A 115343-nucleotide genomic window follows, 5' to 3' on the forward strand; every position below is an offset into this window, starting at 1 on the left:
AGCGTATAAAAAGCTTCGAAACCACAACCAAGCACCTTTCTCAGCATTTTTTAACTTGGGCGATAGTGCCATTGTTTCCGTGTCACCAGAGCGCTTCATCCAAGTTAAAGACAATATTGTAGAAACTAAGCCGATTAAGGGCACCTTGCCAAGGTTACCAAATACTGACGCCGATAAAGCGCAAGCTGAAAAACTGCGAAACAGCAGCAAAGACCGAGCCGAGAATGTCATGATAGTAGACCTACTACGTAACGACTTGGGTAAGGTAGCGGAGCCAGGTTCCGTCGCAGTTCCATCACTCTTCGCAATCGAGAGCTTTCCTGCTGTTCACCATCTAGTCAGCACGGTAACGTCTAAACTAGCAGAGGGTAAATGTGCTGTTGATCAACTCGAAGCCGCCTTCCCTGGTGGCTCCATAACAGGTGCACCTAAGGTCCGCGCCATGGAGATCATCGAAGAGCTCGAGCCGCACAGACGCAGCGTTTATTGCGGCTCAATCGGTTACCTCAGCGCCTGTGGTAATATGGATACCTCTATCACTATCAGAACCCTAGTTTGTCATCAAAATAAGATACATTGCTGGGCAGGTGGTGGTATAGTCAAGGACTCTCAAGTACAGTTGGAATTTGAAGAGACTTACCACAAAGTGAATAAAATCCTCCCGGTATTAAATGACGATTGATCAGGTTATATCGCAATTTATGTTGGCGCCCATCATGGCGCAAACACCAACCACACTGCATACTCTAAAGCAAAGTGCGGTGCTTATTCCTATTGTTGATGTAAACACTCGAGCCCACCTGTTGTTTTGCAAACGCAGCAGCGAATTACCGAGCCACCCGAGTCAAATTTGCTTTCCTGGCGGCAAAGTCGAACAACAAGATAGTAATATCATCAACACAGCACTGCGTGAAACGGAAGAAGAGATAGGTCTGACAATCTCTGAGTCTCAAGTACTGGGCATATTACCGTTTATGCAAACGCTCACCGGCTATCAAATCACCCCCGTTGTTGCTTCTATACAACAAGATGCGACTTGGGTGAATCAAAGCGACGAAGTGCAACAAACCTTTACAGTGCCATTAAACCAATTAAGCGCGGCCAATAATTGGCGAACTTTCCATTTTACCAATAAAGGCAAACCAGTTTCGCTCGACGGGTTTATGACACCGCACGGTTTACTGTGGGGTGCAACGGCAAAAATCGTCAAACAATTTACCGCCCTATTTTAGCCCTTAACTGGTAAGACCTTTTTTAAAATCCCCTTCCACCTTGCAGATCAGAGACCTTTCTATCATGCTTACTGCAAAACTGGCATATACTTTTGCCGATTATGGGTTACTTCCCAAAGTAGACACGTTATGATGGCGTCCGTTTTAAAGGCAATGTGAGTAAAATTTATGATCAGTGCATTCGATATGTTTAGTATCGGTATTGGCCCTTCTTCCTCTCATACGGTGGGACCAATGCGTGCTTCTAGGTTATTCGTACAAGACCTTCAGGCACAAGGCATCGTTGATGATATCACTTCGGTGAAAGTGGAACTGTTCGGTTCTTTAGGCCAAACCGGTATTGGCCACGGCTCTGGCAAGGCTGTTATTTTAGGCCTTGCGGGTTACGACCCTGAGACCATTGATGCAGATCTAGTACCAGAGATCTTAGAAACCATAGAAAATGAACAGGTTATCTATCTCGACAAGCAACATAAAGTAAAATTTCCTAAGCAAGGTGCGATTGTTTTTCACCGTCGCAAAACGCTGCCTAAGCACTCCAATGCAATGGAAATTAAAGCGTACAAAGGCGAAGAGCTTGCTCATAGCCAAATTTACTATTCGATTGGTGGTGGTTTTATCGTTACCGATCAGAATTTTGAAGCTGAAAAGCAAGCAGCGCTAGATATCAGAACAGAAAACCCAGCACCTTACCCATTCAATTCAGCCGCCGAGCTACTGGAAATGTGTAAAGAGTCAGGGCTTAGTGTGTCTTCGTTAATGATGGCCAACGAGAAAACGCTACGTAAAGAATCTGAAATCAAAGAAACGCTATTCCACATTTGGCAGGTAATGAAAGCGTGTATTGAACGTGGTATGAAAACCGAAGGTATTTTACCGGGCGGTTTAAAGGTTCGTCGTCGTGCACCTAGCCTGTATTTAAAACTCAGTGTAGAGACGCACCAAGATCCGCTACGCGCAATGGATTGGGTGGATTTGTTTGCACTGGCAGTCAATGAAGAAAATGCAGCGGGCGGCCGCGTAGTGACTGCGCCAACCAATGGTGCAGCAGGTATTCTTCCAGCGGTGTTAATGTACTATCACACTTTTATCAAAGAAGTGGATATAGAGATTGCCACACGTTACCTACTTACCGCAGCGGCAATTGGGATCTTATATAAAAAGAATGCCTCAATTTCTGGCGCTGAAGTTGGATGCCAAGGTGAAGTAGGTGTTGCGTGCTCAATGGCTGCTGGCGCTCTAACTGAAATAATGGGTGGTAACGTTATACACGTTGAAAACGCAGCCGAGATTGGTATGGAGCATAATCTGGGTCTAACCTGCGACCCTGTCGGTGGGCTTGTGCAAGTTCCGTGTATTGAGCGTAATGCAATGGGTTCTATTAAAGCCATTAATGCATCTCGTCTCGCTTTACGCGGTACGGGCGATCAAAAAGTGTCACTAGATAAAGTGATTAAAACGATGCTTGATACCGGTAATGATATGAAAACCAAGTATAAAGAAACCGCACGCGGTGGATTGGCAGTAAATATTATTGAGTGCTAACTGACAATTGTCAGTTCACTTTATAGATGACTTAATGGCATCATGATGGCAAATCATGATGCCATTTTTTATGGTGTATACAGATTAAATTACTGATTTTAGTTTACTCTTTATAAGCATGAATAATTAACTTTAGACCAGAGTAAGCGGTAAAATAGCGCATTGTGGTCAAACCTTTATATAGCTACTGCCTGTTACAACAATAGAGTTTTTACGGTGACAGCACTTAATCACCTTGCTAACGCAAAAGTATCTATTGTCATTTAGTAAAGGCAATATGTAGTAACCGTGGAATAATTTCCACAAGATCCATGATAAATAAGCTTTATCAGAAATTCAGGCTATTTACATCCAAACGGTAATGGATGGATAAAATACGACTAGGCTAAATATCAACATCAATTATCAACAAAAAGGAGTAAATTGATTATGTCCGGCACTACGATGGTTTTTTTAATTGTACTTATTAGCGTTGGTGGAGGCATACTTAGCGAAATGTATAAACGCCGTTTAGAATACAAAAAGTTAGATTCGCAAAGCCAAAAAGAACGAGACCAATTGCACGCAGAGCTTAATGCTTTGAAGTCAAGAGTTGCCATTCTTGAGCAGATTGTTACTGACGAAGGTTATCAAGTTAAAAAGGATATTAACAGTTTATAATAGCCACCCATCAAAGATTACAAACAGGTTAACCCCCTCTAACCTGTTTATTTTTCCAACAGCCGCCATCCCTGTTTACATTTGTTTTCAAACAACCTAACTACATGAAAATATAAATAAAAAATATTTTTTGCTTACAAAATAGTTACAATAAAATAAATTATAAAATTGCTAACATAAATTTACTTGAGTACATTTGTTGCCGTAAAGATCACGAAGGTAAATAACATGAATAACAATAAATTCAAATATACTGCTTTATCAGCAGCGATAGTATTAGCGCTATCTGCTTGCGGTGGTAGTGATAACAATAAGAACAGCTCAGCTCAAGAAGTAGATCAAGCCCCTCAAGCCGGCGTTACTCAATTAGAGAATGTTAAGCATTGGCAAACAACTTCAGGGCCAATTCAAGCCTCAGATGCTGATGGTGATAACCTATCAATTGCAATATTTGATGGTGAAACTGAGATCATCCCAGAAGACAATGTTTATACTCTTTCACATGGTATTTTGACACTAAAAGGTATCAACGCGTTTGACTATCTGTCAGTGACTGGCGAAGCGGCAACAATTAACTTTACAGTAACAGCAAACAGTAAATCAGCTAGTGGTAGCATCGAGATCCCAGCAGCCATTACAGATCCCCTAGCCAGCCAACAATGGCACTTAAACAACACCGGTCAGAAAGCATATGCACTGAGTGATGAAATGAAACAAGGTCTCGTCGACTTATATGTAGGCCGTGGAATAATGACAGAAGAGGAAGCCCAACAATATTGGGATAAAGAATTCGAAGAAGCAGAAGCAAACATTTTAGTCGCTGGCGAAGATATGAATGTAAAAAATGCATTCGCTCAAGGTGTTACTGGTCAAGGCGTTACTGCGGTAGTAGTAGACTCAGGACTTGAAATTCGACACGAAGATTTAGCTCCTAATGTGCTTCCGAATCGATCATTAAATCTTTTAAACGACGCTTTGGATAAAACAGACCCAACAAGCAAGGCAACCAATGGCGACCATGGTACTAGCGTAGCCGGCCTTATCGCCTCAAAAGGCTGGAATGGCCTAGGTGGCCGAGGTGTTTCACCTGATACAGGCCTCATTGGAATGAACTTATTGGCAAGCGGTGAAAAAACGCCGAAGCAGGAGCTATTAATTCATGGCTTTCCTGGTTCAGGTATCACTGTAAGCGAGTCTATTTCTGTGTTTAACCGCAGCTATGGTCTTACTTACCCAGTTCAATTTAGCTATTCAGAACTCGACGAAGCCATTGAGTCTTATCCAAACAGAAAGCTTCGCTCAGGTAAAGGAGCGACCAACGTAAAATCAAGCGGTAATAGCTTCGTGAGTGAAGACTTAGAAGGGTCATTTTGTGAAGATAATGGTGCAAATGACCTTGGGTTAACTTGTTACAACAGCAACAGTGAAAGTAGTCAAGGCCATCCATACTACTTTTCTATTGGCGCTGTTAACTCAAATGGTAAACACACAAGCTATTCAAGCGCCGGCTCTAACCTATTAGCTGCAGCCCCAGCCGGTGAATATGGCCGTTGGGCTCCAGCAATGGTTACAACCGACCCGATGACATGTTTGAGCGGTAGCTCAGGCTACACAGGCCGCACGATAGCTGGTTGGACTGGTGTTTATGGTGAAGAGTTTGCTGCAAGTCAATACCCATTTGATTACCCGGGACACCCTGATAACCCGAACTGCAACTATCGTTCTTCTATGAATGGAACTTCTTCGGCAGCTCCAAATGCATCTGGTGTGATATCTTTAATCCTTTCAGCCAACAACGAACTAACTTGGAGGGATGTGAGACACATCATTGCATCGACTAGTACCAAGAATGATGCTGAAAATGCATCTGTAACTGTGCCTGTAGGTGATAACGAATTCGTTGCACATGATGGTTGGGTTGAGAATGCAGCTGGTTATAGCCATAATAATCTTTATGGATTTGGACGTGTCGATGCTGGCGAGGCTGTGAAAATGGCTAAGTCTTACTCGAGTGATTTAGGTGAAGAAGTAATCACTGATTGGACCGGCGCAGGCTCAGTAGTTGCAGAAGAATCACTTGAAATGCCAATTCCTGATAATAGCTTGGTTGGTGCGACATACAAGGTCACAATTGAAGATGATATCAAAGTTGAAGCAGCTCAGTTCAAACTAGACGTATTCAACGATGAATTCGGTATGGGAATAGAAAGCGGTGAAGATGTCCTTCAGTCTACTGCGGGCTCCGATTTAGCGATTGAAGTTATCTCTCCAAGTGGTACTAGAAGTGTTTTACTGTCATCTCGACAAGCGTTGATACGCCCAGCATATGACCTTAGTGGAGCCGGCTTCCAGAACGGCTATATCCTGAAAAATGGGGTATTTTTATCAAATAGCTTCTATGGCGAATCAGCCAAAGGAGAATGGACAATTCGCGTGCTAGACGTTTCTGACAAATCGTTTGCAACAGCTAGCACAGGCGATATTGTCTATAATGGTTACGTAAACAACTCTACACCATCAAAATTGATGGGTGCAGCTGTACGTATCTTTGGTCACCAGTCTGCTGAGTAATAGGAGTGTATATTATGAACAAGTTAAAAATCGCAGCACTAATTACGGGTTCACTATTCTTGACTCAAGCAGAGGCTAATGACAACTTGACTCCAAAAATGGAGAAGGTCAACAAAGTGGCAAGTTTTGAACAGCCTGACTTTGGCGCTTATAAAATCATGTCTGATCATGCATTAGTTCCTGCAGCAATTGCTGATCCCAATGCTGTTATTAGCAGAAAAGGTAATAAAGCTTTGGTTAAGTCAACTTCTGTCAGCAAGTTGTTCACTAAAGGTTCTTTAGTAAAAAATATTTTTAATGGTGAAATTGCTCCGGTATCTGGCAATATTAACCTTTTATTGAAAGACGGTGCGTCTGCAAACGATTTAGCAAGTGAATTCGATATTGCTGTTGAAAATACATATGATGGTGGCAGAATTGCCGTTGTTAGTGTAAATAGCAATCAAGATTTACTTGGTAAACTTGCCGAGCTGAAGCAATCGGGAAAGGTAGTTGAAGCTAAAATTGAAGTGTTAGGTACTTTATACACATCTAGATAACTTCACTGTTAAACACAGACTTTTTAAAGCCTCATGTCGAATGGGGCTTTTTTTGCACTCCGAAAGCCTAAAACACTGACGACATTACTTACTGCTTGGCCTCAAATTTGGCTAGATGAACGTGACCACCATATTTTGAATATCTCTTGCCTCCTCTTCTAGTTGGCTCATCCTGAAATCAATTTAATTTATTGAATTACATAAAGATCTAAACGATCCTTCTACCCTAAAATTGCAGCTTTTTTGAACCTGATAACCAAAACCATACACGCAAACATCATAAAAGTACCGGTTTCAAAGCGAGCTCATTGATATCGTTTCACTGCGTCATGAACTCGTGAAGCCGTTCAAACTCATTGATTGATAGCGAATATAGGTTGAATTTAAACAACATTATGTTGATAAAGGTGCTGACACAAAGCCTATCCATCTGCTCGCGGGTCTCGAATATCTTAAACAAATCCAAAAACTGTCTGACGAAAACACAGTAGCCATATGGTGCAAAAATCCATCTTGGTAATACCTTTGTGACATGCAATTCTTCACCTAATAATGGAAAATATCACTGATTAGCGACCATACAGCTATTTTGTAGATAGGGCTCATCGAGGGTACTTAGCAGCGTATTATGATGTATATATTGCTGGGCAAAAGCATGGAGTGACACCGAGTATTAAGAGAAAGCGCAAGCGATGCAATACTATAGAGCTAATCATCAGGCACATGAAACAGGATAGACACTTGGGTCTTAACCGCTTAAACGGAAAGCAAGATGATGGACTTAACGCAGTACTTGCAGGTGTAGACCAAAACTGCCGTCCTAGCCCGACTGCGGCCTTTTATACTTGGACTTTATATCAGTTATTGGCGGCACGCAACGGCTTTGTAAAGTTAGGCTATTGATAAAAGATAATGCTCAGTCTGGACTAATTTGGTTAGACCAATCTGAGCATAAAACGTCAATATTCAGCATGAAGTTAGCCAACTGACCCACAGTATTGAAGCGAGTAAATATTGTGGGTTATCGGTGGACTCTGTTATCAGATGTTATCTTAGCCAACTAACCATTTTGCCATAAAGACGATAACAGGTAAGGTAATAAGTGTTCTTAAAATAAAGATTAGGAATAGCTCCCACAAATTCACTGGGATTTTGCTACCAAGCAGTAATGCCCCAACTTCAGACATGTAAATTAACTGGGTAACACTCATTGCGGCAACGATAAACCTAGTGGTATCACTTTCAATAGAGCCTGCAGCAAGGATTGACGGAATAAACATATCAGCAAAGCCGACAACGATTGTCTGTGCTGCTTTTTCGGCTTCTGCCACATTGAGTAGCTCGAGGTAAGGAACGAAAGGTGTGCCTAAATATTGAAATACAGGGGTGTATTCTGCGATGATCAGAGCAAAAGTACCGACAGCCATAACTACAGGTAACACAGCAAATACCATATCTAACGCATTGTGCAGGCCTTCTTCTAATGTTCCTTTAAGCCCAGGTGCCGTTTTAGCCTTAGCAAGTGCAATATCCAAAGAATGACCTAATAGGCCTTTTCCTTCTGGTACCGCTTCTGAATCCTGGTTGTGATCGCTACCATCTACATAGATATCCTTTTTAAACCTTAGCGGTGGTAAGCGCGGCACTATGATTGCTGCAACAAAGCCAGCCGCACATACGGTGAGGTAAAAAGGAGCAAACAGGTGTTCGAGTTTAACTTGACCAATAACAACTAAACAGAATGTAATGGAAACCGCAGAGAATGTGGTGCCGATGATAGCCGCTTCTCGTTGTGTATAGTGTTTATCCTCATATTGTCGAGCAGTCATCAAGATACCTACGCTGCCGTCGCCAAGCCAAGAAGCTACACAGTTTACCGCGCTACGACCTGGCACACCGAATAGCGGGCGCATCACTTTGGTCAAGAGTGTGCCAACCATCTCAAGCAGACCAAAGTTAAGTAGTAATGGCAGTAACAAGCCAGCAAGAATAAAGACAGAAAAGAGTACAGGTAACAAGTCATTTAGCACTAATGCTCCTGTGTTTTCTGAATGGATCGCTTCTGGACCAACACCATTGAAGGTAAGCACAATAAACACCATGCCAACTAGTCGGGTTATCAACCAAACCCAGCTAACGTCAAATAAGTGCTTTATTATGGTTATTTTTAATAGCGCTTGGGGTCTTAGGAGCTTTATCACCAAACTCATGATCCCGGTAATACATACTATTGCGACAATCATGTCTTTAATAAAAGGAGCGACTTGCGCTTGTAACCACTTCGCCATAACAGCAATTGGGATAGTCATTGCTTCCCCCACCGCCACTGGCGTCATAAATAAAAAGATACCAATCAATGACGGTACGATAAACGCAAACCACGTTTGTAAGGTGGAGCGTGGTGTCATAGTGCTCTCTGTCATTTTTTACTTCCACAAAAACAAAGAAAAGAGCCGAAGCTCTTTTCGTTTTTAAATTATTATATTTATTAGATTGTTAGACCTTTTTGCCTAAGCAAAGTGATCAAGGCTTGATGCAGGTTATTCATGGTGTTTGCATCAAGTACGTTACCTTCGCTATCCTTCCAGGTAATTGAAGTACGCGTATCCTGCGCTTGAGCGATCTTTATCGTGTAATCACCATTGTCAATTGGCAACACAACCGCTTCTTCACCCCAAATAGAATCCCAAACGCTGCTTTCAGGCGCTTCGTAACGGACCAAAACTTCCTGCTTTTCTCTATCGACACGGACAACCGTGAAGTTACTTCTTTCTAGGAAGTTTGAGAAGCGATCAAGCACCGCTTCTTGACCTTTTTCAGTCAGAAGCGCGGAATCACCATTCTTGTCAAACCCAAGTTCAAGTGCCAATACACCCTGACGCTTACGCATTTCAACTTGCAGTAGACGATATTGATAGTCAAATTCTGAAACGACTTCGTTCAGTGCCCGAACTTCGAGGTGATTTTTCTGAAGCGCAGTTAACTCACCATCGCCTTGATAATCTACTAATTCCGCCCGAATTGACGCCGTACGCTGATGTTCTTTTTGCTCGACAGTAAACTTAAACTTTTGCTTAGATGGCTCTGTTGCTTCTTCCCAAAACCAGCCGTCTTTTGGCTTGATCAGTGAATACCAGGTTGTGGTTACCGAGCCTTGCGCCTTGTTATCGCTTTCAAGTCCGGCATTGTGCATCGCCACAACGCCATCCACAGCACGCCAAATAAATGCCGGTAAATCTTCTATGCCGTCATTCTTATCAAAAAAGATCCTTGCAGCTTCTTCGCCCTGCTCTACCCAACTGCCTTGCGCAACTGTTAATACCTGTTGCGGTGCACGGTAACTTACCGGTTCAGCTGTATTTTCATATTGGCCGACTGGCATTGCAAATTCAGGGTCTCGGTAAGGCTGAGCTAAGCCCTCTGGGGCTTTCACCGGTGCATTTGCACGATAATTTCTTTCATGATGTGCATCATTTGTGAAAATACTACAGCCGCTTAGACTCACGGCAATTCCAAGAACCAGTGATTTTGGGATCCAATACTGCACTCATTTACTCCTTAGCAAACCCTATTATTATTCGAATCAAAGTTATGATTTAGGATTGCCGAATTGGTTCACACAAAGTTGCCAAAAATTGACAATCTTTGAATTAATAACGCTATGGTATCAAGTATTCCACGTACTATACTGGGAACACACATCCTATAGCCAAAATTTTGCCTTATGTTACTTGTCATACATTAGAAAAACAAGCAACCATGCCGCGCAACCCTAATTCTATTTTTTATTACAACGCGCTAGCGCTAAAACTCAGATATGGTAGTATTTCGCGTTAACTATTAACCTTGAGCGCATTACGTGAAATCAGAGGTTCCAAAATGACCATGCATGCAAACCATCAACTTGTCTTAACCGCAATAGGAGAAGACAGATCTGGTATTGTTGGCGAATTGACCCAGCTTGTGAGTGACTGCAACTGTAATATTATCGACAGTCGTATCGCAATATTGGGAAATGAATTTACCTTTATTATGTTACTCGCCGGTGACATGGCGTCTATTAGTCGTGTAGAACATACCTTACCAGCAAAAGGGATGGAACTCGGTCTCTTAACCATGATGAAACGCACGTCGAGCCATCAGCAAGGCGAATACAGTGCAGGTTATACTTTGGAATATGAAGGACTAGATACTCCCGGTACACTAAGCAAAGTGACGCGCTATTTTGCAGCACAAGGAGTGAATATTTGTTCACTGAAGTCAGATACCTTTGAGCAAGAAGACGAGCTACATATGCGCTGCGAGCTTGAGTTTAATATTCCAGTGGATGTGGATATTGATAACTTTAAAGTTCAGTTCGAAGATCTTTCTCACTCCTTAAACGTAGACTATATATTTAGACGCATTCGCTAAGGATTTACTATGAATACTTTAAAAGTTGGTGATCAAGCGCCACTATTTTCACTGCAAAACCAAAACGACGAGACCGTTGAACTTGCTACTTTATTAAAGTCTCACCAAGTTTTAGTCTATTTTTATCCTAAAGCATTGACCCCGGGCTGTACGGTTCAGGCCGAAAATCTACGCGACCACAAAGCTGAACTGGCTGAATTAAACACCGTAGCCGTTGGCATTAGTCCAGATCCTGTGAAAAAGTTAAAGAACTTTGAAAACAAAAAAGAACTCAACTTTGACTTACTTTCGGATGAAGACCACGCGGTAGCCGATGAGTTTGGTGTGTGGGGACTAAAGAAATTTATGGGCAAAGAATATGATGGCATTCATCGCCTATCTTTCTTAGTCGGTCAAGACGGTACCATCAAGCACGTGTTCAATAAGTTTAAAACCAAAGATCACCATGAAGTCGTGATTAACCACTTAAAAGAGCAAGCTTAAAGTGACTCCTTAAACCGTATTTACGTATATTTAAGAAATAAAAAACGGAGCAAATGCTCCGTTTTTTATTCACTTCAACCGACTTTAATCAAGCGCTTTTTCTACTTTATCAAATAGCGTCGTGATCTCTTTACTTGGCTCCTTGGTCAGTAAGCTGACAGCAAAGATAGCGATTGTCGCAACAATGAATCCAGGAACAATTTCATATAATGTCGCGCTAAGCGGCTCACCATTATAAGTAAACGGACCATAGATCCATACCAACACAGTCACTGCGCCAGATACCATACCAGCAAGCGCGCCAGCAAAGTTCATGCGAGACCAGAATAAGCTTATCAGCACCAGTGGGCCAAATGCGGCACCAAAACCAGCCCAAGCATTACTTACAAGATCTAGAATCGAGCTATCTCTGTCGTACGCAAGATAAATGGCAGCAAGCGCTACAACCAACACACTAGTACGACCAACAAGTACCAGCTCTTTATCCGAAGCATCCTTATTCAAGAATATTTTATAAAAGTCTTCAGTTAACGAACTTGAACTCACTAACAATTGCGAAGAAATAGTACTCATAATTGCGGCAAGAATAGCTGCCAGTAAAAAACCTGCAATCAATGGGTGGAACAATAGCTGAGATAAAATCAAGAAAATGGTCTCGGCATCATCCACAACAATCCCATGTTCATGTGCGTAAGCTGCACCAAACAAACCTGTGCCCACAGCACCGAGAGCTGCAACTATCATCCAGCTCATCCCTATACGACGCGCTGTCGGCATGTCTTTCACACTTCGAACAGACATAAAGCGCACGATAATATGAGGTTGACCAAAGTAGCCAAGACCCCAAGACATTGCCGAGATAATACCTATTGCACCGGCCGAGCCAACCCAAGTTAACATCGTTGGGTTTAACTCATTTAGTGTTTGAGACAGCGGATTATCGAGCAGTGAGAAGGTAACTAAAGGCACTAAAATCAAAGCGATAAACATAATACAACCTTGCACAAAGTCGGTCAGGCTCACCGCTAAAAAGCCGCCAAATAAAGTATAAAGCACAACAACGCCGGTGGTGATGTATAAACCACTCTCATAGCTCATACCAAATGAACTTTCAAACAGCTTACCACCAGCAACCACACCAGAGGAGGTGTATAAGGTGAAGAAAACAATGATCACCAACGCTGAAACTATTCTTAACGCGTTTCCTTTATCTTCAAAACGATTTGCAAAATAGTCAGGAATGGTTATCGCGTCATTTGCATACTCTGTGTAAACACGCAGGCGTGGTGCAACCAATAAATAGTTAAGCCAAGCACCAATCACAAGACCTATTGCAATCCATGTACTGCTAAAACCATACAGGAACATGGCACCCGGCAGACCCATTAAGATCCAACCACTCATGTCGGATGCGCCCGCTGAAAGCGCCGCTACACTTGGTGGTAAGCTACGACCGCCCAACATGTAGCCAGACACATCACTGGTCGACTTTTTATATGCGTATAACCCAATTCCCAACATCGCAATAAAATACAGTGCGAGAGAGATTATCGTACCTATCTCCAAATTAGCCTCCTAATTGTTAGTTGGGCTCTTCTCCAAATGTGAGCTTTTTCTATCACTTAATTGTTCGATTTCTAACTCACTTTGAATAAAAGCCAAAAACATAAAGAACCCACTATAACATGCACAAACCATACACCCAACCACCTGCGACCATTGATCAAAATAGTATTTTATTCGTACCTAATTCAATTGGTTAATTATCATTCGCCCTATGTTCTGTATTTACCCATATTCTATAAACTCAATTTCCCAGCGTGACCTGATCGCACTTTTACCTTATATTAAAGCCAATAGCATTTTGTTTGGACGGTAGTATCTATGTACTTTTACGCGGCTCGTCAGCCAATTTTTGATGTCCAAAGGGAATTGATTGGCTACGAACTTTTATTTCGTGATGGCCTAAATAATGTATTTCCCGAAATTGACGGTGATGAAGCAACAAGTCGCTTGGTTGAAGGCAGCCAGTTTACCTTTGGTCTTGATGACCTCACAAATCAACGCCCTGCTTACATTAACTTCACTCTAGAGACGCTGGCAAAAGGCTATGTGCAAATGTTGGCGCCTGAACAAGTCGTCGTAGAAATATTAGAAACGGTACAACCGGGGAAACGACTCTTAGCGTGTGTAAAAGAGCTTAAAGAGCAAGGCTATACGCTTGCACTTGACGATTACCATCACCAAAATGTGTGGCGCCATTTTTTTCCCTATATTGACCAGATAAAAGTCGATTTGTTGGCAACTAACCTAGAGCAAATCCATGCCATTAAAGCCGCGATACAGGATTTCCCAAACATTGATTTAGTGGCAGAAAAAGTAGAAACCTACGAACAGTTTGAGCTCGCCAAGTCGCTTGGATTCAAATATTTTCAAGGCTTCTTTTTTGCCAAACCCGAAATGGTCAAAACCAAAGCGTTGGCTCCTTCGGAATTAGCCATGGCTGAATTGCTTTATGAGACTTCAAGCGTTGAGCCCGATCTTGCTAGGATCACACAGGTCTTTGAACGTGATGTAAACCTAAGCTACAAACTTCTTCGTTATGCAAATAGTGCTGTATTTAAACGCCGAGCAGAAATATCAACGATTAAACAAGCCTTGGTTGTACTCGGTAGTGAAGAGCTTAAGCGTCTGATCTCATTATTATTTGCTTCACAGCTTAATACTGAAAAGCCCAAAGAACTACTTTCACTCTCATTATTGCGCGCACATTTTATGGAAGCAATAGCAACCAAGGCCAATAAGATCTCTGATACTGGAAGTACATTTTTGGTTGGCATGATGTCACTGATGGACGCCATTCTCGATGACGATATGGCAAGCTTATTGACGAAATTACCCTTATCTCAAGAAATTAAATCAACCCTACTGAAAAAACCGAGTGCTTTTGGTATTTATCTGGACCTTGCTGAATCTATGGAAAAAGGTGACTGGGATAGTGTTGAAACCATATCAAAATCTCTTGGCGTAACCAGCCAAAATATCGCCGAGCTATATCAAAAGTCGCAAGTTTGGAGTGACACTCAAATAAAAGCGATAGAGTAACCAACCAAAGGATGCGACAATCTGTCGCATCCCGCTAAGCACCTGATAGCGATAAAATAAGTGCACTAAAACAACTTCAAAGTGAACTTATGAAACGCACCCTACTCTCTCTTGCTATTGTTTCCTTATCTCCCATCACCCATGCTGATGAAATTGAAAAAATCGTTGTTATTGCACCGATGCAAACACCAATTACGCTAACAACGGATACCAAAGCAGTACGCCAACCACTACCAGCACAAGATGGTGCGGATTTACTCTCTTCAATTGCGGGGTTCTCACTAATTAAAAAAAGCGGCGCAAGTGCTGACCCTGTGTTTCGTGGCATGGCAGGCTCAAGAATTGCCATTATCGCCAATAATGGTCAAACGCTTGGTGGTTGCGGTAGCCGCATGGACCCGCCTACGGCATATATTACGCCACAATCCTACGACACCTTAAAAGTCATCAAAGGCCCACAAACTGTATTGCATGGTCCAGGCAACAGTGCTGCGACTGTGGTTTTTGAGCGTAAAAATGAACGCCTAGCTAAATCTGAAGTGATTGGCTTTACCAATGCGGTGCTTTCGAGCCAAGGCCGCCACAGTGTTAACAGTGATATCAAGGTTGGTAATGAACGCGGATACGCCCGGATCGCAGCAAATTACAGTGATGCAGATGATTATGAAGATGGTAATGGCACCAAAGTTCACTCAGCGTATGAACGCTGGAATGTAGATACAGAGTTTGCCTATACCCCAAGCGATGACGCCTTTTACTCTATCACTTACGGGGTAAGCGATGGTGAAGTTGCCTATGCCGACCGCATGATGGATGGCAGCCTCTTCGACCGAGAAAATATTGGCCTGAATATCAAATTATCTTCCCTTTCATCTCTGATTGAAGAGTTAACATTCAACGCATACTATAACTACGTTGACCACATCATGGACAATCATAGCTTACGTCCTTTTGTTGCTAACATGATGATGAAAACCCCAACCTCCTCCAATCCTGACCGTAAAACTTATGGCGCAAAGCTTACGTTGACTTCAGAAGTCAATGCCCAACATCCTTTTATTTACGGTGTCGATTATCAAGCAAATGAGCACCGCAATCGAGTCAGCCGAGATCAATTCAACAATCCGGTAGAAACGATGCCACGCCAAATAGATGCTGAATTTAGACAGCTCGGTGTATTTGCCGAGTTCGAATATCAATTGAGTCAAACTAGCCAATGGGTTAGCGGATTGCGCATTGATGATTGGCAAAGTGAAGATCATCGCACCATGATAAGCGCAATGATGTCGATGAAACCAAACCCAACCGCCCTACAAACAAGAGACGATACGTTATTCAGCGGATTTAGCCGCTATCAAGCACAATCTAAAAACAGTAGCTATTTTGTCGGCTTCGGCGTTACAGAGCGCTTTCCCGATTACTGGGAAGTAGTCGGTGGTAGCCGAGGAAGTGAAACGTCTATTTCTGCCTTTAATGTCGATACTGAAAAAACCGTGCAATTAGATGCTGGATTGGTAAAGCAGTTCAAAGACATTAACGTCAACTTCTCAGTGTTCTATAACCAAATTGACGACTATTTATTAATCGACAATATGTTTGAAAAGATGAATATGATGTCAAAAGTGACCAGAAATATTGACGCGGAAACCTTAGGTTTTGAGGGTGAAGTAATGTGGCAAGCGAGCAAAGCGCTGCAACTCACCAGTAGTATCAACTACGTAAAGGGTAATAACCTTACCGACAATCTCGCATTAGCTCAGCAACCGCCTCTGCAACTGCGTATTGCGAGCAATTACCAACTAAGCGATAAGTGGCAACTAGGCGGATTGGTAAGATTAGTACAACACCAGCATAGAGTGGCGATTGGACAAGGGAATATTGCAGGGCAGGACATCACTGCAACGGCAGGCTTTGGCACACTTTCACTCAATACCAATTATCAATATAGCGATGCATTACAGCTCAGTGCTGGCGTAGATAATGTACTCGATAAAACCTATGCCGAACATTTAAGTCGTTCAGGCGCCGCGGTAAGTGGCTTTGACCAAATTGATCGAGTCAATGAGCCGGGACGGACGCTCTGGGCAAATCTTAACTGGCGCTTCTAACCATATACTAAGATAACCAAAAGGTCGGCGATTGCCGACCTTATTTTTACAAGTTCTCTAAAAAGTTCTCGTCAAAATCATCCGGCTCTTCTTCCATTGGCGGGTTGCCATCGAATAGCTCGTACAATTGACGTTGATAATATACATCCTTTAAGAAAGTGTATGGATCAAGCGACTCATTTAGCAGCTTTTCTTGTGACATCAAAGCCGCTCTTGCTTCAACCGCACGCAGCGCGAACACTAATACTGTTTGTGGCGTAGTGAGTGCAATTTCTGGCAAGACAAAGTTATCGACTACATCACCCGTTAAGTTTCTCGCGGTCGTAGGTCCCATACCAGGGATCATAATATACGCACCATCGCCAACGCCCCACACACCAAGGGTTTGGCCAAAATCTTCGTCTTTAAGCTCAAGCCCAAGTGTTTTCGCAACATCAAACAAGCCAAAAATACCGACCGTAGAATTAACTAAAAAGCGAGCAACATTGATTGCCATATGATCAGGCTTACCCTGTAGTGCTGCGTTTACTGCATCGGTCGGTGCGGCGATGTTGGTGGTGAAATTAACCACACTACTGCGTACAGGAGCGGGAGTAACCGCGACATACCCTTTAGCAACAGGACGCAAAATATAGGCATCCAACACATCCATATTGAAGTCATAGAGTGGGCGGTTAAGTGATTGAAATGGATCTCGTGGATCCTTTTTCTCTTCGGGTACTTGCGCACAACCAACAATGGTCAACGCAAGTAAGCCTGTGAGCACAGCTTTAAGCATTTATTTCCCTGTATTTGTTAAGACACGACTAATCTCGACATTGAGCTGATTTTCGCCTTGTTGAAGTTCAATTACGCTTGAAACACCCTCAAGTTCTCCTTCTGAAGGCATAACTGAACCATCATTAGAAACACGAGCAGTAACCGTAACTTGAGAAAATTTCGACAAGGTTAATTCAGGCATCATTGCCATACTATCATCTAGGTTTACCGTCATTGGCAAGTTAAAGTTTGTAATTTTGGCCACCGCCAATGGCATGGCAGGACCTTCAGCTGCTTTTGCAAAAACGAACAAGGTGCTGTCCTTTGGAATGTTATTCTGTAACTCAGCTGAAATGGTTACAGTAGCGACAATACCAGCTTTTACAGCCACTGGTTCGTCTTTTTGTTGACCCAACTTTTGTTCGATTTCAGCAATGCGCCCTGCAATCATCTCATAACGCGGATCATCTTTGGTTAATTGTGACAACAAGACTTCAAAGGCGGCTTTTGACTCTTTCCAATCTTGACGTTCATAGGCAATTAACGCCAGCAAGCTTATCGCATCAATATTCGTTGGATCATTCTTGAGCACTTTTGACAACATTCTGGCCGCGCGATTCATACTTGGCTCTGAGCCCTCTATCAATAATGCTTGGCTATAATTCACCAGAACATTATTGTTATTAGGTTGCATCACGAGTGCTTTATCAAATGCCTGCATCGCCATCTCAAAGTCACTAAGTGACATTGCAACACGACCAAGTAACATCCATGCAACTGCATCATCGCCAGCTGTTGCTAGTTTAGTTCTTAGCCCCAGCGCAAATGCTTGTAGCTCGTTGGCATTAAGCGGCTCTCCAGATTGCATTACTGCACGCTCACCATACTCAGGTAACTTTTCAACGGCTTCATGCCAGCTCGCTATTTGCCTGTGGCTACCTGTGTAGTAATAAAAGACACCAGTGACCAGCACCATAAATGCAATACCCGTCAGCGCCAACACACGGTTGTCTCCGCGACTCGTCAATGATTGTTCAGGCGATAACTCATTCAATAAGCGACGCTTGAGTTCAACCACGGATTCACTATAACTGTCTTTTTCAATACGCTGATTAGCAAGCTCTTCTTTTAATTCTTCCAAACGTTGATGGAAAATATCGATACGCTCAGCATTCGCATCGTGATCAACCGTGATGCGCTTTTCCTTTTTAATAAACGGAAAAACCACAAAGAGACCGGCAAATACGCCCAGCAGAAGAAACAAAAACCACATTTGGGTTAAATCTGTCGAGAATTCGCTCACTGCTCACGCTCCTGACGTTGATATTGATTAATGAGCTCTGTCAGCTTTTGTTCGTCCGCTGCATTCCAATCTTGCTTTTTCGCAGCGCGCTTTTGACGAAATACAATAAAGCCGAAGCCTAAAATAATGATTGCCACTGGCAGTACCCAAAGTACAATCGTTGCAGGCGTAACCGGTGGTTGATAATGAACGAAATAGCCATAGCGGTCGATCATATAATCAATGACCTCTTGCTTAGACTGACCTTCATTAACCAAAGCGATAACTTTGTCACGTAGATCTTTGGCTACGACAGCATCTGAATCGGCAATGTTTTGGTTCTGGCATTTCGGGCAGCGTAGCTCATGAGTCAGCTCTCGGAAAGTTTGCTCACGTTCAGCTGTAGCAAAGTTATATTTGTCTTCCGTTGCTTGCGCCGCTGCGGCAATCATCATTAAAAGCAAAACAATTACATATTTCATTGCGTTAGCTCCTGATAGATTGCTGCAAATTTAGTACGCCACACGCGTTCATTGATGTCGCCAGTATGATGCAACACAATCTTACCTTGCTTATCTACCAAAAAAGTCTCTGGCGCGCCTGAAACACCTAGATCCAGTGCTAATGTACGCTCCAAATCAAGAATGTTAAATTGGTATGGGTTACCTGCACGGCTCAACATGTTATTGACATCTTGTCTTAGAGCATTGATATCAAACTGGTCGCCAAAATCAGGGTCATAAGCCTGCTCGTAATACAGACCTATTATTTTCACACCACGCTCTCTAAGCTCAGTTAAATAACCCAGCTCAGCGATACACGTTGGGCACCAAGTGCCCCATACGTTCATCAAGTAGACTTCACCCTTAAGCGAGTCGGCGGTCCAGGTTTTATCACTATCCATTAGGTCCGGTAATGAAAACTCAGGCATAGTGTGTCCTAAACGGCCGGTCTGGATCTCTCTAGGATTACCAAAAAGTCCTTGGTACAAAAACACACACAGGAAAATAAATATCAAAAAAGGCACTAAACCTAATAACTTGCGGTTCATGTTAAGCCTCCACTTGGGATGATTTTTTCACGCGGCTGCGGTAGCGTTTATCCGCAAGCACAATGAAGCCGGCAAAAGAGATAAGTAGCCCACCTAACCACATCCAGCGTACGTATGGTTTGTGATAGATCCTAAGCGACCACGCGCCTGCAGAAAGCGGCTCGCCGAGTGCTAGATATAAATCACGAAAGAAGCCATCATCAATCGCGGCTTCGGTCATAAACTGCATCCCTACATCATAGCGGCGTTTTTCTGCATGCAGCTCGGTGACTTTTTTACCATTTTTGAATACCGTCACTACGCCTGCATGGCCACCGTAGTTCGGGCCTCGAATTTCTTTTACCCCATCAAAGCGATATTCGTACTCGTTTAGCATCGCCGTTTCACCCGGTTTCATGCTCACGGAGCGCTCAACTGAGTATGCTGAAGTTAACGTCACCGACGCGATAACAAAGGCAATACCAACGTGCCCGAGTACCATTGCCCAATAGCTTAATCCTAACTTTTTAAAGCCGATTGCAACACTGGGGTGAACAGTCACTTTATTAAATAAGTCAGCAGCAGTAGCCACACTTATCCACACAGCTAAAGCGGTCGCAACAAACGTAAGTGGCGCCACCACTTCGTAGCTCGAGTACAACCACGTCGCCGTGAGCACTAAACTCACCGCAATCAATACAGCCCATTTTTTCACTAGTGGCGGCATTTTATTTTGTTTCCAGCGCAGCATAGGTGCTAAACCCAGCAAAATCGCGAACGGCACGATTAATATCGCAAACATTTGGTTAAAGAAAGGTACGCCAATAGAAATAGAGCCTAAGCCCAACTCTTTATGGATCATAGGCAATAGCGTACCCAATAATACAATCAAGGTCGCAACCACTAAGAAGATATTGTTTATCCACAGTGCTACTTCACGCGAAAGGAATTGATAACGCCCTTCGCTATATACTTGAGCTACGCGCAGTGCGTAAAGCGCTAAGCTACCACCCACAACCACAGCCAAGAATGACAGGATATATAAACCACGGTCGGGATCGGTTGCAAACGCATGCACCGAAACGATAATGCCTGAGCGAACGATAAAGGTACCCAGTAAACATAAACTAAACGCGGTGATAGCAAGTAGTACTGTCCAAGACTTAAACACACCACGCTTTTCTGTTACTGCGAGTGAATGCAATAAAGCGGTTGCAACAAGCCAAGGCATCAGTGAAGCGTTCTCAACCGGATCCCAGAACCACCAACCGCCCCAGCCTAGTTCTGAGTACGCCCACCAACTACCAATAGTAATGCCTAGAGTAAGAAAGCCCCATGCGGCCATTGTCCAAGGACGTGACCATTTAGCCCAAGTGTTATCAAGTTTACCGGTTAAAAGCGCAGCAATTGCAAAAGAGAAAGACACAGATAAGCCAACATAACCCATATAAAGGAGTGGCGGGTGAATGATCATTCCAGGGTCTTGCAATAATGGATTTAAATCACGCCCTTCAACAGGGAAGTAAGGAAGCAAACGCTCAAACGGGCTCGACATCCACAGGGTATAGAGCATAAAGCCCACACCTAAAAAGCCAAGTACGCCTAACACACGCGCTCGCAATACCCACGGTAGCGACTTTGACATCACTGCAACCAGCATGGTCCACATGGATTGCATCACTAACCACAGTAAAATTGCGCCTTCATGTCCACCCCACGTTGAGGTGATTTTATAATACCAAGGCAAAGTACTGCTCGAATGATGTGCCACATACGCAACCGTAAAGTCATCCATTAATGTGATGTATATCAGTACCACAAATGAGAACACCACAAGAATACACTGACCAACGGCCAGTGAAGGAGCGGCTTTCATCAGCCTCAAATTACCCGTATAAGCACCCCACAATGGGAAAATACACAGTAATAAGCTCAATGCCATCGCCAGAACTAAAGCGAAGTAACCTATTTCTGGGACCATCTTAGTTCTCGCTGTTTAAATTATATTTTGGCTTTTCGTGCTTAATGCCTTTCACGGCTTCCGCCACTTCTGATGGCATATACTCTTCATCATGCTTGGCAAGTACTTCAAACGCTTCAACTACATTAGACTCAACTAATGTCCCTTGTGCTACGATACCTTGGCCTTCACGGAATAGATCAGGAAGAATGCCTTTATAACGAATAGTAACCATTGGACCGGTGTCGATAAGTTTAAATGACACATCTAAGGACGTTTCATCACGCACCACTGAGCCCGGCACAACCATACCGCCAATGCGCAGTTTCTGGCCAATTTGCGGTATTTCTTTTAACTCACCTTTACCTTCAACAAGCTCGCTCGGCGTGTAAAACAAATTAATATTTTCTTGTAGTGCGTAAAGCGTAAGCCCGACCGCTGCGCCAATACCAAAGATAACGGCAACAACGGTGAATAATCTCTTTTTGCGTCTAGGATTCATGCTTGCGACTCCTCTTTTGCTTTTTTAATGCGTGCTTCTCTTGCCATTTGCGCTTTAACTGCTTGCTTTAGCGCCTTACCATCCAAGATAGAGCCGGCTAAAATACCAGCCAGTATTAATGCACATGAGCCAAATGAGAGCCAAACATAAAAGCCATAACCACCCATGGCTAAAAATTCACTGAAGGATTCAAACTGCATGATTAACCCCTATTCACTAATTCGCGGACCCAAGGACGGTGTTGCTCACTTCGTAAAATTTCATTTTTCAAACGAATTAGCGTAACCACGCCAAGCACACCAGCAAACGCCACTATGTTGATCAACAAAGGCCACAACATAGAAGGATCAATCGCTGAAGTATCAAATTTGGTGATAGTCGACCCCTGATGCAACGTGTTCCACCACTCTACCGAGAAATGAATAATAGGCAGATTAACGACCCCGACAATGGCAAGAATACAGGCAGCTCTACCACCTGATTTTTTATCTTCAAAGGCATGATATAGAGACAAAACACCGAAGTACAAAAACAATAGGATAAGCTCTGATGTCAATCTTGCATCCCAGACCCACCAAGCACCCCACATAGGTTTCCCCCAAGCAGCACCAGTGATTAACGCAATCGCGGTCATTGCCGCACCAATAGGAGCAATGGCTATAACCGCCAATTCAGCGTTACGAATTTGCCATACCAAGGCAACAATAGCCGCAATAGCCATAGACGAGTATGCGCCCATTGACCAGATAGCCGACGGCACATGAATAAAGATAATACGATAGCTGTCTTTTTGTTGGTAGTCGGCTGGCGCATAGGCTAACCCCCAAACCCATCCAACAATTAAGCCCACTACCGCAATCACGGCAAAGTAAGGAAGCAAGGTGTTACACAGTTGGTAAGCACGCTCCGCTTTGGCATAAGGATGTAACCACTTCCACATTTTAACTTACACTCACTCTTAAAGCTGACGATATGGCAATTGGTGCGGCAACAATTGCGACGGCAAGCATCGCACCAAGGATTGCAAGCTGACCACCATACGCTAAAGACATGCTACTGGTATCTATGGCAGACGTTGCAAAAATCAATACGGGGATATAAAGCGGTAGGACAAGTAAACTCATTAAAATGCCACCCTTTTGCAATGCAACGGTGAGTCCTGCGCCAATGGCCCCAATAAAACTTAATAACGGTGTACCTATCAGTAAGGTCAATACAGTCGCATTGAGAGACTGCGACTCGAGATTCATTAACAGCGCGAACAAGGGCGCAAGCACCACCATTGGCAAACCACTGACTGTCCAATGCGCTGCTACTTTTGCTAATACTGATAGCGATAAAGGATAAGGTGAAGCAATCAATTGCTCTAATGAGCCGTCGTTGTAATCGTCCCTAAATAATTTATCTAGACCTAACATAGTCGATAAAAGCGCCGCTACCCAAATAATACCCGGTGCCATTCTGGTAAGCAGCGCAGGTTCGGGCCCAATTGCTAACGGAAATAGGGTGATCACGATTAAGAAAAACAACAGCGGGTTGACTATCTCAGCGCGTTGTCTAAAGGCCAAGGTCACATCTTTGGCGTAAACCGATTTAAAAGCTAACCAGTAAGAATGTTGAGTCTGCATTACAAACGGTACTCCAACGCCAAGGTTTGTAACTGTGCAAAATGTGCGGTGAGATCTTGGTGGGTCGTCAATAAAATGGCGCCCCCCTTGTCAAGATGAGACTGAAATTGGGTTTGCAACATGGCGACCCCTTTTTTATCCAGTGCAGTAAATGGTTCATCTAGCACCCAAAGCTTGGCCTGATTCAGCCACAAACGTACTAACGCAACACGGCGCTGTTGGCCTGCCGACAATGTCCGCACAGGTACATCTTCAAGCCCTATTAAACCGAGCTTGGCAAGCAGTGTATAGACTTCTTCTTCATCGGCCTGAGCGCCATGAACCATAAGCCAATGTTGGACATTTTCGTAGGCGCTAAGTTGTTGATTGACACCTGTCTTATGACCAATAAATAATAAATCGGCAGCGAATGAATCATAATCATCGCTGATATCAGTGCTGTTGTAGCGGATCTGCCCTTCGTCCGCTCTGGCGAACCCAGCAATGATCCTCAACAAAGAGGTTTTTCCGGCACCATTTGGGCCTTCAATTTGCATGATCTGCCCCGCATGGAGAGTGAAACTTAATGAGTCAAACAAGCATCTATCTTGTTTGGTACAAGTGACGGCGTCTATCTCTAGCAAACTTGGGCTTCTCTTTACCTAAAATTGGGCGTTAGTCTAACATAATGGTATGGTAATACGAATAATCCGATGCGACCGATTAGCGAAAATTTGATTTAAAATAATGAATAAGCTGCCAATTACAACAAATACGACGACAGCATCTGTGATAAGCACAGATAATAGCGAAGTATCGAGATTAGACTTAGCCAAAAACCAACCGTTTACAGCAAAGAATATCCAAATTAGTAACGATAAACTAAAAATGGATGTGGCAATTGATGGCCGCTGGCAAACTATCCAACTAGCGCTTAAGCCTCCAACCCAGCCCAATCAGCTTCCAGAAGCACAGGTTAGTATTGATGAAACTGGCAAGGTGGTCACCTTTCAAACGCCCAAATTACAAGCGCAGGTAACGCTAACAAAACAGCTTTTTGATATTTTAACGACGTTAAAAACGCATACGCCAAGCCCAGTAGTACAGTCTTCAGCGACCACGTTGCCAGACGCCACATTACACATCAAGGCGCTTGATCTAAAAATACCGCTTCCGCAAGCCGTGGCACAATTGCTCGCAAGTGAAAACAAACTCATTGCGCATCTTAGTGCCCAACAAAGTAATGTTTCCTTGCAGGTCGTCAATCAATTTAAAGACTTGCTGTTTAGTACGGCTTTACCTAAGTCAATGATTGCAAAACTTATCTCTAGTCAACTTAGTAGTGTTGAGGTGAAGCCGCTGCCAAGTGGAGTAACACTTAACATTCATGATCGTTCAGTAACCTTATCGCCAATAAGCAGTAACTGGCCTGCAGCAACCACATGGCAAAAAGGCGAAGTAAAAACGGCTTTCAATGGAATTGATATCACAAAATCGACACAACAAGTAAAAGTAGAAACCATAAAGCCGCTTAGCGCTTTGCTACAACAGGTAAGCGCAGTCAATAAGGATGAACCTTCACCGATTGAGTCACGCTTAGCATCAGTACATACGCTGGCGTATGACAAACCGTTACTTGAAGTCAATCTGCAACAAATTAAGTCAACGGTAGTAAAAGCGTTGCAAGTACTGATCGGAAGACCTTTTGGGAAGCCACTCACAAGTCAGGTCGTTCAACCCACGAACTCCCCAGTTAATAAAAGTAAAAATGATGTTTTGAGTCACTCGGTCGCAACTCTGCTTGAGCCAAGCGAGAAAGTAAGTGCTCACAATGAAAATAAACCAAGCACGCCACTGCAGCAACTCTCAAACCAAATAAAACTTAATCTTACAGAGCTGATGGCAAAGCAACCATTACCATTGCAAAAAAGTCACACACCTTTACAAACCGAAAAGTTAGCCAGCTCCATTGCTCGTTACTTACAACACCAGCTCGCAGAGACACCAAAATATCAGGCGCCACCGGTCGATTTTGAGGTAAAACAAAAAGCCCTGTCCTTATTATTGGACACCCTCACAGGTAAACTGTCGCTTAGCAACAAGCAAGTTGAACAGCTAACACAAGCATTAGCGCGGCCGCTTTATCGTAAAACGAGTTCTGCGCCTGTAGATCCTGCTAAAACGCTCCAGTTGCAATTTACACATTCACAAAGCACAAAAGTAACCGCTTCGCCTCCTCAAGTACCTCAGCCTACCAGCAATCAAATTAAAGGGGTAATTGAAGCCCTGCTTACTCTGCCCATGGCTAAGCCCGAACAAAAAGAAAACACACCAAACATGTTACGCCAAGCTTCTGCAACTATCGAAAAACTCGTAAAAGCAGATACATTCAAACAAACGCCTGAATTACAGAAATTAGTCAACCAAGCATTTACGCGCTTGCTTGATGACCGTTCAGTGAGCGCGCTTACCGTTAAGAACCAGTTAGAGAGCCAACTGGGCATGGCAACCTTTGCTAACACGCCAACAAGTTTAGCTCAATCGAGCTTTACACAAATGTTGGACCGTTTAATTGTGTCGTTATTAGGTAGTCAGGTGGCAAACCAAGCTCAGAGCAATGAGCAAGCAACGCAAAAAATACAAGCCTTGCTGGATACGCTACTACCACAGCTGAAGCTGCTCTCCCCCAAGCAAATAGCAGACGCGCTTCAACAACCACAAGCAAAAGAGCTGTTAAACGAATTGGGGCAATTGCACAACCAATTACAACCGCAACAATCACCGACTACAGCGACCAACTCTGCGAAACAAGACAGCGAAGCACAGTTGATTGTAAACCTGCTCTTCCCCACTAAAGTAGGACAAGAGCAACAGCAAACACAATTACAAATAGGTGAATATAAAAAGTCGCCCAAACCTGGTATGCCAGAGAAGTCTGTGTGGTTTATTCGTCTTTGTTTTGATTTTGCAGAAAAAGGTCAGATCCATGCCCAAGCCGAGCTGATGGATAAAGCCCTAGAATGTGCATTAGTAGCCACCTCCAATCAGGTCAAGCAGCTCGCAGAGCCACACTTGGCAACACTCAGGCATAAGTTAGCGTCTCATGGGCTGCAAGTCGCGGAGATAGGCCTTAGGGAAGAAGCCAGCTTTCAAGATAAATTCTTTAATGAACACGCAATTATCAACATTAAGGTGTAAAAGAGATGACACAAAAATCTGCTATCGGACTGTTATATGAAGCTGGAAGCGCACCTCAGGTCACCTTTAAAGGATATGGTGAGCTGGCAGAGGAAATTATTGCGCTGGCAAAAGAGAAAAACATCATGATCCACGAAGATGAATCATTAGCACAAACACTCAGTGCACTTGAGTTACACCAAGAGATCCCAAGGGAGCTCTACTATGTGATTGCTGAACTCATCGCTTTTTCTTACATTATGCGTGGTAAGTTTCCACCTGGCTGGGAAGGTTTTCGTGGCAAGCTAGATATTAAGGCATAGCCAAAACTTCCTACTTTCTAGGGCCTGTTGACCTTTGCTGTTTGATTTTTGTTCTCCTGAGTGTATTTTGATCGCGACGCTCGACTTGCCGCCTAGTAATCTAGGCAAAAGTTGAGCAACAAAGAACAAAGCGCACTCAGGGGAACTCAAAGGGCAGCGCTTGATTGGAATTTCTTCTGTGTTATCGCCTAACTTACATAGAATAACTAAGCTACGCAGGCTCTGCCTTGTATAAATACCAATCAAACTGCTGCAAAAACAAACTTGAAAGGTCAACAGGCCCTAGACAATCATTTTGATTTGTTATGTAAAGACATGAGCAGCTCCGCCTCAGCTCTTGGCAACTCACACTCGCGCATCACCTCTTCAATATCAGCGCCAAGTTCCACCATTTTCACGGCACGAGAATACATTTTTGCGTCGGGATCATCATATTTTTGTGCTGCTTGCTGATTCGCAACATCATTTAATTCTTGCTCGGTTGCGACCACCCGCTTACCAATACTCATGATACTGGCGCGTAACTCTGCAACTTCGCTGCGTAAAATTGCTATTTGTTGCTCAGACCCTTGTAGTGAGTTCGAAAGTTGCGCTGTTTGGCCCTGCGCATTCTGTAATTTTTTACCCAGCACAAAAACAAACCTCAAGCATACTAACGCAAGTATGCTTGAGGTTATTGATATGACGAGTAAAACGGTTTGTGCGTTTACTACTTCAGACATCTAAATATGACTCAGCTCATCCCATTCGTCATCACTTAATAGCTTATTAAGGTCGACTAAGATCAATAGCTCGCCTTCTCGGTTTGATACGCCTTGGATAAACTTAGCGCTCTCTTCAGTGCCGATGTTTGGCGCGCTGTCAATTTCCGAGCTACGTAAGTAAACCACCTCAGCAACGCTATCGACTAAGATACCAATAACTTGCTTCTCGGCTTCGATTATTACAATTCTCGAATTATCCGTCACTTCCGCACTTTGCAGACCAAACCTAGCTCGTGTGTCTATAACCGTTACAACGTTACCACGTAGATTAATGATCCCGAGTACGTAGCTTGGCGCACCTGGGACTGGTGCAATTTCGGTATAACGCAATACTTCTTGCACTTGCATTACATTGATACCGTAAGTTTCCTCTTCAAGCTTGTAAGTAACCCATTGCAATACTTCATCATTACTATCAGCATTTTTGTCTGCAGAAAGTAGTCTATCTTGGCTCATGGTTTCACTCCATCAATATACTAGTTACTGCTCTCGACTATCGAGGCCTTGTTCTAGCAAACGGTTTAAATTCTCTACATCAATCAGCGCGCACATTTTCTCTTTAATCACCCCAGCCAACCAAGGCCGTTTACCATCCGCTGTGCGCCACTTTATGTCTTCAGGCTTGAGGGTTAAATTGTTGACTAGTTTTTCTGCTAACAATCCCCAATTACTATCCCCAAGCGTAATCAAATACTGGTAATCCAGAGCATCTTCTAATTCTGGTGTTAACTTCTCAGGCATTACCCATTGCGCAGTATCAACAACATTAAGCTTTTCTTCACGATTTAGCATCACGCCTTTAAACCATTTAGGTTTACCAAAGAGTTGATTGACTTCACCCAGTTGGTGTATTCCCCCAAGTGATTTAAGCGGAACCGCCAGTGTTAAGCCTGCAACTTCAAAAAACAATGCCTGAAATTCACCTTCTTGATAGGCTTCCCTTGCAGAGACTGATTCTATCGTTGTCTGTTCTTTGATAATAGATGTATTTTCAGTGACTTCAAGATCTTGAGCTAATTTACTCGGTTGTTCTTCAATAACTTCACTCACCGACTCCTGAGGCTCTGTTGCAACGACAACTGGAAGGTCTGTGTCTTCAAGTTCGGATTCCGGCTCTTTTACTTGTTCAAGTAGCTTTGCAACTGGTGATAATTCGCATTGCTCAATCTCTGGCTCCTCTTGTAATAGGGCGCCAAGATACTGCTTCATCACCTTTTCATTTGCAAATAAATGCTTACTCATTATGCTCTCTAGCTTAACTGCTTCAAATAGTCCAATAGTGCACGATAAGCGAACACGCCTCGTGATTTAGGACAAAATTGTACTGGGACTTGCTGTGCAAGACTCGCATCCCTAAATTTGGTATCTACGGGAACCACACCTGGCCAAACGGCCTCTTTGTATGTTGCTAGCAACGTTTTATACGCCTCCAACGACGCTTTGGTCCGTTTATCATACATAGTTGGAATGATAGTATATTGATACTGTTTCTGCTGTGAAGACTGCATCAGCTCCATCGTGCGCATCATTCTATCTAGTCCCTTCAACGCCAAAAATTCAGTTTGGACAGGTACTAAAATTCGCTCACTCGCTGCTAATGCGTTAACCATCAGTACCCCAAGCACTGGTGGGCAATCTAAAATAGCATAGTCATATTGATCCGCTATTTTTTCGAGCGATTTCTTTAAGATAAGCCCCATGCCCGTTTTATTACCCATACTACGATCAAGCGTAGCAATGGCCATAGTGGCAGGCAAAATATCAAGATTCTCTATGGTTGATGGGCAAAGAGACTGTAAAATTTCTTCACTCGTCATGCTGCTGCCGCGTGCAAAAATATCATACACACTGACTTCTAACTCTTCAGAATCAATACCAAAGTAATATGTCAGTGAAGCATGTGGATCAGTATCAATAAGTAAAACTCGGTGACCCTGCTCAGCAAGAATGCCTCCTAAGCTCACCGTCGTCGTGGTTTTACCCACGCCACCTTTTTGATTTGCTACTGTCCAAATTTTCACTCTATATTCCTTCGCTTATCACTATTGATTTCGTTCAATAGATACTATACCAACTCAGTGTTATTCATTCTTTTTAGACGTTTGATATTTACAAGCTTCAAGCAAAGCAACCAAGTGATGACTTAGTCTATTGGTTACCCGCTTCTTTATTAATTCTCACAGCAAAGTCTTGTAGGGCGATACTATCCGACGAAAGTCCAGCGCCAGCGACAGCTTGAGGCATACCATAAACAACACAAGTCGCTTCATCTTGCGCCCATTCCCGTTAAGACAATCGCTAACGTGTCGCCACCATAAGCTTTTGCAACACTTGCAAATGTCACATCAACGCTGGGCTTATAGGTGATCCTTGGACTATCATCTTCGAACACTTTTAGTGTCTTACTACCACCGCGATTTTCAACCAGCATTTGCTTACCACCAGGGGCTAAATAGGCCACACCAGGCATTAATCTATCACCTTGCTCAGCTTCTTTAACTTTAATCTGGCATAAACTATTCAATCTTGCTGCAAACGCAGGTGTAAATGCGGCCGGCATATGCTGGATAAGTAAAATTGGATGAGGAAAGTTTGCTGGCAGCTGGGTCAATATTGTTTGCAGTGCAACGGGTCCACCTGTTGATGTGCCAATTGCAACCAGTCCATATTTTTTACCCGATGCTCTTGCACCTGCAGCACTAGACGTACCACCAGATACCGGTCTTTGAAAACTTCTATCCGGTTGAGGGATCGTTGTTCTTCCTGTGTCAGCACGAGTTGCTCTAGGTTCGACGCGCTTTGGCGGAGTCGCAATGCTAGGGCGAGTAAAACGGCTAACGCGACGGCGGCCAATTTCCTTTACCTTATTTTGTAATGATTTAATTGCTTCTTCGCTATTACGAGCGATGTCTTCAAACTTTTTCGGTAAAAAATCTACAGCGCCCGCATCCAGTGCATCTAACGTAGCACTAGCGCCCTCACGAGTTAACGAAGAAAACATTAAGATTGGGGTCGGAGTGGCCTGCATGATCTGCTTCACCGCACTGATCCCATCAAGCACGGGCATTTCCACGTCCATCGTAATTACGTCTGGACGTAATGAAGCGGCCTTTTCAACCGCCTCCTTTCCATTAACTGCGAAATCTATAACTTTGATTTCACTGTCTTTTTCTAAAATCTCACTGACTCGACGACGAAAAAAACTAGAATCGTCTACGACTAACACTTTAACTGCCATTGGCAACGCTCTTTAATTTGCTCTACAGCAGAGCAACAAATGCTGCTCTAGAATTCGAACTACGCCTAATAAAATTAGGCGTAGTGTTTTAATAAGTTGGGGACATCAAGGATTAGCGCAATACCACCATCAGATGTGATGGTAGCACCAGCCATACCTGGCGTACCTTGTAACAACGCATCTAGTGGTTTGATTACGACTTCCTCTTGACCTATCAGAGAATCAACCACAAAACCGACTTGTTTAGTGCCAATTTGCGCAATGACAACATGGCCTTCAGCCTTTCTCATGCTCCTGTTCGCACCTTTTACCAACCAATGTTCAAGATAAAATAACGGAATTGCTTTTTCTCTCACTATGATAGTCAACTGACCATCAACCACATTCGTTTTAGTCAAATCTAAATGGAAGATCTCGTTCACGCCAGCAAGCGGTAACGCAAACGTTTGCTCTCCGACTACCACCATCAAGGTTGGCAAAATAGCCAGTGTAAGCGGTACCTTAATCTCTAATACAGTACCAACACCCAATTCTGATTGTATATTTACCGAGCCATTCAATTGAGTGATCTTCGTTTTAACAACATCCATCCCAACACCACGACCAGAAATGTCTGAGATTTGTTCTTTTGTTGAAAACCCTGGTGCAAAGATCAAATTATAGGCTTCGGTATCGGACAGTCTGCTTGCTTGATCGGAGTCAATCACGCCTTTATTTATAGCAATTTTTTTAAGCTTCTCAGGATCCATACCGGCGCCATCATCTCGAATCGTGAGAAGAATATGATCTCCCTCCTGAGATGCTGATAATGTGACCGTACCCATTCTTGGTTTGCCCGACGCTTCACGTACGTCAGGCATTTCAATGCCGTGGTCTACTGAGTTTCTCACTAAGTGGACCAATGGATCTGCAAGCGCTTCAACCAAGTTTTTATCTAAATCCGTCTCTTCACCTTGTAAAACTAGGTTGATTTCTTTTTTCAAGCTGCGAGCAAGGTCTCTCACTACTCGAGGAAAGCGACCAAATACCTTTTTGATTGGCTGCATCCGTGTTTTCATCACGGCGCCTTGCAAATCAGCAGTGACTACATCAAGGTTCGAAATAGCTTTACCCATGCTTTCGCTGTTGGTGTTATTCGCTAAGCTAACCAAACGGTTACGAACCAATACTAATTCGCCAACCATATTCATGATTTCATCAAGACGTTTAGTATCAACTCGGACCGTGGTCTCAGCTTGTGCCGCAGGTTTCTTCGCAGCGGCTGGTGTGGAAGCTTTTGCAGCCTCTGGCTCTTTTTGCGGTGCAGGAGTCGCAGGCTTAGCTTCAACTTTAGGCGCAGGCTTCGGAGCGGGTTTCGGCGCTGGTGCGGCTTTAACAGGCTCAGGTTGAGCAGGTTTAGTCTCTGAAACCTCTACTGGCAATTCATCTACCGCTTTAGGTGCACTGCCTTTACCATGAAGCTCGTCCAGCAAAGCTTCAAACTCATCGTCGGTAATTTCTTCGTCGCCAGTAGACCCACTTGGGGCTGCTGGTGAGGTTGATTTAGCCTTAGGTTCACTCGCTTCTGGGACAACAGCATCTTCCGCATTTGGTGCTCCACCGAATTTACCAACACCATGAAGTTCATCTAAGAGGTTATCGAATTCGTCATCGGTGATATCACCATCATCTGCGGTTGATACAGCTTCAGGTTTAGTTGCAGGAGCAACAGCAGGCGCATTACCTGAACCGTGCAATTCATCTAAAAGATTTTCAAATTCTTCTTCTGTTATCTCATCGATGCTAGAACCGCTATCATCGCCTGAATCAACATCAGCGTCGAATAAAATATCATCCGCACTTAAATCTGGCACCACAGGTTCTGGCTCAGAAGCAAGTTCGTCAATCACTTCACTGACTTCGTCTTCAGATGCAGGCTGGCTAAGTTTGTGGAGTGTTTCAAGCAACACTGGATCGGCCGCTTCTGGTTCCTCACGGTTTTGAATACAAGCGAACATTTCGTTGATCGTATCCAAAGATTGCAAAATAACATCCATCAGTTCGGAAGTTACTTTTCGTTGCCCTTGTCGTAGTACATCAAACACGTTCTCCGCACCGTGACAGGCATCGACCAGTTCGGTCATACCGAGGAAGCCAGCTCCACCTTTTACGGTATGGAAGCCACGGAAAATCGCATTGAGAAGTTCTTTATCTTCAGGATTATTTTCTAGTTCAACAAGCTGTTCAGATAACAGTTCTAATATTTCGCCTGCTTCAACAAGAAAGTCCTGCAAGATATCTTCATCGACTTCAAAGCTCATACACACTCTCCAACTAGAAGCCTAAACTAGATAGCAAGTCATCGACTTCGTCTTGACCAGAAACCACGTCATCTCGCGATTCAGCGTCAATAATTGGACCTTCAGGTCCAGACAATTCATCACTGATAGTCTCAGTTGTTTTTATTTCGTTTTCATTCGCTTTCACAGCAGTTGAAGGCGCTTCATCTGAAGTACCAAAAACAGTCAGGAGGTGAATGAGACTATCTTCTACTTCTCTCACAAGCTCAATGACGCGCCGAATAACCTGCCCAGTCAAATCCTGATAGTCCTGAGCCATCAGCACATTAGTCATTAAACCTTGTAATTCGTCTGTACGTGTCTTTGAAGTCTGCATAAAGCTGTCGAGATCATGACACAGAGATTTAAACTCACCGAGTTGAATGTCTCTGCTCATCAATCGATCCCAAGTGGGCTTTATTTGCGCTAACTCATCCGCTAGATTCTGCGCAAGAGGTAAGCTTTCTTCGACCGCGTCCATCGTTTTATTAGCAGCGCTTTCTGTCATTTCCATAACATAATTAAGACGCTGCTTGGCGTCAGGTATAGCCTCTGTCGTGAGATCTGAGAGTCGAGTATCGAGCTCAAAGTTCTTCAAGGACTCGTGTAATTGGCGAGTTAGCTTTCCAACTTCTGCAAATAACTCCGATTGCTCTTTGTTAGCAGCTTCTAAAATCAGCTGGTCAGCTTTTTCTTGTTCACCTTGTTCTAGAAGCTCAACAAGTTGCTTAGCTTGTTCAAGTGTAATTTGAGGCGCAGCATTTACAGACATAGGCCATATCCCCTTGCTGTTAGCCTAGTCGCTCAAATACTTTTTCAAGCTTAGTTTTGAGCGTACCCGCAGTAAACGGCTTAACAATATATCCGTTCACCCCTGCTTGCGCTGCTGCAACAATTTGTTCTTTTTTCGCTTCTGCGGTAACCATCAACACTGGAATGTGCTTAAGCTTTTCATCTGCGCGTATTGCACGAAGCAGATCAATACCTTGCATGCCCGGCATGTTCCAATCAGTTACTACAAAGTCAAACTCCTGATTTTGTAGCATCGGAAGTGCTGTACTACCATCATCAGCTTCTTGAACATTGGTAAAGCCTAAATCTCTTAATAGGTTTTTGATTATTCTTCTCATAGTAGAGAAATCATCAACCACGAGAATCTTCATGTTCTTATCCAAAACTTCCTCCAGTGAGGTTCGAACCCAACTATTTTATGTACTCTAATTTATCCAGTCATTGATTTTAGCTTTAAGCTTTATCATTGCCTGACCGTGAATTTGGCTTACTCGAGATTCACTGACATCAAGGATGGCACCAATCTCTTTTAAATTCATTTCGTCGTTATAGTAAAGTGATAAAACCAGAGCATCCCTTTCGGGTAACGCTTTGATAGCATTTACTAAAGACTCGTTAAAACGTTCATTTTTAACGTTATTAAACGGTTTGTCTAGCGCAAAATCGCTGTTTGCTGGGGTTATCACGTCTTCATCAACCCCAAGATCCTCAATCCCGATGACTTTACTTGCATTTACATCATGTAAAATATGATGGTACTCATCTAGAGATATATCAAGTTTTTCAGCGATTTCAGTGTCTTTTGGTTCTCGACCAAGGAGAGATTCGAGCTCAGATATAGCTTCTGCAACCATTCGGCTATTTTTGTGAACAGAACGAGGCGCCCAGTCACCACGACGGATTTCATCCAGCATTGCGCCTCGAATACGGATCCCCGCAAAGGTCTCGAAACTAGCACCTTTAGTTGCATCGAAATTTTTAGACGCTTCAATCAACCCAATCATACCTGACTGGATCAGATCGTCGAGTTGCACACTTGCCGGAAGTCGAGCAATCAGGTGGCACGCCACTTTTTTGACAAGTGGAGCATGCCGTTCAACCACCTTATGAATGTGGTCTGAAGTTTGATATCCCGCAGCTCTATTGACCGGAGAAGCCATAATCACCCGTTTACAAGTTGTTCAATGAAAAATTCTAGATGACCGGAAGGTTGATGCGGAATTGGCCATTTCACTGCCTTAGCGGCAAGTCCCTTAATCGCAATCGCCGCAGGAGAACTCGGAAATAAATCCACGATAGCTCTTTGTCTGCGAGAAGATTTACGCATGTTTTCGTCAAACGGTACGGTGGCCACTAATTCCAGTGCTACATCAAGAAAACGGTCTGTAACTTTTGAAAGTTTAGCAAATAATTCTTGCCCTTCACGCATACTGCGGACCATATTGGCAACAATTTTAAAACGATAGACCCCATGCTCTCTGCTCAAAACTTTGATCAACGCGTAAGCATCTGTAATAGAAGTCGGTTCATCACACACCACAACCATCACATCTTGTGCAGCTCGAGAGAAGCTCAGAACCATATCTGAGATACCAGCTGCGGTATCAACAATTAATACATCAAATTGCGTGTTAAGCTCGCTAAATGCACGAATAAGTCCTGCATGCTCTGCGGGAGTCAGCTCTACCATACTTTGAGAGCCTGAAGTCGCCGGTACAATTTTAATTCCAGCGGGACCTTCTACGAGAATCTCATCTAGTTCACATTCACCCGACAACACGTGCGACAGGTTTTTTTCTACCCTTAGACCTAACATCACATCACAGTTTGCCAAGCCCAAGTCCGCATCTAAAACGAGAACTCGCTGTCCTTGTTGGCCCATAGCGATGGCAGTATTGAGCGAGACGTTGGTTTTACCCACCCCACCTTTTCCACCGGTCACGGCTATTACTTTTACACCCTGGTTGCTATTTTGACTCATTCTACGCAGGCCACTTGCTTGATCTAAAACTGTGTTAATCATACATTCCTACTGACTCTGACGCTACAGGTACACGTCGAGAGTGCTGTGCTTTTATTCTTTTTAAATACAATTGCTCAGCCTTTTTTACTAGCTTTTGAGCATTTGCTACGCGAATGTCTTCTGGCACTCGCTGACCGTTGGTAAGATACCCTATTGGCAAGCGATTTTGAATCGCTATGCTAATTATCTCACCTAAACTTAGACTTTCATCAAGTTTTGTGAAAATACAGCCACTTAAATTTACTTTTTTGAAGTGTCTTACTGTTTCTTGTAACACATTCATTTGTGCTGTCGCACTTAATACTAAATAGCTGCGAATATCTACTCTCGCGCTACGCATAAGTGTATTTAACTGTTCAGTTAAGCGCAAATCTCTTTGACTCATTCCCGCTGTATCTATTAATACTAGACGCTTATTGCGTAAATGATAAAGCACTTCTGCAAGTTCATTTGCATCTTTAACTTGCTTAACCGGACAACCAATGATTCTACCATAGGTAGCTAACTGCTCGTAAGCGCCAATTCTATAGGTATCTGTCGTTATTAACGCCACTTTATCTGCACCGTATTTTTGTGCACCTAATGCCGCTAATTTTGCAACCGTTGTGGTTTTACCAACACCAGTTGGACCCACCATCGCAAATACTCCACCTTGGCGAAGAATATCATTGTTAGTGGTGTGCATTTGGTTGATCACCATGTTTAACAATGCATTCCAGGCTTCTTTACGAGACACATCATCAGGGATAAAGCATGCCATTTGCTCAGCGACATCTTTGTCTATGCCCATTCCTTCCAGACGGTCAACAAGACACGCACGGGTTGGATCGCGACGAGCCATTTCTTGTTTCATTAGACCAGATACTTGATGTTCAAGTAATTGACGAATAGCGTTCATTTCTTCGCGCATTGCACTCATTTCGTCAGGCTTGGCATTTAACTCGGGTAAATCATCACCAAAACCGTTGTCTAACTCATCCGACTCGCCCCAATTCTGTGGCTGCTCAAATGCATCATCATCAAAGTCAAAAGATTGGCGACGAGCTTGCTGTGGCTTCGCTTGGTGCGCCGGCGCAGCAGTTTGTGTTTTACGTTGGCTGCTTAACATTTGCTCTGTATCAATCCCCGACTGGGAGAACATAGAAGCAAGTTCTGGTGAGCGTGGGCGCGGTGCCTGACGCTCTAGCAATGCCGCTAAGCTATCGGCAACTTGCGCTTGTTTTGCTGGCTGTGCTTGGCGAGGCTCTGGACGGACAAAGCGGGTCGGAGCCTCGTTTGAGGCAGTCGCACGGGCAGCTGGAGCTTGCTTAACAGGTGCAGCGGCACGGTCATTATCAACTGCTGCGACGATTTCAACACCATCTGCTAACTTTTTGTTAGACATAATGACAGCATCTGCACCAAGCTCTTCTTTTACTTCATTTAAAGCCGTACGCATATCTTTTGCGAAGAAACGTTTAATTTTCATGTTACAGCCCCTTTATCCTCTATTGTCCAACCGAGCTCACTATCTTAATTTGTCTTTCTTCCGGCACTTCTTGATATGACATCACTCTAAGACCTGGAATCGTATGTTTAACAAATCGAGACAGCACACTTCTTAACATACCTGAGGTTAATAAGATGGAAGGTTCCCCTAGCATTTCTTGGTTGTGATGTGCTTCTCTTAATGATTCTTGAAGCCTCTCAGCCAAGCCAGGTTCAATACCTGCCCCCTCATCACCTGCGTTCTGAAGTGACTGATGCAACATCTGTTCCAACTCAGGCGCCAATGTTATGACAGGAATTTCTTCTTCGCTTCCAACGGCATCTTGAACAATCAATCTGCGTAATGAAATTCTTACCGCAGCCGTTAACACATCAGGGTCTTGGCTCCGTGGGCCGTACTCAACTAAGGTTTGTACAATCGAGCGCATATCTCGAATCGCAACGCCCTCATTAAGCAGATTTTGAAGCACTTTTACCACGGTAGTGAGTGGTAAAATATCAGGCACTAAGCCTTCAACTAATCTAGGGTGACTTTTCGCAAGCATATCTAATAGGTTTTGTACTTCTTCATGGCCAAGCAATAGTGATGCATTATTCGTCAATAATTGACTGATATGTGTCGCAACCACAGTTGCAGCATCTACTACTGTATAGCCAAGCGAATGCGCCTCATCTTTTTGGTCTGGCTTAATCCATACCGCATCTAGGCCAAATGCAGGATCTTTAGTTTCTATGCCTTTAATCGGCCCAAACACCTGCCCTGGATTAATTGCAAGTTCGTCGCCATGCTTCAACTCACCGGTTCCTGAGCCAACTCCCATTAAAGTAATATTGTATGCATTTGGATCTAGTTCTAGGTTATCGCGAATATGTACTGGCGGTACTAAAAAGCCCAGTTCCTGAGATAGCTTTTTACGCACCCCTTTAATACGACTGAGAAGCTCCCCGCCTTGGGCTTGGTCAACTAGAGGAATTAGGCGATAACCAACCTCTAAACCAATCACATCAACAGGTTGTACATCATCCCAACCAAGCTCTTTTTGATCTTGTTGATGACCTCCTTTGGCAGCAGGTCCTTTGGCAGCTTGTTCTGCCTTTTCGATTTCCGCCTTTTTCTTTTGCTGGCTTGTGTAATAGGCTATATAGCCAAGTAATACGCCTAAACCTAGGAAGGCAACATGTGGCATGCCTGGAACGAGTCCCATGGTGATCAAAATACCTGAAGCAATAGCTAGCGATTTTTCATTACCCAGTTGGCTTTTAAACTGATCGCCCATGTTGTGCGATTCATTTTGACGCGTTACGACAATTGCAGTACCAATTGAGAGTAAAAGAGAAGGAATTTGCGCGACCAGACCGTCACCAATCGTCAGCATGGTATATACTTCCATCGCGTGGCCAAAGCTTAAATCATGCTGGATCATCCCAACGAAAAGGCCACCTATTATATTAATGGCGAGGATCACGATACCTGCAATAGCATCACCTTTAACGAATTTACTTGCACCGTCCATTGACCCATAAAAGTCGGCTTCTCGAGTCACTTCTTCACGACGAGCCCGGGCGTCATCTGCAGAGATAAAACCGGCATTTAAGTCCGCATCAATGGCCATCTGCTTACCCGGCATAGCATCAAGGGTGAAACGCGCAGACACCTCTGAAATACGACCCGCACCTTTGGTAATTACGACAAAGTTAATAATAATAAGGATAAGGAATACAACTAAACCGACGGCGTAGTTGCCACCAATAACAACACTACCAAAGGCTTCGATCACCTTACCTGCCGCATCACCACCATTATGACCTTCAAGTAATACGACGCGAGTACTCGCTACGTTTAATGCCAATCGCATGATAGTCGCGATCAGTAGTACCGCCGGAAACATACCAAATTCGAGTGGCTTCAAGGTATAAACAGTCACCAATAGCACCACTAGTGCCAATGCAATGTTGAAGGAAAATAGAATATCAAGCAAAAAAGGAGGTAACGGTAGAATAACCATGCCAAGTGCTGCAAGCACCAACAATGGAGTACCCACACCTTTAGCATATTCTTTTTTATCTCGATTGAGTTGTTGTAAAACTGCTTTAAATTCCATAACTTAACACAAGCAAAAAATTGACACATAGCAACAAATGCAATATGCGTTCCAATTAATAGCTTATTTTTATGAGGGCAATTTTAATGCTTCAAATCGTCTGGGATTGGTAAATCTCGAGTAAGTGCAACGGGTCTTTTCCCTTTGCCTTTTTGGAAACGATTCAACTGAAATACATAAGCAAGTACCTGTGCAACCGCGGTAAACAATTGTTCAGGGATTTGGTCACCCACTTCAGTGGTGTGGTAAAGCGAACGAGTCAATACGGGTGATTCCACTATCGGCACTTCATTCCCTTTGGCTATTTTTCTAATTTGCATCGCAAGTTCATCAACCCCTTTTGCGATAACAATAGGCGCCCCCGCCCTTTCAGTATCATATTTAAGCGCAACCGAATAGTGAGTAGGGTTGGTCACAACAACATCGGCATCGGGTACATCTTGCATCATACGTCTTTGCGACATTTCTCTTTGTGTTCGGCGGATCCGCGCTTTTATTTGAGGATCACCTTCTGAGTTTTTATATTCATCCTTGACTTCTTGTAGCGTCATTTTAAGCTGTTTATGATGATTATAGCTTTGATAGGGCGCATCAATTGCGGAGATCACAATCATAGTGCAACTAAGCGCTAAAAACATCCACGCAATGATTTCTAACGCATGTTCTATACTCGAAGGGATTTGTTCAATACTCAAGTGTAATATTTCGTTAAAATACATATTGATAAGCAAGATTGCAAAGCCTGCAACTAATACAAACTTAAGAACTGACTTCAATAACTCAATGGCCGCTTGTGGGCCCAACATTCGCTTCAGTCCCTTCATAGGTGACATTTTACTTGCTTTAGGTGCGGCCGCTTGCCAAGAAAAGTTAAAGCCACCGAGTAACGTATTCCCCACTATTCCGGCAATTGCGATAATAAATACGAACATAGCCATTGGGAATAACAGCTCAGCGCCAATATCCCCCCACACAGCAAACATTTTGGTTGTATCGTAGGTTTCATTGCGATTAAGCGACAACATTCGCCCCATCACGTTGTAAAGCGCTTTCCCTATACCAGGACCATACATTAGTAAAGCGATAGCAGAAAACAACAAGACAAACGTAGTCCCCAACTCCTTTGAACGGGCTACCTGGCCTTTACTCCTCGCATCACTTATCTTCTTGGAGGTGGGTTCTTCGGTGCGTTCTTGACCTGAATCTTCTGCCATTTCAAACTCCTATACCGTGCAACCAATTAAGTCGCACATCAGCTCCGTCATTTTGAGCCATTGAAACTCAAATTGAGCTAAGAAGTTACCCAATGTCGCCCAAATAATGGTAAGCCCTGCAACTAAGGTAAAAGCAAACCCTACAGAGAAAATATTCATCTGAGGTGCAGCTCTGGTCATGATCCCAAACGAGATATTGATAACCAACATTGCCGTTAACGGAGCTAACGCAAGAGCAAGAGCCGTAGAAAACATCCAGCCTCCCCAATTAACGATTCTCCAGAAATTATCTACCGCCCACCAATTACCTGCAATGGGAAAGCTTTCGAAGCTATACACTACCATTTGTATCATCATCAGGTGACCGTTATAAACAAAAAACAGTAATGTCGCTAATATTAAATAGAACTGACCAACTGCTGGGACACTTAATCCATTGGCAGGGTCAACAACAGATGCGAAACCAAGACCTGTTTGCATAGCAAGGATTTGACCCGCAATGATAAAAGTATTTAAAAGCAATAGAGAGCCAAAACCAATTGCGACTCCGGTCATCATTTCTTGAATAACAACCAAAATCATCGAAAAGGAGAACAAATCGGTAAACTCTGATTTGGGCAAAACGGGCACCACGGCGAAGGTAACGACCACAGCAAGTGCAAACTTAATTCGGGCAGGTACACTCTGTGCCCCAAGCCCCGCCATTACCATCATCATTGAACTTATCCGCACCAGTGGAAGTAAAAAATCACTTAGCCACTGCATGATTACCGCAAAGGTGAACTCCATGATTAGCCTGCAATTTCAGGGATGCGCATAACCACGAGGTTAAAATAGTCCATCAGTTCTTGAGTTAACCAATGGCCACCAAAAATGAGGGCTAGAATCGTGATAATTAAACGCGGTAAAAAGCTTAATGTTTGTTCATTAATCGATGTTGCTGCTTGAAACACAGCAACAACTAAGCCAACTAGAAGCCCAGGTACTACAATCGCCGCCACCAGCTTGATGACTAAAAACAATGCATCACTTAAGATATCGACAAAGACTTCTGGTTCCACATTACACCCCCAATCCGAAGCTTCTGGCCAGTGTACCCATGACCAAACTCCAACCATCGACGAGCACAAAAAGCATAATCTTAAACGGCAAGGAAACTATCATTGGAGATAACATCATCATACCCATGGCCATCAAGACACTGGCTACGACTAAGTCGACTATCAAAAATGGAATAAAGAACATAAAGCCGATAATAAAAGCCGTTTGCAGCTCAGATGTAACGAAAGCCGGAATAATAACGATAAACGGCGTGTCTTCAGGGCTATCAAGCTTGTCATAACCCGCTATCTTGGCAAAGGTTTCAAGGTCTTTAATTCGAGTTTGTGACAGCATAAAGGCTTTCATCGGTTCTTTAGCACGTTCAAGTGCTTGGATTGACGTGATTTCTTCCTTTATGTACGGCTGCACCGCCTCATCATTTATCTGCGAAAATATGGGTGCCATTATAAATAGCGTCAAAAACAACGATAAACCGAGTAAAATTTGATTCGATGGCGACTGCTGCAGACCAATCGCCTGTCTCAAAATCGCAAGCACAACAATTATTCGAGTAAACGAAGTCATCATGATAACAGCTGCTGGAATAAAACTCAGCGCTGTCATAATGGCGAGTACTTGAAGTGTCACTGAGTACTCTTGAGAGCCATCAGGGTTTGTTGTAACGTTTATTGCTTCTATCCCTTCTGCAGAAGCTACCCCAGAAAACAGTAATAAACAGAGTATCAGCAATCTAATCATGACTTTTCTTATTATGGTTATTGGCTACTTGCCCTTTGCCCGCTAAAAACTTTTGTAACTCATTTGCAAATGGCGTTCTGCTAACATCATCTAACGGTGTTTCCAACTGGTATAAGTAGTTGATATTATTTGGTGTTACTCCAAGCAAGTGCTGCTTTTCATCCAACTCGATAACCAGCAAACGTTCTTTAGTACCGAGCGATATACTGCGGATCACCTTAAAGTCTTTCTGGTTTACAATATTGGGATTTAAACGTTTTAAGACGAACGCTAAGCCTAAAATAAGTAGGATCACCAACATCAGAGACAATCCCAAGGAAAGTAGCTCTGAGCTTAACCCCGCGGTACCTGCCCCTACAGAAGATTTAGGTACTGTCTCTGAGGTTGTTGCAGTGACAGCCCGTGTATAAAAAGCGATGCCAAACACTGCTAAAGACCAACCCCAGCGCATTAACGTAGCTTTTTAATACGCTCAACCTGACTAATAACGTCCGTTAAGCGAATACCAAACTTGTCGTTTACTACAACTACTTCACCATGCGCAATCAATGTGCCATTAACAAGTACATCTAGCGGTTCACCAGCTACTCGATCCAGCTCAACAACAGAGCCCTGATTTAGCTGTAATAAGTTACGAATATTAATTTTAGAGCGGCCAACTTCCATCGAAATGGTAACTGGAATGTCTAAAATGGTATCGAGTTTACGTTTTTCATCTGACGATAATGCAGGCGCTGAATCTTTGAGTTCATCTAACTCTGCAACTTCTGGCTCACTGCCACCTTCGGCACCTTCGGCTTCAGCGAGTGCTGCTGCCCATTCGTCCATAGTATCTTGATCATCGCTCATTGGATTACTACCTGATTAAGTTAATTTGTTGTCCATAATTAGTCTCACGACTTTGCCTATACAAGTCCGCGACTACCAATCTAAATCTACACCTTCAGAAAGATGTAGATCTTCTTCTAATTCTGCCAGTTCAGCATCAGAGTCGAGCTTTTTACCACCTTTGGTAAATACATGAAGCTCAGACTTAACTGATTCTGGACGTTTAATTTTTTCACTGATCTGCAACGCGACATTGTCACGAGAACGGCCCATTTTTGCTCTAAACGTTGGCAATTCTTCAATAAAAACCGTTACATGCTCTGGCATTTCCACAGGAATAACATCACCAGCTTGAAGCTTCATTATTTGCTCAAGCGATAAGTCAACTTCCAGTAACTGGGAAGAAATCTCAACTTCTACATCCATAATCTCATCACGAAGCGCCTTACTCCAACGTAGATCGGTATCTTCAGTATCTGATTGAACACCGGCATCGAGCAATTCTCGAATAGGTTCTAACATAGAGTAAGGCAGTGAAATATGGAAATCGCCCCCTCCACCGTCTAACTCGATGTGAAAAGAGCTAATCACCACCACTTCTGTAGGTGACACAATATTAGCCATCGCTGGGTTCACCTCTGAGTCGAGGTATTCAAACGACACATCCATCACCGGCGCCCAGGCTTCTTTGTAATCTTCAAAGATGATCTTAAGGAGCATCTGCACGATACGACGTTCCGTTGGTGTAAACTCACGCCCCTCGATCTTGGCATGATAACGACCATCCCCACCAAAAAAGTTGTCTACAAGAATAAAGACCAGACGCGCTTCCATGGTTATCAGGCCAGTACCTTTTAGCGGTCTAAAGCGCACCATATTCAAGCTGGTAGGAACGAATAGAGTATGGATATATTCGCCAAATTTCAGCATTTGTACGCCGTTGATAGAGACCTCAGCGGTGCGGCGCATCATGTTGAAAAGGCTGATCCGCATATGGCGGGCAAATCGTTCATTTACGATTTCAAGCGTCGGCATTCGCCCACGCACAATTCTATCTTGAGACGAAAAGTCATACTGTAAGGCACCAGCACCTTCGCCGTCACCACCATCACCGATTTCGTCTTCTTCGACTTCATCTACACCATGGAGTAGCGCATCAATTTCGTCTTGGGATAATAAATCGCTCACAAATACTACCTTATTGCATCACAAAGCCAGTAAACAACACACGCTCGATTACTTTGCTACCTTCAACCCCTTCCATCGCAGCTTGGACTTTATCTAGCGCCGTTAAGCGCAACGTTTCTTTACCTGCACTTGTGCTTAACTCATCAGCAGTAGTCGTTGAAAACACGCTCAGTAAAGTACCTTCAATCAAGGGAATATGCTTCTTTGCTACTTCTTCATTAACATCACCGCGAACCAGCAGCTGAACTTTAATTTGCACAATTCTATCGCGACTAGCACCTGGTACATTAAAAACAAACGGGCGAGGCATAGCAACGTACAGTGCGCTCCCCATTTGCGCAGCGCTACCTTGCTCCGCTTTAACTTCGCTTGCTGTCGTCTCTTCTGCTAAGGATTCTTCTGGTGCGTCTGAGCCTGAAAATAAGAAAAACCCTGCGACACCGCCGAGTATCAATACCGCAGCGGCAATAATGATAATCAGCTTTTTCTTAGAACCACCCGTTTCTTCTATTTCTAAGTCGGTTTCTTCAGCCATAGCAAGCCCTTATGATCTTTATTAATTATAATAATAGCAGGTGTTAGGCATAGTAATCTATTGCAGAATCAGTATTTCTCTTTTGCGGCGATTGCGAATTATCAGAAATCCCCGATTCATCACCTAGAGTTTGCTGTCCACTCGTATTGCCACCAGCAGTTTGCGACTCTGATTCAGTATTTCCACCTTGCTGATGTGATATTTGGCTGTCACCCAGCTCAATACCCTGCTCAGCTAACATTTCTCTTAGTCTTGGAAGTGATTGCTCTAACAATTCTTTAGCTTGCTGATTTTGCACCACAATATTCACTTGGGCCTGCTCTGCATCGCTTTTTATCCGAATTTGCATCGCCCCAAGCTCTGGCGGGTCTAAGCGAATCTCAGCTTCCTTATTGTTAAGGTTTAGCATCAGTCCTACCCGTTGATGCAGCTCTTTAGCGGCATCCTGACGAGCTATGTTAATCGCCTGTTGAAGATTAGCATCTGTTGCTTGCTTTGTCTGTGTTGTGCTTTGGTTTGTTGGCTGAGACTGTTGAATTTGCTGAACTTCTTTCAATGTTTGGTTTAGTGAGCTAGTGTCTTGCGATGCGCTTAAAGGACTTGCTTCAGGCTTGACTGGAGTTGGTATCGCTGTTGCAGCATTAGCCGATTGACGCTCATTTTTAACCGTCTCTTTCGCGATGCTTGCTTCCGCTTGCATCAGCTTACTATTTTCTTTATCAACTATCTTTTCACTTATTTGTTTTTCTAAGTTCTGTTTTTCTGAACTTTGCTTCTCTGCTGCCAACTTTTCATCGCTAGTCAATTTATTTACAGCTATATTTTTTTCAGCACGTTCATCCTCTTTAACTGCCACAGTCTGCTGCTCACTATTGTTAGACTTTTCTTGCGCGCTATTTACATTAAAAGACGCTTGGGTAGTGTTTTTAACATCCGTAGCAGCTTCTTGCGGCGTGTTTGTTGTAGTTTGTGTTACGACAGAGGATGGCACAAATGCTTTAAATTGCTGTGCATTTGCGATATCAACACCTTTACCAATTAATTGAGCTACGGCTTTTTGTACACTTGGTGATGCATCATAAATATCCAGCTTACCAGCTATCACGGCTTTTAATTCTTGTTGTTGCTGTACGGTCAACTTTTCTACCATAGTTTGCACATCTGTAGTGCTTTTAGTACTTACTGCGTTTTTGTCTTTTGCAGTTTGTGCACTAGCCTCAGAGACGGTTTGCTTTGCCTCTGATTGCTTAGCTTCAGATGAGGAAACCGATTGAGCAAGTTCTGATTTCTTAGCAACTAAGAGTTCTTTCAGTTGCGCGGTTTCAGACTCACTTTCAACTTGAGACCCGATTGACTTATTAGCGCTTGTCTCCCGTTTTTCTATGTTTGTATTGGTAACCAAGGCTTGAGTGCTAGTATCCTTTTGTAACTTAGGCTGTAATATTTGCTCTTCAGTTTCTGAACTGTCATTCAATAACGAAGGTTTAGCAACCTCACCTTCTGAGTCTTGGCTGTCCAAAAAAGCTGCCTGCTGTAATAACGAGGTTGGCTTAGTACCGGCGTTTTCAGTTTGGCCTTTCCCCCCTCGACTGAGTTGACTTGCTTCGTCTTGTAGTTGCTCCTGAGACAGTGCACTATCGCTAGCTACAACCTCTTCATCAGCCGAAGAAGCATTGCCCAATGCTTCTTTGACTGATTGCGCAATTGCTGTTGGGATTTGACTTAATGAAGTGCTCTGCTGTTTTGCAGCGTTGATCTGAGCATACAAGTCATTATCAGGGGAATCTGGGAGTGGTTTGTCCACAACTACCTGACCTTTGTCAGTGTAGCTAACAGTAGAAGTTGGTACTTCCCCTTGCTGCTTAGAAGAAGAGGCTTGTGCTTTACTATCAGACTGCGGAGCATCATCTAATGCTACTTCGCTATCTATTGGCACATCCAGATCTGAGGTTACAGGATCTGCAGACTCTTTTACCTGCTTGTTTGCACTCTCTTGTTCAGCTAACTCTGCCATTAAAGCACTAAACCCAGAGCCGCCCTCAGAACCCTCAGCATCCATATCTTGGGATTTTTCTTTAATATCAACCTCGTTACTGCCTCGTTGCAGCATGGATGCAAGCATTAGATTCATCTTAAAGCTACCTCATAAAGTGGCAATGTCCTGCCGTTGTAATACACCGTTAAAAACCAACACTATGAATATTAGTGACTTTTACGAGTGAACTACCTAAATAATAAAACGCTGATTATTACGAAGCATATTTCGAGCCAACTTACCAAGCACGCGCTCTTCGTACAAACTGATTCGTTGCAAACTCATCCAGCATCTTTTGCTCTGCTTTGGCAAGACGAGTTTGCTTCGCAAGGGCTTGCTTCTCGATAAGCTTTTCAATTGCCTTCGTTTTAGCCTGCTGTGCTAGCCATAGCTTGCGGCGTTGTTCAACCACCTGCTTCGCGGTGTTGACCGTTTTTGCTTGCTGATCAATAGCCTGCTCAATCTTATTAATAAAGTTATGGTATTGATTGAAACCGCCACTAGACAGACCAACTTGTGCTTTACTATGAAGCTGCATGCTGTATTCCAGACGGAAATCGTTTAGTCCCGATAACCGTTGTTGGTTTGTTGCTAAGTGCTGCTGCGCTTGAACAAAATTCGCTCGAAGGTTATCTTCTTTGTCTTTTTCTAGCTTAAGCAATAAAGTCAGTTTGTTATTTGCCATTATGCTTGTCCTAGTAGCTTAGCGAGGCCTTGTAAACACTCGTCGTAATTGATCACGTCTTTCATGCCTTGCTGAAGGAAGTTATTCACCGCAGGCATCATATTTATCGCCTGATCTAGCATCTGATCACTGCCACGTTGATAAGCACCTAAGGTGATCATGTCTTTATTTTGCTGGTACATTGAATAGACTTGTTTGAGCACTCTGGCTTGTTGCATGTGTGCCTCTGATACCACTTGAGGCATCACTCGACTAATGGACTTTTCAATATCTATCGCTGGATAATGACCACTATCGGCAAGCTCTCGTGATAATACAATATGACCATCCAAAATAGCTCGGGCAGCATCGGCAATGGGGTCTTGCATATCATCACCTTCACTCAATACCGTAAAAAATGCGGTAATTGAGCCTTGTCCTTCACCACCATTACCTGCGCGCTCAACCAATGCTGGGAGCTTTGCAAACACGGAAGGCGGATACCCTTTTGTGGCTGGCGGCTCGCCTACCGCAAGCGCTATCTCACGCTGTGCCATGGCATAGCGCGTCACTGAATCCAATAACAACAGTACATTTAACCCTTGATCGCGAAAATACTCCGCAATAGTCACAGCACTTTCACAGCCTTTTAAACGCATCAGCGGTGAGGCATCGGCGGGAGCGGCAACCACTACGGAGCGGCGTCTACCCTCAACGCCCAAAATCTCATCGATAAATTCTTTCACCTCACGACCACGTTCACCGACCAAGCCTACGACAATAACATCCGCTTCACTGCCTCGAGTCATCATGCCAAGCAGTACCGATTTACCCACACCACTCCCTGCAAACAGACCCATACGTTGGCCTTGACCTACTGTTACGATCGAATTTATCGCGCGTACACCTACATCCATTGGTGAGTCGATTGGACGCCTTGCAAGCGGGTTAATAGGCGCTGCGGCAAATTTAAGATGTTTCTCAGCGTCAATGGCACCAAGGCCATCTAGTGGCCTACCAAGTCCGTCAACTACGCGGCCAAGTAGACCCATTCCGACAGGCAATCCAGCATCCTTAACTTTTGGGATCACTCGTGCTCCAGGAAGGACACCTGTAATATGATCGTTTGGCATAAGGTAAAGCGTTTCTTGATTAAAACCGATGACTTCTGCATCAATAAAACCGCCCAGCGTCTCGATTTTACATTGACTGCCGACGGGAGCACTTAGCCCCCTAGCTTCAAGGGTGAGGCCAACCACACGGGTGAGGCTGCCTGCAACCGCAACCCCATATGGTTTGATAAATTTCTGATACTTACTGATGCGCTCGCTCATAGCAGCAGATGTCGACATGTTCGCAATTACCTTAGGAAGGCATCGTTATCCTGATTTGATTGCTTCGCTTAATTGGATAACAGTGCAGTATTATTGGTTTATACCGCTATCTTGCAAAAATGATTCCAACACTTCGCTAATACGGTTCTTAAGCGTCATATCAATGGATGACTGTGGCGTTTTCACCTCGCAGCCACCTCTGTCCAACGTCGGCTCTGGAAGTAACTGCCAATGCTGTGATTGTATATGTTCTTCGCCGTACATGGCTTGCACTAAGGCTAAATCTTCTGGATGCAGATGGATGCGTACTGTTTGATCTTTTACAGGCAGCGCGTCCATTGCTTTTTTCAATGCGTTTAAAATGAGTTCAGGCGTGGTTTTGAGTTCTTTAAAAATAACCTGCTCTGCCAATAAATTGACGAGTACTACCAGCTGCTTTTCACACTCATCATCAACCTTTTTCAGTGGCGTTTGCATGCTATCTAAAATAGTGGATAGCGCTTTCATCCTTTCTTCAATGAGAGGTTGTGCTTCCTCAAGTCCCTTTTCTTTACCTATTTCTACGCCTTCTTTATAACCGGCTTCTTTACCTTCAGAAACCCCTTTGTCAAAGCCTTCAATATAGCCCTGTTCATGGCCTTGCTTTATTCCTTCGTCGTAGGCGTCCTGACGGATCTGCTCTAATTCTTCAATGGTCAAAGTAGGAAATTCAGGCTCTTGTGGCTCAGGTTCGGAGTGTGCCTGCTTTTTCGTATACAGCTCTTCAAGCGGTGTACCGAATGCGGTCGAACGACCGCGGAATTTTTCGGGCTTATCCGTAACATCTGGAATGGGCCAGTTTTCTAATAACTCATCCAGCGCTTCGGTGCTGACTGGGCGGCCTTTATACAACTTTTTATCGACCATGGTTTATAGGAACTCCTCACCACCACCGCCACCAAGCATAATTTCGCCTGAGTCAGCCAAACGTCTAGCCGTTGCCAAAATTTCTTTTTGTGCTGCTTCCACTTCACTGATCCGTACTGGAGGCATAGCCTCAAGGTCATCTTGCATCATCTCAGCAGCACGCTTGGACATATTCTTCATAATCTTTTCTTTCAAAGATTCGTCTGCACCTTTTATTGCTTTCATCAGTACATCTTGCTGTACTTCACGCAGAATAGCCTGAATACCTCTGTCTTCTACATCCATCAAGTTTTCAAACACGAACATGAGGTCTTGAATTTGTTGCGACATTTCTTCGTCATGTTCTCGGATTGAATCCATCAACTGACCTTCAATATTGGTATCCAAGTAATTCATGATATCTGCAGCGGCTTTTAAGCCACCCATTTTCGCTGCTTGTGCACCAGCTTGACCAGCGAACTGCTTCTCCATGATCTCGTTTAGTTCTTGTAGTGCCGCAGGTTGCACTTCTTCTAAGTTTGCAATACGCATTGTTAAATCTAAGCGTACTTTCTCAGGAAACTGAGACAAGATTTCAGCGGATTGCTCAGGCTCGAGATAAGACAATACAATCGTCTGGATCTGCGGGTGTTCGTTGCGGATAATATTAGCAACTTGCTTCGAGTCCATCCACTTCAACGAATCCAACCCTTTTGCACCAGAGCCCATAACGATTTGGTCAATAAGACTTGCCGCTTTGTCTTCACCAAGTGCTGCGGTTAGCGCCTTCTTAATAAAATCTTCCGATTGGAAACCAATTGTACTAAAACTTTGAATTTGTTCGATAAACAAATTGTGCACAGCTGCAATTTTAGCCTGAGATAGGTCATCCATGGAGGCCATCGCCATACCGACCTTTTGCACTTGCTTTGGCTCTAAATGTTTTAAAATCTGAGCCGCATCTTCTTCAGTCAAACTAAGCAGTAAGATGGCAGCCTTGTCGACGCCATCTAGCTTGTCAACGTCAAAGGCTGCGGGCAATTGTTTTTGTTCTTGATCAGTCATCTTCTGTCAACCACGCTTTCACAACTTGTGATGAGAGTTCTGGTTCGTTAGCAACTAAGGCACGTACTGCTTTGAGTAAGTCCTCGTCGCCATGTAAGTCTGGCAATTGTAATCTACCGTCAGAAGAGAAGCCAACCGCAGACTCATCGAATTCGTTATTTAGCATATCGAGTGTACTGTCACCTAAATCTACACCACTGGTCAACGCATCTTCATCAAAATCTTCAAGCGTATCATCTGGGTAAATTAGACGCTTAAGCATAGGTCTTACTACCGCTAAGATTAGCACAATGATCACTAAGGTACCTGCTGCAAGACGGATTGTCTTTTGGAACCAATCTTGCTCCCAAAGTGGTATCTCTTGCATTTCAGTGAGGTCTTCACGCACGAATGGTACAGTCACTACCTCTAGTGCATCACCTCGCTGCATATCAAAGCCCACACCACCTTGTAGCAAACGACGGATGTTATTTAACTCTTCTTGCGTACGCGGCGCCATTGCCATGTTACCTTCAGCATCAGGTTTTGCGAGGTAGTCAACGGCCACACTCACACTGATCCGGCGAATAACACCTGTTTGCTGACGTTTATGGCTAATAGTGGTGTCTAATTCATAGTTACGGGTTGCTTCTTTTTGATTACTGCTTGGTGTTGCACTTTGACCATTGCCGCCTTGCCCAGCAACCTCTGGGATATTTGAGTTCACTGGAGGCTGATTAGTCAGCGCACCCGGAATACCGACAGCTAAACCACCAATATTATTTTCTTCATACGTTGTTTCGCTGCGAACCGCAGGTAAATCTGGGTTATAACGTTTTTGCGTTTCTTCAACTGCGCTGAAGTCCATCGTTAAGTCAACCTGCGCGGTAAAGTTACCAAGACCTACAGTTGGGATCAGGATGCTATCAATTTTTTCTAGATATTCTTGTTCACGCTTACGTTCGATTTCATACTCTTTTCTCGAGCGCGCAGCTAAAGAGTCTTGAGAACCAGAGTTGAGTAGACGACCGTTTTGATCGGTGACGGTCACGCGTGAAGGCTCTAAACCTTGTACCGCTGATGCCACAATGTCTACGATTGAATCAACTTCTTCGCCGCCAAGCGTTTTGCCACGTTTAAGGGTAATAACTACGGTTGCAGAGGGCTTTTTCTCGCGACGTGCAAAGACGTTTTCTTTTGGAATTGCAAGCAACACTTTTGCACGGTTTACGTCTTGTAACTCTTCAATTGTTCTCGCAAGTTGTTGCTCACGACTATGTTTTAAGCGCTCTCTTTCAAGACGTTGGCTAACACCAAAACCCATATCCTGCATCAGAATATCAGTGCCAGAACTCGGAGACTGGGTAAAACCGTCACGCGCCATGCGTAGTTTTATGTCTTGATAGTCCGACTCAGCAACTAAAATGGTATTACCATCTAATTGGTATTCAATTTTCTGTTGGTCTAAAAAGTCTAACGTTTCGACGAGTTCTTCTGTTGGGTATTTACCAAGCGGACGCATATCTGGCTGGCGCGCCCAAATGATAATAAAGATTGCGATTGCTAAACAAATAGCAAGGGCAATAACCAGAGTAACCTGGCGCAACATATCAACACCGCTTAGCGCACTGAAGTAGCCTGATTTTTGCTCTTGTTGCTCATCCGATCCGCTGTCATTATTCAGCGCTGCATCGGAAAGCGTAAGATCTGTTGATTGATTAGTAGCCACGATTACTCTCCACAGTCACTCAATTAAACTGGCATGCTCATGATTTCTTTATAGGCCTCAACAAGTTTATTACGAACTTGCACTGTTGCCTCAAAAGCGACCGACGATTTTTGTTTCGCTATCATGGCTTCTGCAAGAGAAACGCTTCTGTCACCCATTTCAACAGCGGTGACTTTTTGTTTCGCTTCTTGTTGTAAGCCATGAACCGTATTAAGTGCGTCTGAGAGTAAATCGCCAAACTGAGCCGATGAAGATGCCGCCGTCTTAACCGGCTGCACTGATGGCTGTGTGTTTCTCGTCGCTTCTGCAGCCATTGCCTGCATTTCTTGAAATAGCGCTGATGATTGTACTTTCATGATGCTTTACTCAAAATAACTCTTAGTTACCTGTAATAAAGCAGAAAACGTGCCAACTTAAAATCGTTAATTTTCAGTATCTTGAAACATTTTTAGTATGTCGAAAAATTGGCAGTGCATAGAAGTAAAAACTAGGCGCCTAAGATCTGCTGATCTTTATAGGCGCCTGAGTAAATTTGTATTAGCAGATAAAGCTTAACCTGAGGTTTGGAAAAGCAATGAGCTAACTCACTCCTTTTAAGCTTAGGTATCTTAGGTTAAGCGGGTAGTGCAATCCCCAAATCTCGCATTTTTGCCAGCTTGTAGCGAAGTGTGCGAGGACTCATACCTAATACCTCCGCCACCTCTTTGCGTTTACCATTAAACTTTGCCAGCGTATCTAAAATAATTTGGTGTTCTTTATCCTGTAGCTCATCTTTATAGCTAATGATCTCATCCTCACCTTGAGATCGCTCCATTAAAGCTGATGCTTCATGATTTACAAGTGGTGCAGACTCAATCAAAGCCATCGGTGAGAAATTTTCGATAAAAATATCATCTTCTTGAATTTCATTACCTTGGAACAAAATCAGGGCACGTTGAATAACGTTGTCTAGCTCCCTTACGTTTCCAGGCCAACTGTGTGAACTGAGCTTACGCTTTGCACTGCTGCTTAATATAGGTGTTGGCTTACCTACTTTTTGCGTATGCCTTACCAACAAATGCTCGGCTAACACTGCGATATCACCCGCTCTGTCCTTCAGTGGCAACCATTCTAGCGGGAAAACATTGAGGCGATAATATAAATCTTCTCTAAATACCCCATCCTCCACCGCTTCTTTTAAATCGCGGTTACTGGTTGCCAACACTCTGACGTCCAGTGAAATGGTTTTTCTACTGCCTAAACGCTCTACTTCCCGCTCTTGTAACACGCGAAGTAATTTTGCTTGTAATCCCAAATCCATCTCTGTGATCTCATCAAGCAAAATCGTTCCCTTTTGTGCTTGCTCAAATTTTCCAGGACACGCCTGAATGGCACCTGTAAATGCCCCCTTCTCGTAACCAAACAGGGTCGCTTCGAGCATATTTTCTGGGATTGCAGCGCAGTTAATTGCGATAAAGGGCTCATCTGCTCTGTCGGATTTATCGTGAATATAGCGAGCTAACACTTCTTTACCTGAACCGCTCGGTCCAAGTACCATAACGCTGGCATCTGACTTAGCTACTTTTGCAGCCAGTTCAAGTAGTTTAATACTCTTTGGATCGGCAACAATGGGGCCATCTGTCTCTTTTTCCTTCTCAGGTAGATAACGTCCAACCATATTGAGCAATACTTCAGGCGCAAATGGCTTAGCCATATAGTCGATGGCACCCAATCTCATCGCCTCAACCGCATCATCAATGGTCGCGTATGCCGTCATCATCAATACCGGTAATTCGGGATAGTTGAGTTTAATGGTCTTTAACAAGTCAAGCCCACTCATGGCACCCATTTGCACGTCACTCACCACCAAAGAAAAGGTTTCTTGCTTGAGCAATAAAACGGCTTGTTCCGCACAACTTGCTTCTACGCACTCGATATTTGAAAGCTGCAATGTATCAATGAGTGCTTCTCTTAAACCAGCATCATCTTCAACAACTAAAACTCTGTTACTCATAGTTCCTCCGCCTCAATTAGTGGTAGTACCAAGCTAAAACGCGCACCCTTACCTTCAATATTGTCTGCCTGTGCAAACCCTTTGTGTGCGTTAGCGACCGAATTAACCACCGCAAGTCCTAACCCAGTCCCCTGCGACTTAGTTGTAAAAAATGGTTCAAACAACTTGTCGACTAAGGTTTCATCAATACCAGGACCATTATCAACAACTGAGATACGTACATACTCGCCACACGGCTCGCGCTCTGCATTAAGTTCAATATGTGCCGCACTGCCAATTATTTGAATACTGTTGTGGATCAGGTTTTGGATCGCACTTGCAAGCGCAGTGCGATTACCTAATATTTCGATATCTGGCTCAGGTAAAAATGCTTCCAACTTTGCTTGGTTAAGCTCAACCATAGCGTCAGCACCCGCTTTAACTTCACTCAATAACTGTTGCATTGACACTCGCTCAACCACTTGTTGTTCACCGCTTTTAGCAAACAGCAGCATGTCATTAACTTGGCTTTCTAAGTCTTTTAACCGAGACATCAACTTATCGTGAAACTTTTCTCGAGAAGCCGGAGGAAGATTAGCTGCACCTAGATTTGCACCATATAACATCGCAGCCGATAACGGCGTACGCACTTGATGCGCCAATGAAGCAACCATTTTTCCCAACGCACTTAACCTTTGCATATGCGCAACACGACTTTGGAGTCGGCGCGTTTCGGTAAGATCTGTCATCAAAATGAGTTGCCCAGGTTCCGGTGTTAGCGCGGTTATATCTAACTTAATTCTTCTGCCATCTTTAAGAGAGACTTCATGACCATCGTCCTGCTGTGGTCGAAATGAACGCTGAATAACGCTAAACCACTTTTCACCTTCGAGTGGTTCACCCAACATATCCATCGCGATTTGATTTGCCTTGGCAATCATACCTTGACCATCAAGTACCACGACACCCGCAGGCATAGTATCAACAAGATGGCTTAACCAACTCGCCTGCTGCCTAAGGTCGCTAAGCTCACCAACGTAGGCTTCTTGCAGCAAACAGGGATTGTAGCGATTCGTCGTTGGTACAAATTGTGGATTAATAACATGTGCTAATGCCATTTTTCCGCTCTCTTAAAAATAAACTCAATGGATAAAAGCAAAAAACGATCCAACTTTATATTCCTTTTAAAACATAGAGTTATATAACACTTAACAATATCAATTTATTGACACTGTTTTTATATACAGCATTGTGATAGAGTTTTTGAAAGCCAAATGTGATGCCGCAATGAGTAGTTGGCGTAATAAATCATTTAGCTTATTCATATTCACAATTAGATAGAAGAGAGCCAACAATGACAATACGATGCGGCTGGGTGGACGAGAGCAAACCCGATTATGTTGAATACCATGATAAGGAATGGGGAAGACCTGTACTGGATGACCAGAGCTTGTTTGAGTTTATCACATTGGAATCTGCACAAGCTGGCTTAAGCTGGTATACCATTTTGAAAAAACGTGAAGGCTATAGAAAAGCATTCCACGATTTTGATGTACACAAAGTGAGCCAGATGACAGAGCAAGATATCGAGCGGCTATTAGCATTTGACGGAATTATTAGAAACCGCGCAAAAATCGCAGCAACGATAAACAACGCTAAGCGATTTATTGAAATTCAGCAAGAGTTTGGCAGCTTTGCAAAATACCAGTGGCAATTTGTTAATTACAAGCCTGTTATCAACCCCATGCGTGACAAACACGATGCCGTTGCCACCAGTGAACTCAGCGACAAATTTGCTAAGGACTTAAAAAAACGTGGATTTAAGTTTTTAGGCTCAACCACCGTGTATGCACATATGCAAGCTTGCGGCATGGTTAACGACCATGCCGATAACTGTTTTTGCAAACAAACCATTATTGCCAGTTATCAAGACTTGGATTTTACTCAACTTTAAACAATAAAGTACAAGGCCGCGTATTAAGCGGCCTTGCTGAGTTGAGCCGGTAACCTGAACTTGGAATAACAACTTGTTCTCTAGCAGCTGTTATCCCTTACTACTGCGTTAAATTTGCTTGCAATAGGCCAGCTATTGACGCACAAATTTGCCTTGTATTAAGAAATAACTTCTAGCTAGAGTGATACTACGCTTTTGAATTTAGTGATTTTAGTGGATTAACTTACTTCTTATCCCGAGTTCAGGTTAGGTAGTAATTGATGAACTATCAGTCACGATTGAGATTATACTTTTTCATCTTCTCAACTAATGTTGTTCGGCGAACGCCCAAGATTTCAGCCGCTCGAGCAACCACATAATCGTAGCGCTCTAAAGCTTGAGTGATCAAATCAATTTCAAGCTCTGCTAAATATTCTTTTAACTCTATCCCCTCGTCAGGCAGTAAGCCAACATTCGCTGCTTGCGGCGCAAAATCTTCCGCTACCAAATCCTCTTCATCGTCACTAAAACCATCGCTAAACAATTCGTTGAAGGCATCTTTTTCTAATAGTTCTTCTGGATATTCAGGCTCAAACGCTTCAACTTCTATATAGCGGTATTTTTGTGGTAAATCCGTCACATCGACAACCTTGTCTGGGAACATAATCACCATTCGTTCCACAAGGTTTGCAAGCTCTCGAATATTCCCAGGCCAAGCGTGTGACTTTAAGCTGTCTACGGCTCTATCGGTAAACTTAACCGAATTGCCCGTTTGTTCATTTACTCTACGTGTTAGTTCTTTTAGCAGTAGCGCAATATCTTCGGCACGCTCGTTTAGAGAAGGGTTTTCAATAGGGAATACATTGAGTCTATAAAATAAGTCTTCGCGAAACTTGCCGTCTTCAATCATGGTTTCAAGATTCCGGTGCGTCGCGGCAATCACACGAACATCCGCCTGAATAGGCTTTGTGCCCCCGACTCGTTCATAGGTGCGTTCTTGCAAAACTCGTAACAATTTCACCTGCATTTGCAGTGGCATATCACCGATTTCATCGAGAAAAAGCGTACCTCCTTGCGCAAGTTCAAAACGCCCTTTTCTGGCTGAAATCGCGCCAGTAAACGCACCTTTTTCATGACCAAAAAGCTCGCTTTCTAACAACTCCCCAGGGATAGCACCACAGTTAACTGGCACAAATGGTCCCTGCGCACGTTTAGACAATAAGTGTACGTTACGTGCAACCACTTCCTTACCGGTTCCCGATTCCCCCAAAATAAGGACATTGGCGTCGGTTTTAGCCACTTGAGAAATCAAGAAACGAACGTTTTTAACCGCTTCGGTTTCCCCAACTAAACCATCAAAGCTCTTATTTAGTAGCTTGTTCTCTTTGTTTGGAAGCATACGTAAATATTGCTGACAGTCATGTAGCAATTGCATCGTGACTTCTTGCCCAAAGGGTTCGGTGATGAGCCCTATCACATTCGGCAACGCAAGTAGTGGTCTGAGCGTTTCACCTATTAATAAAAATGGGACGGCGGGATGAGATTTTATTAGTGCTTCGTGTGTTAAGCTTTGCAAAGCGCCTAGCACAAAAATTGGTTCTTGGTTGTTATCAAGGATCTTGGGCTCATAATGCTCTTCGGCCAGCACATCGTTTGCTTGACCGACAAAACTAAGTGCCGCCCCTAATCCGATCGCTCTTTTGTTGTTGTTATCTAAGATCAAGACCATTGCTTGAGAACCAATCTACTTAAAATTCTTTAATAGTTAGATTGTAAGAGAGATTAAGGGGGATGCAATACCTAAGTGGCAACTTTTTGACATTAACGCCAAAAAATCGCCACTAGAGCTGTTCTATATCAATACTTTGGTATTAATTTATAATAAACCTAGTACCGATGATGCAGACTGATTAGCTTGGCCACGCAAAGCAATAGACGCTTGCGATAAAATATCGTTGGCGACTTGATCGCTCACCGCTTGCGCGTAATCGGTGTCTTGAATTCGACTTTGGCTCGCTGCGATGTTCTCACGTTGGTTACTCGCAGAGCGAATCGTACTAGATACCGCATTTTCAAATGCGCCAAGCCCAGCGCGTTGGCTGTTTAAATCTTCAGAAACGGTGTCTGCCGCATCAATGGCAGCTTGGGCACCCGCTTGCGTCGAAATGTCTACACTCAATATTGCATTGGCAAAACCACCATCAGTCTGCTGTAGCGACTGAGTCGTATTAGCGTCGGGACCTACCTGAAAACTACGAGGCTCACCGTCAAAAATTTGTGCGCCGCCAAATGTAGTATTTTCAAACGTTTCACTGATTTGCGTTTGCAGCTGCGACACTTCCTCTTGCAATGCTTGACGGTCACTATCTGTCAGCGCCCCATTACCGGCTTGAATCGATAATTCTCTAATTCGGGAAACCGCATCATTCACACCAGATAATGCCGAGTCAGCGGTTTGCGAATACGAGATACCATCGTATGCGTTACGAATGGATTGACTATAGCCGTCCTGCTGAGACGTCAAACGGTTAATGATCTGCAAGGCTGCAGCATCGTCTGCAGCAGAATTAACCTTCTTACCAGAAGCCAGCTGTTGATTGAGTTTATTAGCAGTTTGCTCCGTGCGATTAAAAAAAGCAGTACTTTGTGATTGGATTTTCATATTTACCCCCATTCACTATCATTAGGTTAAATCTACGTTATTGTGAGCAAAAAGTCATCATAGTCGTTAAATTTCCTGCAATGGCTGGCATAAATACTGCAAAACACATAGAAGTGATATAAAGTATTGAGTAGTAGCTAATTTATTGTATCGGTGAGATATCTAGAGCAGTTTCGATACTCGATACTGTAAAGTTTTGATTGCACCTGTAGGTGGACACCCTATGTTTGATAATAAAACCATTTTAATAACCGGCGGCACTGGCTCTTTTGGCAAAAAATATGTCAAAACATTGTTAGATCGTTATAAGCCAAAGAAGATCATCATATTTTCGCGCGACGAGCTAAAACAGTTTGAAATGCAACAAGAGTTTAATCAACGTTGTATGCGCTACTTCATCGGCGATGTACGAGACAAAGACAGGCTGCGCCGAGCAATGCAAGGGGTTGATTATGTGATTCATGCAGCGGCGTTAAAACAGGTGCCTGCTGCCGAATACAACCCAATGGAGTGTATCAAAACCAATATAAATGGTGCCGAAAATGTGATTGAAGCCGCTTTAGATAATGACGTCGAAAAGGTAATCGCACTTTCTACCGATAAAGCAGCTAATCCAATCAACTTATACGGCGCTACAAAATTAGCGTCGGATAAGCTTTTTGTCGCCGCAAATAATATGGCTGGCGGACATAAAACTCGATTCTCTGTTGTTAGGTATGGCAATGTGGTTTGCTCAAGAGGTTCAGTGGTCCCGGTATTCCAAAAGTTTATTGATGAAGGGAAAGGTCATATTCCTATTACTCATGCAGATATGACTCGCTTTTGGATTAGTCTTCAGCAAGGCGTTGACTTCGTACTTAAGAATTTTGAGCGTATGCTTGGCGGCGAAATCTTTGTGCCAAAAATTCCATCGATTCGAATCGTAGATCTTGCAACCGCAATGGCGCCCAATGTACCGCAAAAAATTATCGGGATACGCCCTGGCGAAAAGCTTCACGAAGTAATGTGTCCTCAGGATTTAAGTTTTGACACCTTTGAATTTTCTGATCATTTTGTTATTGCTCCGGGGATCAAGTTTAGTAGCAGAAGTAATTCTTTTGACCTTAATGCGCTTGGTGAGCAAGGAAAAGCGGTGCAACCTGGATTTGAATACAACTCTTTGACTAACCCAGTTTATATGAGCGTGGAAGAGATAAAAGCGTTTAACCTACAAGCACTATTATGATCCCATACGGAAAGCAATCAATAGACCAAGCGGATATTGACGCCGTTATCGAAGTACTGCAATCGGACTGGTTGACACAAGGTCCCAAAGTCCCAGAGTTTGAGCAAAAACTTTGTCAGTATACTGGCGCAGATCGTGCCGTTGCGGTAAACAGTGCAACATCTGCACTACATATTGCCTGCCTCGCCCTTGAAGTTGGTAAAGGTGATATTGTCTGGACCTCACCAAACTCATTTGTTGCTTCATCTAATTGTGCGCTTTATTGCGGTGCGAGCGTCGATTTTGTCGATATTGAAATCAGTACCGGTAATATGAGCATTCAAGCGCTCAGTAACAAGCTAGCACTAGCAAAGCAACAAAACCAACTCCCCAAAGTAGTTATACCGGTGCATTTTGCAGGGCAATCATGTGATATGAAGGCCATCCATCAATTAGCTGCGCAGTATGGTTTTAAAGTAATTGAAGACGCATCACATGCTATTGGGGGTTCCTATCATGATAAAAAGGTGGGCTGTTGTGAGTACTCTGATATCTGCGTTTTTAGCTTTCATCCGGTAAAAATAATTACCTCGGCTGAGGGTGGTGCTGCGCTGACAAATGACTCAACGCTGGCAAATACGATGGCGAGGCTTCGCAGTCATGGTATTACTGGAAATCCAGACGAGTTTAATGAACCCAGCCATGGGGTCTGGTACTACCAACAGCAAGATTTAGGCTTTAACTACCGTATGACGGATTTACATGCGAGTCTAGGGTTAGCACAGCTTACTAAGGTCGATACATTTGTTAAGCAGCGAAATAATCTTGCTAACACTTACGATACGCTATTTGCCGATAGTATTGGGATCACGCCTCTCGTGTGCTCTGAAAGCTCAGTTTCTGCCTATCACTTATATGTTATTCGACTCGAAAGTTGTACGCCTGAACAGCATAAATTTATGGTCAATGCGCTTCGGGAGAAAGGCTTTTTTGCGCATGTTCATTATATTCCAATATACCTGCAGCCCTATTATCAGAATTTAGGCTTTAAGGCTGGCTATTGCGCTGAAGTTGAATCCTACTACTACAGTGCAATCACTTTACCTTTGTATCCAACCCTCACTTTAACCCAACAAGAGTACATCGTTAGCACGACTGAAGCACTTTATCTTGAGTGTACCAGCAGTGATGAAAGCTAAAGGAAAGATTATGAATAATAGACCATTGCAACTGGCTTTTATTGGCGGAGGTAATAACTCTGCAGTCGGCTATGTACACTTTTCAGCAGCGCATTTAGATAATAAGTTTCAGGTCGTCGCGGGTGCATTTAGTCGAGACGCTAAGGTCAATCAGCACACGGCTGAGCAATGGAATATAAGTACAGAGCGTACCTATAACTGCTGGAAGGAGTTAATTTTAGCAGAGCAAAACGCGGTAGACGCTTTTGTTATTTTAACACCAACCCCTCATCACACTGAGGTGTTAAAGGCCTTATTGACAAGAGACTTAGCTGTGATTAGTGAAAAGTCATTGACTTGTGGATTGGCTGAGGCGAAGGAAATTGAAGCTTGTTACGATCCCAAAAAACACTTTCTTGCAGTAACTTTCAACTACAGTGGTTATGCTATGGTGAGGGAGCTCAAGCATATCATTTCTAATGGTGCGCTTGGAGAAATTCAAAAAATTCATCTTGAAATGCCCCAAGAAGGCTTTAAACGCCCACCAGATATCGCAGGTAAGCCTAGCCAACCTCAATCATGGCGTTTAAAAGATTACGACGTCCCCACTATCTGTCTCGATTTAGGTGTGCACCTTCACCATTTATCTAGCTATCTATTAGAAGTCGAGCCTGAAGCCACCTGCGCGCAATTTGCTAATCACTCAGAGTTCAAAGGATTAGTTGATGACGTTAATATGCTCTTGAAATACCCAAATGGTATCGTTGGCTCAATGTGGATGTCTAAAACAGCAATTGGTCATAGAAATGGTCTGTCCGTACGTGTGTATGGCACCAAAGGAAGTGCTCGCTGGTTTCAGTTAAATCCTGATGAATTAGAACTCAACTATAATGATGGACGTCGGGAAGTGTTAGATAGAGCAGGCCAATGCCAGTATGCGAATCAATTTCGATATAATCGGATGAAACCTGGCCACCCAACCGGTTTTGTCGAGGCCTTTGCCAATTTATATAACGATATTGCGGGAGCACTCCAGTTACACTTAAGCAACCAACCCAGCCGTTCAGAGTACGTTTTTGGATTTGAGCAAGCCAAGCAAGGTTTGGCGTTATTTGAAGCTGCAAAGCGCTCTGCTGAAAGTGGTACATGGCAGCAGGTGAAGTAGTTGACTTCGCCTGCTTAGGTTATTCATTCTATTGACTAAATTGTGTCTTAACGTCGTTGCGAAGCACTTTTCCCATCTGGTTTCTCGGTAAAGCTTCCACTCTTTCTATAAATCTAGGCTGCTGATAGTCAGTTAGCTCTTGCAAGCACGCTTTTCTAATTACAGGAATTAAGTCGGTGTCTTGGCTTTGCTCTATGACCACTTTTACAATTTCGCCCAATAGCGCGTCTTTTATCCCAAACGCAACGCAATCTTCTACGCCTTCTACTGATTTGACAACTGTCTCTATATCTTGAGGGAATACATTTATCCCACCGCTAGAAATCACCTCCTTTTTACGGCCAACGTAGTAGAGATATCCGTGCTCATCCACATAACCTAGGTCTCCTGTTTTAAAAAAACCTCCCACATAAAAAGCCGCCCGAGTTTGCTCAGGCATTTTTAGGTAGCCACCAAAAATGGTAGAAGTGTTACAGCATATCTCTCCTACTTGGCCAGCTGCGACTTCACACCCTTGAGCATCCGTAATTTTCAATGAGACAAATGGCAGTGCTTTACCCACACTGCCACTTTGCTCAGGGTTTTCTGAAACCGCAAAATCAGTGACCACTCCCACTTCTGAAGCGCCGTAACACTCATGAAAGCGACAACTTAGCATCCCTAATAAACGCCTTTTTGTTGTACCTTCAAGCACTGCAGATGATGAAACGATACATTTCAAAGAACTTAAATCTGCACCAGATGTACCTTTTGCAATCAAACTTTCTAGTTGAGCGGCTACGGCAAACAAAAAGCTGACCTTATATTGCTCAATCGCACTTAGCCATTGTGAAAGATTAAACTTGGGCATAACAACGGTTGTAGCGCCAAGCATTAACGGCATTAGCACCCCTCTTTGTGCTAAAGAGTGATACATTGGCGTTGCTACTAGGATCACATCTTGTTTGGTCAAACCGTAATATTGGATAGTTGCATCCATAGCGCGGTTTATTTTACATGCTTGGCTTAACACAATTGGTTTCGGCTGCCCAGTGGAGCCTGAGGTCATCGTCAAAATAAACGGCGCATCAAGATCAACACCATGTTGCAAGTCATCTAATTTTTCACAAGATTGAACTGCTTCCCAACTTAGCTCTTCACTCACAGCTTTACCAAGAGTTACCAAGTTACTAGGCTCTATCAAATTGGCATCGAGTAATATCTTACTTATCGTCGGCCATGCCACGACCATGGCAACTGGCGTTTTCTTCAGCGCTGTTATTAATGCATTACCTTTGAGGCTAATTGGTAATGGCACAGCTGCGATTCCCAGCTTAGCAATAGCGAGTAGTGTTACGACAAATTCGATACCATTAGGCGCAAATACACCCACTCGTTGACCTAGGGTAAGGCCCGACCGTACAAAGTGTGCACTTAACTTTAATACCTGTCGATTCAGCTCCTCATAGCTCACTTGCTGATCTAGATAGACAACCGCCGCTTTCTTGGGAGTCTGTTTAACATTTTCTTCGAATAACTCGTAAATACTCTGTGTCATGTATTTACCTCTTTACCAACATAATTAAACTCGCAGAGCGATGCATTTGGAAACAACTGTTGCGTTGCGCGCATTTTCTTTTCATCATGTTCGATAGACACGAAGCCCGCACGCTGGTTGAGCAGATTCACAAACTTATTTTCTTTGTTTATTACCGCAAGCCAAATGGCTTTAGGATATTTAGCCGCGGTTTCACGGAGTTGCCACTCCAAAACCATTTGTGCGTGGGCAAAGTTCACCTCATCAGAGGCTGCAAACCACCCACCAACCAGATATTCCTGCGCTTCAATACTATGCATTTGATGCCAAACGTATAGTAACGGTTTGCTGTTAGACTCCATCACAAATGACTCTCTACTGTTAGCAAACCACCACTGATAATGCCCCAGAACGTCAATACCAGAAGTAATTGTCATACGCCAAGTGTTATCTGGTAAATTCCTCGCAACAAGGTATCTATTTACGTCAGAATCGTTGACTTGACGGATCTGCACCTGTGTAGTCAGCTGGCATATATTTGTCTCTTGGCTATGTAGAGCCCTTTGTGTCACAGAAGATTTAATATCGTTCGCTAAAATAAACTCTGCAACTCGAATTGCCCCTCGGCCATCTACCTTAATCGGCGCAATTTCTCGCGCTTTAATTATCCGCGTAGACTGCTTCACTAACGTCAAAATTAACGCGACAACCTCACTAGCCTTTCGCGTTAATAGCTCTGGTACATGAAAATAATGACCTAAGTCATCAAGCGCACTTTGTTGATTGTCTTGATTTGGAGCAATCGAAAACGTCAACGCTGGCGTATTGGTTGCGGCCAACTCATAAAGCGAAGTACCAAGTGCGCCCACAAATAGGCTACAACTTTGATAATAAGGCACAAGAGAAGGCGGTTGCCGAATTAGCTGCAATCTAGAAGTCGTATTCGCAAGCAGAGTTAACGCCTCTACTCTCTCAGCCATCGGCCCTAAGATAACGTCAATTTCAATTTCTGGTGCCATATTTAGCAACAAGGCTATCCAGTCAGAAACACTATGCCAATCCCCTCCACCGCCAAGAGAAAACATAACACGATTTAGCTTGCGATCTTGATGTGTGCAGTGTTGATATGCCGGTGACAGCATAGCAAAATCAGGGCCTAGTAGCTTATACTGGGAGCTTGCGTAGCGCTCACCAGTCTTATCACCACACCACTTGCTATCAATAAGTAGCTTAGCACTATGCGCTCTTTCTAAATCGTCCACTGCAACAATTGAGGGAATCTGTTTCGCAACTTCAAGTTCCCATTCTGAGTCAAAACGGTAGCTGTCCACGATAATGCTTTCAACCGGTTTTTGTATCTCAGAAAGTGCCTTCAAGACATTGTGAGCATCTTCTTTTTGCGTTTGTGCAAAAGGTAAAGCTTTTGTGTTGCTCTTCAGCTCAAGTGATAACTGCTCGGGAACCGGTTTATCGACAAAAACTATCACCTCTTTGCCACAAGCTTGAAGCGCTAACGCTAACCACTTACAACGCATAAAGTGGCCAAGGCCACATAAGGTATCAACTCTTATCGCGATCATTGACAAGCTTAACCAGTGAATTGACCAAAGTGCCTACATTTGCATTTTCCGTGTCCATTAATAATTCGGGCGGCACCGCAATACGGTAGTCACTTTCTAACTGCATGATTAGCGTTAATATTTCAAACGAATCCAGTGTCCCTTCTGCGACAAAGTTATAACAATCTATGTCATTGTCGGCGACCATTACGCCTCGTTCTAGCAAAAACTGTTGAATAGTTTGAGTCAGCATTTCTTTGTTCGTATTCACGATAAATCACTCCATGCTAGCTGCTCACCACAGCGCAGATCTCTATTCACTGACCGACCTATTAAGCTCGGCAGCTCTTTTGGCATGATTTCACCGCCGCCGGGTCGCATCTGCCTTAAATGTTCTGCAGTCAGACGCTCACCCAATTTAATATCTTTTATAATGTAGACACAGCGACGAGCTTTTGACGCTTCAGTAGGATAATTAACCTCACCCATCGCTTTTTCAATCTGTCTAACGCCATGGACTAGCGCCTTTAATTCATCTGGTGTCATTGAAAAAAAGCTATCCGCGGTGTTGTCACTTTTATCGAGCACAAAGTGCTTTTCGATCATGCATGCCCCTACCGCAACCGATGCCAGAGGTACATCATTGCCAAGTGTATGATCGGATAGCCCTACAGGGCACTTAAACGCTTCTCTCATATGTGGAATTGTGCGCAAGTTTATCGTTTCAGCAGGGGCTGGATAGGTACTCGTACATTTCATCAGCCCAAGCTCAGTTACACCCGCCTCTTCAGCTACTTTCACTGCCTCAGCTATTTCTGGTAGCGTCGCGCCTCCGGTAGACATAATTACAGGCTTACCTGTCGCGGCGACATCTCGGATCAGCTGATGATCGATCAATTCTGGCGAAGCAATTTTATAGGCCGGCGCATTCAGTTGCGCCAGCAGATCGACAGCAGTTTTATCAAAGGGCGAAGAAAAGCAGGTGATGCCAATTTTTTCAGCCAGCTCAAACAGCTCAGCATGAAAATCCCAGGGCATATAGGCCCCTTTGTAGAGGTCATATAAATATTGCCCCTGCCACGGGCCGGTTGCCTCAAAGTGCGGCAATTTGCAGTCCATAGTCAAAGTATCTGCGGTGTAGGTTTGCAGCTTTATGGCATTCGCACCGGCTTCTTTCGCTGCATAAACCAGCTCTTTGGCTTTACTTAGTGACTGGCCATGATTTGCAGACATCTCCGCAATAATGTAGCAAGGCTGATCATGGCCGACACTCTGACCTGCAATGTTGAAACCTGATTGAAACGTCATGATGTTCTCAAATTCAATTTAACTTATTTATTATCTTAGCTTTTTTGCGGTTCCCTGTCTTTGATGTATTGAATCACAGCAAGCTTGGTTTAGGTACAGCGTACAGTTGTGTTTCCAAAAGCCAATGCCCCTCTTGTCTCAGATAGTAATGGTACCGACCTGGAGCATATGATTCGATCAATAACGGGATTCTCCACAAATCCTCAGGTGTATGATACAAAGATAATGCCAATGTTGGTGTGTACTTAGAAATATATTCATCAGCCTGGCACAATGCATCAAAATCAGCGCCTTCAATGTCCATTTTCAATACGTTACACCTTACTTGATGCATTATAGTACCGAGGTTAACACTCTCAACCAAGCAATTTGGTGGTACCTCTTCGTCCGCAGCAACTACGCTGACAACCGTAGCTGACGAATTCTCTTCGACCCTAAGTCTTTGTCCTTCAGGGAGCCCAACAGCAAGACGACGTATATTGACAGGTTTGCCCTCTACACCCATAGCATGCATGCGATTAAGAAACAGTTTGATATTATTGGCGCTGGCTTCAAGCGCCGTGTAATCTTCAATAGACGCCGCATAACGCGCATAGAAAGCTGCAAAAGTGTCACCATCAAACGCACCAATGTCTAATATGCGCATCGTATCGTATTGGTATAAATCAGGTATTCCTTGCGGAAAGTACATCTCGTATTGCTCCGGTATCGGATAATACTGCCGGCAAGGCTTACTACGATAGTTAACAATCTGCTCAAAAGTATGGCGTGAGCGTTGATCACTGAGCAAAGATAAAACCTCCTCACAACAGGTTTTGTTTATCTGGCTGCTCGCTGGCGCCTGCATCCACAACACACCACACTCATTGAGCTTTTGAAGAGCCGCAGGGAAGATGTCAAATGAAGCTAAAGTATCTATGATGTGTTGAAATCCGGCTTGGCGTAGATCTTCCTCTACCCCACTAAAACCGAGAATAGTGACTATGACCGGATAGTTGGTATCCAGGTCAGCATGTGGAAAAGTAACACAAGGCACACCTGCATATTCTTTGAACTTGGGCGCTCTGTCTAAAATAGCGCGTGGTCTGAGACCCATTTCCGTTAAATAGGCAGTTAACGCCTGCCCATAGTGACTCCCACCATAGACATAAAATTGAGTGTCTGCCAGTTTCACTGCATTCCCCTGTTAACTTATTTTCAATCTAGCTTGTGTGCACTACTCCTACTTCCACAGCTACTTCTAATACTGCCGCCTTTTACAAACACGTTCACCATTGTTTGTAAAGCGTTTCTTATAAGTTAACTCTATGCATGATCGTTCTAGGGTGCAAGATTCCGCAGTAATAATCAGACTTTATTATAAATAACGAACGACTATTGAGTTACTTTTGTACAGAACCATCAACTCACTCTATGGATATCCGAATTTGGCTTTACTTGCCTGATGTCACTCATATAATATCCAAACCAACACTGAGCTCTAGCGAATAGGTTTATCTTGAAGGACGTGCAAATAATTATTCAGGCCAGAATGACTTCTACCCGCCTTCCTGGCAAAGTAATGCTGCCATTGTGTGCCAGCTCGGTACTTCAGGTGATGCTAGAACGTCTTGGCGATTTGGCCAAACACATTATCATTGCAACCACAGATGATGGCACAGAGCACCCAATCGTAGAATTGTGCGAAAGAATGGGCATAAACTATTTTCGGGGCAGCACAGAAGATGTGCTAAGCCGATACTACCAGGCTGCGACCCAATTCGGTGCTCAACGTGATACTGCGATTGTTCGTCTAACCAGTGATTGCCCCCTGATCGACGCAACGCTTGTCTCGCAGGCTATTCACTATTTTCAAAATCATGACGTCGATATGGTCAGCCTGGGTCCCCATAGCGGATTTCCACGTGGGCTAGACACATGTGTGTTTGCCTATCACTTGCTTAAACGCACACATCAAAAGGCCACTCATCCATCAGACAGAGAGCATGTCACCTTAGGTATGGCAAAGTTCAGCACGATAAATAGCCATATCATCAGCGCAGGAGACGATCACAGTCATTATCGCCTGACACTGGATGAGCCCGATGACTACACTGCAATTGAGGCGATTTATCAGCAATTTAATAATAATCTATGCTTTAGTTACAGTGAGTTATTAGAAACATTAAAGAACCATCCCCACCTTGCCGATATAAATAAGCACGTTGAACAAAAAACTGTCTAGCACAGCGAAAGTCAATGGCGCCCGCACACATGGGCGTAATTTTTGCTAGAGCATTGTCATGCCGGGTGATTAAAGTATTCAAAAAGAGAGAACAATGAGTAATAAAACCGTTTTAGTGACCGGTGCCACCGGATATAAGGGCACGGTATTAGTACCTAAGCTGCTCGCCAAAGGCTACCAGGTTATCGCACTGGATACCCAGTGGTTTGGTAACTTCCTGCCTGAACATGAAAACCTTACCGTGATAAAAGGTGATGTGCGCCATACCTCAGACATTGAGCTGAGCGGTGTAGACAGCATCATTCACCTCGCCTCTATCGCCAACGACCCATGCGGTGACCTGGACCCCAAATTGACCTGGGAAGTCAGTGCACTGGCCACAATGCAATTGGCCGATAAAGCCAAACGCGCCGGTATCAAACAATTTATCTACGCTTCCTCGGGCAGTGTTTACGGCGTGAAAGATGAAGCTCATGTCACTGAAGACCTTACCCTCGAACCGATATCAGAATATAACAAAACTAAAATGGTTGCCGAGCGTGTATTGCTGAGCTACGCCGAAGATATGGCTGTACAAATTGTTCGTCCTGCCACCGTATGTGGTTTATCACCCCGCCAAAGACTGGATGTATCCGTCAATATGTTGACGATGCAGGCACTTGAAAATGGCAAAATCACCGTATTTGGTGGTGCTCAGGTACGACCAAACATCCATATCGACGATATCACCGACCTGTACATTTACATGCTGGAGCACCCAGAAAAAACCAGCGGTGTCTTCAATGCTGGGTTTGAGAATATCTCTATTATGGACATTGCCAACATGGTCAAAGCCCAGATTGACTGTGACATTGAAGTGACGCCATCGAACGATCCAAGGTGTTACCGCATCAACTCAGATAAACTGCTGGCGACTGGATTTAAACCCTCTAAAAATGTCGCCACTGCGATTGAAGAACTGATCGCTGCCTATCGCGCAGGTCAGTTAAAAAATGAAGATCGCTTCTATAACCTTAAATGGATGCAGCGAGAAGTATTATGAGTAAACAACAAGGCATCGTCGCCCCCATACCACGCAGGGATCCCATTGTCGCTCTGACTGAGGACTATGTTCACACGCTCAGCCAGGTACTGACACAACTTGATGGTAATGCAGTCAAACAGCTGGTCAGCACTTTGCTGGATATGAAAGCCAACGGCGGTACCTTGTATTTGTGTGGCAACGGTGGCTCGGCCGCCAATGCTATCCACCTTGCAAACGACTTTACATTTGGTGTTCACCCTCAGGGCGATGCCCTGAAAGTGGAAGCACTGGCAGCAAACAGTTCAGTGTTGACCTGTCTTGGCAATGACATCGGCTACGACAACATTTTTGCTCACCAGCTAAAAGTGAAAGCATCCGCGCAGGATGTGTTGCTGGTTCTATCTGGCAGTGGCAATTCAGGCAACATCATCCGTGCCATTGAGCAAGCCCAGGCTTTGGGGATGCACACTGTCGGAATTCTTGGATTTGATGGCGGCAAAGCCAAGCCATTGCTCAACCAGGCATTTCACTTTGCGATTCAGGATATGCAGATCTCTGAAGATACCCAGGTGGTGATCGGACACATTCTAATGAAAGCCCTTTATCAGGAGCTCAATCATGGCTAATGCGCCAATCCTTGTACTCGGTAGTAACTCCTTTTCGGGCGCTTCTTTTTGCGCCCATTTACTAAAACAAGAACATTCAGTGTTGGCAGTCAGTCGCTCAGCAGAACCTCACACCGCTCTGTTGCCCTACAAATGGCAGACTAACCAGCCTGATTTTCATCAGTTCGACCTCAACCACCAGCTGGACGATATTATGGCCCTGATCAAACGCCATAAGGTCAGTACTGTTTATAACTTTGCGGCGCAGAGCATGGTGGGACAAAGCTGGCAATATCCGGAACACTGGTTTATGACCAATGCGGTGTCAACCATCAAACTGCACAATCAGTTAAAAGACCTGGATCACCTGGACAAATACGTACATATCTCTACACCAGAAGTGTACGGCAGCTGCGAAGGTCTGGTGAAAGAGCATAATAACTACCAGCCCAGCACCCCTTATGCGGTATCGCGTGCTGCGGCAGACATGAGCTTGCATACCTTTTTTGATGTCTACAAATTCCCAGTGTTATTTACCCGCGCAGCGAATGTGTATGGTGAAGGTCAGCAGCTCTATCGCATCATCCCCAGAACCATTTTGTTTGCGCTGCTCGGTAAGGTATTGCCTCTGCATGGCGGTGGTCATTCCACCCGCTCGTTTATCCATATCGATGACGTGTCAGACGCGACACTGAAGATTGGCACACAAGGCACATTGGGTGAGACGTATCATATCTCAACCGAACGCATGATCACCATTCGCGCCTTGGTTGAGCTGATCTGCGATATGCTGCAAGTGCCTTTTGAACAGGTCTGTGCCGTCACCGAGGATCGCCTCGGCAAAGACGCAGCCTACCTGCTTGACAGCAACAAAGTCCGCTCAGAACTGAACTGGCAGGATCAAGTCTCTCTGGAAAACGGCCTGGAGCGTACCATTGCCTGGGTCAAACAGTACCAGAGCGAACTAAGTACATTACCCCATGACTACATTCATAAAGCGTGAGTTCCCTATGTTCGGACAAGAAATCGATTTATTAAAAAATTACCCTAAGTCTAAGCGCGATACTAAGGGCCGTGCCAACGTGATCACCGAAGCAGATCGCGAAATTGCCAGACAATATAGCAAAGACTTTTTTGATGGTGACCGTACCTATGGTTACGGTGGCTTTAGTTACTTTCCGCGTTTTTGGCAGCCTGTTGTACCAGACCTGAAGGCACACTTCGGCCTTAATGAAAGTTCTAGCCTGCTGGATGTTGGATGTGCAAAAGGCTTTATGCTGTACGACCTGCAGCAGATGATCCCGGGTATGACATTGCGCGGACTGGATATTTCTCAATATGCCCTGGAGAATGCCAAAGAAGAAGTCAAGGAGCTACTGACTTTAGGCAATGCCAAGGCGCTGCCCTATGAAGACAACAGCTTTGATGTGGTGATGTCAATCAACACCATTCACAACCTGGAAGAAAATGAATGTGCCATGGCGCTGCGTGAAATCGAGCGCGTCAGTCGTGGCAAATCTTTTATTACCGTCGATGCCTACCGTAACGATGAAGAAAAGGAACGCATGATGGAGTGGGCACTGACAGCCAAGACCATTATGCATGTGGATGACTGGAAACAGTTTTTCCGTGATAACGGTTACACTGGCGATTTTTATTGGTTTATTCCGTAGGCGTATTATGACTTTGAACTCCATCGCTGCGCAGATCCGTTACACTTTGTGTGACGTATCCAGCCAGACAAAAACACCACACCTGGGCAGTTGTTTGTCCTGTGTTGATATTCTGACCGTGTTGTATTGGCGCACGATGCATATCACGCCCAACAACCCGGCTAATCCTGAGCGTGATTACTTTTTGTTGGGTAAAGGACATGCCGCCAGCGCGCTGTACACAACGCTTGCCTACCGTGATTACTTCTCTCCAACGGCACTGTACGAGCATGGTCAGACTGGCAGCCAGTTTGAAGAGCACCCGGGAATACACGCCCCGGCAGGCATAGAGACGGTTTCGGGCTCTCTGGGCCACGCTTTATCGTTAGCAACAGGCATGGCACTGAGCAAACAGTTACAAGGCGCTAAGAACCGCTTTTATGTGCTCATGGGCGATGGAGAGATCAATGAAGGAACAGTCTGGGAGGCTGCGATGTTTGCAGCCGGTAAGCGCTTAAGTAACCTGGTTGCCATTGTCGACTTTAACAAATTACAAGGCACAGGTGAAAGTACCGAGATTATGCATCTGGAGCCGCTTGAAGAGAAATGGCGTGCCTTCGGCTGGCATACAATGCGCGTCGATGGTCATGATCTTGGTGCGCTGGAACAAGCTTTGGAAGCCGCAAAATCCATCCAACAACCGGTGTGCATTGTGGCCGATACGGTTAAAGGCAAAGGCGTGTCATTTATGGAAAACGACAACAACTGGCACTACCGCATTCCGACTGAAGCAGAAGTGGCTCAGGCAAAACAGGAGCTGGGAATATCATGAGAAACGCATTTGCACGAGTCCTGACTGAGCTTGCTAAAGACGACGAATCACTGTTGCTCTTTTACGCAGATATAGGTAACCGGTTGTTTAACCCCTTAAAGGAGTTTGCCGAAGAGCGCGCTATCAACGCGGGAATTGCGGAGGCGAACATGGCCTCTATGGCCGCTGGTAGTGCCATGATGGGCCATAAACCCTTCATTTACACCATCACCCCGTTTACCACGTCACGAAACTTTGAACAGATCAAAATTGATATCGCTTATCAGAATCAGCCCGTGATAATCGTCGGCACCGGCTCTGGCTTATCTTACGCTAACCTGGGCCCGACTCATCACTCATTCGAAGATATTGCGCTGATGCGCGCACTGCCAAATATGCACGTGATCTGCCCGGCTGACGCATACGAGCTTGAGCAACTGATGCCACAACTGATTGAGCTTAACGCTCCTTGCTACTTCAGAATTGGTAAGAAAAACGAGCCGGCAGTCCACGAAGGAAACCCTGCCCTTACCTTTGGCAAGGTGCATGTGATGCGACCAGGTGAACGCATTGCCGTACTGAGTACTGGCACCATTATGCCTCTAGCACAAGCATTATTAAGCGAATTGACGGAGCGCGGATTATCGCCAGAACTGGGGAGTTTCCACACCGTAAAACCGCTCGACCAAGCGTATTTAAACGATGCGATAACCCGTTTTGATCATGTGATCACACTCGAAGAACACAATGTCAGCGGAGGCTTTGGTAGCGCTGTGCTGGAATATGTTAGTGAGCAGGCAAACGGGCCACGGGTGCACCGTTTCGGGATCCCGGACCGCTTTATCGACCAGGTGCATTCCACCGCAGATGCCAGAGCCAAAGCGGGTCTGACTGTGCCTGATATTATGAGTACCTTATCAGAGCGAGGTGTGGTGTGATCATAGGCATAGATTTTGATAACACCATTGCCGACTACACCGGCGTATTTTATCGCGTAGGTTGTGCGCTTGGTTGGCTACCTGAGTCGGTCGGTCAAAGCAAAAATGAAGTTAAACAGTATTTTATTGACCAGGACAACGAAGCCAGATGGACCGAGCTACAGGGTATCGTCTACGGGAAAGAAATCACCCAGGCACGCCCCTATCCAGGTGCACTGGCAGCAATGCAACGCCTTTATGCGCAAGGACATAGACTGGCCATCGTGTCGCATAAAACTAAATACCCGATTATCGGGGAGCGTGTTGACTTTCATAACGCAGCCACACAGTGGCTCCTCAGCCACTGTTTTATCGGATCAGCCAATGCGCCTGTTAACTCTGATTTGGTCTTTTTTAACGAGACCAAAGTACAAAAGGTTGCGCGTATCTCACAGCTCAAGTGTGACGTGTTTATTGATGATCTGCCAGATATTCTGACGCACAGTGATTTTCCTGCACAGTGTCATGGGGTATTGTTCGCCCCCAACGCACTTCAGGGGTTCAGCGGCCCGCAAATCAACCATTGGCAAGCATTGGATGCCTGGCTATGTTCTCTGCTGAACTAACAGACTTTATCTCATCTACTCTGGGACAAACCCACTGGCGCAGTTCCAGCTTGCCGCAGGGCGCAAATAATCAGGGACATAAGCTCTTTACAGAGAACAACGCCTATTTTCTCAAATGCTTTGCGCCAGACGCACGGGCATTCGACAAGCTTTACAATGAATTTCAGTTTAGTCAGCAGCTACATAAGGCCGGTATCTCAAATATAGCCAGGCCTATCGGTTATTGTTCTAACACCCTGTCTGCCATATACGAGTTTATCGACGGCCACACCTTTGAAACAGTGACAGCACAGGATGTCAGGGCAGCATACAATTTCATTGCAGCCATCAACAGTCATCAGGTTGAACGCACGGCGCTCAATGCGGCTGCGGATAGCCCGGCTAAACTGGAAGACTTTATTCAATTAGTCACACTGCGTCTTTCACGATTCGAACCTCTGCGTGATAACGCTGAACTCAATACTCTGCTGACGGCAATAGAACTACGCACCAGAGTTATCAGCACAACACCCGGTATAGACTGGCAACAGCCCTGTCCAAAGGACGTGGTCTCCCCCTCTGACTTTGGCTTTCATAACGCACTGAAATATCGCGATGACGTGTATTTTATTGATTTCGAATATGCTGGAAATGACAGTGCCTGGAAGCTGCTATGCGACTTTTTTGCCCAGCCAGCTGTGCCCGTGCCACTGTCTTACTTACCACTGTTTTTACGCTCGCCACTATTTGCAGCACAAGCATCCGCTGGGAACACTCTAAAGTGCGTCTTTGAGCTCACGCTGCTCAAGTGGTGCTTAATCATGCTCAACGAGTTTTTACCTGATGTTCAGGCCAGGAGACTGTTTTCCTGGAACATTTCTTGCTTAGAAGAAAGAAATGCAAAATTACAGAACATGCAGGCGCAGCAACTTGACAAGAGTCAACGCTACTTTGCTCAAATTAACGATAAAATGCATGCGTTACAAACCCAATTAAGAGACAACTAGAATGAAAGCAGCAGTACTATTTGAAACAGGTCAGCCTCTTAAGATAGTTGACAACATTCAACTGCCGGCGCTTATCACAGGCCAGGTGCAGGTCAAAATTCTCTACAGCGGCTTGTGTCACTCCCAGTTGATGGAAGTCAATGGTGGTCGTGGTGAAGACAAATATCTGCCCCACCTGCTTGGACATGAAGGTGTTGGTATTGTCGAGGCGGTGGGTGACAGCGTCACCAAAGTACAGGTCGGCGACAAAGTCGTAATAGGCTGGATCAAAGGTGAAGGTCAGGATGCTCCGGGCGGAAAATATCCACATGACGGATACCTCATTAACTCGGGGAGCGCAACGACGCTGTGCGAGCAAACCATAGTGGCTGAAAACCGGGTTGTTAAGCTGCCTGAAGGCTTTCCGGACAAGCTCGCCATACTACTCGGCTGCGCCTTACCCACCGGGCTTGGCCTGGTGTTCAACGAGCTCAAGCCTGAGACAGAAAAAACTCTGGCCATTTTTGGACTGGGTGGGATCGGCATGAGCGCATTGCTCGCCGCAAAGCTGAGTAATCCAACTAAGTTAATCGCTGTTGACGTTAGCGAAGAAAAACTCGCCATCGCCAGGCAGCTGGGTGCCACGCACACCATCAATGCCAACGATTCAGATCCTGTCAGTGCCATCTATGACATCACTGAGGGCCTGGGCGTTGACTATAGCCTGGAAGCCGGCGGAACCACAACCACCATAGAGCAAGCTTTTGAATCTGTGAGAGATGGAGGCGGTCAGTGCATCTTTGCCTCTCACCCTAGCAATGAACTCAAGATCCAGCTGGAACCCCATGCCTTCCACCGTGGCAAATCTCTTCGCGGCAGCTGGGGCGGCGGCAGCCAGCCGGACAAAGACATTCCTGTCTTTGTCGAGTTATTCAAACAAAATAAGCTGGATCTGCACTCTTTAATCAGTAAGACTTATGAGCTCGACCAGATCAACGACGCTCTGGACGACCTCGCAAACAAAAAAATTATCCGAGCAGTAATTAGGATGGAATAGAAATTATGTAACAAGGGAAAAACATGAACAAACAAGATAAGACATTTTTTGGCACCGGTTCATCTCAGATGGCCAAAGAGACTTGGCTAAAACAAGATGAGAATGTCGACATTGAAGAACAGGACCTGCTGACACTCGGTCCTTATAACAGCCAGGGGATTTTACAAGACCCTAAGCGCTTTGGCTTCTTGATGTCTCGCCATAAATTTGTTTCTAAAATGTTTGCAGACTTCGATAATGTGCTTGAGATTGGTTGCCAGGAAGGGATGGGATCTTTGATCGTTTCTCAGACTGTGAAAAAGCTCACTTCCGTGGACTTTTACAAACCACATATTCAAGATGCACAGAAATATATGGGGAAAAATCTGGACAATGTGACTTTTCAGGGCCACGACATGATTGGTGGTCCGGTTGAAGGCACGTTTGACGGCGTATTTACGATGGATGTATTCGAGCACATCGATCCCCAGCAAGCTGGTTTGTTCATGGAAAACATTATTGCTTCAATGACCCCTCAGGGTACTTTAATCTTGGGGATCCCCTCGTTAGAGTCGCAGAAGTATGCCTCGAAGGCATCTAAAGAGGGCCATATAAACTGTATGTCAGGCGCGGATCTTAAGGCATTTTGTGAACAGTATTTTCACAATGTCTATCCCTTTGGGATGAACGATGAAGTGGTTCACACCGGCTTCTTCCCAATGTGCCAGTACCTGATCATGCTGTGTGTGGCGCCCAAGAAAGAATGAGTTAGTTATGCACGTTGGTATTTTCACCTATCAAACAGGTCATTTAATGACCTATCAGTTGATACAAAAATTTTTAACTATGGGGTATGAGATCTCGCTATTTGCTTTTCCTTTTTCATACCGCCCAAGTCAGCCGCGCCCTTTTGAGGAGCGGCCATTTCAACTCATAGAGCTAGATGTAGAGGCCTTTTGCCATGCCAGTGGCGTTCACTACCACGCCATGAATTGCTGGGGTACAGCCTCGTCAGAGCGTCTGAATACGCTGGCAAACAAACCGGATTATTTTGTGACAGCCATCGCAAAAATCATCCCGCAGCACTTTATTGAAGGTAATACTATTTTTAACTGTCATCCAGGTCTGATCCCCGAAAACAGAGGCTTAGACTCGTTTAAATGGGCCATTGTCAGACAGCAGCCAATCGGTATTACCCTGCATAAAATTGATAAGCACATTGATGCGGGCACCGTGATTAAAAAAATGACAGTGCCGGTTATCGCATCAGACACCTACAAAGAGGTCTGTGACAGGGCGTATAACATGGAGTGTGAGCTGCTCTCGCAGTTTGCACTTTATCTCGACGACACTTCGAGCCACTTTACGGTAGACCCGCAAACGCCATTAAGCAGGCAAAAGATCCCGTGCGAAGTTGATGCTGATTTTGAACAGGTATTTGCACGCTATCTTAAAGCGCTACACAGCGATGTGAATCAGTAATGTTTCAGCTTGTCTGATCCAGGAAGTCCTTATGAGTGAAATAAAAACCCGGTTTCTCGAACAGTATCACAAGCACAATCTGGCCACCGAGCCTTATGCCGTTTACGGCAGTGGTGGAGGATGTGAGCAAATTCTGGCGCTGATTAAACAAGATGCTTTAGTCGCTCCGGCGATGCTCATCGATGACAAACCCGGCACAGACACCGTCACCGGATTAACCGACTTAACGCGTGAAGATATAAAGCAGTATAAGATAGTGGTGTCATCACAAACATTTTTTTATGCCATTAAAGATAAATTACTCGAACGCTTCGCTCCGGCAGAACTTGAGATAATCTCACTGCTTGATTATCAAACCAGCTTTGATAATCCCTTGTATCGCTCAGAGCAGGCATGGAAAGAACACACCCGTCTGGCCCGACGCGACTACGAGGGCGCGCGCACAGCAGATTTTGCTCGCGACAAATTTTATATTGGCGAGGTTAACCCTGCTTTTGCCGACCGCTTCAGGCAGGTTGCCGAATCTCTGCCTCGCTCAGGCTATGACACAACTGCCAGTCAGTCAGACTACACCTATTACCGCAACTTTGCCTCACTGAACGATGATGCGGAGGTACAACGATTACAATTAACGCATGAGGCCCGACAACATATCGATGAATTTCTGGCTCATGTGTATGACGATGTCTGCACTCAGCTTGGCTATAACTGGCAAGTCGTCAATGGCCGCATTACCCGCCTGGCGCAAATATCGGACTCTCAATTGGGCTCAAATGCCTATCACACCGACAGTTTGCCAGACACGGTCATAAAGCTGCTGCTCTTTTTGACACCACCCAGTAAAACGCTTGGTACAACAGCAATAAAAACAGAGCAAGGCCAGGAAGTGTTTGTGACCGGGCCAACCGGCACCTGGGCTTTACTGGAGGTCAGTCAACTACTACACAGAGGCATTTCGAGTGACTCTGCACAGCGCATCGTCTGCGAGCTAACCATTACGCCCAGCCGTCGTCGCAACACTGAGGCCACGATAAAAGGGATTGTCTCACATTATCCCCTTATGCCATGGCAACGTTGTAGTGAACTCAAAGTGTGTGTTTATCCAATTGGCGCACTGGAAAACGACAACTGGGCCATCTATGGCGACTCACCATCGCTGTTTTACAACACACTTAGCCCAGAGAGTGAGCAACCAGTCGAGCTCTATCATGACGCCAACAGCGTAGCGCTGGTTTATCTGACCCCCCGCACATTCAATCTTGAGCAAAGCCAGTTACAAGCGTTACTGGCCGAATCATTGCATGTACTTAAGCCCGATGGGGATCTGCTGTTACAAGTGAACGAACAAACACAGTCAAACCAGGCAGCGTTACTAGAGCGCACAGCAATGGAGCTTGGATTTACGTTTATTAGCTCGGAGCAGGCGTTACTGAAAAGCATCTTCAGCGATGTCACAACGCTTAATGCAACCGACACACATATTTTATTATTTAAAAAGCCTAAGGGAGACCTTCTATGAGAGTGATCATTTTTGGCACAGGAAAAGGCGGGCAAAATACCCTGCAGCTATTCTTAAATCAGCAAGGGCATGAGGTTGTATGCCTGATAGATAACAACGCTGCACTTTGGGGCTCGATGCGTGAAGGAGTAGAAATCAAAGGGCCTGACGTTTTACCGTCTTTGTCCTATGATCAGATCATCATTGCCAGTCAGTACCACAAAGAGATTAAGCCCCAACTGCTCTCTTTAGGTGTCCCGGAAGAAAAAATCTATGTCGCGCATCATAATATGATGAACGGGTTTAGCCTGGATTTTGGCATTTTCACAGGCTACCCACAAGGCAAAGCGCCCGATATTCACACCTATTTTAGCTTCCGTGAAGACGTGCTTCGAACGCTGGCGATGCAAGTCGAGTTAGTCATGGCCAATCAGGTCGCAGGTAATATTGCTGAGTTCGGGTGTGGCACAGGCCAATCCAGCTATATGCTTGCCAGAACCCTCAGAGACTGCAGCCAGTATTACAATATGCCGGCTAAGCACCTGCACCTGTTTGATAGTTTTGAGGGCTTGCCTGCTTCTACCCATGATATCGATCTGGAGTCCCCTCTTGTCCAGAGTAACGTCTGGGGAGAAGGCGCCTGTGCAGACATCAGTGCACAACAGCTGGCAGATACACTCAATACTCAGCTCAACTTTTCAGATTTTAGTATTTATCAGGGTTGGTTCGAAGAAACTATGGTGCAAATCAAACCCGAAGAGCGGTTTGCACTGTTACACCTGGACTGCGATCTGTACGAATCTACCTATCAGGTACTCGATTATATGTTTACCAACGAGCTGCTTTCTAAGGGTGCCATTTTGCTGTTTGATGACTGGAGCTGCAACGGTAACCTCCCTGAGTTTGGACAGCAAAGAGCCTGGGCCGATATCTGCGATAAATACGACATCCAGTTTGAACCGCGTGGCCACTATGGCATCGGCTCATATATCCTTGCGATACGTGGCTACAGTAAAAAATCAGCGAGCAACATCTGATGAGTGTTGCTATCTTCAACGACAAAGACGTGTTGACAGTCGATAACAGTACCTTAGACATGTTAAAAGCGCGTGCGTTGGCCTCCCCGACTAAGCGCTTTAGATTGTGTTGTCACAGAAATAATCAGGACCCTATCCAGGAGATGATTATTGTGTTGCATCGCAGCGCGTTAATGACGCCTCACCGCCACCCCCAACATAAATCGGAGTCCTATCATCTGATTGAAGGGGAAATGGAGGTCTTTATTTTTGACGACAAGGGGCAGGTATCACAGCGTATCCCCATGTCAGATAGCGGTCAGGATGCCTTTATGTATCGCCTTAGTGCGCCATTATGGCACCTGCCAATTGCCCGCTCAGAGTGGGTTGTTTATCACGAATGCTATGTCGGCCCATTCGACAAAGACATAGATGTTGAATACGCCCCCTGGGCACCGTCAGAAGATAAACCTGACGAATTGCAAGAGTATTATAGAACAATAACAGGTCAGTAATGAAAATAGCTTTATACGGTATTAATACAGTCACCGAACAACTTACTTCAACATTAGCAGATGAGCACGAGCTAATATATGCCTGCACATCGGGACAAGAGCAGTTTGAATCCCACCCTACTTTATCTTTGCCTGAACTAGTCCAGACAGAGGTTGACAGGATCATCATCTGCTCTATGTTTGTCGACGAGATCGCACATGATTTAGTTAAACACGGTATCGACCTGGAAAAAATTTACTTTTACAACCAGATGCAAAGCATCATCGTAGCGTGCAAGGATGTTCTTATCCCCACCTTGCGCAAAGACAAAGTACTCTATGCTGTCTTCGATTTGTCTCGCAACGTTGCAACATTTGATTGCTGCTGTTTTGCCATTCAAGCTGAACTGTACCGAGAAGAGCACCAGTACGATTCCATCCATTTTGTGATCCAGCCAAAGCGCTCTGCGGATCCTGACTCCCTGAGTTTTACCACTTCTCATGAGCTGGATGATGTTGAATGGCGACTCAATCATATCGTTATTCCTGTTTTTGAAGCGCTTCCAGCCTGTTCGGGAGTGTCTAAAATGTCCTACCGCCAACAAGCGGTCGAAATGCTGCAACATCAGCCCCATGTCTTTCCTGAGTCATTCCGAGAAACACATAGAGGTATCCACCTTAAAATTGAGCAAGTGCTTAAATATAAACGAGCGGGTATAGACACAGCACGTTTCAGACCGCACGCCCATGCCGAAGCATTAGTGGATAGCTTTGTTGAGGACCGTAATATTGGCGATAAAAAGTTGCTGGTCATCACACTACGCGAGTACCCTGTGCATGCACACCGCAATAGTCCGGTGGAAGAATGGGCTGAATTTACCAAACGGGTCGACAGCGATGAATTCCACATTATCGTCGTGCGCGATACCAGCAAAGCATGCGAGGCTCTGCCTGAGTGCCTGAGTCATTGCGATACCTTGCCGCTGGCTTCTATCGACATGCATGTCCGGTTTGCCCTGTACCGTCGTGCTCATATCAACATGAGTATCAATGGCGGCACCAGTTACACCTACTTCTTTACCGAAAACGTCAATTCGATCATGTTTATCCCCACCAGCCGGGAGCATTTTTCAAACAGCGTCAAAAATGTTGCCACCGGTGGCTATTTCTTTGGTGAACAACCAGAATTTAGGGCTCATGAGAATCAGGTTGTTATCTGGCACAGCGGTACCACTGAAACCATCCATAGTGCCTTCTTAAAACTGCATCGTCAGATACAAACCGGCGAACTACAAGACTTCTCCGACCTGTATGACGATCCCGCTGATATGGAGCAAAGCTAAATAATGAGCGCACACACTTCACTTTCACTGGCACTGGTTGGACTTGGCAGTTGGGGACAAAAAATTGCGCGTACACTCAATGAAGAAATCACCAGCGCGTCTCTGGACTTTGTGGTCACAAGCAACGAAAACCCTCACGACTTCGTATTACCGCATTGCCAGGTTTTTAATTCTGTGGATGCGCTACTGAGCAGTGATGTAAAAGTCGATGGCGTGATTTTGGCCCTGCCTCCGCATCTCAACAAAGCTGTGTCACTGAAAGTTATGGCCGCTGGTATTCCTTTATTTATCGAAAAGCCTATGGCTATGAGCATTGCAGATGCAACCGAGATGCTTGACTTCGCCAGAGCACATAAAGCCATTGTGGCTGTCGATCACATCGACCTGCATCACAGTGCGATTACACAACTGCGCCGCCTGCAACCAGATGCGCCTAGACATATTGAGGCCAAAATTGGGGCGGCCTACAATCCCAGAGAAAATTGGCCGCCACTTTGGGAGTATTCCCCGCACTTTATTGCCGCAGCACTGGAGTTTTGCGGCGAATTGCCAGACACCATCTCCAGTCGGGCACTGCCTGTCGACGCCGGTCTGTCACAAGATGTGTTAAGAGAAAATATTGAAGTGACTATGAGCTTTAGTAATGGCAGCACGGCAACCGTTGTTGGTGGGAATGGGATGGCCAAGAAAACCAGACAAATGGCTGTGACCTATGGCAACGACGTCTACCATTTCGTAGACAGAGAGGACCCGGATCTGTTTGTCGAACACCTGGATAGCGGACAAAGTCAGCCGCTTAGCTCACCAGACCGGATGCCACTTGGGCTGTCTCTTGAGTCTTTCATCGCTAAGGTTCAACGCGGTCAGTCGTGTTGTGAGGAGTTTGAGCTGGGCCTCAATGTGGTGAAAATACTCACTGGCGCAGATCTGTCGCGTCAGACAAAACAACCTGTCAGGTGGAGTGCGTTATGAGTAAACAACCCCTTGCTATCTTGGGCGGTAACCCGGTACGTACCACACCTATGCCTGCCCGAAAGGCGTTTGGCACGAGTGAGATAGACGCGCTCAATAAGGTGATTGCACATTATCAGCACAGTGAATCTGATCCTCCCTATGGCGGCGACTTTGAGCAAGCTTATTGCAACGCCTTTTCAGAGTATATGGGTGGCGGTTACAGCGTAGCCGTTGCCACCGGCACGGCATCCGTATTCGTTGCCCTTGCAGCGCTGATGCTACCTAAAGGTCAGGAAGTTATTCTTTCACCGGTGACCGATTCGGGGCCTCTCGCGTCCATTATTCACCAGGGATATGTGCCTGTGATAGCCGATGCGGCTGAGGATAGTTATAACAGCACCTGGGAACAAATCGAACCGCTGATCACGGACAAAACCGGCGCGATTATTCTGGTTCACTGTGCAGGTATCCCCACCGACGTTGAAACCATAGTGACCCAGGCGCACCAACGCGGCATCAAAGTCATTGAAGATTGCTCTCAAGCGCCAGGCGCGAGATGGAACGGTCAAAAAGTTGGTGGGTTTGGCGATATCATGGCAACCTCCACCATGTATCGTAAAAATATTGCCGCCCCTGGCAGCGGCGGCATCGTCTACACTAAAAGCCAGTCTTTATATCACATGGCTTTGGCACATGCGGACAGAGGAAAACCAGTTTGGCAAGAAGGGTACGCAGAGCGAGACCCATCGCTTAACCTGTTTCCCGCCCTTAACTGGAACACCAACGAGCTTTCCTGTGCGGTTGCCCATGCTTCTTTGTCTCGTCTTGACGAGACCATCACTGCGCGTAACGCAGTGCAAAATGCGCTAATTGACTGGATTAACACCCAATCGACATGCTGTTATGTTGCCAGGTTCTCTGGCAGTGCGTCACCGTTTTTCCTTCAGGTGTTTATTCGCGAGGAGAGGCTCAGCGTAGATAAACTGACATTTTGTCGGGCACTGCAAGCTGAGGGAGTAGACCTGAATCCGGACTATAAATTCCTGATCAGTGACTGGAAGTGGGCACTGCCCTATATTAAGCCCCCATTATCGACGCCAAATACCGTGTCTGCGCGGGACAGATCGTTTAACCTGTACTTAAATGAACAATATACCCAGCAAGAAGTGACGGATATTTGCGCCGCCATTGCCAAAGTCGAACAACACTATGCCAAATGACACTCCACAAAAACACACAAGAACTGTCCTGGTGCAAGGCAACTTTGATGTCTTGCACGCCGGGCACATCCGGCTGCTAAAATTCGCCAAAGAATGCGGGGACAGGCTCATTGTTGCGGTCAACGCAGACAAATCTATGGCTGTACGCAGCCGTGTTAGTGAAGAGCTTAGACTGGAAGTGGTGCGCTCCTTAGAGTGTGTTGATGAAGCGCATATCACCACGGCCACACCAGAGCAAGAGGTTGCACAGTTCAAACCCCAAATCGTTGTTAAGGGGAAAGAGTTTGAGTCACGTTCAAACCCTGAACTCGCGGTCTTAAACAGCTACGGAGGCAAGCTTATTTTTGGCTCAGGTGAGTTTGAAAGTAATTCTGAGCACTTTTTCCGCCGCAGCAAAAAGCCCGCGCCGGGAATGGATTATGCCGAGGCACGTGGGTTTGCCAATCGCCATAACATAGCTGCTGAAGACTTACATGAGTTGTTTGATGCAATGAAATCTCTGCGTGTTCTGGTCATTGGTGAAGTCATCGTCGACGAGTATGTACAAGGTACGGCCGTAGGGTTATCACAAGAAGACCCGACTATCGTGATCACCCCAAACCGCAAAGACACATTCTTGGGTGGCGCAGCCATCACCGCAGGACACATAAAAGCACTGGGTGCTGAGCATGTGGTGCTCGCTTCAGTGTTGGGCGAAGATCAGACCGCTGATTATACACGCTCGCAAATCACCGACTATCAGGTCGAACCTTTGTTCTTTACCGATCAAAGTCGCCCTACCCCTTTGAAAACCCGCTACCGCGCCAGCAATAAAACCTTGCTGCGGGTTAATCAGGTACGTCAGCACAAGATATCACAGGAGTTGCAGGCGCAAATATATCAGACCATCGAAAGCCAACTCAATCAGATTGACCTGTTAGTCTTTTCTGATTTCAATTACGGCTTACTGCCGCAACCATTGGTCGAGAAAATTGCTGCAGCCTGCCACCAGCGCGGGATCAGACTGGTTGCAGACTCCCAGACTTCTTCGCAAGTGGGAGATATTGCCCGCTACTGCAATATGGATCTGTTAACCCCAACAGAGCGAGAGGTGCGAGTATCTCTGAATAATCCGGATGACGGCTTGGTTATCCTGGCGCAGAAGCTCACAGAGGTGTCGCAGCCAAAAAACCTGGTGATTACACTCGCCGAAGAAGGGATCCTCATTCACAAGCCCAATCACACATTTGATGACTGGGAGAACGACCGCCTGCCCGCGTTAAACACCAACGCCGTTGACCCTGCCGGCGCGGGTGACTGCTTTTTAGCTGCCAGTTCGCTGGCGCTGGTTGCGGGTGCTAACATCTGGCAGGCCTGCTACCTGGGTAGCCTGGCTGCCGCATGTCAGGTTGCTTCACTGGGCAATACCCCTCTGTCTTGTCAAACCCTTGAACAAGCCGTTAAGGATTCATTTAGTTAATATGAAAGCCATTCTACTTGCCGCGGGCCTTGGCACCCGCCTGCGGCCAATCACTGATACTCTGCCAAAGTGCCTTGTTCCAATCAATGGAAAGCCCCTGCTGGGTTTATGGCTAGACAAACTCGTTCAGCTTGGGGTCGAAGAGATCCTCATTAATACGCATTATTTTAGTGAACAGGTTGAAGCCTTTGTAGCCGCCAGCCCGTATCATGACCGCATTATCCTGAGTTATGAACCTGAATTGATGGGCACTGCGGGCACACTGGTGCGCAATCGGACTTTTTGGCAGGGAGAGACCTGCATGGTGATACATGCTGACAACTACTGTCAAAGCTCATTAGAGGGCATGCTTGAGGCACATAAACAACGCCAGACGCAGACCGATGCTACTTTACTTTTGTTCGAAACCCCGACGCCACGTAGCTGTGGTATTGTTAAATTGGATGAAAATCAAGTTATTCAGGAGTTTCATGAAAAGGTCGAACACCCTCCTGGCAACCTTGCCAGTGGCGCCCTCTTTATATTTTCACCTGACGTCTATGAACGCTATTTCTCGCACCTAGAAGTGGATCGGCCCTATGAGCTCAGCCTGGATGTAGTGCCTAGTATGATTGGTAAGTTACAAGGCTGGCTGGTCGATGAGCATTACATTGATATTGGTACACCAGAAAGCTACTCAGAAGTGCAAAAGATTGCCGAAAGTCAGACAATGCCACTGTTATAATGGCGCAAACTTTGCTTAACTTAAAAGAATAATCTAAGTCTAAGGATTTATAATTTATGTCATTTTGTCAAAACTGGGATCAACTTTACCGCAGTAATCAGCACATGTCTGTTTGGCCATGGAGCGAAATTGTGAGCGGAGCTCTGCGCAACACTAAGCTGCGCGAGGGCAATCCAGACTTTACTATTTTGGAAGTCGGATGTGGTGCTGGCGCAAACTTTCCCTTTTTTCTCAGTTATTGTCCCAACGTTTATGGTATTGATGGCAGCGAGTTTATTATTGGTGAGCTGAAACAAAGATTCACTAACATTTCAAATAATCTGTATGTGGGTGACTTTACACAGCCCTGGCCCTTTCAAACACAGTTCGACTTAATCGTCGACCGGGGCGCATCCGTACACAATCCAGCCAGTAGCATTCAGCGCTACCTAGATCAGGCTTACGATAAACTTAAGCCTGGCGGTGTATTACTGATCACTGATTGGTTTAGCACTGAGCACTCTGATTATGCTAAAGCGCCTGAGTCGGTCGATGAATATACTAAAACAGGCTACACTTGGGGACCATTTTCAGGTGTTGGAAACGTCAATTTCTTTAGCGCAGACCTCATCCACCAGCTAGTATCGCGATTTGAAATTGTGTCACTCAGTCACGCTCAGTCTAGCGAGTACGGCAGCGATGGAGTACATGCTGCTTGGAGTATGGTACTGAAAAAGCCAACTCATGAAGAATAAGTTTACTCTTGAGCGTTGTGAGCTGGACCATCACTGGGACAGCTTTATCGCCACATCTCCCCATGGTAGTCCGTTTATTCATAGCCAGTTTATTGCGCTGCTGGGTGTGAAGTATCACGCCTATTATTGCTGTAAAGGCAAAGAAAAAATAGCCGCTGTGCTACTGATCGTAGATGAAAGCGAAACTCAGGTCATCGGCCACCATGATGTTATCCATGACGGCATAGCGCATCGCAATATCAGTCACCTTAATCGTGCCCAGGGCCACTCCGAGTTGTTCGCAGCGCAAGAATATATTGCCGAGTACCTCACAGAGCACTACACTCAGGTGCAGCTCAAATTGCACCCGGCCATTAAAGATATTCGTGCCTTTTTGTGGATCAATTATCATAATGACGGCCCTATGTTTGCTGCTGTGCCGCGCTATACTTCTATACTTGAACTCGATGAATTTAACACCACAGAAGTAGAACTTGAACAGTCTGATAACTACAGCAATAGCTCAGTATCAAGGCGTCAGGAGATACGCTATGGCATTAAAAAAGGAGTAACACTCCAGCCGTCACAAAACTTTGATTTGTTCGCTCAATATTATGGGTTGACCATGGCGCGTCAGGGAATTGAGGTCGATGGTAGGCAATTGTCGTCACTAGCACTAAGAATAAAAAGCTTAGCTGAACAGGGGCTGCTATGTATGTATCAAGCACAAACTCAGGACCAAAAAATCGGTAGTTTTGCGACCTATTTAATTCATCAAGATACTGCTTACTATTTTTACGGCGCAAACCACCCAGACATGCGCGATAGCCATACTGGGACGGCTGTTTTGTGGCAAGCCTTCCCGCTACTAGCGCAAAAAGGTATCTCGCGATTGGATTTAGAGGGGATTAACAGTCCGCAGAGGGGCTGGTTCAAATTGAGTTTCGGTGGCAATATCGAACCATATTTTCATATCAGGCTTGGCTAACACAGGCCGACGTTTAACTCGCGTCGGCTGCCCGCATAATTGACTCATAAGCCTCAATCAATACCTCAGCCTGACGCCAGCATTTTCCACTGAAACGACCCGAAACAACGACGTTGTCGACGCAGTTTGTCAATGTCTCGTAGTTCTGCTGATTAACGGCCTGAAACTCTGTTGTTGGAACTGGAAAAGTGTTATTGATCACTTGAGTATGACCGCTTACAAGCTTCGCTTCTAGGTCAACAATCCCCATCGCCTTGAGTTGCTTGATAATCTCCGCTTCTGTAAAGGAACTTACTTCATCAGGACTGCACAAAATCTCCGCAGATATGTGATGATGTGTGCTTCGACCAATTAAGTTTGGATATAACGTCAAACGAAAAATAGCGCAGTCTGGATCCCAAACCCAAAGATAATGGGAATTTCTATCTAGCAAAGGACGGTCAAAATTTAGGTGAAAAATCAGCGCAGTTCGCAAGGTAATTTGGCCTCTGGAAGGCGTCAGCCCCATTGCACTCAAGGCAATGAAAGGTGGAGCACTCCAGAATAAAAAGTCACACTTTAACACTCGTTCAGTATTAGCTAACACCAAGTTGGTAACCTTACTGTTGCGATGCACTATTTGCGTAACTCGCTCTGAAGTAATGATTTCTACTCCTGCTTGTTCAACCTGCTGTTGCAATTGCGTTACCCAGTAACCAATCCCCTCCCCTGTGGTTGGATAGTAGTAGGTCATCTCACTGAGGTTATCTTGCACCTTACGTTTTTGAAAGTCAGATTCACGCTGGTATCCAAGCTTAGCATCAAATGCTGGTAACTGCTTGAGGTTCGCAGTCACATCTGCAGGTAATGCAAGAATGCGTGTAAATCCAAACAGCCCCGCCGCCATTGTTAACTCCTTCAGTGGCGCATCCTTACCATAGAGCTTTTCTAAAATAGGCAGCACAATACTTTCAGTAAAAACAACGCCTAAGGAATCTACACAATAATCGTAAATCAGGTCAGTATCCGGTAGTTCTGTACAATTGATCAGTTCACCGCAGCCACTTAAGTAAGTCTCTTTTGGTAACTTAGTCGCATCAGGAAATGGACTGTTCAAATCCCAACTACCGCCGAAGAAGTTTCCTGAGCGTAGTCTAGATATTTTATTCCAACTGCCACTATCGGCATCCGAAAACAAAATCTTATCAAGCTCTTCTATTCCAGTAGCATTAGGTATATGCGAACCCATATCGTAAGCAGCACCAGAGCTATCTTTCACGGAACAAAACAAACCACCAACGGTTTCTGCCTGTTCAATCAGTACCACATTGGTAAAGCGTCGTTTTAACAGTAAAGCTGCGACCAGACCACATATACCTCCCCCAACGACTACCGCTTGACTATTTGCCATCATGACTCCTCCCTATTAGGAGATAACATTTTTAGTAGCGCATGCCCCTCAAGTTTACTGATTGCACTTGCAAACTCCGTAACCGGTTGACTGTACTTACGTGCAATATCTATCGTGTCATGTTCCCCGTCGCTGTAGCAAAGTAACATCTTGATATGATTTAGTTCATCCAGTTGGCGGGTTCGCTCTTCACTAAAAAAGCTGAGAGTTGGGTATAAATCACGACTACCCAAATTGGGCTCACCATAAGGATGCGTGTTTTCAAACCGCGCACTTTGCTCAAAGGCTAGGAAGATCTTTTCCAGTTTGTCTATGCTATCTAATAACGGCTTGATCCCCATATATTCTTTGTCATCTAATGATGTATGGTATTCTTTGTAACCTGTGTGGAAACTGCGGCTTACACAACATACGGGAAACTGGAACCCAGGGGCATTATACTGACGCTCATCAGAGCCACTCAGTGGTGTGAACGGAATATTGCTATGGCCATATCCTTCTTCGCTAAGATGATAAAGCAGCTTATCTAATAACCCATTATCATTTCGACTGTGCTTAAACACTAGCTCCCGTGGACTTCCGCCCAAGCAATTCAGTACAAGTCCTGAAACTAAGTTTTGGCGGAAATGATTTTGCATTACATGTAACATCCCCAAACTTCCAATGGTCTCGGGGTGAAGCGCAAAACGATATGAGTAGCGGCGCGTTGGCCATTGCTTTATTCGATGATAAAGCCCAAGCAACACCAGAGGACCACTAAGCTCATTGTTCGCCATAGAGGGGTGACATAGATAAGAGCTAAGTAGCACTTCCTGTTTAGATTGCCCTGCAAGCAGTGTGTGCTCGATATCTAAATGACCGTCCACAAATTTGCTTTTAATTACAGCTCGATACTGACCAGCCTTTAGTTCGTCTCTACGTGTCTGGCTCAGGCAAAAGCCCCAACGCTTTTTATAATAACTAGTAACATAGGGAACAGCTTCTGGTAATTCAGGTAAGCTATACAGGTGAGGCTGGAGTTCTTCTAGCGTTAAGATCTTATCTACTGGCTCAGAATAATTAACAACTTCAAGGTTAAGCCGTTTTATGTCAGCAATACGTTCGCCGTCAGGGCCCACCAAGTAAGCCTCATCACAGTGCCACTCCTGAGGGACCTGCCAGTCAAATAAAGCAGTACCAGTTGGAATAGATAGTCTCTCCAGTGGCATATATCGTCCAAAAATGTCGTAACTTTGTCTGAGCCCAGGCCCTGTGATAGACCTCAAGATTGGAAACAACTCGTCATAAAGGTCACTGTAAAATTGCTCACTTTCTTCGTAGTGCACTACTGCAACTCCTTTCCTAGATCACATTTTTCAGTGTAATGATCACAAAAATGAGTATAAATTTCCTTGATATAACTCATCCAAAGCTGATTCAGCCTTTCATATTGTGCTAAACAAAAAGTTTCATCTTCGTATGTATAAAGTAAGGTTATCATCGGACAGTGATAATACAGTAGCGACCCTTTTACCAAGTGAAATAGGTGTCCCAGAATAGAGTCTCGATATGCAAACAAATAGCGTGATTGACGTCTTAGCTGATCCGCTGCTTCTTGCCTAGACTTCACGGGTTCTGACGCTATCTCACAAATATGCAAAACAAGTTCATTAAGGCTATCTAGTGCAATAAATTCGTCACTTACATCATCAAGATTAAATACATCAAAGCAATCAGACTTAATTAACTCTACAGTTTCAGTAATATCATAATCTTCTTCAATATCGAGTAAGTCATCTGCTTTTACTGGTAGTGCCTTTTCAATTTTAGCGCCGCTCCCGATATTTAAACATGTATTGACGTCATAATAATTAAGCAGCTTTTCAAGTTGGGCATGAGCGATCATAAATAGATCGTTTGATACAACGATGCCACCGAGATTACCGTCTAAAGTGTGGCCTTGTATCTCTAAGTGGCCCAACCCCAACGATTCATCATCGTCATTACTAGGTCTGTAAATACTGTCTTTACTGTGATGGGCACCTCTAGGGTCTTTTCCATTATCAACGCCAAATAGGTACACATTTCTAAACCCTAAATACAAGGCAAATGATAAAGCGGTATTTGCAACAACTGGATTACTATACGGGATTTTTGGCAAAGTCTGTGACATATAACGCAATGCGATAATGTCCATCATAGAAGTACCAGCCTCAGAGCCTTTTGCAGCGATGCCAGCCCATTTGTATCTTTTATTTGTATCTGGGTATAAGGTGCTTAAACCGATTAGATTGGTATTTTGATAAACCTCTGGTGGAACAATATCACCAAAGATTTTGTAATTTGAATATGGCCTTTCTACTAAAACGTGGAAATCAACTGGGATCCCCTTCCTGTACAAAGTGGCGATCGAAGTGCCTGCAGCAATTACAATTGCTTTTTTGTGATTGCGCTTAATAAAATCTTCAGCTTCATCTAATGAAGGGCCATTGCCTATAATGAAAACAGGTGTGTCTTTATTTAAGTTTGTGCTCGCCTTGGTAAGCCATGCCGCTTTGTTTCTAACATGGTGAATACTGTGTGCTAACCCTGTCACGGCGTCATTATAAAATCCGTGCCCAAACTGAAAGCGGAAATAATCCTTCGCCCATTGTTGAATAAGCACATTTAATCGTGCATCTGGTGTGTGCTGATAACAAAAGCTTCTAACTAGAGCAAATGCGCCAACATCTTCCGCTATTTTTTCAATGTCTCGGATAAACGTACTATGGTCAACTCCCAAGTGAAAAAATAAGCATCCACCCTGCTCGTCAATATCTGAAATAATCTGGTACCAGTCGGTACAAAATAGGCTCGCAAAAAACTGTTCAAAGTCGGGCTCTATTAGGAAAGTATAATCAAACTGAGTCCGTTCAAACAATAATGGGATGTGATATCCCAAACCAATACCAAAAATAATAGCTGTTGGGAAATGTTCAGGTAAATGGGTTAATTTTTCTTCGCCTTGGTTTCGAATATCAACCATCAAATTAGTCAGTTCGGTCATATAACGGACATGCAGGCGATCATCTTCTTGATTTTGACCGTATCCGGTATAATCAGTAAGACTTAGTACAGGTTTACTGAGCTGCTTCTCAACTTGAGTTTGGGTTTGTTCTATCGGTGACTGAGAATAAAGTGGCGCTGTGCAGCCCTTTGGAATAAAGTTACCATGCCCTGATGCAGTCACGTGCAGACAAAAGTCTTCACGAACATGATACTCCTTGATGGTCTGTGCAATACTGGGGAAATATTTTTCGAAACTTTTTAAATTTTGATTAAAACGTTCGTTAGCTTCTTCAGCAAACTTGGCTTCTTTAGCCTGATGAGCAGCGGTATCCGAAAGTTGCTCACTCAGAGACTCTAATTGTTGTGATAAGGGGTCTTTGTTCATAAATTTGCCAGTGTCGTATTAAATATTTTTATACGCTTTGATCTTTTTTTTATTGCCAATAACTTGTGATAGTTCTTTTGCAACAGCGCTTTTTTCCTGCTGCAACTGGCTCATTATTGATTGGATTTGATTGAATATGACTAAAGCCGATTGTTGAGATTGTTCTGAATCAGCTAACACTTCAGCTGTTAATGTTGTCCGGAGCTGTTTGTCTATCTGAATGAAAAGACATTGAGCCTCTTCCAACTCACCTGCCTGACAAGCAGCATCCAGCTTATTAAGGATTGCTTCTATGTGAGCTAACTCAGCCGACATTAGCATCCGCGCCGTTAGCATCCAGTGTCTGCTTGCGTACATCAATTGGAATCGCGTCCCAAGCAGACTTGATTTCCTTCAGCAAATTCGATACTTCATCAACTATAGCGGGGTCATTTTGCATGCTAGCATCTAACAACCTGTCTAACATGTATGAATAGAGGGCATACAGATTCTCTGTTACTTCGCCACCAACTTCAAAGTCTAAGCTTCCACGAAGTGCTTCAATGATGGCTGAAGCCTTAGAAATATGTTCTGCTTTGGCTTCGAGATGACGCTTTTCAATAGATACCTTCGCAAGTACCATTTTTTCAACGGCACCAGCCATCAACATTTGAATTATTTCATAACGGTCTGCACCTGCAACTCTCGTTTTCAATGCTTCTCTTTGGTAATTTTTGACTCGGGCGTTATACATATCACATGCCTCTTAGTTTACTTAGATTTAGTGAAGCCAGGTAAATTTGCTAATTGAGCACCTAAATAGGACTGTGTTTGCTGCATTTGAGCAATCAACACGTCTAGACCAGCATATTTTTGACGTAACCCTTCTTCCATCGATTTCATTCGATATTCATGATTCAGGACGTCATCTTCTAAATCATCTAACTGGCTATTTAAGCTCGTCTCACGTTGCTTCAATATGCCTTTAGAATCGACGTAATTACCTAGCAACTCTTCAAGTTGTTTAGCTACACCGTTATCACCTGCAAAAGCCTTGCCAATATCATCGTAGTTATCGTCCATAGCTTCATTAAGACTTCTTACCAGTGAAGATTTTTCAAGATATCCATCTTTTTTAACGCCGAGGCCAATATCAAAAATGGAACCAAATGGACCTGCGTCTGTAAGCTCTGACGATAGAGTCGATATCATCTGGTCGCTCAATGTCCTCATTGAGGAGTCACCGTTTAACGGTCTACCAACTCGAGTGTGAAGGCCAATAGTGCCAATCAAATTATTATAATTTGCAATAAACTCGTCAATCATTTTGCTAATAGATTCACGATCGTAATCAATATTTAATTTAGCTGTCGCATAACCATCAGTATCGTTACCTTCACTAACTTCAAGGGCTCTAATCGTCATGTCTTGCACCGCATCCTTGAATGTGTTGCTATCACTCGTCACTTCAAGGCCATCAACAGTAATAATTGCGTTTTGCGCAGCTTGAACTGTTGTCATTCCACCAGCACCACCACCAGATGCAGTTGTGCTGATTGCATCAAGCTCTGCAGTATCCGAAGTTATCGTTAAGTCGTTATTGTCGCCGGTGACATTAGAAGTAAGTACAAGCTTAGAACCAACATTACCCGTATTCACGATATTCGCGGTTACCCCGAAATTAGACTCAGAAGAGTTTATTGCGTCTCTAAGTTCAGCAAGTGTCATTCCCGCTGTCACATTTAAATCAAATGACTTATCTGGCCCAGCTCCGAACGAAAGTGTACCTCCAGATGCACTCACTACCGCATCAGTCGATGCAAATGCGTCGTCTGCCGAAATGATTCGGCTACCCTCTGCCAATTGTTTGACGGCAACTTTAAAGTTTCCTACGGATATGTCTGATGTTGGAGTAACGCTGATTATATCTCCGCCACTAGGTTGGGTAATGTTTGCTACTCGCTTACCAAAGTTGTCAGGATCTGCAAGCTTCGCCATCGTATCTTTAAGTTTAGAGATTGCTGACTTTAACTCACCAACCGCAGATAACTCCACTTTTAAAGAGTCTTCTTTTTTGGCAAACGCTTGTAACTTAGGAACATTTTCAGCATCAATTGTCGCTTTAATGATGCTTTCTAAGTCAAGCCCCGAGCCTATACCCGCAGATGTAATTAATGGCATACAACCTCCAACCCAATATTAAGCTGTTTTATCAAACAGCAATCCTCTACTTGACACCTTATCGGCAAACTCTTCGAGAGCTTTAGCCATTTCACGAAACTCCTCTGAAGGAATTTCCCGTATTACTTCATCATTGTTCGTATCGATCACCTTTACAACGGGAGGATCTCCACGTTCGTCAAACTCGAAAGACAAATTAGTTGCTGTAACAGGAATAAACTGATTCAGCTTTTCTAAGTTGCTTTTAATTTCTTCCAAAATGTCAGGCTTTACAGCACCTTGTTCCTCGCTTTGCTTCGTACTAGATTCTGTTTTGCTAGTAGACTCAACCGCACGAGTCGTCTCAGCAGAAGATGCCGTCCTAATTAATTCTTCTGGTTTTGTATGATTGACGAATCCATTTGGTGTAGACGCTTGAACTTCTTTCACAACACACCTCCAAACCTTTTACCGTAAAGTATACGCCAAGTTTGAGAATTATTCACAAACCTGACGCTACAATACTAATCAATTAACCTAGTAGCGATAAAGCTACTTGCGGTCTTTGATTCGCTTGGCTCAAGATAGAACTACTTGCTTGTTGCAAAATCTGCATCTTAGTCAAGTTTGCAGTCTCTTGTGCGAAGTCTGTATCTTGGATCCGAGAACGTGCAGCCGTTAAGTTTTCAGCAACATTCGATTGGTTACGAATAGTTGATTGGAATCGGTTTTGAACCGCACCTAGCTCTGCGCGTTTCTTATCAACTACCGCAATCAAGTTATCCATACCAGCTAATACAGCCTGGGCATTCGCTTGCGAAGATACAGAAATACCAGCCGCCGTGAATACATTTGAGAAGACTTTCGCATCTGCTTCGGTACCAATCGTGGTACTAATTGTACCTGTAGTCGCACTGAGTGCCACACCAGTTACACCACTTGCGATGCCTGCGATACCAGACAGTGTGAAGCCGCCATCCGCTTGTAAATCGTTTGCAGTACCTGCTACGTTTTGCATACTAAAGCCGATAGTTTGAACTGCATCGGCACCAACTTGGAAGTTCGCATCATAACTGCCATCAAGCAAGTTTTGGCCACCGAATGTCGTATCCGCAGCGACGCGGTTTACTTCTTCAGCTAATGAACGAATTTCCTCTTGTAGTGCAAGCCTATCTTCATCCGTATTCGAGCCGTTCGAAGCCTGCTGAGCAAGCGTTCTAATGCGCTGGAACATCTGAGTGGTTTCATCCAGTGCACCTTCGGCTGTTTGCGCTAATGAAATACCGTCGTTGGCGTTTCTCATGCCCTGATTCAGACCATTGATCTGACCATTTAGACGGTTTGTGATTTGCATACCTGCAGCATCATCTTTTGCGCTGTTAATGCGCAAACCTGACGACAAGCGTTGAAAGGATGTATCTAACGCACCTGAGGATTTATTTAGTTGCCGCTGCGCGTTCAATGAACTCACATTGGTATTTACATATAAAGCCATAATAGCCTCCGCTTTATCAACATAACTCGCTGGAGCGGGATACCCCTACCCTGCTACCAACGATGAATAAGAGTCCTAAATTTATAGTTCTCTAATTCTGCTATCGGCTGCTAAAGCGAAAGCTTGAGCTTTATTTGTAATTTTTTTATTTTTTATTCATTTCTAGCCCTGAAGTAGGCTCAGTGCCGCTTGTGGACGCTGATTTGCCTGGCCGAGAATCGTCTGACTTGCTTGCTGTAATATCTGATTTTTAGTTAATTTCGCTGTTTCTAGTGCAAAGTCAGCATCTTTAATTCGCGATTTTGCTGCCGACAAGTTTTCAGAAATATTAGCCTGGTTCCGTATTGTTGACTGGAACCGGTTTTGTACAGCACCCAACTCTGCACGCTTTTTATCAACTACCGCAATCAGCGCATCCATACCAGCCATAACGGCTTGTGCATTGGCTTGTGAAGAAACCGAGATCCCTCCTGCTGTGAAAACATTTGAGAACACTTTGGCATCAGCCTCAGTACCAATATTTGTACTAATCGTAGCAGTTGTTGCACTTAATGCAGCGCCAGAAACACCACTCGCTACCCCTGCAATTCCAGAAAGTGTAAAGCCGCCATTGTCAGCTAAACTATTTGCTGTCGCACCTACATATTGCATGCTGAACCCAATAGTTTGAACCGCATCACCACCAACTTGGAAGTTAGCAGCATAAGAACCGTCAAGTAAGTTCTGTCCACCAAAAGTGGTATCAGATGCCACCCTATTAACCTCAGAGGCTAACTGTCTAATTTCTTCTTGAATGGCTAAGCGATCTTCATCAGTATTAGAACCATTCGCTGCCTGTTGAGATAGGGTACGGATACGTTGGAACATAGAAGTGATTTCATCCATTGCCCCTTCAGCGGTCTGAGCCAATGAAATTCCATCATTGGCGTTTCGGTTCCCTTGGGTTAAACCTAAAATTTGAGATTGTAATCGATCGGAGATTTGTAACCCGGCCGCATCGTCAGCCGCACTATTAATACGCATACCAGATGACAAACGTTTGAAAGATGTATCTAGTTCATTGCCCGAGTTAGTTAGCTGTCTCTGTGCATTAATAGCACTAACATTTGTATTTACATATAAAGCCATAATTCACTCTCTTTTTGTCAAATCAATATCTAATTGATAGATAGTTAAATGACAAAGCGGCACTTATGCATCGGGTATTCAACCAACTAAGGCAACCAATTGCCACTTTGACGCCAGAATTTACTGTAACTAGTAGTAAGCAAATAGCAGGCCAAAAATCCAAAGCCATGATTAAATAACACAGGGAATTTAAAAATAGCTATTAAATACTTTGTTTATCGAGGAACGACTATCTAGCATTTCGGCATCTAGCCCTAGCCGCGGCTTTTCTGATGGATAGAGAGGCTTCAGCTCACAAAGAGTAAGGAAATAAAAAGAGGCCAGTTGGCCTCTTTAGACAAATTTGAGAGTGAGTGTCATTTTTCTAGCATAAAGTTGGCATACTTAATGCTTTGATTAACGTGTTCATTGTTTTAATGAACGCTATTGGATTTAAGCACCTCCGCTTTATCATCCAATTCGGTGCCTAAGCAAATACCCCATTCGGCTTAGGCACCTTTACTTTCCAACTGTTATCCTAGAAGACTTAAAGCAGCCTGAGGACGTTGGTTAGCCTGACTTAGGATTGTTTGGCTAGCCTGTTGAAGGATCTGCATTTTGGTTAAGCTTGCAGTTTCCTGAGCAAAGTCAGTATCTTTGATACGTGATTTCGCAGCCGACAAGTTCTCAGAGATATTTGCTTGGTTACGAATCGTTGATTGGAATCGGTTTTGAACCGCACCTAACTCTGCACGTTTCTTATCAACTACCGCAATCAAGTTATCCATACCAGCTAGTACAGCCTGAGCATTCGCTTGCGAAGATACTGAGATGCCGCCAGCTGTGAATACATCTGAGAATACTTTTGCATCAGCTTCAGTACCAATGTTTGTACTAATAGTTCCTGTTGTTGCACTTAGTGCTACACCTGTTACTCCACTTGCGATACCCGCGATACCTGACAGTGTAAAACCGCCGTTGGCCTGCATATCATTTGCTGTACCAGCAACATTCTGCATACTGAAACCGATAGTTTGTACCGCATCAGCACCTACCTGAAAGTTTGCTGAGTAACTGCCATCCAGTAAGTTTTGACCACCAAAGGTCGTGTCAGCAGCGACTCGGTTAACTTCCTCAGATAGTGAACGAATCTCTTCTTGAATCGCCAAACGATCTTCGTCTGTATTTGAGCCGTTTGATGCTTGTTGTGCCAGTGTACGAATACGTTGGAACATTGACGTTACTTCGTCCATCGCACCTTCAGCAGTTTGTGCTAAAGAGATACCGTCGTTCGCGTTACGGTTACCTTGGTTTAGACCATTGATTTGTGAACTCAAACGGTCAGAAATCTGTAGGCCTGCAGCATCATCAGCAGCGCTGTTGATACGAAAACCTGATGATAGACGTTTGAATGATGTATCTAGTGAATTACCAGATTGCATTAATTGTCTTTGTGCGTTCAATGAACTTACGTTAGTATTTACATAAAGTGCCATGATGGTTCTCCCACTTTAAATCGAGTCTTTCACTCTCAAACTTAGATTCTTTTCCAACCTTTGAATTTTTTTCACTCTCCGGCTTGGTTAATTAAGTTATCGGTCGGCAAAAAATTTCCTTTAGTATTTTTTTTAAAAAAAAATTATCGTCATGATTTCTATATGCTTTTATTATTGCTCAACCAAATATGGCAAAGTTTTGACGCACCTAGGTTACGGTCAGAGAGTTAAATGGAAATATTTTATTATTCAGCTTGTTACGAGGAAAAGTTGAGTTTAAAGCAGTGTGAAAGTAAACGGCCCGTAAAGGCCGTCTTTTAACGAATATAGTCTAATAAAGAAAGGTTAGTTAGGCGGCCAAATGTTGCCTGAGAGGCCTGCAGCGCAGTTTCATGCTTAGTGAGTTCTGAAATCGCAGAATAAAAATCGACTTCTATTAAAGCCGCTTTATTTGCTTTGTTATCGACGTCCAAGTCTGAATTTGCATCAGATACAAGCTTTGCAGCATTTAACCTACCGCCGAGCCCCGCTTGTCCTTGCGATATCTTGATTTTGGCATTATCTAGGCCAGTAATACCATCAGCCAGGACCTGTTTGTAATCATCACCCGTAATACTAGTGTCTCTCAATGACGTAATCATAGATTCTAACGTATTTAGAATGTTTTCCTTCTGAGGCTTTTCCAAATCAAAACTGATTTGACCAGAACCGGCACCCTCATATTTAAATTCCATACCTGCTACTTTGACCGAATTACCTTCAAAGCTACCTGTTGAAATAACCGTTCCTCCCTGCTCAAGCTGGTAAGTATTTGGCGTACCCGCTGTCACCACTAAGTCAAAGGTGTTTGCAGCGGCAGGCGCACTAGGATCAGCGTTGTAATTTGCCTTATGAAACTTGTCAAAAATCCCTTGTTCGTCCACATAAACGGAGGCCGATGTAATACCACCAGAAACCACAGCTGTATTTGACGTAATATTCAGTCGCTTTTCTGCACTTTCAAATACATCAAAACCGTTATCACTTGAGCGTATTTCAACCCCTTCAGAAACCTTTATTTTATGCTGTCCTTGATCACCATTATATACGTACTTTCCAGTGGCAGAATCAAAGCTGTAGGTTTGCGTATTATCTTGGTAGCCGGAAAATATAAACTTACCATCCTCACTTTTTGAGTTCATTAAATCCAAAATAGTATCCTGAATGGACTCGAGCTCATCAGCAATCGCTTCACGGTCAACGTCAGATAACCCACCGTTACCTGCCTGTATCGACTTCGCATAAGCGCTATCAATGGCCGTTTTAATATTTTCTAGTACTGATTCTTGAGTATCTAATCTCGAAGACAACATAGTCAGGTTCTTGGTAAACTGATCGTTTGCTTGGATCCTGTCATCAAAAAGCATGGCTCTAGCAGTCGCTGAAGCATCATCAGAAGCACTCAATACCCGCTTTTGCGTGTTCAGCTGCTGTGTTGCTTTATTCACGTCCTGCTGATTACGCAAAATAGAATTAAGATTAGAATTAAAAATTTGATTTTGAGATAAACGCATAATTACCTCGCTGCACTTAATAAGGTATCGAACACAGTTCTTGCTGCCGAAATGACTTGAGCCGAAGCCGAGTAAGACTGTTGAAAACGTAACAAGTTGGCCGCCTCTTCATCTAGGTTTACGCCCGATAGAGACTCAAACCATGCGCTTGACTGATTAGCCAGCGCTTCAAATGCCGCGCCGTTGGTTTTTGCTTGATTGGTAATAACCCCTACACCTGTGACAATATCGGCATATGCTTCATTAAAGGTTTTATGGCTTTCGGTACTACCTGTAGACTCTACATTTTGTCTAACTAAATCCGATGATTTCAGACCATCGAGCGCTGCACCATTACGGTTGTCATCAAAGCCACCTGTGTTAAAGCTAATCTCAAAACTATCACCGGTATTCGGTGTACCCTCGATATCGAAAGTGAAGCCAAGATTATCAAAAGGTACAGGCGCGGCTCCCACTCCAGAAAGAATATCTTTACCATCGGCAGGAGCCGTGAAGGTATGCGTTGTACCTGAATTACTGGTTAACGTATATTCGTTAGCATTTGCTGTTTTAGTCAAAGTATAAGGACCATCATTCAACGTTGGCGGCGTTCCTGCAGTAAACGCACTAGTCGCTGGATCGGTATCAGTGACGACTCCCGCTGAAATGGTTGCCGTACCATTATTGTCTGCTGATTTTTCAGTACGAATTGGCGACGCTAATGCGAGTGCTTCTGGTCTTTGAGTTGCAAGCTCCAACCCAGTTGCAGCCTGTTGATTTAATTTCACAAGAAATCTATCACCTGTTGCACCACTACCCGTTACGTTCATTTGTAAGCCAAAATAATCGCCCGTTCCCGTGATGACTCCACCTGCAATATTACCAGTCGTCGGAGTACCGACAGGATTGCCTTTGGCATCTACAGCTGTTATTTCAACGGTTGTTGCACTGGTATAAGTAACTTGGAAATCGGTAGCTGGCAACTCATTGCCGCGCCCAGGCTCAAGTGTTGCCGTAAGCGCTGCGGTACCTGTATTTTCGCTGTAAGCAAAGCCACCCACGGTAGGTATTTTAAATATATCTCCACCTATGTTGCCATCTAAATCCATTCCCAATCTATTTTGCTGATTAAAAGCATCTGCCAATGCAAGGCCAATTTGACCTAGTTGGTTTTGTGCCGGGATCAACACTTCATCTCTAAACGCCAGTAACCCACCGATTTTGCCTTTCAAGCTGCCGCTATCTAACTCGAGCTGCACAACATTTTTATCTTTAATGTCTAAGATTAGTTCTTTATGGTTAGGATCTGGGTTGCCTTTCATCGCGAATAAATTGAAGGCTCCACCTTGCATCACAAGTGCATCCCCAGTGCCTAAAAACACGAGCTTCTCGCCATTTTCACCATCGAGTGTTTCTATATCTACAAGTTCAGCGAGCTCCTTGATAGCTTGATCTCGTTCGTTAAGCACACTGTGATCGACATTGTTCAGGTTGAGTGCTGATTTACTCGCTACTTGCTTATTTAATTCGCTGATTTTTTGAACAAGGTTATTGGCTTCTTCTGAGAAAATATCCAATTGCTCGTTCACAATACTGTTTTGATCAACAACTATCCCTGACAGTCTATCCATTTGATCAACAAGACCTTGAGCGCCTGTCATAAATAAAGAGCGGTTAGTTGTCGATGAAGGCAAGTTAATCGCGCTTTGTAAATTGTTAAACATCGAGTTGATGCTTTTGCTCAGACTGTTTGAGTCTTGTGCAAACAACGTATCAACACGGCTTGCCTCAGTGACAAACTGCTCGTAGTAAGACTGATTAGAAATATCACGATTTAATTGCTGCTGCGCAAATTGGTTGAGCAAACGCACGGTTTCACCGCGGCCAACCATGCCACCTATCATTGTTCCGTGTTCAGTCCGTTCACGGATATACCCTTTGGTATTTAGGTTAGCGATGTTTTTACTGGTGGTTTGTAGTAACTCAGAGTTAGCCCTAACCCCTGCCGCACCAATATTTAATAGATCAAATGACATCTCATCTGACTCCCTTTGTTAGCGCACCGGATAAGAAATCGGATACATCAATACGCTTTAAAACTGACTTAATTTTGTTGGCATAATTCGGATCGGTCGCGTAGCCTGCATTTTGAAGCTCACTTAAATAAGCATGACTATCACCAGCCTTATTTAAGGCTTGCTCGTATCTCGGATTACCTTTTAGGAAACTGACATAATCATCAAAGCTTTGTTCAAGCGACTTATAAGCACGGAAATCGGCTTGCTTTTGCACAGGTAACCCTTGCTCAAATTCAAGTGTCGATTTTCTGGCGCTTTCACCACTCCAGCGGCTATCCGCTTTGATATTGAATAGATTAAAACTGCTACTACCATCTTTTTTGCTGATGATGTGTTTACCCCAACCGGTTTCCAGTGCAGCCTGTGCAACCATTACCGCAGGGTTCAAGCCTAACTTTTTCGCAGCTGTTTGAGCGTATTCCCAAATTCTGTCGACGAATTCCTCCGGAGAACCAAAGCCTGTTTGTTCATCGCTTGAGGTATCTGCCTTCACATTGACAGCCTGCGGTTCAGGCTTATTCATACTTTCACTCGTTGTCGCCTGTCTTTTAAAGGAAATATCGCCGTCAGCTCTCATTACTGAGGCAGGCTTATACTTTTCAGAATTAGGAGACAACTGCTGCACAATCAAATCTGCAAGTCCTAAGCTGCCCTGCTCAGATAAATGCATCGAAAGTTGCTGATCATGCATTTCTTCAAAAAATTTGACACCACTAGAGTTAAATGGACTGTCTTTATCCTCTAGCGCCTCATTCGCTTTACGCATGCTTTGTAACAACATTTGCGTAAAGATAGACTCAAACTGTTGTGCCGCCTTTTTCAATGCCTGATCTGAGGCACCTTGATCGCCAGCACCTTTCAGCGCCTCTTTACGGATCGAATCAAGGTTTCCTAGGTCAAAAAAGCTTTGATTTTTCAATTGGTCGGTGTTCATACACTCAGCACTGTTTGACGTTAATAACTATACAAATAGAAATGCAAAATCCGAGCCAAAAAAAAGCCCCACAATTGTGGGGCTAACTAGTTGATTAATAATAGAACATCAGATGACGACTAATTGACCATTTATTGCGCCCGCTTCTTTTAGCGCTTCAAGGATCGCCATTAAATCACCAGGTGCAGCACCAACTTGGTTAATTGCCCTAACCAAGTCATCAAGGCTCACGCCTGGGTCAAACACAAACGCTCGAGAGTCGTCCTGATTTACGTCGATAATACTTTGCTGCGTCACTGTTGTTTCGCCATTCGCCAGCGCATTAGGTTGAGACACATTTTGTTGCTCAGCAATCGTTACGGTAAGACCGCCATGAGTAATTGCCGCAGGCTGCAACTTGACATTTTTGCCGATAACGATAGTACCAGTGCGCGAGTTAACGATGATCTTCGCAGCGGTGTCCGCTGGTTTGAATTCAAGATTCTCAAGCGTAGATAAATACGCAACGCGCTGAGACGGATCTCTTGGTGCAATTACTCGAACTGAAGCTGCATCCATAGGTTTAGCACTGTTTGGTCCAACAAGACCATTGATAGTGTCGGCCAAGCGCTTTGCGGTAGTAAAATCCGGCCTATTCAAGTTAAAGGTAATGTAATCACCCTGAGTAAACGGACTTGGTACTGCTCGCTCCACTGTCGCGCCGTTTGCCACCCGACCTACTGTCGGGGTGTTGATCACAACTCGACTCCCGTCGGCACCATCAGCGCCCAAACCACCAACAATCAAGCTACCTTGCGCGATTGCATATACGTTACCATCGACCCCTTTTAGAAAGGTCTGAAGTAAAGTACCACCTCGTAAACTACCAGCACTACCAATAGATGAAACAGTAACGTCAATGGTTTGACCGGGTTTAACAAAAGGTGGTAAGTCAGCATGAACCGCAACAGCCGCAACATTTTTAATTTTTGGCTTTAAGCTTGCGGGCATCGTGATCCCAAAGCTATTCAACATCGCTTTAAAGCTTTGCTCGGTAAATCTGGTTTGCTCACCGGTACCAGGCAAGCCTACAACTAGGCCGTAGCCAACCAGTTGGTTTGAACGAACACCTTCAACCATACTGACGTCTTTAACTCGCTCAGCAGAAGCCAAAGAAGAAAAACTAACCAACGTAATGGCCGCACCGATAAGCAAAATATTCTTAAGCATATTGTTCATTTTCAGCACCTTAAAACGGCATCAGCGCGCTCATAAAGAAACTCGTTAACCAACCTGCACTTTGCACTTCTTGTTGGTCGCCTTTACCTGAGTATTGAATTCTAGCGTTTGCCACTCGATTGGACTCAACAGTGTTATCTGCCGTTACATCCTGAGGTCTTACTAATCCTTCTAAGCGAATAAATTCCTCGCCAGTATTGAGAGTTAACCACTTTTCGCCGCGGATCACTAAATTGCCGTTTGGAAGTACTCGGGTGACGTTTACTGAAATATTACCAAATAGGCTGTTTGACTGATTGGCTTGAGAATCACCAGAGAATGAAGAGCTTGAACTTGCTCCAAATTGTATCGCTTCCTTACCAATATTGATGGCATTGCCACCAAGACCAATAATCGGATCGAGACTAGCATCACTAGATTTATCAAGTTGAGAATTCGCAGCTTTGGTAGCCTGAGTCGTTTCTCTGAGTACGATGGTAATAATATCACCGACTCTTAACGCCTTTTTGTCAGCATAAAGATCATTGGAAAACTGCGTATTAAACAATGATCCTGTTGCTACCATTTGGGCTTGATTATCCTCGGGATAGATAGGTGCATAATACGGATCGTCACGCACCACATTTTTATTTTGTGTTGTACTACATCCAGATAATGCAGCGACCGTTACGATGGCTAAATATAATGCACGCATAATACCCCCTACCCAATTACAACTGTTGATTAATGTAGCTCAGCATCTGATCTACCGTTGAAATCACTTTTGAGTTCATCTCATACACGCGCTGTGTTTCGATTAGATTTACAAGCTCTTCGGTCACATTAACGTTTGACGTCTCAAGTGCGCCTTGCACAATCTTACCTAGCCCTTCAACACTTGGATTACCTTGCACTGGTGCACCACTTACCGCAGTTTCCGTGTACAAGTTTTGTCCAATCGGTTCAAGACCTGATGGATTAATAAAATCACTGATCGTCAACTGCCCGATAACAACGTTTTCAGCTTGTCCTGCAACGCGCACCGATACTTCACCATCTTGAGAAATAGTAATTGACTGTGCATCATCGGGGACGTTCATCTCAGGTAACACAGGGAAACCTGCACCAGAGGTAACTATCCGCCCCTCTTCGTCCGTCGTGAACTGACCATTTCTTGAATACGCGGTTGTGCCATCTGGCATCTGAATCTCAAAAAAGCCCGGACCTTGAATCATCCAATCCAAAGAATTTTCGGTACTTAACATATTACCTTGAGAAAAGTTCTTTTGGTTGGCGACTACTTTGGCACCTGCACCAAGCATCAAACCAGACGGTAATTCTGTATCTTGAGAGCTGCGGCCACCTGGTTGATTAATGTTTTGATACAGTAAGTCTTCGAATATCGCCCGACTCTTTTTGTAACCGACGGTACTGGCGTTTGCTAAGTTGTTCGAAATAACTGAAATATCAGTTTGCTGAGCATCTAAACCTGTTTTACTTATCCACAATGCCGGATTCATAATCTCTACCTCACTCTTAAACTATGCGTAGGAGCGAAGTGTGTCGCTCATCTATTTCTTCAGCTGTTTTCATCAGCTTAATTTGCATTTCAAATTGTCTTTGATGGTTGATCATATCCACCATCTCATGAACGGGATTGACGTTGGACATCTCTAAGAAGCCACTCATTACTTTTGCAGTTGGAGATATTTCACAAAAGCCACAGATCCCATCTTCTAGCTTATCTTCTTTTGGTCTATACAGGCCGTCATTGCCTTTTTGTAGCTTACTATTATCTGCTTCAATAATTTTAAGCCTATCAACCACCTCAAGAAAGTTAGCGGGGGCACCTTGTGGACGCACTTGAATAGAACCATCGTCACTAAACACCACTTTATCAACGGGGATAGGTAAGACAATAGGTCCACCTTCGCCAATAAGTTGACGCCCGTGAGCTGTGACTAACGCACCGTCATTACGAATGTTGAGCGTGCCGACTTTGGTGTAAGCTTCTTCGCCAGACGCATCAACGACGCTGATCCATGACTTATCATCTACTGCAATATCAAGCTCACGACCAGTTTCAACGATTGCACCACCAGTCATATTAGTACCTGGACGTTCTTGCATAGCAAAAACCCGAGAGGGTAACCCTTCTCCGAATGCCTGCATTGAACGCGCTTGAGCAAAATCTGCTTTGAAGCCAGTCGTGTTGGCATTAGCAAGGTTATTCGCTTTGAGTGCCACACCGCGTAAGCTCTGCTTAGCGCCTGACATTGCGATATACACCATTTTATCCATGACGATGACCTATAAAATTCAAACTTAATCTAGTTAATGCAAACACAGTGCCAAAGTGATGAGATGTTTTTGACGGGCATAAAAAAGGCTGCCTTTGTAGCAGCCTTTGGAGGGCATAATATATTATCGGATCTGTAATATATTTTGTTGTAATGTTGAGTTAACCTCAAGCGCTCGAGAGTTCGCTTGGAAGTTACGCTGGGCACTGATAAGGTCAACTAACTCGTTTGTGAGGTTGACGTTCGATTGCTCTAATGCCGATGAACTAATACCACCAAGCGTACCTGTGTTTGGCTCGCCTGCTAGTGGCTCACCGGAAGATAGGCTTTTCTTCCACTCAGTATTACCAATCGCTTGGAGGCCTTGAGAATTCGGGAAGCGTACGAGCGCGACTTGCCCTAGGAAAGTCGAGTCACCGTTAGTGTATGAAGCTACTACTTTACCATCGGTACCAATATCAATGCCAGCTAATCGACCAACGGTTGCACCGTCTTGTTCCAGTGCTTTCACTTCAAACCGACCTGATGAATATTGTGTTGGTAACTTCTGAGCCGTGTTTGCTTCATCACGCCAGTTAACAACAATATCATTCGGGAAGGTTGCGCCGTTTTCTAACAGGTTTGACATACCAATAGTTGGATCCGTCACATCTTGAGGACCTGCAAGACTAAGCGGGTTAAACGTCGTACCCGTATTGTTACTAAATGTCAGTGGTGAAGCTGATGGATCATCCGCTGTTTGTGAAGGAATACCACTTGCATCAAAACGAAATACGCTTACTGGAGTGAATGGCACTGGTGGCGTAGCAGTTGGGTCAATTTGCTGCGCATTGTGGTTAAATGGCTTATCGTCCATTGTTGCATAAGTTGACCATTGATTATCCGCTGTTTTTCTAAAGAACAGTTGTAACGTGTGCGACTCTCCCAATGAGTCATATACCGTAATTGCCGTTCTTGAGTTATACGATGCACTTTGCGTCGGATCGAATGCAATCGTAGGTGGCTGCGCCGTTGCATCTAGATTAAATGAAGTATAGATTTGCGACGTTGCTCGAGGTGAACCCGATGCATCTGGAATTTGAACTGGCGATGTTGTACTTAGACTCAAAGACGTTGTATCACCTGTTGATGGATCAACAGGGAAGCCTTGCAAGTAGTCACCTTTTGCATTCACGATAAAGTTGTCTTTATTTAATTTAAATGCACCAGCTCGAGAATACGTAAAATCCTGTGATTGAAGAGAGTTTGACATGGCAAAATAGCCTTCGCCCTCAATCGCCAAGTCTAGCGAATTCTGCGTGAACTTTAATGAACCTTGGTGAAACTGCTGCGCTACCATGGTAGTTTGTACACCATCACCATTTTTCGTTTTGCCAGAGCTAAAAACCGAAGACGCGTAAACATCAGCAAATTCTGCGCGAGATTCTTTAAAACCCGTCGTATTCACGTTAGCAATGTTATTTGCTGTTACGTCCAAGTCTTTTTGCGCGGCGGCAATACCTGTCAGTGCTATATTGAAACTCATACTCTCACCTCTAAGTTCTTAAGGTTAATTCTTTAAAACTACTATGCTATTTCAGCAATATCAGTTAAGCGCACCGCGCCTTCTTTGGTATTAATGACGATGCCGTTAGCACCATTAACATTAACACTGTCTATATTTCTAAATGTGGCCGAAGGTAAAGTCTGATATTCACCTTCAATCATGCCTTCCGCTTTTATGGTGTATTCACCAGGGGGCATCATCTCGCCATCTTTATTCTTACCATCCCAATCGAATCGCACTGCGCCCACACTTTGTTCGCCAAACTCAAGCGTCTTAACAAGCGCTCCAGATTCATCATAGATACCCACTGATAGATTCTGAACTGGTTCCTGTACAATCACCGAGCCTTTGGTAAGTGCATCGTCGCCATGTTCTAACGTCGTTGATTCGAGTAATGCTTTTTTACCAATCAGCGTTGATGCTTGAAGCGCCGAGTTAGAAGTCATTGATGCAGCCAACGAGTCAAAGTTTTCATTTAACTTTGAGATCCCCTCGGCCATAGTAAAACTTGTCATCTGCGCGATCATTTGATCGTTGTCCGCAGGCTTACTTGGATCTTGGAAAGAGAGCTGTTGAGTAAGCAGCGAGAAGAAATCTTCTTGCGATAGCTCATCTCTGGGCTTTTTCTCCTCGGCCTGTTTTTGCCTATCCCAGTAGAGTGAATCTACACCCGTTGAAGAAGTGGCATTTACATTATTACTCATCAGCTGTTACTCCCAATTTAGCGCTGGCCTAGTTGCAATGTTTTACTAAGCATTTGCTTTGCAGCATCTGCAACTTGAACATTGGTTTGGTAAGAGCGAGAAGCAGAAATCATATTTGCCATCTCCTCTACCACGTTCACATTCGGTTTATAAATGTAGCCATTTGCGTCAGCACTTGGGTGGTTTGGGTTGTATTCAACTTGAAGCGGCTTGTCGCTCTCAACCACACCTAAGACTTTTACTCCAACTGAAGATCCCGCAACATTGTTCTGGGAAGCTGCAGCTTTGGAAAGTTCAGCGGCAAATACAGGGTGTCTAGCGCGATACACAGTATCCTGACTAGAGCTCACTGAGTTTGCGTTCGAGATATTACTTGCGGTGGTATTAAGTCGCACATTCTGTGCGCTCATTCCTGAACCCGCAATATCGAAAACGTTATATAAACTCATAATTATGCCCCTTGTCCGCCGAGTGCCTTCTTAAGGCTACTGAACTTACCACCAAGAAATTGCAAACTGGCTTGGTACTCTAATGCATTCTGTACATACAAGTTTCGTTCCACTTGTATATCAACTGAGTTACCATCACCTGTATCTGCTTGATTTGGCGAACGATATAGCTCAGATGAATTACTCATTTTGGTACCACCAGTGAGGTGTTTTGCATCTGTTCTAACCATATCATTGCCGCTTCTTTGCATTGTCTTTGCCGCTTTTAAAGCACTAGCAAAGTCAATATCTTTAGCTTTGTATCCTGGAGTGTCTGCGTTTGCGATATTGCTTGCTAGAATTTCAGCGCGCTGTGAGCGCAGCAGCATCGTATGCTGATGTATACCCAACGCTTTATCGAAACTAATTGCCATTATCTGACTCCAAAAAATTGACTCTGGTATGATAAAGCAATCTTTAGGCCAGTTTTAAAGTCAAATTTATTCATTAATTTTCAATGTGTTACATTGTATTTTTGGAATAATTAAACTTGAGCCAATATTGAGGAGTGAAATAAATAAGAGGAAGCGTCTGAAGAGTCAGCGGTTGAACTTAGAAAACCCAAGGTTAATTAGTATAGACACTGGAACTGCGACTGAGTACAAATATTCAATACCTAATTATAGCGAACGTCCCTGCCGCTATATGTGAATATTAAGTCTTTTTCTGATAGATAATACCAGGATTACAACGGATCATATTAAAGTCGTCACTTAAACCCGCCATCGATTCTGACGCACCTAAAAACAAATAACCATTAGGATTTAACGACTGAGCAAATTGCGAAATGATTTTGGCTTTCACTTCCGGTGAAAAGTATATCAGGACGTTACGGCAGAAAATTACATCAAACTTACCCATCAATGCATAAGAATCTAGCAGGTTTAAATGTCTAAAACTGACCATTTTACGGATCGGTTCAACAACCTTAGCCATTCCATTGCCACTATCCATAAAGAACTTCTTTCTGCGCTCAGGCGATAACCCCCGCGCCAACGCCAACGCGTCATATTCAGCATTCTTACACATATCCAGCATTGTATTAGAAATGTCCGTACCGGTAATCTGAACACCCATTTTCAGCGCACCAGGGCTTTTACTCACATATTCACTCGCAGACATCGCGATTGAATATGGCTCTTGTCCTGATGAACTTGCCGCCGACCAAATCTTAACAGGGCGTCTCAAGTCTTTAAACTCTGGTAAGATTTTCGATTTAATTAGCTCGAACGGATAAGTATCCCTAAACCAAAGTGTTTCATTCGTTGTCATCGCATCCACCACAGCGGCACGCAATTGCCGCTCATGGGGACTGAGTGTCTTAGCTACTAAGGACGAAAGTGTTTCCACACCAAAGCGAGCCATCAGAGGAGCAAGCCGGCTTTTGACCAAGTACAATTTATTGTCACCCAGTACAATACCGCACTGTTGCTCCAAAAAGGTTCTAAATTGGTCGTACTCTTTTTGCTCTAAATGCTTATTTTCCAAGTGCTACCACCAGCTTTAATCACAATGAACCCATTTTTTAACCGCTGAAGCTAATTCATCTGGGTTAAACTTAGCAATAAAATCATCAGCGCCCACTTTCTCAATCATGGCCTGATTAAATACGCCACTCAGTGAAGTATGGAGTATCACATGCAATGGCGCTAATTTTGGATCAGCTTTTATTTCAGCCGTTAACGTATAACCATCCATTTCCGGCATTTCAACGTCAGAAATTAATAGCCCTACTCGCTCGGTGACATTATTTTGACAGTCCATTTCCGCAATTTCGCGAAGCCTAATAAGTGCTTCTTTGCCGTTCTTCGCAAGCTCAGTCTGAACACCTAATGGCTCCAATGCACGTTTGACCTGATTACGAGCAACCGCAGAGTCATCAGCAATAAATACAATACGTTCGCCTAAATCTTTTTGCATTTCACCATCAGAGACAATATCAGCACTGACTTCTGTGTTGATTGGGCAAATTTCATTAAGGATCTTTTCTACGTCCAATATTTCAACTAGCTCATTTTCAATTTCTGTAACCGCTGTCAAATAGGAATAACGACCTGCCCCTGATGGCGGTGGCATTATTTTTTCCCAGTTCATATTCACAATGCGTTCTACTGCACTGACTAGAAAACCTTGGACTGAACGGTTGTATTCTGCAATCACAATAAAACAGTTACGAATATCTTGAATAGGAGGTCCACCTACCGCAAGTGACATATCAATTACGGATATAGTTTGGCCTCGAATATGAGCAACCCCTCGGATAAGCGGGTTTGACTTGGGCATGCTTGTCAATGCTGGACATTGAAGCACTTCTCGGACTTTGAAAACATTAATGCCGAAGCGCTGTCGACCTTGAAGTCGAAAAAGTAATAGCTCGAGACGGTTTTGTCCAACCAGCTGTGTACGTTGGTTAACCGAGTCTAAAATACCTGCCATTTCAATCTCCTACTGTATAAACCGCTAATCGGAACGATCTTTGCTTCGACTCTGATATGGTTTACCACCCTTGATTAGGTGCAGTTATTAAAGCAGAATCTTTATACCTTGTTTCACCCCATAAGCATAGTCGAAACATCATGAGTTTGTTAAAAAAAACCCATTACATTCAGTTTTTTTGTTTGTTCGCTTATTTTATAGGCGTTGACTATGGTTATTGTCAGCAATATGACAACAAAACTTTAGAACAAAGCGCAATAGAATTTGTTGAACCGAATGTAGAGCAAGATCCCGACAGCCAGCTATCACTGACCGCTATACCACTTGATTCAAGAATTCCAGCACGGGATTGTCAGTTGCCACTGCAATATAGTACTGCGATGGCTCCACCTTTTGACACTCAAGTGACAGTGCAAATTAGATGCAACGATACTCTCAGCTGGACTCAATACGTCCATGTGCGTATCGATCACCTCTTCCCTATATTGGTTAGCGCGACCATGTTAGAGAAAGGCCGTGTTATTCAGGATGAAGATGTAAAAATAGAATATCAGCCAAAACGTTTTCGTAGAGTTTCCTATATAGAAGATAAGTCGATACTAATAGGCAGCAGAAGTAAACGCAATATAAGAGAAGGCCAAGCCTTTACCCAAGCTCATATTTGCATGGTCTGCAAAGGCGATACTGTAACGATTATTGCCAAATCAGGTGGACTCGTAATCAAAACTCAAGGAGAAGCGCAGCAAGATGGCAACCGAGGTGAACTGATTAATATTAAAAACACTCGCTCTGGCAAAACCTTACGTGCTAGAGTAATAGAAGTGGAAACAGTAGAGGTGAATTTATAAAAAATTTGCTAAAGTAATACTATTAAACGCCGATAACAAGGCTGAGAGTATAATTTTATTGGGTCTACAATCATGGTTAATCAAGTTAACGGTCAGAATCAGTCTACATCCGTTGCTAATAATGTTAAGCAACAGAAAGCTGAATTGCAAAGAAATGATGCCAACAGCGCATCAGTTAAATCACCTGCTACACCAAAAGCAGCTGCGGATTCAGTCAGTCTGACTCCACAAGCGCAACAGCTGAAAACAGTCAACGAAAAAGCGCAGCAATCATCAGGCTTTGACGACAAGAAAGTCGAAGAATTGAAAAAAGCGATTGCAGAAGGCAAGTACCAAGTTGACGCGGAAAAACTCGCCAAAAACATAGCTGCATTTGAGTTCGAAATATATGGATGATTTGGTTCGGCTTTGCCACCACAAACTTTCTGAACAAATCTCAACGCTAGAAGCGATGACCCAGCTTCTGGCGCGTGAGCTTGACGAGCTTGCATCTCGGCGTGGCGACAACTTAAAAGAAATCGCTCGTGAAAAGCTAACTCTCATTTCAAAACTGCAAAAGCTCGACAATGAATTGTCAAAAACAGAGTCTCACGTCTTTGAACACAATGAAGTAGCCCCGCTCGTTACTAAAGTGCGAGCACTACTCAGTGAATGCCAAACCAAAAATGAAATCAATGCTAAAACTGCTCATCAGGCGAATGTAAGCACACGTGAAT

General features: G+C 44.2%; 113 protein-coding genes and 1 pseudogene (2 of these 114 cut by a window edge). 42 read left to right on the plus strand and 72 right to left on the minus strand.

The features are described from left to right. The 7 genes from pabB to A587_RS0113465 form a co-directional block, all read left to right on the plus strand. Positions 1–682 carry the 3' portion of an aminodeoxychorismate synthase component I gene (gene pabB, locus A587_RS0113435; protein WP_017218015.1) on the plus strand. The gene continues 668 nt to the left of window position 1, outside the view, so only the last 682 of its 1350 coding nucleotides appear in the window; its start codon lies beyond the left edge, outside the window; it ends in the stop codon at positions 680–682. Continuing rightward, a complete protein-coding gene (locus tag A587_RS0113440) occupies positions 672–1232 on the plus strand; it encodes a CoA pyrophosphatase (RefSeq protein ID WP_017218016.1) in 561 nt (186 codons plus the stop codon). The genes pabB and A587_RS0113440 overlap by 11 nt, the downstream gene beginning before the upstream one ends. A gap of 168 nt (positions 1233–1400) precedes the next feature. Next, positions 1401–2777 carry an L-serine ammonia-lyase gene (locus A587_RS0113445; protein WP_010369030.1) on the plus strand — a complete coding sequence of 459 codons (1377 nt, stop codon included), beginning with the start codon at positions 1401–1403 and terminating at the stop codon, positions 2775–2777. Between the two features lie 429 nt (positions 2778–3206). Beyond that, complete coding sequence (locus A587_RS0113450; protein WP_017218017.1) at positions 3207–3437, plus strand: hypothetical protein; 231 nt, start codon at positions 3207–3209, stop codon at positions 3435–3437. Positions 3438–3665: 228 nt separating this feature from the next. Continuing rightward, positions 3666–6008 (plus strand): S8 family serine peptidase, encoded by a 2343-nt coding sequence (locus A587_RS0113455; protein WP_017218018.1) that lies wholly within the window; start codon positions 3666–3668, stop codon positions 6006–6008. A gap of 14 nt (positions 6009–6022) precedes the next feature. After that, positions 6023–6547 (plus strand): hypothetical protein, encoded by a 525-nt coding sequence (locus A587_RS0113460; RefSeq protein ID WP_017218019.1) that lies wholly within the window; start codon positions 6023–6025, stop codon positions 6545–6547. Between the two features lie 723 nt (positions 6548–7270). Then, positions 7271–7450 carry a hypothetical protein gene (locus A587_RS0113465; RefSeq protein ID WP_017218020.1) on the plus strand — a complete coding sequence of 60 codons (180 nt, stop codon included), beginning with the start codon at positions 7271–7273 and terminating at the stop codon, positions 7448–7450. 149 nt (positions 7451–7599) lie between these two features. Here the strand turns inward: A587_RS0113465 and A587_RS0113470 are convergent, their stop codons facing one another. Next, positions 7600–8970 (minus strand): YjiH family protein, encoded by a 1371-nt coding sequence (locus tag A587_RS0113470; RefSeq protein WP_017218021.1) that lies wholly within the window; start codon positions 8968–8970, stop codon positions 7600–7602. Between the two features lie 65 nt (positions 8971–9035). Further along, complete coding sequence (bamC, locus tag A587_RS0113475) at positions 9036–10094, minus strand: outer membrane protein assembly factor BamC (RefSeq protein WP_017218022.1); 1059 nt, start codon at positions 10092–10094, stop codon at positions 9036–9038. Between the two features lie 332 nt (positions 10095–10426). Here bamC and A587_RS0113480 point away from each other — a divergent pair, with 332 nt between their 5' ends. Both A587_RS0113480 and bcp read left to right on the plus strand, forming a co-directional pair. Beyond that, positions 10427–10960, plus strand: coding sequence for a glycine cleavage system protein R (locus A587_RS0113480; RefSeq protein WP_010369065.1), 534 nt, complete (start codon positions 10427–10429; stop codon positions 10958–10960). A gap of 9 nt (positions 10961–10969) precedes the next feature. Then, positions 10970–11443: a thioredoxin-dependent thiol peroxidase gene (gene bcp, locus A587_RS0113485; protein WP_010369066.1), complete on the plus strand. Its 474-nt coding sequence runs from the start codon at positions 10970–10972 to the stop codon at positions 11441–11443. A gap of 84 nt (positions 11444–11527) precedes the next feature. Here the strand turns inward: bcp and putP are convergent, their stop codons facing one another. Next, positions 11528–13009: a sodium/proline symporter PutP gene (gene putP, locus A587_RS0113490; RefSeq protein WP_017218023.1), complete on the minus strand. Its 1482-nt coding sequence runs from the start codon at positions 13007–13009 to the stop codon at positions 11528–11530. Between the two features lie 318 nt (positions 13010–13327). On the opposite strand from putP, the gene A587_RS0113495 reads away from it, so the two are divergent. Further along, positions 13328–14548: an EAL and HDOD domain-containing protein gene (locus A587_RS0113495; RefSeq protein WP_017218024.1), complete on the plus strand. Its 1221-nt coding sequence runs from the start codon at positions 13328–13330 to the stop codon at positions 14546–14548. An 89-nt stretch (positions 14549–14637) separates the two neighbouring features. Further along, positions 14638–16656: a TonB-dependent copper receptor gene (locus A587_RS0113500; protein WP_017218025.1), complete on the plus strand. Its 2019-nt coding sequence runs from the start codon at positions 14638–14640 to the stop codon at positions 16654–16656. A gap of 46 nt (positions 16657–16702) precedes the next feature. Here A587_RS0113500 and A587_RS0113505 read toward each other — a convergent pair whose 3' ends face one another. The 10 genes from A587_RS0113505 to ccmA are packed head-to-tail and all read right to left on the minus strand — an operon-like array spanning position 16703 to position 24440. Next, positions 16703–17434 (minus strand): MlaA family lipoprotein, encoded by a 732-nt coding sequence (locus tag A587_RS0113505; RefSeq protein WP_017218026.1) that lies wholly within the window; start codon positions 17432–17434, stop codon positions 16703–16705. Continuing rightward, on the minus strand, positions 17435–18688 hold the full coding sequence (gene ccmI, locus A587_RS0113510) for a c-type cytochrome biogenesis protein CcmI (RefSeq protein WP_442852598.1): 1254 nt from the start codon (positions 18686–18688) through the stop codon (positions 17435–17437). A 26-nt stretch (positions 18689–18714) separates the two neighbouring features. After that, entirely contained in the window at positions 18715–19179 is a 465-nt protein-coding gene (locus A587_RS0113515; RefSeq protein ID WP_010369077.1) for a cytochrome c-type biogenesis protein, read from the minus strand. After that, on the minus strand, positions 19176–19748 hold the full coding sequence (locus A587_RS0113520; protein ID WP_010369079.1) for a redoxin family protein: 573 nt from the start codon (positions 19746–19748) through the stop codon (positions 19176–19178). The genes A587_RS0113515 and A587_RS0113520 overlap by 4 nt, the downstream gene beginning before the upstream one ends. A 1-nt stretch (position 19749) precedes the next feature. Continuing rightward, positions 19750–21708, minus strand: a complete 1959-nt coding sequence (locus A587_RS0113525; RefSeq protein WP_017218028.1) for a heme lyase CcmF/NrfE family subunit — start codon at positions 21706–21708, stop codon at positions 19750–19752. A 1-nt stretch (position 21709) separates the two neighbouring features. After that, positions 21710–22189 (minus strand): cytochrome c maturation protein CcmE, encoded by a 480-nt coding sequence (gene ccmE / locus A587_RS0113530; protein WP_010369083.1) that lies wholly within the window; start codon positions 22187–22189, stop codon positions 21710–21712. Beyond that, positions 22186–22389 carry a heme exporter protein CcmD gene (ccmD, locus tag A587_RS0113535; RefSeq protein WP_017218029.1) on the minus strand — a complete coding sequence of 68 codons (204 nt, stop codon included), beginning with the start codon at positions 22387–22389 and terminating at the stop codon, positions 22186–22188. Before ccmD ends, ccmE begins: the two co-directional genes overlap by 4 nt. A gap of 2 nt (positions 22390–22391) precedes the next feature. Continuing rightward, entirely contained in the window at positions 22392–23129 is a 738-nt protein-coding gene (locus tag A587_RS0113540) for a heme ABC transporter permease (RefSeq protein WP_010369087.1), read from the minus strand. Between the two features lies 1 nt (position 23130). Further along, positions 23131–23817 carry a heme exporter protein CcmB gene (gene ccmB, locus A587_RS0113545; protein WP_010606377.1) on the minus strand — a complete coding sequence of 229 codons (687 nt, stop codon included), beginning with the start codon at positions 23815–23817 and terminating at the stop codon, positions 23131–23133. Continuing rightward, the gene (gene ccmA / locus A587_RS0113550; RefSeq protein ID WP_083838450.1) at positions 23817–24440 is read right to left on the minus strand and encodes a cytochrome c biogenesis heme-transporting ATPase CcmA; all 624 of its coding nucleotides are present in this window, start codon (positions 24438–24440) and stop codon (positions 23817–23819) included. Before ccmA ends, ccmB begins: the two co-directional genes overlap by 1 nt. 103 nt (positions 24441–24543) lie before the next feature. Here ccmA and A587_RS0113555 point away from each other — a divergent pair, with 103 nt between their 5' ends. Both A587_RS0113555 and A587_RS0113560 read left to right on the plus strand, forming a co-directional pair. Beyond that, positions 24544–26994: a flagellar hook-length control protein FliK gene (locus tag A587_RS0113555; protein WP_017218031.1), complete on the plus strand. Its 2451-nt coding sequence runs from the start codon at positions 24544–24546 to the stop codon at positions 26992–26994. A 5-nt stretch (positions 26995–26999) separates the two neighbouring features. Continuing rightward, entirely contained in the window at positions 27000–27296 is a 297-nt protein-coding gene (locus A587_RS0113560) for an EscU/YscU/HrcU family type III secretion system export apparatus switch protein (protein WP_010369096.1), read from the plus strand. A 290-nt stretch (positions 27297–27586) separates the two neighbouring features. Here the strand turns inward: A587_RS0113560 and A587_RS0113565 are convergent, their stop codons facing one another. The 29 genes and pseudogenes from A587_RS0113565 to A587_RS0113705 all read right to left on the minus strand — a co-directional run bounded on the left by A587_RS0113565 (position 27587) and on the right by A587_RS0113705 (position 56367). Continuing rightward, complete coding sequence (locus tag A587_RS0113565; RefSeq protein WP_017218032.1) at positions 27587–28018, minus strand: DUF2802 domain-containing protein; 432 nt, start codon at positions 28016–28018, stop codon at positions 27587–27589. Next, positions 28019–28516 (minus strand): chemotaxis protein CheW, encoded by a 498-nt coding sequence (locus A587_RS0113570; protein WP_010369098.1) that lies wholly within the window; start codon positions 28514–28516, stop codon positions 28019–28021. 24 nt (positions 28517–28540) lie between these two features. Beyond that, complete coding sequence (locus A587_RS0113575; RefSeq protein WP_017218033.1) at positions 28541–29302, minus strand: chemotaxis protein CheW; 762 nt, start codon at positions 29300–29302, stop codon at positions 28541–28543. Positions 29303–29310: 8 nt separating this feature from the next. Further along, positions 29311–30081 (minus strand): ParA family protein, encoded by a 771-nt coding sequence (locus A587_RS0113580; RefSeq protein ID WP_010369100.1) that lies wholly within the window; start codon positions 30079–30081, stop codon positions 29311–29313. 127 nt (positions 30082–30208) lie between these two features. After that, a pseudogene (locus A587_RS24080) lies at positions 30209–31298 on the minus strand (protein-glutamate methylesterase/protein-glutamine glutaminase). Positions 31299–31372: 74 nt separating this feature from the next. Then, positions 31373–33598 (minus strand): chemotaxis protein CheA, encoded by a 2226-nt coding sequence (locus tag A587_RS0113590; RefSeq protein ID WP_017218035.1) that lies wholly within the window; start codon positions 33596–33598, stop codon positions 31373–31375. Positions 33599–33611: 13 nt separating this feature from the next. Continuing rightward, positions 33612–34388, minus strand: a complete 777-nt coding sequence (locus A587_RS0113595; RefSeq protein ID WP_010369103.1) for a protein phosphatase CheZ — start codon at positions 34386–34388, stop codon at positions 33612–33614. Positions 34389–34407: 19 nt separating this feature from the next. After that, positions 34408–34791 (minus strand): chemotaxis response regulator CheY, encoded by a 384-nt coding sequence (cheY, locus tag A587_RS0113600; RefSeq protein WP_010369104.1) that lies wholly within the window; start codon positions 34789–34791, stop codon positions 34408–34410. A 42-nt stretch (positions 34792–34833) separates the two neighbouring features. Continuing rightward, positions 34834–35568, minus strand: coding sequence for an RNA polymerase sigma factor FliA (locus A587_RS0113605; RefSeq protein WP_010369105.1), 735 nt, complete (start codon positions 35566–35568; stop codon positions 34834–34836). A 2-nt stretch (positions 35569–35570) separates the two neighbouring features. Beyond that, positions 35571–36431: a MinD/ParA family protein gene (locus tag A587_RS0113610; RefSeq protein ID WP_010369106.1), complete on the minus strand. Its 861-nt coding sequence runs from the start codon at positions 36429–36431 to the stop codon at positions 35571–35573. Further along, the gene (gene flhF / locus A587_RS0113615) at positions 36424–37899 is read right to left on the minus strand and encodes a flagellar biosynthesis protein FlhF (RefSeq protein ID WP_017218036.1); all 1476 of its coding nucleotides are present in this window, start codon (positions 37897–37899) and stop codon (positions 36424–36426) included. The genes A587_RS0113610 and flhF overlap by 8 nt, the downstream gene beginning before the upstream one ends. A gap of 19 nt (positions 37900–37918) precedes the next feature. Beyond that, entirely contained in the window at positions 37919–40021 is a 2103-nt protein-coding gene (flhA, locus tag A587_RS0113620; protein ID WP_010369109.1) for a flagellar biosynthesis protein FlhA, read from the minus strand. An 83-nt stretch (positions 40022–40104) separates the two neighbouring features. Beyond that, entirely contained in the window at positions 40105–41235 is a 1131-nt protein-coding gene (gene flhB, locus A587_RS0113625) for a flagellar biosynthesis protein FlhB (RefSeq protein WP_010369112.1), read from the minus strand. Between the two features lie 9 nt (positions 41236–41244). After that, complete coding sequence (gene fliR / locus A587_RS0113630) at positions 41245–42024, minus strand: flagellar biosynthetic protein FliR (RefSeq protein WP_010369114.1); 780 nt, start codon at positions 42022–42024, stop codon at positions 41245–41247. Between the two features lie 2 nt (positions 42025–42026). After that, complete coding sequence (gene fliQ, locus A587_RS0113635) at positions 42027–42296, minus strand: flagellar biosynthesis protein FliQ (protein ID WP_010369116.1); 270 nt, start codon at positions 42294–42296, stop codon at positions 42027–42029. Position 42297: 1 nt separating this feature from the next. Beyond that, a complete protein-coding gene (gene fliP, locus A587_RS0113640) occupies positions 42298–43035 on the minus strand; it encodes a flagellar type III secretion system pore protein FliP (RefSeq protein ID WP_010369122.1) in 738 nt (245 codons plus the stop codon). Further along, positions 43028–43486, minus strand: coding sequence for a flagellar biosynthetic protein FliO (gene fliO / locus A587_RS0113645; protein ID WP_017218037.1), 459 nt, complete (start codon positions 43484–43486; stop codon positions 43028–43030). Before fliO ends, fliP begins: the two co-directional genes overlap by 8 nt. Continuing rightward, positions 43486–43884: a flagellar motor switch protein FliN gene (gene fliN / locus A587_RS0113650; RefSeq protein WP_010369124.1), complete on the minus strand. Its 399-nt coding sequence runs from the start codon at positions 43882–43884 to the stop codon at positions 43486–43488. The genes fliO and fliN overlap by 1 nt, the downstream gene beginning before the upstream one ends. 72 nt (positions 43885–43956) lie before the next feature. Next, on the minus strand, positions 43957–45051 hold the full coding sequence (gene fliM, locus A587_RS0113655) for a flagellar motor switch protein FliM (protein WP_010369125.1): 1095 nt from the start codon (positions 45049–45051) through the stop codon (positions 43957–43959). A 10-nt stretch (positions 45052–45061) separates the two neighbouring features. Continuing rightward, on the minus strand, positions 45062–45586 hold the full coding sequence (gene fliL, locus A587_RS0113660; RefSeq protein WP_010369126.1) for a flagellar basal body-associated protein FliL: 525 nt from the start codon (positions 45584–45586) through the stop codon (positions 45062–45064). 43 nt (positions 45587–45629) lie between these two features. After that, complete coding sequence (locus A587_RS0113665; protein WP_017218038.1) at positions 45630–47717, minus strand: flagellar hook-length control protein FliK; 2088 nt, start codon at positions 47715–47717, stop codon at positions 45630–45632. 142 nt (positions 47718–47859) lie between these two features. Continuing rightward, the gene (gene fliJ / locus A587_RS0113670; RefSeq protein ID WP_017218039.1) at positions 47860–48306 is read right to left on the minus strand and encodes a flagellar export protein FliJ; all 447 of its coding nucleotides are present in this window, start codon (positions 48304–48306) and stop codon (positions 47860–47862) included. Then, entirely contained in the window at positions 48306–49637 is a 1332-nt protein-coding gene (fliI, locus tag A587_RS0113675; RefSeq protein WP_017218040.1) for a flagellar protein export ATPase FliI, read from the minus strand. Before fliI ends, fliJ begins: the two co-directional genes overlap by 1 nt. A gap of 72 nt (positions 49638–49709) precedes the next feature. Next, positions 49710–50525 (minus strand): flagellar assembly protein FliH, encoded by an 816-nt coding sequence (fliH, locus tag A587_RS0113680; protein ID WP_017218041.1) that lies wholly within the window; start codon positions 50523–50525, stop codon positions 49710–49712. Positions 50526–50528: 3 nt separating this feature from the next. Then, on the minus strand, positions 50529–51569 hold the full coding sequence (gene fliG / locus A587_RS0113685; protein ID WP_010369151.1) for a flagellar motor switch protein FliG: 1041 nt from the start codon (positions 51567–51569) through the stop codon (positions 50529–50531). Beyond that, positions 51562–53280, minus strand: coding sequence for a flagellar basal-body MS-ring/collar protein FliF (fliF, locus tag A587_RS0113690; RefSeq protein WP_086009238.1), 1719 nt, complete (start codon positions 53278–53280; stop codon positions 51562–51564). Before fliF ends, fliG begins: the two co-directional genes overlap by 8 nt. Before the next feature lie 20 nt (positions 53281–53300). After that, positions 53301–53633, minus strand: a complete 333-nt coding sequence (gene fliE, locus A587_RS0113695; RefSeq protein WP_010369155.1) for a flagellar hook-basal body complex protein FliE — start codon at positions 53631–53633, stop codon at positions 53301–53303. 257 nt (positions 53634–53890) lie between these two features. Beyond that, the gene (locus A587_RS0113700) at positions 53891–55270 is read right to left on the minus strand and encodes a sigma-54-dependent transcriptional regulator (RefSeq protein WP_017218043.1); all 1380 of its coding nucleotides are present in this window, start codon (positions 55268–55270) and stop codon (positions 53891–53893) included. Next, complete coding sequence (locus A587_RS0113705) at positions 55267–56367, minus strand: sensor histidine kinase (RefSeq protein ID WP_017218044.1); 1101 nt, start codon at positions 56365–56367, stop codon at positions 55267–55269. The genes A587_RS0113700 and A587_RS0113705 overlap by 4 nt, the downstream gene beginning before the upstream one ends. Positions 56368–56603: 236 nt before the next feature. Here A587_RS0113705 and A587_RS0113710 point away from each other — a divergent pair, with 236 nt between their 5' ends. After that, positions 56604–57203 carry a DNA-3-methyladenine glycosylase I gene (locus A587_RS0113710; RefSeq protein WP_017218045.1) on the plus strand — a complete coding sequence of 200 codons (600 nt, stop codon included), beginning with the start codon at positions 56604–56606 and terminating at the stop codon, positions 57201–57203. Positions 57204–57471: 268 nt separating this feature from the next. Here A587_RS0113710 and A587_RS0113715 read toward each other — a convergent pair whose 3' ends face one another. Next, a complete protein-coding gene (locus A587_RS0113715; protein ID WP_017218046.1) occupies positions 57472–58911 on the minus strand; it encodes a sigma-54 dependent transcriptional regulator in 1440 nt (479 codons plus the stop codon). Positions 58912–59058: 147 nt separating this feature from the next. After that, entirely contained in the window at positions 59059–59844 is a 786-nt protein-coding gene (locus tag A587_RS0113720; RefSeq protein ID WP_017218047.1) for a flagellin N-terminal helical domain-containing protein, read from the minus strand. Positions 59845–60067: 223 nt separating this feature from the next. Between A587_RS0113720 and pseB the strand changes: the two genes are divergently transcribed. Genes pseB through A587_RS0113735 form a run of 3 tightly spaced genes read left to right on the plus strand, consistent with a single transcriptional unit; the run spans position 60068 to position 63391 of the window. Continuing rightward, positions 60068–61069, plus strand: a complete 1002-nt coding sequence (pseB, locus tag A587_RS0113725; RefSeq protein ID WP_017218048.1) for a UDP-N-acetylglucosamine 4,6-dehydratase (inverting) — start codon at positions 60068–60070, stop codon at positions 61067–61069. Then, positions 61066–62247 (plus strand): UDP-4-amino-4,6-dideoxy-N-acetyl-beta-L-altrosamine transaminase, encoded by a 1182-nt coding sequence (gene pseC, locus A587_RS0113730; RefSeq protein ID WP_017218049.1) that lies wholly within the window; start codon positions 61066–61068, stop codon positions 62245–62247. Before pseB ends, pseC begins: the two co-directional genes overlap by 4 nt. 10 nt (positions 62248–62257) lie before the next feature. After that, positions 62258–63391, plus strand: a complete 1134-nt coding sequence (locus A587_RS0113735; protein WP_017218050.1) for a Gfo/Idh/MocA family protein — start codon at positions 62258–62260, stop codon at positions 63389–63391. Between the two features lie 28 nt (positions 63392–63419). Here the strand turns inward: A587_RS0113735 and A587_RS0113740 are convergent, their stop codons facing one another. The 5 genes from A587_RS0113740 to A587_RS0113760 all read right to left on the minus strand — a co-directional run bounded on the left by A587_RS0113740 (position 63420) and on the right by A587_RS0113760 (position 68948). Next, positions 63420–64928, minus strand: a complete 1509-nt coding sequence (locus A587_RS0113740) for a class I adenylate-forming enzyme family protein (protein WP_017218051.1) — start codon at positions 64926–64928, stop codon at positions 63420–63422. Next, positions 64925–66487 (minus strand): pseudaminic acid biosynthesis protein PseG, encoded by a 1563-nt coding sequence (locus A587_RS0113745; RefSeq protein ID WP_017218052.1) that lies wholly within the window; start codon positions 66485–66487, stop codon positions 64925–64927. Before A587_RS0113745 ends, A587_RS0113740 begins: the two co-directional genes overlap by 4 nt. Continuing rightward, positions 66468–66737: a hypothetical protein gene (locus A587_RS0113750; protein ID WP_017218053.1), complete on the minus strand. Its 270-nt coding sequence runs from the start codon at positions 66735–66737 to the stop codon at positions 66468–66470. Before A587_RS0113750 ends, A587_RS0113745 begins: the two co-directional genes overlap by 20 nt. Beyond that, the gene (gene pseI, locus A587_RS0113755) at positions 66734–67774 is read right to left on the minus strand and encodes a pseudaminic acid synthase (RefSeq protein ID WP_017218054.1); all 1041 of its coding nucleotides are present in this window, start codon (positions 67772–67774) and stop codon (positions 66734–66736) included. The genes A587_RS0113750 and pseI overlap by 4 nt, the downstream gene beginning before the upstream one ends. A 73-nt stretch (positions 67775–67847) precedes the next feature. Next, positions 67848–68948 carry an FkbM family methyltransferase gene (locus tag A587_RS0113760; RefSeq protein WP_017218055.1) on the minus strand — a complete coding sequence of 367 codons (1101 nt, stop codon included), beginning with the start codon at positions 68946–68948 and terminating at the stop codon, positions 67848–67850. 324 nt (positions 68949–69272) lie between these two features. On the opposite strand from A587_RS0113760, the gene A587_RS0113765 reads away from it, so the two are divergent. The 22 genes from A587_RS0113765 (at position 69273) to A587_RS0113875 (ending at position 89525) form a co-directional block, all read left to right on the plus strand. Next, positions 69273–69998: a glycosyltransferase family protein gene (locus A587_RS0113765; protein ID WP_086009240.1), complete on the plus strand. Its 726-nt coding sequence runs from the start codon at positions 69273–69275 to the stop codon at positions 69996–69998. A 94-nt stretch (positions 69999–70092) separates the two neighbouring features. Then, complete coding sequence (locus A587_RS0113770) at positions 70093–71040, plus strand: SDR family oxidoreductase (RefSeq protein ID WP_017218057.1); 948 nt, start codon at positions 70093–70095, stop codon at positions 71038–71040. Then, entirely contained in the window at positions 71037–71648 is a 612-nt protein-coding gene (locus A587_RS0113775) for an SIS domain-containing protein (protein ID WP_017218058.1), read from the plus strand. Before A587_RS0113770 ends, A587_RS0113775 begins: the two co-directional genes overlap by 4 nt. Continuing rightward, the gene (locus tag A587_RS0113780; protein ID WP_010369193.1) at positions 71641–72630 is read left to right on the plus strand and encodes a GDP-mannose 4,6-dehydratase; all 990 of its coding nucleotides are present in this window, start codon (positions 71641–71643) and stop codon (positions 72628–72630) included. Before A587_RS0113775 ends, A587_RS0113780 begins: the two co-directional genes overlap by 8 nt. Beyond that, the gene (locus A587_RS0113785; RefSeq protein WP_232288067.1) at positions 72608–73300 is read left to right on the plus strand and encodes a class I SAM-dependent methyltransferase; all 693 of its coding nucleotides are present in this window, start codon (positions 72608–72610) and stop codon (positions 73298–73300) included. The genes A587_RS0113780 and A587_RS0113785 overlap by 23 nt, the downstream gene beginning before the upstream one ends. Before the next feature lie 7 nt (positions 73301–73307). Further along, positions 73308–74111 (plus strand): transketolase, encoded by an 804-nt coding sequence (locus A587_RS0113790; RefSeq protein ID WP_083838451.1) that lies wholly within the window; start codon positions 73308–73310, stop codon positions 74109–74111. Further along, a complete protein-coding gene (locus A587_RS0113795; RefSeq protein WP_017218061.1) occupies positions 74108–75028 on the plus strand; it encodes a transketolase family protein in 921 nt (306 codons plus the stop codon). The genes A587_RS0113790 and A587_RS0113795 overlap by 4 nt, the downstream gene beginning before the upstream one ends. Next, positions 75025–75633 carry an HAD family hydrolase gene (locus A587_RS0113800; protein ID WP_017218062.1) on the plus strand — a complete coding sequence of 203 codons (609 nt, stop codon included), beginning with the start codon at positions 75025–75027 and terminating at the stop codon, positions 75631–75633. Before A587_RS0113795 ends, A587_RS0113800 begins: the two co-directional genes overlap by 4 nt. Then, entirely contained in the window at positions 75615–76619 is a 1005-nt protein-coding gene (locus A587_RS0113805) for an aminoglycoside phosphotransferase family protein (protein WP_232288068.1), read from the plus strand. Before A587_RS0113800 ends, A587_RS0113805 begins: the two co-directional genes overlap by 19 nt. Position 76620: 1 nt before the next feature. Next, the gene (locus tag A587_RS0113810; RefSeq protein WP_017218064.1) at positions 76621–77655 is read left to right on the plus strand and encodes a zinc-binding dehydrogenase; all 1035 of its coding nucleotides are present in this window, start codon (positions 76621–76623) and stop codon (positions 77653–77655) included. A gap of 23 nt (positions 77656–77678) precedes the next feature. Then, on the plus strand, positions 77679–78401 hold the full coding sequence (locus A587_RS0113815) for a class I SAM-dependent methyltransferase (protein WP_017218065.1): 723 nt from the start codon (positions 77679–77681) through the stop codon (positions 78399–78401). A gap of 7 nt (positions 78402–78408) precedes the next feature. After that, positions 78409–79116 (plus strand): formyltransferase family protein, encoded by a 708-nt coding sequence (locus A587_RS0113820; protein ID WP_017218066.1) that lies wholly within the window; start codon positions 78409–78411, stop codon positions 79114–79116. A gap of 31 nt (positions 79117–79147) precedes the next feature. Beyond that, complete coding sequence (locus A587_RS0113830) at positions 79148–80635, plus strand: hypothetical protein (RefSeq protein WP_017218067.1); 1488 nt, start codon at positions 79148–79150, stop codon at positions 80633–80635. After that, positions 80632–81651 carry a TylF/MycF/NovP-related O-methyltransferase gene (locus A587_RS0113835; protein WP_017218068.1) on the plus strand — a complete coding sequence of 340 codons (1020 nt, stop codon included), beginning with the start codon at positions 80632–80634 and terminating at the stop codon, positions 81649–81651. Before A587_RS0113830 ends, A587_RS0113835 begins: the two co-directional genes overlap by 4 nt. Then, positions 81651–82145 carry a WbuC family cupin fold metalloprotein gene (locus A587_RS0113840; protein WP_017218069.1) on the plus strand — a complete coding sequence of 165 codons (495 nt, stop codon included), beginning with the start codon at positions 81651–81653 and terminating at the stop codon, positions 82143–82145. The genes A587_RS0113835 and A587_RS0113840 overlap by 1 nt, the downstream gene beginning before the upstream one ends. After that, positions 82145–83467 carry a hypothetical protein gene (locus A587_RS0113845; protein ID WP_017218070.1) on the plus strand — a complete coding sequence of 441 codons (1323 nt, stop codon included), beginning with the start codon at positions 82145–82147 and terminating at the stop codon, positions 83465–83467. Before A587_RS0113840 ends, A587_RS0113845 begins: the two co-directional genes overlap by 1 nt. Positions 83468–83470: 3 nt before the next feature. Next, positions 83471–84439 (plus strand): Gfo/Idh/MocA family protein, encoded by a 969-nt coding sequence (locus A587_RS0113850; RefSeq protein WP_017218071.1) that lies wholly within the window; start codon positions 83471–83473, stop codon positions 84437–84439. After that, positions 84436–85641 carry a DegT/DnrJ/EryC1/StrS family aminotransferase gene (locus A587_RS0113855; protein ID WP_017218072.1) on the plus strand — a complete coding sequence of 402 codons (1206 nt, stop codon included), beginning with the start codon at positions 84436–84438 and terminating at the stop codon, positions 85639–85641. Before A587_RS0113850 ends, A587_RS0113855 begins: the two co-directional genes overlap by 4 nt. Next, on the plus strand, positions 85631–87100 hold the full coding sequence (locus A587_RS0113860; protein ID WP_017218073.1) for a PfkB family carbohydrate kinase: 1470 nt from the start codon (positions 85631–85633) through the stop codon (positions 87098–87100). The genes A587_RS0113855 and A587_RS0113860 overlap by 11 nt, the downstream gene beginning before the upstream one ends. A gap of 1 nt (position 87101) precedes the next feature. Beyond that, positions 87102–87824, plus strand: coding sequence for a nucleotidyltransferase family protein (locus tag A587_RS0113865; RefSeq protein WP_017218074.1), 723 nt, complete (start codon positions 87102–87104; stop codon positions 87822–87824). Positions 87825–87880: 56 nt separating this feature from the next. Next, positions 87881–88558 carry a class I SAM-dependent methyltransferase gene (locus A587_RS0113870; protein WP_017218075.1) on the plus strand — a complete coding sequence of 226 codons (678 nt, stop codon included), beginning with the start codon at positions 87881–87883 and terminating at the stop codon, positions 88556–88558. After that, positions 88548–89525: a GNAT family N-acetyltransferase gene (locus A587_RS0113875; RefSeq protein ID WP_017218076.1), complete on the plus strand. Its 978-nt coding sequence runs from the start codon at positions 88548–88550 to the stop codon at positions 89523–89525. The genes A587_RS0113870 and A587_RS0113875 overlap by 11 nt, the downstream gene beginning before the upstream one ends. Before the next feature lie 13 nt (positions 89526–89538). On the opposite strand, the gene A587_RS0113880 is transcribed toward A587_RS0113875, so the two are convergent. The 23 genes from A587_RS0113880 to A587_RS0113990 form a co-directional block, all read right to left on the minus strand. Beyond that, positions 89539–90918, minus strand: a complete 1380-nt coding sequence (locus A587_RS0113880) for an NAD(P)-binding protein (RefSeq protein WP_232288069.1) — start codon at positions 90916–90918, stop codon at positions 89539–89541. Beyond that, positions 90915–92240 carry a DUF4910 domain-containing protein gene (locus A587_RS0113885; RefSeq protein ID WP_017218078.1) on the minus strand — a complete coding sequence of 442 codons (1326 nt, stop codon included), beginning with the start codon at positions 92238–92240 and terminating at the stop codon, positions 90915–90917. The genes A587_RS0113880 and A587_RS0113885 overlap by 4 nt, the downstream gene beginning before the upstream one ends. Beyond that, positions 92240–94327, minus strand: coding sequence for a motility associated factor glycosyltransferase family protein (locus A587_RS0113890; RefSeq protein WP_017218079.1), 2088 nt, complete (start codon positions 94325–94327; stop codon positions 92240–92242). The genes A587_RS0113885 and A587_RS0113890 overlap by 1 nt, the downstream gene beginning before the upstream one ends. Before the next feature lie 18 nt (positions 94328–94345). Next, positions 94346–94642: a hypothetical protein gene (locus A587_RS0113895; protein WP_026000995.1), complete on the minus strand. Its 297-nt coding sequence runs from the start codon at positions 94640–94642 to the stop codon at positions 94346–94348. Further along, complete coding sequence (gene fliS / locus A587_RS0113900) at positions 94632–95060, minus strand: flagellar export chaperone FliS (protein ID WP_010369245.1); 429 nt, start codon at positions 95058–95060, stop codon at positions 94632–94634. Before fliS ends, A587_RS0113895 begins: the two co-directional genes overlap by 11 nt. 17 nt (positions 95061–95077) lie before the next feature. Continuing rightward, positions 95078–96487, minus strand: coding sequence for a flagellar filament capping protein FliD (gene fliD, locus A587_RS0113905; RefSeq protein ID WP_017218081.1), 1410 nt, complete (start codon positions 96485–96487; stop codon positions 95078–95080). A gap of 18 nt (positions 96488–96505) precedes the next feature. Continuing rightward, positions 96506–96916, minus strand: coding sequence for a flagellar protein FlaG (locus A587_RS0113910; RefSeq protein WP_010369249.1), 411 nt, complete (start codon positions 96914–96916; stop codon positions 96506–96508). 82 nt (positions 96917–96998) lie between these two features. After that, complete coding sequence (locus A587_RS0113915; RefSeq protein WP_017218082.1) at positions 96999–97961, minus strand: flagellin N-terminal helical domain-containing protein; 963 nt, start codon at positions 97959–97961, stop codon at positions 96999–97001. 162 nt (positions 97962–98123) lie between these two features. Further along, positions 98124–99089, minus strand: coding sequence for a flagellin N-terminal helical domain-containing protein (locus A587_RS0113920; RefSeq protein WP_010369253.1), 966 nt, complete (start codon positions 99087–99089; stop codon positions 98124–98126). A 512-nt stretch (positions 99090–99601) separates the two neighbouring features. Beyond that, entirely contained in the window at positions 99602–100564 is a 963-nt protein-coding gene (locus tag A587_RS0113925) for a flagellin N-terminal helical domain-containing protein (protein ID WP_010369260.1), read from the minus strand. A 317-nt stretch (positions 100565–100881) separates the two neighbouring features. Next, positions 100882–102117 (minus strand): flagellar hook-associated protein FlgL, encoded by a 1236-nt coding sequence (gene flgL, locus A587_RS0113930; protein WP_017218083.1) that lies wholly within the window; start codon positions 102115–102117, stop codon positions 100882–100884. Positions 102118–102119: 2 nt separating this feature from the next. Continuing rightward, complete coding sequence (gene flgK / locus A587_RS0113935) at positions 102120–104132, minus strand: flagellar hook-associated protein FlgK (RefSeq protein ID WP_017218084.1); 2013 nt, start codon at positions 104130–104132, stop codon at positions 102120–102122. Between the two features lies 1 nt (position 104133). Next, on the minus strand, positions 104134–105108 hold the full coding sequence (gene flgJ, locus A587_RS0113940) for a flagellar assembly peptidoglycan hydrolase FlgJ (protein ID WP_017218085.1): 975 nt from the start codon (positions 105106–105108) through the stop codon (positions 104134–104136). Positions 105109–105216: 108 nt separating this feature from the next. Next, positions 105217–106317: a flagellar basal body P-ring protein FlgI gene (locus tag A587_RS0113945; RefSeq protein ID WP_010369273.1), complete on the minus strand. Its 1101-nt coding sequence runs from the start codon at positions 106315–106317 to the stop codon at positions 105217–105219. Between the two features lie 19 nt (positions 106318–106336). Next, complete coding sequence (gene flgH / locus A587_RS0113950) at positions 106337–107020, minus strand: flagellar basal body L-ring protein FlgH (RefSeq protein WP_010369278.1); 684 nt, start codon at positions 107018–107020, stop codon at positions 106337–106339. A gap of 16 nt (positions 107021–107036) precedes the next feature. Beyond that, complete coding sequence (gene flgG / locus A587_RS0113955) at positions 107037–107825, minus strand: flagellar basal-body rod protein FlgG (protein ID WP_010606305.1); 789 nt, start codon at positions 107823–107825, stop codon at positions 107037–107039. Positions 107826–107841: 16 nt separating this feature from the next. Further along, a complete protein-coding gene (locus tag A587_RS0113960; RefSeq protein WP_010369280.1) occupies positions 107842–108606 on the minus strand; it encodes a flagellar basal body rod protein FlgF in 765 nt (254 codons plus the stop codon). Between the two features lie 123 nt (positions 108607–108729). Continuing rightward, the gene (gene flgE, locus A587_RS0113965; protein WP_017218087.1) at positions 108730–110130 is read right to left on the minus strand and encodes a flagellar hook protein FlgE; all 1401 of its coding nucleotides are present in this window, start codon (positions 110128–110130) and stop codon (positions 108730–108732) included. A 41-nt stretch (positions 110131–110171) separates the two neighbouring features. Further along, a complete protein-coding gene (locus tag A587_RS0113970) occupies positions 110172–110855 on the minus strand; it encodes a flagellar hook assembly protein FlgD (protein ID WP_010369284.1) in 684 nt (227 codons plus the stop codon). A gap of 17 nt (positions 110856–110872) precedes the next feature. Then, positions 110873–111304: a flagellar basal body rod protein FlgC gene (gene flgC, locus A587_RS0113975; protein WP_010369286.1), complete on the minus strand. Its 432-nt coding sequence runs from the start codon at positions 111302–111304 to the stop codon at positions 110873–110875. A gap of 2 nt (positions 111305–111306) precedes the next feature. Continuing rightward, positions 111307–111717, minus strand: a complete 411-nt coding sequence (flgB, locus tag A587_RS0113980) for a flagellar basal body rod protein FlgB (protein WP_017218088.1) — start codon at positions 111715–111717, stop codon at positions 111307–111309. A gap of 280 nt (positions 111718–111997) precedes the next feature. After that, positions 111998–112831, minus strand: coding sequence for a CheR family methyltransferase (locus tag A587_RS0113985; RefSeq protein ID WP_017218089.1), 834 nt, complete (start codon positions 112829–112831; stop codon positions 111998–112000). Positions 112832–112846: 15 nt separating this feature from the next. Continuing rightward, positions 112847–113779, minus strand: coding sequence for a chemotaxis protein CheV (locus A587_RS0113990; protein WP_010606301.1), 933 nt, complete (start codon positions 113777–113779; stop codon positions 112847–112849). Between the two features lie 140 nt (positions 113780–113919). On the opposite strand from A587_RS0113990, the gene flgA reads away from it, so the two are divergent. The 3 genes from flgA to flgN form a co-directional block, all read left to right on the plus strand. Beyond that, a complete protein-coding gene (gene flgA, locus A587_RS0113995) occupies positions 113920–114627 on the plus strand; it encodes a flagellar basal body P-ring formation chaperone FlgA (RefSeq protein ID WP_017218090.1) in 708 nt (235 codons plus the stop codon). A 72-nt stretch (positions 114628–114699) separates the two neighbouring features. Then, the gene (flgM, locus tag A587_RS0114000) at positions 114700–115023 is read left to right on the plus strand and encodes a flagellar biosynthesis anti-sigma factor FlgM (protein WP_010369298.1); all 324 of its coding nucleotides are present in this window, start codon (positions 114700–114702) and stop codon (positions 115021–115023) included. Continuing rightward, positions 115016–115343 carry the 5' portion of a flagellar protein FlgN gene (gene flgN / locus A587_RS0114005; protein ID WP_010369300.1) on the plus strand. It continues 101 nt past the right edge of the window, so 328 of the gene's 429 nt are visible here — the first part of the coding sequence; its start codon is at positions 115016–115018; the stop codon falls past the right edge of the window. The genes flgM and flgN overlap by 8 nt, the downstream gene beginning before the upstream one ends.

It is taken from the genome of Pseudoalteromonas sp. NJ631 (genome assembly GCF_000276645.1).
Lineage (GTDB): Bacteria > Pseudomonadota > Gammaproteobacteria > Enterobacterales > Alteromonadaceae > Pseudoalteromonas > Pseudoalteromonas piscicida.

What these genes read in the sequence shown, in the direction of transcription:
- A587_RS0113440 (WP_017218016.1), top strand. Translation starts at nt 672, where the DNA reads ATGACGATTGATCAGGTTATATCGCAATTTATGTTGGCGCCCATCATG.
- A587_RS0113445 (WP_010369030.1), top strand. Translation starts at nt 1,401, where the DNA reads ATGATCAGTGCATTCGATATGTTTAGTATCGGTATTGGCCCTTCTTCC.
- A587_RS0113450 (WP_017218017.1), top strand. Translation starts at nt 3,207, where the DNA reads ATGTCCGGCACTACGATGGTTTTTTTAATTGTACTTATTAGCGTTGGT.
- A587_RS0113455 (WP_017218018.1), top strand. Translation starts at nt 3,666, where the DNA reads ATGAATAACAATAAATTCAAATATACTGCTTTATCAGCAGCGATAGTA.
- A587_RS0113460 (WP_017218019.1), top strand. Translation starts at nt 6,023, where the DNA reads ATGAACAAGTTAAAAATCGCAGCACTAATTACGGGTTCACTATTCTTG.
- A587_RS0113465 (WP_017218020.1), top strand. Translation starts at nt 7,271, where the DNA reads ATGAAACAGGATAGACACTTGGGTCTTAACCGCTTAAACGGAAAGCAA.
- A587_RS0113470 (WP_017218021.1), bottom strand. Translation starts at nt 8,970, where the DNA reads ATGACAGAGAGCACTATGACACCACGCTCCACCTTACAAACGTGGTTT.
- A587_RS0113480 (WP_010369065.1), top strand. Translation starts at nt 10,427, where the DNA reads ATGACCATGCATGCAAACCATCAACTTGTCTTAACCGCAATAGGAGAA.
- bcp (WP_010369066.1), top strand. Translation starts at nt 10,970, where the DNA reads ATGAATACTTTAAAAGTTGGTGATCAAGCGCCACTATTTTCACTGCAA.
- A587_RS0113495 (WP_017218024.1), top strand. Translation starts at nt 13,328, where the DNA reads ATGTACTTTTACGCGGCTCGTCAGCCAATTTTTGATGTCCAAAGGGAA.
- A587_RS0113500 (WP_017218025.1), top strand. Translation starts at nt 14,638, where the DNA reads ATGAAACGCACCCTACTCTCTCTTGCTATTGTTTCCTTATCTCCCATC.
- A587_RS0113505 (WP_017218026.1), bottom strand. Translation starts at nt 17,434, where the DNA reads ATGCTTAAAGCTGTGCTCACAGGCTTACTTGCGTTGACCATTGTTGGT.
- ccmI (WP_442852598.1), bottom strand. Translation starts at nt 18,688, where the DNA reads ATGTGGTTTTTGTTTCTTCTGCTGGGCGTATTTGCCGGTCTCTTTGTG.
- A587_RS0113515 (WP_010369077.1), bottom strand. Translation starts at nt 19,179, where the DNA reads ATGAAATATGTAATTGTTTTGCTTTTAATGATGATTGCCGCAGCGGCG.
- A587_RS0113520 (WP_010369079.1), bottom strand. Translation starts at nt 19,748, where the DNA reads ATGAACCGCAAGTTATTAGGTTTAGTGCCTTTTTTGATATTTATTTTC.
- A587_RS0113525 (WP_017218028.1), bottom strand. Translation starts at nt 21,708, where the DNA reads ATGGTCCCAGAAATAGGTTACTTCGCTTTAGTTCTGGCGATGGCATTG.
- ccmE (WP_010369083.1), bottom strand. Translation starts at nt 22,189, where the DNA reads ATGAATCCTAGACGCAAAAAGAGATTATTCACCGTTGTTGCCGTTATC.
- ccmD (WP_017218029.1), bottom strand. Translation starts at nt 22,389, where the DNA reads ATGCAGTTTGAATCCTTCAGTGAATTTTTAGCCATGGGTGGTTATGGC.
- A587_RS0113540 (WP_010369087.1), bottom strand. Translation starts at nt 23,129, where the DNA reads ATGTGGAAGTGGTTACATCCTTATGCCAAAGCGGAGCGTGCTTACCAA.
- ccmB (WP_010606377.1), bottom strand. Translation starts at nt 23,817, where the DNA reads ATGCAGACTCAACATTCTTACTGGTTAGCTTTTAAATCGGTTTACGCC.
- A587_RS0113555 (WP_017218031.1), top strand. Translation starts at nt 24,544, where the DNA reads ATGAATAAGCTGCCAATTACAACAAATACGACGACAGCATCTGTGATA.
- A587_RS0113560 (WP_010369096.1), top strand. Translation starts at nt 27,000, where the DNA reads ATGACACAAAAATCTGCTATCGGACTGTTATATGAAGCTGGAAGCGCA.
- A587_RS0113565 (WP_017218032.1), bottom strand. Translation starts at nt 28,018, where the DNA reads ATGTCTGAAGTAGTAAACGCACAAACCGTTTTACTCGTCATATCAATA.
- A587_RS0113570 (WP_010369098.1), bottom strand. Translation starts at nt 28,516, where the DNA reads ATGAGCCAAGATAGACTACTTTCTGCAGACAAAAATGCTGATAGTAAT.
- A587_RS0113575 (WP_017218033.1), bottom strand. Translation starts at nt 29,302, where the DNA reads ATGAGTAAGCATTTATTTGCAAATGAAAAGGTGATGAAGCAGTATCTT.
- A587_RS0113590 (WP_017218035.1), bottom strand. Translation starts at nt 33,598, where the DNA reads ATGAGCTTTGAAGTCGATGAAGATATCTTGCAGGACTTTCTTGTTGAA.
- A587_RS0113595 (WP_010369103.1), bottom strand. Translation starts at nt 34,388, where the DNA reads ATGTCTGTAAATGCTGCGCCTCAAATTACACTTGAACAAGCTAAGCAA.
- A587_RS0113605 (WP_010369105.1), bottom strand. Translation starts at nt 35,568, where the DNA reads ATGGCTTCTCCGGTCAATAGAGCTGCGGGATATCAAACTTCAGACCAC.
- A587_RS0113610 (WP_010369106.1), bottom strand. Translation starts at nt 36,431, where the DNA reads ATGATTAACACAGTTTTAGATCAAGCAAGTGGCCTGCGTAGAATGAGT.
- flhF (WP_017218036.1), bottom strand. Translation starts at nt 37,899, where the DNA reads ATGAAAATTAAACGTTTCTTCGCAAAAGATATGCGTACGGCTTTAAAT.
- flhA (WP_010369109.1), bottom strand. Translation starts at nt 40,021, where the DNA reads ATGGAATTTAAAGCAGTTTTACAACAACTCAATCGAGATAAAAAAGAA.
- flhB (WP_010369112.1), bottom strand. Translation starts at nt 41,235, where the DNA reads ATGGCAGAAGATTCAGGTCAAGAACGCACCGAAGAACCCACCTCCAAG.
- fliR (WP_010369114.1), bottom strand. Translation starts at nt 42,024, where the DNA reads ATGGAGTTCACCTTTGCGGTAATCATGCAGTGGCTAAGTGATTTTTTA.
- fliP (WP_010369122.1), bottom strand. Translation starts at nt 43,035, where the DNA reads ATGATTAGATTGCTGATACTCTGTTTATTACTGTTTTCTGGGGTAGCT.
- fliO (WP_017218037.1), bottom strand. Translation starts at nt 43,486, where the DNA reads ATGCGCTGGGGTTGGTCTTTAGCAGTGTTTGGCATCGCTTTTTATACA.
- fliN (WP_010369124.1), bottom strand. Translation starts at nt 43,884, where the DNA reads ATGAGCGATGATCAAGATACTATGGACGAATGGGCAGCAGCACTCGCT.
- fliL (WP_010369126.1), bottom strand. Translation starts at nt 45,586, where the DNA reads ATGGCTGAAGAAACCGACTTAGAAATAGAAGAAACGGGTGGTTCTAAG.
- A587_RS0113665 (WP_017218038.1), bottom strand. Translation starts at nt 47,717, where the DNA reads ATGAATCTAATGCTTGCATCCATGCTGCAACGAGGCAGTAACGAGGTT.
- fliJ (WP_017218039.1), bottom strand. Translation starts at nt 48,306, where the DNA reads ATGGCAAATAACAAACTGACTTTATTGCTTAAGCTAGAAAAAGACAAA.
- fliI (WP_017218040.1), bottom strand. Translation starts at nt 49,637, where the DNA reads ATGTCGACATCTGCTGCTATGAGCGAGCGCATCAGTAAGTATCAGAAA.
- fliH (WP_017218041.1), bottom strand. Translation starts at nt 50,525, where the DNA reads ATGGTCGATAAAAAGTTGTATAAAGGCCGCCCAGTCAGCACCGAAGCG.
- fliG (WP_010369151.1), bottom strand. Translation starts at nt 51,569, where the DNA reads ATGACTGATCAAGAACAAAAACAATTGCCCGCAGCCTTTGACGTTGAC.
- fliE (WP_010369155.1), bottom strand. Translation starts at nt 53,633, where the DNA reads ATGAAAGTACAATCATCAGCGCTATTTCAAGAAATGCAGGCAATGGCT.
- A587_RS0113700 (WP_017218043.1), bottom strand. Translation starts at nt 55,270, where the DNA reads ATGAGTAACAGAGTTTTAGTTGTTGAAGATGATGCTGGTTTAAGAGAA.
- A587_RS0113705 (WP_017218044.1), bottom strand. Translation starts at nt 56,367, where the DNA reads ATGGCATTAGCACATGTTATTAATCCACAATTTGTACCAACGACGAAT.
- A587_RS0113710 (WP_017218045.1), top strand. Translation starts at nt 56,604, where the DNA reads ATGACAATACGATGCGGCTGGGTGGACGAGAGCAAACCCGATTATGTT.
- A587_RS0113715 (WP_017218046.1), bottom strand. Translation starts at nt 58,911, where the DNA reads ATGGTCTTGATCTTAGATAACAACAACAAAAGAGCGATCGGATTAGGG.
- A587_RS0113720 (WP_017218047.1), bottom strand. Translation starts at nt 59,844, where the DNA reads ATGAAAATCCAATCACAAAGTACTGCTTTTTTTAATCGCACGGAGCAA.
- pseB (WP_017218048.1), top strand. Translation starts at nt 60,068, where the DNA reads ATGTTTGATAATAAAACCATTTTAATAACCGGCGGCACTGGCTCTTTT.
- pseC (WP_017218049.1), top strand. Translation starts at nt 61,066, where the DNA reads ATGATCCCATACGGAAAGCAATCAATAGACCAAGCGGATATTGACGCC.
- A587_RS0113735 (WP_017218050.1), top strand. Translation starts at nt 62,258, where the DNA reads ATGAATAATAGACCATTGCAACTGGCTTTTATTGGCGGAGGTAATAAC.
- A587_RS0113740 (WP_017218051.1), bottom strand. Translation starts at nt 64,928, where the DNA reads ATGACACAGAGTATTTACGAGTTATTCGAAGAAAATGTTAAACAGACT.
- A587_RS0113745 (WP_017218052.1), bottom strand. Translation starts at nt 66,487, where the DNA reads ATGATCGCGATAAGAGTTGATACCTTATGTGGCCTTGGCCACTTTATG.
- pseI (WP_017218054.1), bottom strand. Translation starts at nt 67,774, where the DNA reads ATGACGTTTCAATCAGGTTTCAACATTGCAGGTCAGAGTGTCGGCCAT.
- A587_RS0113770 (WP_017218057.1), top strand. Translation starts at nt 70,093, where the DNA reads ATGAGTAATAAAACCGTTTTAGTGACCGGTGCCACCGGATATAAGGGC.
- A587_RS0113775 (WP_017218058.1), top strand. Translation starts at nt 71,037, where the DNA reads ATGAGTAAACAACAAGGCATCGTCGCCCCCATACCACGCAGGGATCCC.
- A587_RS0113780 (WP_010369193.1), top strand. Translation starts at nt 71,641, where the DNA reads ATGGCTAATGCGCCAATCCTTGTACTCGGTAGTAACTCCTTTTCGGGC.
- A587_RS0113785 (WP_232288067.1), top strand. Translation starts at nt 72,608, where the DNA reads ATGACTACATTCATAAAGCGTGAGTTCCCTATGTTCGGACAAGAAATC.
- A587_RS0113790 (WP_083838451.1), top strand. Translation starts at nt 73,308, where the DNA reads ATGACTTTGAACTCCATCGCTGCGCAGATCCGTTACACTTTGTGTGAC.
- A587_RS0113795 (WP_017218061.1), top strand. Translation starts at nt 74,108, where the DNA reads ATGAGAAACGCATTTGCACGAGTCCTGACTGAGCTTGCTAAAGACGAC.
- A587_RS0113805 (WP_232288068.1), top strand. Translation starts at nt 75,615, where the DNA reads ATGTTCTCTGCTGAACTAACAGACTTTATCTCATCTACTCTGGGACAA.
- A587_RS0113810 (WP_017218064.1), top strand. Translation starts at nt 76,621, where the DNA reads ATGAAAGCAGCAGTACTATTTGAAACAGGTCAGCCTCTTAAGATAGTT.
- A587_RS0113815 (WP_017218065.1), top strand. Translation starts at nt 77,679, where the DNA reads ATGAACAAACAAGATAAGACATTTTTTGGCACCGGTTCATCTCAGATG.
- A587_RS0113820 (WP_017218066.1), top strand. Translation starts at nt 78,409, where the DNA reads ATGCACGTTGGTATTTTCACCTATCAAACAGGTCATTTAATGACCTAT.
- A587_RS0113830 (WP_017218067.1), top strand. Translation starts at nt 79,148, where the DNA reads ATGAGTGAAATAAAAACCCGGTTTCTCGAACAGTATCACAAGCACAAT.
- A587_RS0113835 (WP_017218068.1), top strand. Translation starts at nt 80,632, where the DNA reads ATGAGAGTGATCATTTTTGGCACAGGAAAAGGCGGGCAAAATACCCTG.
- A587_RS0113840 (WP_017218069.1), top strand. Translation starts at nt 81,651, where the DNA reads ATGAGTGTTGCTATCTTCAACGACAAAGACGTGTTGACAGTCGATAAC.
- A587_RS0113845 (WP_017218070.1), top strand. Translation starts at nt 82,145, where the DNA reads ATGAAAATAGCTTTATACGGTATTAATACAGTCACCGAACAACTTACT.
- A587_RS0113850 (WP_017218071.1), top strand. Translation starts at nt 83,471, where the DNA reads ATGAGCGCACACACTTCACTTTCACTGGCACTGGTTGGACTTGGCAGT.
- A587_RS0113855 (WP_017218072.1), top strand. Translation starts at nt 84,436, where the DNA reads ATGAGTAAACAACCCCTTGCTATCTTGGGCGGTAACCCGGTACGTACC.
- A587_RS0113860 (WP_017218073.1), top strand. Translation starts at nt 85,631, where the DNA reads ATGCCAAATGACACTCCACAAAAACACACAAGAACTGTCCTGGTGCAA.
- A587_RS0113865 (WP_017218074.1), top strand. Translation starts at nt 87,102, where the DNA reads ATGAAAGCCATTCTACTTGCCGCGGGCCTTGGCACCCGCCTGCGGCCA.
- A587_RS0113870 (WP_017218075.1), top strand. Translation starts at nt 87,881, where the DNA reads ATGTCATTTTGTCAAAACTGGGATCAACTTTACCGCAGTAATCAGCAC.
- A587_RS0113875 (WP_017218076.1), top strand. Translation starts at nt 88,548, where the DNA reads ATGAAGAATAAGTTTACTCTTGAGCGTTGTGAGCTGGACCATCACTGG.
- A587_RS0113880 (WP_232288069.1), bottom strand. Translation starts at nt 90,918, where the DNA reads ATGATGGCAAATAGTCAAGCGGTAGTCGTTGGGGGAGGTATATGTGGT.
- A587_RS0113890 (WP_017218079.1), bottom strand. Translation starts at nt 94,327, where the DNA reads ATGAACAAAGACCCCTTATCACAACAATTAGAGTCTCTGAGTGAGCAA.
- A587_RS0113895 (WP_026000995.1), bottom strand. Translation starts at nt 94,642, where the DNA reads ATGTCGGCTGAGTTAGCTCACATAGAAGCAATCCTTAATAAGCTGGAT.
- fliS (WP_010369245.1), bottom strand. Translation starts at nt 95,060, where the DNA reads ATGTATAACGCCCGAGTCAAAAATTACCAAAGAGAAGCATTGAAAACG.
- fliD (WP_017218081.1), bottom strand. Translation starts at nt 96,487, where the DNA reads ATGCCATTAATTACATCTGCGGGTATAGGCTCGGGGCTTGACTTAGAA.
- A587_RS0113915 (WP_017218082.1), bottom strand. Translation starts at nt 97,961, where the DNA reads ATGGCTTTATATGTAAATACCAATGTGAGTTCATTGAACGCGCAGCGG.
- A587_RS0113920 (WP_010369253.1), bottom strand. Translation starts at nt 99,089, where the DNA reads ATGGCTTTATATGTAAATACAAATGTTAGTGCTATTAATGCACAGAGA.
- A587_RS0113925 (WP_010369260.1), bottom strand. Translation starts at nt 100,564, where the DNA reads ATGGCACTTTATGTAAATACTAACGTAAGTTCATTGAACGCACAAAGA.
- flgL (WP_017218083.1), bottom strand. Translation starts at nt 102,117, where the DNA reads ATGCGTTTATCTCAAAATCAAATTTTTAATTCTAATCTTAATTCTATT.
- flgK (WP_017218084.1), bottom strand. Translation starts at nt 104,132, where the DNA reads ATGTCATTTGATCTATTAAATATTGGTGCGGCAGGGGTTAGGGCTAAC.
- flgJ (WP_017218085.1), bottom strand. Translation starts at nt 105,108, where the DNA reads ATGAACACCGACCAATTGAAAAATCAAAGCTTTTTTGACCTAGGAAAC.
- A587_RS0113945 (WP_010369273.1), bottom strand. Translation starts at nt 106,317, where the DNA reads ATGCTTAAGAATATTTTGCTTATCGGTGCGGCCATTACGTTGGTTAGT.
- flgH (WP_010369278.1), bottom strand. Translation starts at nt 107,020, where the DNA reads ATGCGTGCATTATATTTAGCCATCGTAACGGTCGCTGCATTATCTGGA.
- flgG (WP_010606305.1), bottom strand. Translation starts at nt 107,825, where the DNA reads ATGAATCCGGCATTGTGGATAAGTAAAACAGGTTTAGATGCTCAGCAA.
- A587_RS0113960 (WP_010369280.1), bottom strand. Translation starts at nt 108,606, where the DNA reads ATGGATAAAATGGTGTATATCGCAATGTCAGGCGCTAAGCAGAGCTTA.
- flgE (WP_017218087.1), bottom strand. Translation starts at nt 110,130, where the DNA reads ATGAGTTTCAATATAGCACTGACAGGTATTGCCGCCGCGCAAAAAGAC.
- A587_RS0113970 (WP_010369284.1), bottom strand. Translation starts at nt 110,855, where the DNA reads ATGAGTAATAATGTAAATGCCACTTCTTCAACGGGTGTAGATTCACTC.
- flgC (WP_010369286.1), bottom strand. Translation starts at nt 111,304, where the DNA reads ATGAGTTTATATAACGTTTTCGATATTGCGGGTTCAGGAATGAGCGCA.
- flgB (WP_017218088.1), bottom strand. Translation starts at nt 111,717, where the DNA reads ATGGCAATTAGTTTCGATAAAGCGTTGGGTATACATCAGCATACGATG.
- A587_RS0113990 (WP_010606301.1), bottom strand. Translation starts at nt 113,779, where the DNA reads ATGGCAGGTATTTTAGACTCGGTTAACCAACGTACACAGCTGGTTGGA.
- flgA (WP_017218090.1), top strand. Translation starts at nt 113,920, where the DNA reads ATGAGTTTGTTAAAAAAAACCCATTACATTCAGTTTTTTTGTTTGTTC.
- flgM (WP_010369298.1), top strand. Translation starts at nt 114,700, where the DNA reads ATGGTTAATCAAGTTAACGGTCAGAATCAGTCTACATCCGTTGCTAAT.